Origin of the sequence: Pseudomonas sp. Marseille-Q1929 (genome assembly GCF_017316265.1) — a bacterium.
Taxonomy (GTDB): Bacteria; Pseudomonadota; Gammaproteobacteria; order Pseudomonadales; family Pseudomonadaceae; genus Aquipseudomonas.
This window is the reverse complement of the sequence record NZ_JAFLWU010000023.1, coordinates 1-98726: the sequence shown is the minus strand read 5'-3', so window position 1 is coordinate 98726 and position 98726 is coordinate 1. Positions and strand designations below refer to the sequence as shown.

Below are 98726 nucleotides of genomic sequence, written 5' to 3'. Positions count from 1 at the left end.
TTCTGGGGCTTGATAAACGTTAGGACATAAGTATTTTATAAACAACAAATTAGAAAATAATTATCGAATCGTTAGTTCAGGTCATAGGTTAGGGGGAGTAGATGGAGCTTCTGTGGGCTACTAAGTCTTTGGTGATTGGCGGTCGTCCATATCCAGGCTTTCCGCTCTTGCTTTGGGACACGATGGACAGTTGCGTTCCTGCCAATGAATTCATGCGCCATTTTCTATTGAGAGGAGCCATTGGGTCGCGGAAATCTTGGCCAAGCACGGGGCGTGCTCTTTACGACTTTTTCAGTTTCCTTCAGGCACATGAGCTCGACTGGCGAGACGTAGATCGTGGCGAGGCCAAGAGTGTCGTTGCCGGTTACCGGGACTACTGCCTGGTGGAGTGTCAGTTGGCCCGATCAACAACACGCCAACGACTTCACTATGTCTGCAAATTCTACGAGTACGCTCAGCAGCAGGGATGGGTGGGTAGACTGCCGTTTGGTTATGAGGAGAGGAAGGTCAGACGGCCCACCGGCTTTCTTGCACACATCAATGCCAGCGGCGGAAAGGCGATGGTGAACGACGTCATGCCGCGTCAGCATCGGGTGCTGCCGAAGTTCCTCAGCATGGACGAGATTAAAGTGTTGCTAGAGAAGGCGGAAAATCCGCATCACCGAATGATGATTCGACTCGGACTTCAGACGGGGCTGCGGCGGGCGGAAATCGCCTCTTTTCCGTTGGCGTATGTCTTCGATCCGGATAAAGCCGGCAGGCACGAGCGCAACATCCGGGTTCGCCTTGATCCACACGATGGCCACGGGATGCGCACGAAGGGAAGCAAGCCGCGTGACATTTTTATCAGTCGACGCTTTCTCGCGGATCTGCACCGATATGTCGTTCAGGTTCGTGGTGAACGGGCATCACTGAGTCGTACTCAGCACAAATCGCTGTTCTTGAATCAATCTGGCGAGCCCTACGCCGATGATGGTAAACGCATCGAGCGCATTGTCCGAGAAATTGGCAAGCGTGCGGATATCAAGGTACATACGCACATGCTTCGCCACACCTACGCGACCCATACGCTGGTCGCCCTTCAGCGCAACGGCAGCAGCCTGGAACCGCTCGTGTTTGTGCAGCGGCAGCTCGGTCATAGTTCGATCCAGACGACGATGGTGTACTTGCACTTGGTCAACGAACTGGCCGACAACGCGGTGCTGGCTTACGACGATGAACTGTCTGACGACTTGGGAGCGGTTTAATGGGGAAGCGCAAGGTCTTCTTAAAGACCGACCTCAATATCCCGCAAGTCGAGCATAGTCACGACGCGAACGGGTCTGTCATTGTTCTGCCCGAAGTGATTCCACCTGTCCACACAAGGGTCGACTTCGGAAGGAATGCCACGCGTTCCCGAGGCATCGACTTCGCTTTCTGGTACGGCGTGGGTATCGATTCAATCACGTATGCCTGTCAGCGACAGACGGAACGCTTTCTGGCCAAGCAGGACACTGGGGTCGAAGCGAGTACCGTAGCAAGCTTCTGTAAAGGTGGTTTACGCCACTTCCTTAACTTCATGATTTTGCGTGCAACCGCGCTCAGCCGTGAGTTGACCCTGAACGACATCGATCGTGCATTGATTGACGATTTTCTTGGCTACCTTGCTGGATTGGGCATTACCACGCTTAGCCAGAGTACTCACTACACCGGTATGAAGTGCGTCCTTCACGCGTTGGGCCGCAGAGGGATAATTTCGTTGGTCACCACAGGGGACGATGCGACGTTTCCGCGAAATCCGTTCCCAAACAGTGGTAAGAGTAAGGGGGAAACGCCACTGCCGAAACGTCAGCGACAAGCGTTCACCTCAGCATTAAAACAGGCGACCCTGCCAATCTGGAATGAAGACGCCTTTGTGACAGGCGAGCTACTGGCTTATGCCTTGTTAACCGTTGCGCTGCACACCGGGCGTAACGCCACGCCGCTGCTGGAGATGGGGCATGATTGCCTGCGCGCTCACCCCAAAGACAACAGTGTCTTTTTGGTCCTCTGGAAGCGCCGCGGACACAGCAGCAGTAAAGTGGCTCTGCGCGCAGAGAGCGCCACTGAGCGTCGGCTGGAGTCGACCCCAACCATCAAAACCAACATTGAACGCCTGATCCGCCGTGTCCTTGCTCACAGTGAAACGCTGCGTGCGGAGGCTCCGAACGACATCAAGGATTGCGTTTGGCTGTATCGCGTGCACCGTGGTCCAGGCGTCGGCACGGTCATTGTCCTGACGGATTCAGCGTTGAAACTAGCGGCCAAAAAATTGGTGACTGATTATGGACTTGTCGATACGGATGGTCAGCCGCTGCGCATCAACATCTCTCGACTACGTAAAACGTTTGCCAACCGAATATTCGAATTGCTCGCGGGTGACCTGATGACCACGGCCATCGCGCTTGGTAACACACCACAGGTGGCCGGACGAAATTACTTGGCACCTAGCGCAGACGCGAGGCGCAACTGGCAGTTTATGGGCGAGATAATGGTTCAGGAATTACTCAGCCGGACTATTGGCGCTACTTACAAAACTACCCCAATGGGGCGCTGTGGTGATCCGGTAAACGGCCAATATGCGCCAAAACGTGAGGGGGAGGCGTGCTTTTCATTCCTCAACTGTCTGCGATGCAAACATTACGCGGTCACGGGAGACGATTTACACCGGCTATTTAGTTTTTACTTTCGTGTGTTTGCGGAGCGTCCCCGCATGAACAAACGGCGTTGGGCGCAGGAATACGCGCATATTCCTCGATTGATTGACGACTATATCGTGGCTGAAGGGCTGCGGCGTGGAACCTTCAAATCGGCCGCCGTTGAAGCTGCTCGCGAGCAGGCTCGCCGCGATCCGCACCCGTTTTGGTCGTCCGATGTAGTGGAAAGTCTGGAGATGTTTGCATGAGCAAAAGCAATGTGACCATGTTGCCCTGGGCAAGTATCGAACTACAGCCAGGGGATATACGTGAGTTGCCCGAGAGCGACCGCGAAGCACTCATTGTCAGCGCCATTCATGTTGATGGCCACTGGGTCATTCTCAGTCGCTATCGCGATAACATTTGGCAGCTCGAAGGGATGACGAGCAATGTACCGGACAACATGAGGAACTTGGACTTCAATCGAGTACCCGCTGCGTTTGTAGCGGTAATGAAGTCGCTCTTGTATCGCTACCTACGACGCGGTCGCGCAGGGCAGAAGCGTCCCGTGGCAAGTACTTTGCGCAGTGTTTTTGAAAATGTATTGCCCTTCCTGCGATATCTAAGCGCACTTAAGCTCGGCCACTTCGGCGCTGTAACGCCCATGATCTGTGCAAATTACGTCGCCGAATGTAGGGAGATCCGACAGACGCGTCGCAATCGGGGGCAGGCGCTGTCTCCAGCGGCCCTTGAACGTCGTTTTATGTCAGTCGAGGCGCTTCATGAACTCAGTCAGTACACCAACGACCCGATCGCAAGGCATCCTTGGCCTGATACATCGGCGAGAGCCCTGGCCGGTAGAGCCTCCCTCAACAGTGAGGCCGGCAAAACGCCGTTGATACCGGATGAGGTGTTTTGTACGTTGTTCGAGAAGGCCTATGAACAGGTTCAGCACGGTGAGCGTCTGCTCGACCTGCGCGACACCCTCGATAGCGTCGCTGTAGCACGCAAGGGACAGGTGACCAGATCAGTTCAGGAGCATAAGGTTCGCCAGCTGACGGCTCTTGGGTGGGAAGGCGGGCTTGAGACATTCAATCAAGCGATTAAAGATTTGAGAACCGCCTCCTATATCGTTCTGGCCAGCACCTCCGGTTGCCGGAATCATGAGTTGGCCAACGTAAAAGCTGGCGCGCACCACCGTACGGAAGACGATGAAGGCACGGTCTTTCACTGGCTGCGCTCTACGTCGGAAAAAACCGATACCGGCGTGCACGACTGGATGATTCCAGAAATTGCCGTGCACGTGTTGCGCCTAATGGAGCGCTGGGCCGAGCCGTACCAGGCTATGATCGACGCTGAAATCTGCGAGCGAAGAAAGCTTAATTCGAGTGATCCGCAAATCGCCACAGCGCAGAAACACCGGCATGCTCTCTTTCTCGGGGTGGCCGCCACGAAACGAAATCAAGTTCGTACCCTCTCGGGCTCGGCATGGAACATGTGCCTCAAAGCGTTCGCGAAGAGCTGTGGTCTGAACTGGATCTTAGCCAGCCACCAATTTCGCCGTAAATTCGCCAACTATGCCGCACACAGTCAATTCGGCGACCTGCGTTACCTGCGTGAGCATTTCGCACACTGGTCCATGGACATGACCTTGGGCTACGCCATGGACCAAGATTGGGGGCAGCATCTCGATATTGAACTGTACGAAGACATCCAGTCAGAACTCGAAGACATCAAGTCCGAGGTTGTCGGCACTTGGCTGGGGGACACACCGCTGACTGGCGGCTACGGTCGATCAATCAAGCATTGGCAGCGCGATTCGGCGAACCTCGCGATCTTCAAGAGCCACGCCTCAATGGTGACCTCGATTGCTGAGAGCACCGCGATTCGAAGTAATGGTCACGCCTGGTGTACCGCCGACGATGATCGTTGCGTCGGCAACACCATGGAGCGAACGCGCTGCGGCGATTGCAACAACGCCGTGATTGGAGGTGCACATGTTGGTATCTACCAGCGCCTTTACGACAACCTGAAGAGGTTGCTGGATTGCAAAGACATTGGTGACGGTGGCCGACAGCGCGTATTGCGTGATCTGGATCGCTGTCGTGACGTGCTTATGCAGCTTGGGTACGACCCGGAGGAGAACGTAGCATGACCATTAAACGCAAGCCCTCGGACGCCCGCGAGCGGGATTTGCAACTCGCGCTCGCGCGCATCCAGCGTGGTCGGACGCACACCGGAGAATCCAAGGTCACCATCGCCGCGGTGGCGCGTGAGGCCGGTGTTTCGACGGCGCTGATCCACAATCACTACCCAAATATCGCCGAAGCGATCCGTGAAGCTCAGGGACGTTCGAGTCGTGCTCAGCGGGATGTGAAACACCAGGATCTCTTGGCTGAACGCGAGAAAAATCGAATGCTCCGCCAAGAGAATGAGGAGCTACGCGTAAAGATTGCCAACCTCGCCTCGATTAACGAGGTATTGATAGCCGAGAGCCGTGTTCTAAAGGCAAAGCAGAGCGACCCCAAGGTAGTAGATCTACCCTCGGGCAAGTTGTAATTCCGGAAGCTCTCGCTCTCTAAATGTGCTACGAAAATGCTCTGATACTCCCTCCAAGTATGTTCTGTCCGTAGGACGGAATCTGCCAGAAGGGAGGGACTTACAAAAAAATCACTGGGGAGTGTCAGCCAAACAACTTGCCGCAGACGAATCGTTTCAAGGAGTGTGCCCATAACCGTCCGGCCAACACACCTTCCTGATCCCAACGCTAAGGGCGATTGTGTGCAAGTGATGCGACTGCGGTTCAGTGGGAATGTGATCTGGCAACGTATCGGTCGGCAACCCATTGAGCAGCAGGTCCCCTCAACACCAGTGTTGCTCAATGCATAATTTGACGAGATAGAGGTAGCTGGTAAGGGGCCGGGGAACAAACCTTCCTCGCCCGGCCGATAAGGGCGATTGTGTCCGCATATTTTTTAAGCGGACGCAATTGCCCTTAACGCCAGGATCGCCATGCGCCAACGTAAGTCCTACCCGAAATCCTTCAAGACCCAAGTCGTCCAAGAGTGCGAGCAGCCCGGTGTTTCCGTGGCGAGCACAATGACAGACAGTTTCATCAGAGCTTTGGTAAGCAATCCTGTATCCGGCCTCCTAACGTTTGCGCCGTACGCCAGTGATCATCGATAAAGGCAGGTTCTCGCGTAAACGCAGGCTTTCCACCACTGCTGCGGCGATATGCACGCAGACCAGCGCGAACAGCGTGTTGGCCATCCACTCATGGAGATCACGTGGCAAGTCTTCCCCCCAGAAATAGTCCACTTCCTCCATCAGGAAGCCGCTGATACCAAGGCCGGTCATTAACAGCAGCATGAGAACCATCACCAGCGCACCGAGTGGCGAATGTCCCATGCGGTGATAGTCCTCACCGCGAACCAAGGCCCTGATATGGCGCACAAGGCGCGTAGGGGTCGGCCAGAAGTCTGACCAACGCGCCGCCGGCGAACCGATGAAACCCCACGCCCCACGTACCATCACCACCGCTACGGCGTAATAGCCAAGCCAGCGATGCCAGCCTTCTCCTTCGTCATTGAGGAAGTAATCGCCGACGAAGACAATCACCAGGGACCAGTGGCAAAAGCGTACGAGCGGATCCCAGACGTGCAGGGTTTCAGTCTTTACATCAGCTCTTTTCAATTTCTTGCTTCACGACCTTGCCAGTGACTGGGTCAAAGTAGATTTCCACTTTGCGCTTGTCTTTGTCCCAGCCATAGATCTCGTAGCAATTGCCGCTGGTCACCTTGAACTTCTTGATGTCGTAACCCTGTGCCTTGAGGTCTTCCTGGAACTTGGTTTGATCTTGCCATTGGGCTTTGTCGGTTGTGGTGCATTGAGGACCGGCGAACGCCAGAGGAGTGGTTGCAAGAAGGGAAATCAACAGTAGTTTGCGCATAGTTTTTCCTCGGAATATTGTTTTGCCTGACAACGCGATAGATTCTCAATCAAGCTTGAGCCTGAAGATTAGTTGGGCTTTTGAGAACTGTCACTGCGTGGCTGGTAGGTACAGGTCCCGCCCCTGAGGAACTGACAGTCCCTTCAGGGGCAATCCCATTAAACAAACGCCCGACAATGCCGGGCGTCTGTTTTTCAGGTCTGTACTCAGAAGCGATAGTTGGTGCTCAGCTCCAGCGTCCGTGGGGCGCCGGGCGTGATCAGATCCACCGAGCCATGCGCCGAAGCGTAATAGTCCTTGTCGAAGACATTGCGCAGACGCAGAGCCATGTCCCATTTCGGCTGGTTGTACAGCAGCGCGGCGTCCACCGTTGTGTAAGCCGGCATGACTACATTGTTATCCAGCGCGGTATAGCGATCATCGACATAGTTAGCCCCCATGCCCACACGCCAGGTTTGCGTCAGCGAACGCACCAACCACAGGTTGGCGCTGTGACGCGGCGTCAAGGTGGGCACCTGGCCTTCGTTGGCGACACCGTTGGTACGGCTGTTGGACTTGGTGATCTCGGCATCCAGGTAGGCATAGCCGGCATAGACCTGCCATTTGTCACTCAACTGCCCGCTGGCGGTCAGCTCAAAGCCATCGGTACGCTGCTCGCCCGCCAGCACCAGCTTGGCCGGGTTCGCCGGATCGCTGGTTTTCATATTGGTGCGCTCCAGGCGGAACAGCGCCGCCGTCAACGCCAGGCGATTGTCGAGCAGGTCCCACTTGCCGCCGATCTCGAAGTTGGTGGTTTCCTCGGGCTCAAGGTCCTGGTTCGTCGTGCTCAGGGCGAACATTTCGGCAGAGGGCTGGTAGGAACGGCTCACCGAGACGTAATAGGACTGCACCTGATCAGGCTGGTAGACCAGACCGACTCGCGGACTCCAGGTAGTGTCGGTGCGGGAGAGTTCCTTGTTCGTCAGGTCATCGGCGTACTCCTGGTCGAACACGTCATAGCGCACGCCCACTAGCGCCTTCCACTGCGGGGCCAGTTCGATCAGGTCCTGTACGTAGAACCCGGCGGTGTCCTGGGTATTGGCGCCTTTGGCGGTTTGCCGGTTGGCCTGGAACGGCACATCGATCAAGGCGTCGCGGTACACCGGCACCCTGGCCACGTTGGATTGGCTGAATACGGACTGATCCTTCACCTGCCGCCCCAGTTCCACACCATAGAGCAGGTTATGGTTCATCCCGGCGAGAACGGCGCGCTGCTTGAGCTCGGTCTGGTTGAACCACCCGTCCTCCTTGCGCTGCACATTGCCGCGGTTGAGCTTGACCAGCAGTTCACCATTGGCGGCAGTGACGAAACGTGTCGGGCTGGAGTCGGCGAGTGTGTTGTTGCGATCCAGGTCGTAGTGGTAGTAGCGACTGGTATTGCTCAGACTGAAGTCGTCGTTGATCCGGTAGTCGACACCGGCGGTGAATGAAAACACCTCGCTGCGAGTGTAGTCGTCATCCGGATCGGCGGAGCCGAAGCGCTTGTCGCGGTCCACATCGACTGGACGATCGCCTCGTGCCGGGATGCCGAAGTCGATCAGGCGCTTGTCATACAGATAGGTCGCGCCCAGGTTCAGCTCCAGATCATCCGAGAGCTTGAAGTAGGCTGAAGGCGCGATGGCCTTGCGATCGATGTAGCCGTCATCCCGGAAGGTGTCGCTGTTCTCCAGCGCGCCTGTCACACGAAAGGCTTTATCGCCCTGCTGCTGATCGGCCCATCCGGCATCGAACTGCGTGCGCTTTTTGCCCTCGCTGTCGAAGCTGACACCGACTTCCTGCTTGGGCGCGAAGTTGGGCTTCTTGCTGATGCTGTTGATCAGGCCACCGGAAGAACCGCGACCATAGAGTACCGCGGCCGGTCCCTTGATCACTTCCACCCGCTCGACGTTGGACAGATCCCGGAAGTACAGCGCATCGTCACGAATGCCGTCGACGTACATGTCGCCAATGGCGCTGAAACCACGGATGGTGACCTGGTCACGCTGGCCATCGCCATTGGACAGACCAATACCGGGGACATTCTTCAGCACGTCTTCCATCGACTGCGCCCCCTGATCCTTGATGACGCTCTGGGGAATCACGTTGACGGTTTGCGGGATATCACGCAGCGGGGCATCGATCTTCAGCGCGCTCCTGCTCTCAGTCGGCATGTAGCTCTGTTCGCTGTACTCACTGTTCACAGCGGTTGCCGGTAGGGTTAGAGCAGACTCCGTTTCTGCCTGTAAATCAGGTACAACCAGAGCTCCCAGCAACGACAGAGAGGCTGGGTAAATGCGCGATCGAGCCACCATAGACACCTTTTGGATGAATTATCGCGCAGATGATAACGATTATCTTGTGTAAGTAAATACATATCATTCCGATACAAATAATTGACCCTACTCAGAACGATCGTCTCAATTTAATCGATGGACTCTCCGTCACGCCTTTCCAAGCTTCTGCTCTGGATCAAAGTCCATCGGGATATGCAGCAGCTTTTCATGAATGCTCAACGGGTGCCTGAAGTAATCCGGCTCGGCGGCGTCGTCTGACGGCAAGCGAGAAGATGCGGGGCTAATACGCTAGACATGCAGTCGTTGATTGCGGCAGTCATTGGGATGACCTCATGACGGCCTTTAAGAGCTCGCGGCTAAGCCTGGCCACAGCAGGTGCGCTGCCGTTGGATTGGCGGGCATTTCACCGAACCGAACGAGCAGAACACACAGCAATCGCCGGAGTGGGGCCGCAGCAACACTTTGCAATTGCAGCATTCGTAATAGAACTGGCAAGCGTCCGTTGGCATGGTTTCCTGCTTGGCGAAGCTACAGCGCGGACAGGTCAGTATGGACTCAAGAGTGATCACGCTCATGCTGTTCTCAGTTCTGCACGTCGGAGGGATAGCCCGCGTTTGTGGTCGCCTCGGTCAGAGCCTCGGGCGGGGTCTTTTCAGGGTCGTAGGTGACAGTAGCCGTCTTCTGAGCTAAATCGACTTGAACGTTGCTCACGCCAACGACCTTCTCCAGTGACTTCTTGACCGTGATTGGACAAACCGGGCATGTCATGTTCTGTACGTCGAGCGTGACCGTTCTTGGGGGAGCCGCCAGGGCTGTAATCGGGAGGACGGCGAGTACGGCGATTAGTAGTTGGCGCATGATTGATCACCTTCAGTAGAACAGTGGGGCGAACCAGGGCAGGATCAACAAACCGGACAGCAATGCGGCAACGATCCAGAACACGATCCGCTGCCGCGCGAGCGGGCGTGGATCGACACAGGCTGTCCCTGGTGCGCAGACCTGCGGCGTCAGATAGAGCGTGCGGAAGGCCAGCCCCAGAAACAGCAGCGTCAGGCCAATGAATAGAGGGCGGTAAGGCTCCATCACCGTCAGGTTTCCCGCCCATGAGCCACCGATGCCGAGCGTGAGCAGCACGAGCGGCCCTACACAGCAAATCGATGCACCAATAGCCGCCAACCCACTTCCGATCAGCGAGCCTTGTCCGGTGAGTCTCATTCCCGCCACCTTGAACCTGAGTGCCTGAGTATTATTCTGAATTCCGTACCTAAGTACGGAGTCAAGGAGAACGTGATGACAGCAAACCTGACCATCGGCAAGCTGGCTGACGCCGCTGGGGTGAGCGTCGAGACTATCCGCTACTACCAGCGATGCGGACTGCTGCCCGAACCTGCCAAGCCGTTGTGCGGGTACCGGCGCTATTCAGCCGAACAAGTCAAAAAGGTGCGCTTCATTAAGAGGGCGCAGGCACTGGGTTTCACTTTGTCGGAGATCGGCACATTGCTCACGCTGGACACGGCATGCGCCTGTCACGAAACGCGGATGCTGGCCGCACACAAACTCGCCCTGATTAAACAGAAGATGGCAGACCTTGCTGCCATCGGACAGGTGCTGGATGACCTGGTGCGGCAATGTGACGCTGGTGATGGCGGCGCTGATTGCCCAATCATCGACGTGCTGGTCAGGGATTGAATGGCATTGCCGATAAGACAAATGATCTTAGCGAATGAAAGGCACTCCCCCGTCTCAAGGCCGCGACAAAATCTACCTCCCGGGACCTTGAGCCATACTTGCTGCAAGCGGATGGTCAATTACTGCCAAACAACTCAGCAAGGATTGAAACAGAATCTCTCCGCGATCATTTACGACTAAGACAAGATCGCTCTCTGGGCAATATCAACGCCCGGGCGAACTGATTGCCCTGAATAAAACAGGCAAGATCTTCGGCAGGTACCCGCTGGACGGCTCTGGGAATATCGAGGGGCTACCTACTTTGATCCAGAACTGATCACCTTGTGATAAGGAAATAAAGATGGAAGTACTTACTGCCAAATCGAGCCGAACAGCCATCCCGCGCGGTCTGGGTGCTGGGATTCGTCAGTTTGTTCATGGATCTGTCGTCCGAACTGGTACACAGCCTGATGCCGGTGTTTCTGGTGGGGAGACTGGGCGTGAGTATGCTGACCGTTGGCTTGATTGAGGGTGTAGCAGAGGCTACCGCACTTATCGTCAAAGTCTTTTCCGGGGCGATTAGCGACTTTATTAGCCGCCGCAAAGGCCTGCTGCTCGGCTACGGATTGGCGGCGCTAACCAGCCGTTGTTCCCCCTCGCGGCCTCGGCAGAATTGGTCTTTACCGCCCGCACTCTGGATCGGATCGGCAAGGGGATTCGAGTGGCACCGCGCGATGCACTGGTCGCGGATATGGCACCCCCGGTTATCCGGGGTGCCTGTTCGGATTACGACAATCAATGGATACTGTAGGGGCTTTCCTCGGCCCTATCCTGGCGATCCTGCTGATACTTTGGTTCGCCAATGATATTTCACTGGTGCTGTGGTTTGCCGTCATCCCTGCGTTCTTGGCAATAGGCTCTCTCATGGCAGGCGTGAGCGAGCCAACGCATGAGAGCAGGCAACATCACTTTCGCCCGCCCATCCGTCTCAGCTCACTCAAGCAGTTCTCGACGGCCTACTGTTGGGTTGTCGGAATAGGCGCGGTCTTCACCCTGGCGCGTTTCAGCGAGGCGTTCCTGGTGTTGCGTGCGCAGCAATTGGGATTCTCCGCCACCAGGGTACCTCTGGTGATGATGGTAATGGCGGGGTTCTACGTGCTGTCTGCCTACCCCGTGGGCAAATGGTCTGATCGTATCAGTCGCACAACGCTGCTGAGTGTCGGATTACTACTGCTGGTTTTGGCCGATCTGGTATTGGCTTATGCCGAATCCGTGACCAACTGGTCACTTCGAATGCAAATGACTGGTCAAGTTAAATGCAAATGGGTGGTCAGATACGATGCAAATGGGTGGTCAAGTGGTGTGCAATTTCCCAGCAGCAAAGTCGCGCTATCGCCTATAAGTAGATGCAGCGCTACCGCCACATGAATGCGGTCAGAGAGCGCCTCAACGCTCAACCGTACTACGGCTCAGACGGTCAGGAGGTTGCCATTGAGCACGCGCAGATGATGGCATCTCGTCTCGAAACAAGGGGCGGACATCATCAACGAAATGATCGACGAGCGGATTCGCCGGAATTATGAGCTTCCTGGCTTACTCGACACTGAATGACTTGGCTGAAACCGTTCGTGCTGAGGCTCATAAAAGATCTTTAACCGCGTGGTAAATAGAACGCCGATTGGAGTGATAGACCAGATGAAGGAACTTCTCGATACTGACTTCTGACGGCGGCAGAGCGACCAAGGTCAAGACAACACCTCACTTTCTGCGGGGTGCTTATGGCAACCGACCTAACTATTGTTGTCGTTATCCTGACTGTCTACCAGCGCAGCCAGAGCTGTCCGAGTAACGCACCTATCATGGTCGGCACCAGCATCCCCAATGCGTACCATATCCCCCAAAATGGCACTTCCATCTCGGGGCAGTGCAGGGAATATGCAATCGTCGCCATTGCACCGGCGAGTAGTCCGCCGCAGGCACCCGCCAGTTTCAGGCGAGTTGGTGCGAGACCGCCTAATGCCCAGAACACAGCAATAAATCCCGGAATCGACAGCAAGGTTATATTGAGTGCGCATACTCGCCAGGTTTTGCCGAGGATGATCGCGACTCGAGCATCAGGTGCGGCCACCATGAGTACATAGATGGAGCCGATCCACACCGCGGCGACTGCGACAATGATCAACAGATTCCCAGGGCCCGGAGCCATTCCCGGTCTCGCCAGCCGCATCACCATGCTCAGCACACCAATCATCAGGCAAAGCGGAAAGGCGACCTTAGCCCAAAAAATCGGTGTAGCCATGACATGGCCCAGGTCTGGCCGAACACCCATTATTGCTACTACCAGCAAAGTGGCGCTCAAGAGCCCGGCCAGCACCGCGCCGCTGAATCGCTTAGCGAGCGTCCTACGGTCAACCGGGGTCACGCCCGACGCGAGCATGGAAATAAAATCATCAGTATTCATCGTGCACCTCTAACTCTTAACGCCAGTGCTTTCAGCCCACGGTGTATGCCTATCTTCACCGCAGACTCAGTTAGTCCCATCATTCGAGCGGTTTCAGTAACAGACCATCCCTCAAGTTTCACGTGCACGATAGGTAGACGCTGACGTTCAGGTAGCTGCTCAAGCAACATGCGGAGGTCTCGACTGGTCTGTGCAGGTTCAAGATGCGGCTCGGCAAATAGTTCTGCCGCATCGCCAAGGGAATCGTTGAACACGTCATGACGTGACCTGCCTCGGAAAAAGTCAGCAAGCTTGTAGCGCGCAATGGCAAAAACCCACGCCGTCAGCGGTTGATCAATCCGATAAGTCTGGCGCGCATTATGAACGGCCAGCAAAACCTCTTGCAGCAAATCCTCGACTTCACCAGGTCGCTGCTGAAGCCTCGAGCGTAAAAAGCCGCGAAGATGACCACTTAACTCCGATAAAAACGTTCGATAAGCCCGCTCGTCTCCGTCCAGACCTGCGAGGAACAGAGCCTGAAGGTGGAGCTCTCGGCTGCGCAAAACGTCGTTATGTGTAGTTCGTTCCATCGTTCGCTCTGGTTACACGAAGGGTAAAAAATATCTTGTTCCTGCTAATGACGGGCAGCGGATCTTACATGCGGTTTCCCGGCATAAGGTTACAAGCGAATCAGTTTTGCAGATCTGAGAAATATTTTGCGGTCGCTGTAACCGGATATGGGAAGCCATCGAACTACCTTTTGGATCGCAAATACAGTGCTCAAGCGCTGATGCGACGCCACCCCCATCATCTGGAGACAAAACCATGAACAATCTCAAACTTGCCGCCCTCGCTGTTGCCTTCTCTTCGTTTGCTGCCGGTGCTATGGCCGCAGAGACTCCTGCCGTAGCGGGCGCCATGGAGAAATGTTACGGCGTTTCCCTGGCCGGTAAGAACGATTGCAAGGCGGGCGCAGGTACCACCTGTGCAGGCACGGCCAAAGTGGACTACCAGCCTGATGCCTGGAAAAACGTTCCTGCAGGTACTTGTACCTCCATCAAGACTCCAAAAGGCATGGGCACTCTCGCACCTAAGTAATCGTAAAGCCACGGGGGCACACCAACCATGAAAACTGAACGCCAGATGGGGGCCGGACTTGGCCTGAAACCGAATCATTACTCAGATGCGCTTGACTGCACGGCTGAGGGGCTCTGGTTCGAAGTTCATCCGGAAAACTACATGGTAGGTGGTGGCCCCCGTCTCGCATGGCTGGAGTCAATTGGGAGTCAACACCCGCTGTCGCTGCACGGTGTTTCACTTTCACTTGCTGCCGATTGTCCGCCGGACGAAAACCATTTGAAGCGCCTGAAAGCACTGGTCGATCAGGTTCAGCCCACATTGATTTCCGAACACCTAGCCTGGTCAGCATGGCGGGGGCAGTATCATCCCGACCTACTGCCATTCCCCCGTACAGTCGAGGCATTGCAGCGCATCGTAAGCAATATCCAACGAACACAAGACGCCTTAGGACGTCCTATTGCCATTGAAAACCCCACCCATTACCTACGCCTGGATGATCATGAATTCAGCGAAATCGACTTTTTGACCGAACTGAGCGTGAGAACTGGCTGTGGGTTGCTGCTGGATGTCAATAACGTACACATCAGCGCGCATAACCTGGGTTTCAATGCGGCAACGTATCTGGATGCCTTCCCGGCCAAGGCGATTGTGGAAATCCATTTGGCAGGTCACGCAGTGGATCCGGGAGATACGCAGCTGCTGATAGATACACACGATGCCCCCATCGCGAACAACGTCTGGTTGCTCTATCAACGCATTATCGAACGGATCGGCATGCGCCCGACCTTGATCGAGCGCGACGACAATATCCCAGGATTCGACGTCTTGCTGGCTGAACGAGACAGAGCACAGACTCTGTTAAACATCGGTAAGAAGCGACCATCAGAAGTGACGATATGAACACCTCACTCGAAAGCTTTCAGGATGCATTCGTCGATGCGTTATATGAGCGAAATTCGACTGGAATGACTGCTCTAATCGAACAGCCCGGTTTTTTGGTGTACCGCAATACTGTATTTAAAGGATCGACGGACGCATTACTTGCAAACTTTCCCACCGTAGAGCGCTTGGTCGGTACAGAGTGGCTCAAGGCCGCCGCAGCGATCTATGCCCGGCAGTCGCCACCCACGGATTCCCGACTGCTGCACTACGGCGCTGATTTCCCGAATTTTCTCGACGCTTTTGAGCATGCGCTAGAAATGTCTTATCTGGGCGACGTCGCCCGCCTGGATCTGCTCTGGACACAAGTCCATTGCGCTAAAGATGAGCCCGACATTGATCCAAGCGCATTTGCGAGCCTGTCCCAAAAGGACTTGGCCCGCAGCCTGCTCACACCGAGGGCCGCTTCCCGTTGGGCGTGGTTCCCAGACCACCCCGTCTACACCATCTGGCGCTTCAATCGCGAACAGCGGGACATGCCCGACGAACTCAACTGGCGCGGCGAAGGTGCGCTTCTGACGCGCAAGCAAGGCCGGGTTTGTTGGGAGGCCGCCAGTGCTGCGGATTGCACGTTTCTAGACGCCTGCGCGGCACGCCTGCCGCTTGAACTGGCCGCAGAAAAAGCCCTTGAAGTTCAGCCTGATTTGGATCTGGAAGACCTCATTGTCCGCTTGTTCAGAGCCGAGGCATTCGTCGCTGTAAGCATCCATAGCTCTTCCTGAAGACTTAACACCAACTTAACCAACGGAGCACATCATGGACGTGATACGAAATACTTCGTCCGTAGCCGACAAATCATTGCGTGGCATGTGGAACCGCATTGCAGACCGACTTGACTTAGTGATTGGGGACTCACTATTGGTGCTGGTTGCTCGCCTATCCATCGCGGCCATTTTCTTTATGTCAGGACGCACCAAAGTCAGTGGATTTTTGACGGTCACACCCAGTACCTATGAGCTGTTCCGCACAGAATACTCACTGCCATTCCTCTCTCCAGAACTGGCCGCGCATCTCGCTACCTACAGTGAGCATTTGTTTCCACTGCTTCTTGTGCTGGGCCTGTTCTCACGACTATCAGCATTCGCGTTACTGGGCATGACTTTTGTGATCCAGGTGTTTGTCTACCCTGACGCCTGGCCAACACACCTTTCCTGGGCAGGCCTGCTACTGCTCATCGTTGCACGTGGTGGAGGTGCAATATCGCTGGATCGACCACTCGGCATCAAGTAATGCTTTGACTGCTAGACAGTCTCGGATAGCCACCTCTTGGCGACATCATGGTCGAAAAAGTGGACGCGCTCGTTTATTTGAACGTCTGGAGGCTGAGGAAATTTCTGCGCCTATCGAGTTCGGCACCATCGGCAAAAAGGCCGACACATCCAACGAACTATCAAGATGACAGTGGTTGCCTATACCGGCGATACGGTGAAGACCCACGATGTTTGCTGGCAAGCGTTTAAACCGTAAGCGGTCCACCGTGTACACATTCAAAGCTGCCAGTTGAAGCCTGATGCTGTGCTCCCGATATCCATCAGGAGCCCGCAACCATGATGCGTCCCGACGCCAAAGTCGAAAAGGTCTACCTCTACCCCAAGCAAGTGGACTTCCGAAAATCCATCGACGACCTCGCAGCCCTGGTGGAGTTGGATATCAAGGTCGCCGTGTTCGATCCCGTGCTTTTCTTTTTTCTGAATCGCCACCACAGTCGAGTGAAAATCCTCTATTGGGAGCGCAACGGCTTTTGCCTTTGGCTCAAGCAGAAATTTGGGGGGTATGTGTCCTGAACGCAGTGGCGCCCAGATTATTCCATTTGCGGGGTTCAGTAGAACACGCTCGAAAAACCTAAAAATAGTTACTAAGGTTAAAGCATTGAATTACATTGATAAAATCAAAGCTAACGGTTAATTAGGGTCCAGAACAGTCAACGTCAACAAGTCCAAATACAGGCTTACATTCAACACGCATGTTGGTTGAAATTCCATGTTACAACGCCGAATGTTGTTATCTCAGAAAAGTCTGTTTGTACGAGTGGAGGAAAGTCCGGGTGTTCAGACGCCAGTAACCATTTCCCACCTTCGTGAAGAAGTCGTTTAACAATCGGTTGATTGTCAACGTAAGCGAGAACTATGTGGCCAGACATAGGCGTAATAGTCCTGTCCACCACCAGGCGGCAACCATGCAGGATGCCAGCCCCTGTCATGCTGTGTCCTTCCACCTGGACGATAAACACGTGAGGAGCGCGAATATTGAGCAGATCGTCCAGCGAGATTGGCGCCTGGTAGTAGTCAGCGGCTGGATTGGGAAAGCCACCGGCCGCCGTCCCAGAAATGAACTGCAACCGTAACGTTGACGGGGTTAGGTGGTGGATAGCTGCTACGTTCATAGGATCACCAGGCACTGTTTTTATATACAGTAAACGAGTGCAGGCAATCCCACCAGTGGTTGGCCGACCGAAGGAGTAGGGCACGACATTACTTTTACGTACGTACGTACGCATGTGTATAATCTAAAAATAACCAGACGAAGGATCACACATGACTAAGTTTGACGGATCAGTAGGCGACGCTTTACCAGATCTTATGGCGGATTCACCGTTAGGAGCTGGATTTATCACGACTGCTGCAGAGGCGCTTGCGGTACGTATTGCTTTGGTAGCTAGGACGCTGCCCATACTTCATAATTCGAAATCTGATCGAATCAGATACGTTTTGCATTTTAGTGAAAACACCCAGATAGAACACTTTGATGAAATTTCATCCCAGTCGTGGGCTAACGTCATTAGCGCTGGTCTTGAAAATGTAACGGCGATCACAAGTTTAGATACCCCAGAGGATTACAAAGCACTGTACATCCTCCGCGTTGGGTTAGCAGATGATGAAACCTGTTTAGAAGAGTGTGCGTTCTTCTGTGATCAGCCTCAGTTGAACTTCAAAGCAGGCTGCTATGAATTTTCATTGTGCAGCGCAGTTAAAAGTGGCGATTTTGGAAAGATTCTAATTTCTTTGTCACCAAGTGGGGATAACTTTGTATGACTATGATCGATGTTGACTCTATTAAAGTCCATTTAGACGCTGCCCATGAGGCTCACAATAATTATATGAATCAGCCGAAACATCTTGGTGATGCGCCTCTATCAGGGGTCAATCTTGAGGATTACAAGCGACAGAGTTCTCTGTTGTTGGAAGCGTACAATGATGCTTGCCGAGCCCTCTTCACGGCTCTTTCTACTGCGGTTAACAAGGAGTGCTAAATGGCTACTCAACCTGAGTTCCTGGCCGTGAGAGATAAATTGGACTCCGCTGGCTTCAATGTACCTCTCGATGCCACTCGGGGTGAGCTCCTAGAAGTGCTCCAGGACATACGACGTGCTGATCAGCAGCAAGAGGAGTTTGTCGATGAGCTACGTGACTTGATGGAAAGTGGCGGCAGGCGTGATGACCAACTGTTTGCTGCCTGGCTCGGCACGGTGCACGTGGAGCTTGTGAAATTGGGCAACGATTCCCCTGAGATCGACACGGAAGAAAATGTTAGCTGGTTCTATGAGCGCTTTGAGACCGAGTCTGACGCCGGATCCGCGGCTAACAGTTGGGCGTCTAGATCAAGTGGGCTGTAATAGATGCACAGATGACAGGCTGGCAGGTGTGGCGGTCGGTAGGTGACAGGCTGGCAGGTGTGGCAGTCGGTAGGTGACAGGCTGGCAGGTGTAACAAGACGCGATGTGCTCGGATTGTAGAAGGCTTTTAATTGAACTATAGTTAATTTAGGTAGACAAATAATTAACTATAGTTCAAAATAACCTCATTGAACAAACCAATGAGGAGTGTCTTTATGAGTATCCCGCAAGCCATATTCGAAATGCCGGCAACGTGGACCGGAATGGTTCAGATCCGTGGCTGCACAAGTGACGAAAATGGCGTTGAAGAGTCGGTCGACTGTGAAGCTGAATTCTTTGGAGTATATGCACAGACCGCTGAGGGACTGCACATGTGGGTTGAGGATTGCGACACCAGAGATCAGGCGAATGACCTCGCCAAGTATCTAAAGTCGACAATTTGAAACAATGGCCCGGTCATCCGGGCCTTCAACCCGAGGTGAATCATGATCCTTACAAACGAACGCTCCAAAGACAACGAAGACATAGGTGTGCTGTTTCATGCACTCATAAGGTACGTGGAGTTTAATGCAGAGAAGCTGGATCGATCCCTTGTATCTGTAGGGTATGGCAACCTCTTAGATCTGGCCAACACAGCGGCTGAGAGCTTAGCGCAGCACTGCTTTGACGAGGGCGAGGACTGGGACGGAGTGGTATGGTTCGAGCGGCTTGAAGACTCCAGCAGTGAAGGCCTCGCAGCGTCCCTATTGAATTGCATGACTGACACCACGACTGTGGTGCAAAAATGGCTACGGACGTTAAGTTAAACCCTCATGGCCAGTGCGCTGGCCCTGTCGAAAGGTTTCTTTCATACAGACGGTTTTCGACAGTAATCATTTCAATGATAGAGATTGGATCTGAACATGAGTGAAGCAGCTACCCAGCGCTTGTCCCCAGTAGAGTTCAAAGCCCTGTTTAGACAGCGCGGATGGACCGGAAAAACCCTTGCTTTGCGGTGGGAAGTATCAGAAGCCTGGATCAGCAAAATCCTGAAAAATCCGGATAGAGCACCCCATTGGGATGATGCTGTACGCGGCCTTCCAGATGCAGAAAATTGAACTATAGTTAATAAATTGCTTGCAGTGAAATTAACTATAGTTCAAAATAGCCTCACTGAAACGGAAAAGTGAGGCCAAAGAAATGAACTACACCGCCACCTATAAAGCCCCTTTAGGGGCCGGTAAAACGGTCTACGGATTTGAGGTTGAAGTGATTGATCTACGTACGGATGTTCGTAGCTGGATCTGCATTGATGCCAACACTAAAGCCAGCGCTGGTAAGAAAGCTCGGTTGCTTGGTTACTCTGTTTGCTCGATGAATTTCCTCTAACAAACTATTCAAGGAATTGAAAACCATGAAGTACCAAGTCCTTTTCGCAGCACTATTGATCGCTACCGCGCAAGCTGCTCATGCACAAGCTCCAAACGAGAGCACGCCAGCGTCGACCGCTGCCTCCTTCGCTTCCCAGTTCTACGGTGTCGATGCTTCTGTAGTAGACGTGACAATCACCAAGCAGGATTTGTACACAGCTACAGCAACTACCAAAGCCCCAGGGCAAGCTGCCTGCTCGTTTGAGCTGGCAGTGGTACCTGACGGAGCGAACACCAACTGGGCGCTCGGCAGTTGGGCCTGTGACAAGCAGCCAGCTTCTTAACCACATACAGCAAGGGCAGGGCCGGGATTAATAGTCGCCGGTCCTTCTCGACGATTGCAGCGAAGGTGTGTTCAAAGATGGAGAAGGCGATGAATAATTATTCCGAATGGGAAACGGCTGTTGTCCAGCAGCTCGCTGAATCAATGGAGATCAGCTATTCAGACGCATCAGGCGTGGTGGACGCTCAGGCTTTTTACATACAGCAATCCTGGGCAAAAGGATTAGATGCAACTGAAACTGCCCGCAAGGTGCTCACAGCAGCATCCAGCGCGCTTGAGTGACATTGTTCGGAGAATTATTTAATGGTGATGAAGGGGAGCCAGTACGACGTGCTGGTGAAGCTCATGCGCGGTAATCCAGAGAGTGCCGCAAACCGTGCTGCAAGGCGCGTTTTAGTTGACGGTATAGCTCAGGCGGATGCAATGCGTGAAACGGGCGCAACACGCTCAACGGTGGGTGACGCCGTAGTGCGATATCGCGATGCGTATCAGGAAATCTGTGAGGTTTTCGAAGTTAAATAAAGCTGGAAATGTGTTTGTCTGTACGCCTCTATAGGCGTATAATTGCCTTGTCTAAACGGATCATCGAGGGCGTCAAATGCAGAGCTATCAAGTGACAATTAACCTAAATGAAGGCGGAACGAAGCCAGTGGTTTTTGTAGCGGACAATGCCGAACATGCCAAGCTCCGCGCTTCATTTGTTTATTTTGAAGAAGGTGAGATTGGTGATGCTGAGCTGATGGATGAGGAAAAGTGGACCAGTTTTAAGAACTTAAAAAAATAACTGATAACTCACTCGCTGCCCGGTTCGCCGGGCCACTCCACCATCTCAAGGAAAACTAGCTATGAACCTATCACCTAACTATCTGACCTTTGATGCGATGTATTCGGCTTACTCCACCGTGCTCCAAAGCCAACCGGGCAAGGCGCTACGTCTGCCTGACGGCGGGGCCGTCTTCCTCGAAGATGGTGAAGTCTACGCCGTGACATTGAACGATGCTGGTGAAATAGAAATGGAAACTGCAGGGTGTATTAGCCCTGTCGCATGGGACGATGATCGCGGTTGCTGGGACTGCGACGAAAGTGCTGAAGTTTGCGTTTCGGCGGTTAACTTCCCAGTTTTTGTCAACCTCCCAGCCTGACTATGTGTTCGTACTCAATACTTAACCTTATACGTAGGTGAATCCTCCGGTCGCTGTCCGCGCCGATCGTACAGTCTCGTGGTGCTGATGTTTGCATGGCCAAGCCACATTTGGACTTTTGCAATATCGGCATCATGGTCCAACGCGTTTGTCGCGGCCGTAGCCCGCAACCCATGCACGCCCAAGCCGTCGACCTCGATGCCAGCAACACGCGCCCAGTGCGCCACCACCGTATATAGCCCATTCGCTGTAACTCCCGCGCCGGTAGTTTTGCCCCGGACGGATCTGAATAGCGGTCCCGACGATGTATCCCGGACACTATCGCGCTCCAGATACGCATAGATCCGCTCAGCAGCTACTGGGTGGAGTGGTAGGAAGCGAATTTTCTTTCCCTTTCCATGCACCCGAAGATGCTTTATGCCTCGGCGTTCCACCAGGTCACTCATTGTCAGTCTTGCTGCCTCTTCCCGTCGGAGCCCGTGATACAGCAATACGGCCAAGATCGCCCGATCCCTCACTCCCTTCACTGTTTCTGTATCAGGAGCGTCCAGCAACCTTTTAGCCTGGTCGTCGCCGAGTGCCGGTGTTTTCCCTTCGTTGGTTTCGATCTTGGGTCGCTTGACCCCATGCACAGGGTTCCCACCGGCAACGGCATTGTTCTCCAGGAGATGATCGAACAGGCTGGCCAGCGCGGCCAGTTTGCGCCGGATCGTGGCCCCGGCCAGGCCCCGGGATTCCAGCTGGGCACGCCATGCCAGCACATGTGCGCGAGTAACAGCACGAAATTCATCGGCGCCGGTGAGGCCGACAAAGCTGCAGAAGTCCTCCAGGTCATTCTGATAGGCACGTCGGGTACGTGGGTTGTCGATATTGGCAAACCACTCGACTGCAGCTGGCACACTGGCCAACTGCTGGAACTCAGCGGAAGTCAGTCGACGTTCACCGGCGCCGCCCGAACTGACGAGCTCGCTCATAACTTCTGCCTCGCTATGAACCCAGCCTCGATCTCGGGCCAATCCGGCGAGGCCATCATCTCGCGGATCTGCCGCTCGTGTGCCAGCTCGGGCACCAGATGCTGCCAGCGCTGTTTGGCGGCATCAAGCTCAGTGTCAGTGCGCAGTTGATCTTCTATCAGCGCACCGGCTGCCAAGAACCGCTGACGAGCCAGGCTCCAGAATCCGTTAGAGGCGCCGTACTGGTAAAGCGGCACGATGGGCACCTGGTGCTTAAGCCAAAGGCACCAAAGCACCCCCAAGCCAAACCCTTGGCGCTGATGCTGCAGCTCGATGTCAATCTTGTTGATGTACACGCGGTCATCCAGCGGATTGATGCCGTAGCTGACATATCCGACGCGCTGGCCACCGACCTCGATGTCATCCACAAAGTCGGTACCGGGAAACACAAAGTTGCCGCGATGGGATTCCTGCCGTCGATTCACCAGGTGAACGCGGGAGGCTTGTTCATTCAGAATTTTGGCTTGGCGTCTATGGAAATAGTCGCGGATGGGGTCAAAAAGTGCCATGCGCCCTTCTGCCTTTAAAAGTGGTGATAACGTATTTTATCACCATAAATAGGGAAAGGTTCAGATCAGCTTTCGAGACTGGCGTCTAGCTGAGATTTTTATGATTTTGCGTGTACGTATTCAGGAAACGCTTCTTCAAATTCTGGATCTCCAAGCGCGATACGTGTCATTGCCACCACGGCAATCGTCCCTTTGATCTCGCCGGTCGAGGCGTCGTGTTTCAGGCGAACTTCTGCTGGGGAACTGCTAAATGCCCAGGCTTCTACGTAGGCTATGTAGGCAAGTGAGGTGTCGGCAGTCAGGTCATCGTGGCCCATAAACCCTCTCGGAATCGGCAGGTAAACGCTACAGGCTAGGATCGGATATGCCTGCACCTTCGGACAGGTTACAGGCCATGAATTTCATCGTTCATAAAGCAGATTAAATCACTACCCAGTTGCCTTAGGAGTCGTGCTTTTGATGCAGCACTGGGGACAGCTTTGTAAAACGAAAACTCATGTTCAGACGAGTATTGACGAATAATCAAATGGGTTTTTACCAAGCGCTTTAACTGACGTAAGCGCGTGACTTCATCAACCATTTGACTTATTGCTGCAACGAACCACTCATCAGGATCGGCTGGTTCTGTACAGACTTGACCAGCGAGGCTCGGCGTCAGTTGGTAACCTTTCGATTTAAGGCTGCTCACGAGAGCGACTTGTTTATCAATAGCTACATCACAAGCTGTAACAGCACCATTACCAGTGTTGCTGACTGTGCCTATTTTCTTGTTATCGCAGTAGACTTTGCATGACCAAGCAAGCCCGTTACTAGTCTCCTCTTCACTGTATCCTTTCAATGTAAGCGCAACTGCCCTGAATGCCTTTATGTTCTCATACCCTTTCATAGTCACCTCCGTGGACATCGGCGTCCATTATATCTTTTTATTTCCGTATTGTAGGCATTATACGGAATGCGGGGGCTAAATAAAAAGCCCCCGTTGCCCTAAATGATCGTGTGTATGCAAAAAATTGACAGTACCACCATCATTATCAAGCTGATAATAATAGGTTTGTTGATGCGCACCTGCCGATTGCTTGCAAGTGTTACGATAACCACTGCAGAACTGATTAGTGGTACCAGCCATCCAACAGGAGCTTTCATCAATATCGAAATAACTATCTCAAGTGGATTGCTTGACCGATGAGTTGAAGCCCAGAAAGGCATATTGCCGCTGCCAAGAACAACTCCAGCAGTTAGGCACAGCGCTCCGAATGCAATTAATCCAACACACACCCAACCCCAGGCTTGCCAACGGGCAGTGTCTGCTACTTTCGTAGCAACAAGTTGACTTGTTTGGGCAACAGCAGAAGACAGAGTGCTTAATGCTTTTTTACTCTCAGCATCAACTATTTCAGCAATCAGTTCACGTTGCTTTTCGATAACTACATCTACCTGGCCTGCAATCAGAGCCGGATACTTGCTATATAATGTGTCGTACGATTCCAAAGCCATCAGAATCATCCACATAGCATCATTATCACGTATGTTGAGTGCGTTTTTCACTCGGTATAATCGTTCGACTTCTTTGTCAGAAGGCTGACGACCGAGTAACGCTTTAAAACTACTTTCGATGTCATCCATCGATCACCTCACCAATCATTCGTGCAGCATCACGCCGCCACCTTGATAATTCGGCACGATTGCCGATAGGAAGTTCGGTCATTGCTTGTGAAACCGACAACCGTTTGCTGTAGAGATCATCACTAACCCTGTCCGCAAGATCTGGTAGCAAAAGAGATTTTCCACCTTCACTTTCAATCATTTCTCGTGTTTTAGAGAAATTGTAGAGTTCAAACTTCTGCTCGTTACCGAAGTATCCGTTTCGGATCACATGAACCTTCGTACCAGGCAGAGCGTCTCGATACTCTTTTAGGAGTTCCAGGCTGTCCCTCTGACGATTGATCACCCATAGCGTTGTCAATTCACGGCCCAGCTCCACGAGTGTGCTATTCAGTGTCTCGCCATAAGCAACAACACCTTTGTTATTTCGCGCTGCTGTGTTGATCACTACGACATGATCTTTGAACTCATCGCAGGCGTTTACAAGATCAATCCAGCCATTTGCATCGTCAAGGTCAATCAGTCGAGTTTCAATTTGATCCTTGTACATCTTCCAAACGTCTGGATTGGATGTGTCCGATTCAATAAGCAGAACCTTCACACCTGCTTGTTCGAGCGCATCAACGAGGGCAATCGTAGTGAATGTTTTCCCTACACCGCCTTTACCCCCGCCAACGAAATAAATATCACCTTTTTTAGCTTCTTTAGATTTCATCAGTATCGTCCTTAGGTGTGAAACTACCTGGTGGAACCGGAGTTACTCCGGTTGAATTTTTCGTGCTGCTCGCTGGTTTGGATTCGACCCCAGGAACGGCTTTTTCAGATGCTTTTTTCTTGTCCCCACGGCTGGTGGTTGCTGATGATCGGCGCGGTTTATTGGTTGACCGAGTATTCGACTTCGCTGGAGAAACCTTCACCTTCGTGAGATAGCTTTTTAGCGTTGTAGGAGCGATCTCCAATCCACTTTCCCTGAGGATCTCTGTAATTTTCTCGATGCTGTACCCCCGAGACTGCAAGTCTCGAATAGACGAAGCCATCATCCTTATTGCTTCCAGATTTGAAATCTTTCGATCTGGATCTTCCACCTGAGGCATCTCCTCAAGCTTACCCCTGAGTATCTCAATCTGCGAAACGCTGATCGCCATTCGCCTTTCCTCGAAACGTGCATTTACCTCGATTGTATGGGCATCTCTTGCGCAGTCAAGGTCCGTACGATAGCCTGCATACGAAATGCGGTTTAGAATTTAGGACAAGGTAGGGTTTGTGCTACCGCCATAAATGGCGTGCTCACAACCGGCAGCGCTGCAGTCGTTTCACTCCCTTGCGCTGCCTACCTCCTTGCTCAGGGCTACGCCCCGAGACCCCTTGAACGCGTAAAGGCTTACGTATGAGTAATAGTGAAAATCGGCGGCGAACGAAATTTCTCCCCTCGGTAAGGTGTTTTGAGGAGGAGGAGGAGATCGTGAGGCAAAAAGCGTATGACTGCGGTTTGAGCGTGGGTGCATTCATGCTGTCAGCTGCTTTAGGTCGTCCTACGCGAAGCAAAATGGAGGGTCATATTCTTAACGAATTACGGCGCCTTGGAGGGCTTCAAAAACACCTGTTCAATGAAGGTGGTGGAAAGCTCTCACAGGAGTACGCGCAGGTACTGATAGAACTGAAAGCTGCGATTTCGAGGATCGGTTCTTCATGATCGCTAAGGTCCCTCCACGTAGATCGGATGGCAAGTCAAGTTTCGCCAAGCTTGTTGAATACGCCACTAAACGTGAAGACGAAAAAAAGGTACTTACTGATGAGCTCGATCCAAGCTACTCCAGAAGAGACAACACAATTCTTGAAGCTGCTAGAGCGCATCTCGAAAGAGCAGCTGATCATCTGCGAGCGTCTGGACGAATTAGTTCTCTTGATGCAGATGCCATCCGAAAACGTCTTGGAAGTGCTCGAAGGGCTCTTGATCCCAATGGGCGTCGACTTGTCGCGGATACATACGGACTTCCAAACCACACTGACGAGCCTCGTAGCAGAGACGCCGAAGGAGTAACGTCCGATGAAAATGAAAGAAGTCTTACCCTTGCTCGAAAGTATCTTGCAACAGCAGCAAGTCATCTCAGACAAGCTACTCGAACTGACCCTCACTTTGAGACACGAGCCCGAGCCCGTAGAGCCGCAATTACGTTTCATGCTGCAGCCGCTCACCGAGGAGTTGCAGCAGATGAGCGAGACGCTATTGCCGACCTCGAATTAGGCGCATTACTAGGCGACGCAGTTAACGTTACTTCCAGATCTGGCGTATCTTGCCAGCATAACTGTTTGAGCCTTGAAACCGCAGCTTCCGAAATGCGCGCCGTTGCCGATCAGAATGCGAGAGTCAAAGACCCCGTCTATCATGTCATTTTGAGCTGGCCTCCCGATGAATTTCCAACGGACGCTCAAGCTTTTGAATCAGGTTTACATGCTATGGAAGCAGTTGGCATGAGGGATCATCAGTACGTTTTTGCCATCCACCACGATACTGATTGTGTTCACCTACATATGACAGTCAATCGCGTCCATCCTGAATCTTTCAACGCTGTGTATCCAGATCGCGATTACTTCAAGTTAGATTACGCTATGCGTGAACTCGAAATGCGGTTTGGATGGAGGCACGTGAATGGTCCAAGTAAGGTTGTAGATAGCAATGGTCACCGTACGATTGAGTGGAGCTCTAAGAAGCCTAAATTCCAGGGTAAAATACCTACTAAAGCCGCCGATATGGAGCGCCATGCTGATCAGGAAAGCCTTCACTCCTATGCGCGTGGGGAACCACGTAAGCAGATTGGTAAGCTTTTAAAATCTGAAAATCTTTCATGGCAAACACTCCATTCATGCTTAGCCAAATTTGGTTTAGGTATTCGACCTAAAGGTCGTGGTTTATCTATCTATGACTTCAAGGAAATGTCAGCGACAGGTATCAAGGCTAGCGATATGCACGAGCAATTGTCGTTGGCACGGCTTGTAAAACGCATTGGCGAATTTCAAGAACGTGCGCTACCTAAAGACTTTAATAGCAGCTCAACTTACGATAAGTACGCTGCACCTAAACGAGATCCTTTGGAGCGTCAAAATCGCCGAGAAGAACGTGCGCAGCTTCGTAAAGCGACACGGGCACGTTATGATGCCTACCGTGTTGCGTTTGTTACACGCCGAATTGATAAAGAGTGGGTAAAGCAACAGTTTATGATGATCCGCGATCAAGCCCGCCAACAACGGGCAGATATAAAAGCGCGAATCAATAATCCACTTGATCGTAAAGCATTCTACAGTATTCTTGCTTTTGAAACATTAAGGTCTCGTGAGGAACTCAAGACTAAAATCCAGTTGTTACGTCGCGAGTTAAGGAGTGATCCTTCGAATAAGAAACTTACATTCCGTGAGTGGGTAGAGCGGGAGGCTTCTAACGGCGATCCTGGTGCGATTAGTCAGTTACGTGGGTTTACTTATGGCGATAGACGCAAAGCAAATACGGGAGGTAACGCGATCATTTTTGCAGGGGATATTGATCCTACTTCAAGTTCAAATCTGTTTTCCGCTGGCACTGTCCGCCGTGATGGAGCCGTAGTTTTTCGTAGGGCTGAAGGAGATCCGGGTTTTGTGGATCACGGCGGTAAGGTTTCTTTCCCTGGAGGTCTCCTCGACGACGAGCTGCTCGCCCATGCACTTGATGACACACGCGCTCGGTGGGAGCGGCCTATTGAGATAAAAGGTACCCCCGAATTCGTTGACGCAGCTCTAAAGGCACTTATTGTGCGTGGTTACTCCGGTGATCTTGCCGATCCGACCTTGAACGCTCGACTCAAAGCCTTGGCTGACCAGCAGGCCTTGGCAAAGGCCAAGCCTATAAAACGCGGGCCACGTGCATAACAAACGTTGTTATGCTGTTTTCCGTATTGTAGTATTCATACGAAATCAACGGAGATAATCCTATGGACCTGAACCGATACCCGTTTGTCGCGTTGCTTGCTGCTGTCGCTCTGACAGGTTGTGCTTCCAAGCAGCCAGATGTCAGCGCGCAGGCTCTGATCGACCAGCAGATCCTTGAAGCTTCACAGAAAATTGAGGCTGCTCAGGTCGACCTGTATCAGGCTGGTGCTTTGAATAGCCGTGTTGTGATGCGCAATCCCAACACCAATCTGGACGACAAACAGTTCGTTACTATTAGCTGGCAGGGCGACGCTGTGCAGCTTCTCACAAAGCTCGCACAAGACCGCGGCGAGCGTTTTGAGTTTATGGGTTTACGCATGCCGTTGCCTGTGAACATCGACGTAAAGGGTGTGCAGTATCAGACGGTGCTTTCCATGTTGCGCGCGCAAATCGGGTACCGTGCCGTCATTACTGAGGCACCAGGTAAGCTGGTTCTGCAATACAACCGGCCCCAAGGCTGAATAGGGGGACTTCTATGAAACGGTTTATGTTCGCGGTTCTCCCTTTGGTGGTTTCCTTCGCCGCGCACGCTGCTGAGGAGCCAGTGCTCGATCCTTCGAGTAGCGATACAAAGTCCACTGTAGAAACGTCGCCTCCAGATCTGGACGCACTGCTCAATCCTCAATCCCAAGCGTCTACCAAAGTGACCGATATCCGCTCTCAACTGCTATCGGGCGTTGGCCATACAGTGGGCTTTCGCGGGGGAATGGCTGCTCGTGGTCACGAGCTGGTTGACGGGCTTAACAGTCGGGAGCCTGCCTTAGACGCTATGTACAAATTCGCCCCGATGATTGCCAAAAACGGGACGCTACCTCCGGTTATCGTTGAAGCTCGTGACCTGGCAGCATTTACCCCGGATCAGATCCGTACCGCTAATCGTGTATACAAGATTGAGCGTGAAGAACGCTTCGTCAGCGTCCCACCCACCTGGCGGGACTACCTTTACGTTGGATTACCAGTACGTCAGTCGGTGGAGCTCCCGGCCTTCGAAGCTCGACCGCAGGATGATGCTGAAGACCAGATCTGGAAAAAGGCAGTCCGTGAAGGTTGGGCGGATGGCTACAAGCAAGCGGACGCGATTCTTGAAGCGAATTTTCATCGCCTCACTCGCGATTACACCGGCATGCACCTTTATTCAACCCTGCTCCAAGCTGACATGATCACGACTACTCGTGTGGCTGAATCCCAGCAAACCGTAACTGGTGACGGCAAACAGCTGATGTTAGGCGACAAGCTGCGCAGGGTTACAGACAAGGCCAAATTCGTTACGGACCCTGGTAAGTGGCGTCCTAGCGTCAAGAAAGATTTGCCGAAGAAAGTACCTACGGTCACACCAGCTGCCCAGGATCCGGCGCAATGATTCACCCGCAATTTGAACCCTTTAATTTTGAGGGGGATCTCAGCCCACATAATTTCAAGAGGTTCTTAAAATTATGCTCGGATCGAAACGTATCAGATGTGTTGGTCCAGGGTGGCGACTACATCTGGGTTGAATTGCACGGGAGGCAGCTTCGGGGATCCGTTTCAACTGTGAAACAGGGTCAACTTTCAGTCCTGATTGCCTCTGTGTGGTCTCCTGAGATTGAGAGCCTGATCAAACAAGGCGACGAAGGTGTAGACCGCCCTCTTGAGATTACCGGTAGCGATATTGGTCTTGAGCGTGGGATGTCGCTGCGCTTTCGTACCAACTTTGTCCAAGCGCGTATTGCGAATCTGGATGAAGCGTTCTCGATCACTATGCGAGTGATTCCGGTCGACCTCCCCGATATTACCAAAATGGAGATCGAGCCTGACCTTTTTGAGGAGCTGTTTCCTGAAGAAGGGTTGGTCATCGTCTGTGGACCTACAGGTTCAGGGAAGACGACTTTGCTAGCGGGCACCTACGGGCACATCGGAATTAAGATGCCTGACCGCAAGGTCATCACGTTCGACGATCCAATTGAATTCGTGCTGGGTGGACCACACTGGAAAGGTCCACAGCCGGCCCAATCGCAAATCGGTCGTGACATCAAAGACTTTCCAAAGGCAATGCGGAATGCTGTTCGCCGTAAGCCCAGCATCATTGGTATCGGCGAGGCTCGGGACCGTGTTTCTATCGAAGCAATGGTTGAGGCCAGCCTGTCTGGTCATACGTGTTACGCCACAATGCACACGAAGTCTGTCGCAGAAACGATCAACCGGGCCATCCAAACCTACCCACCCGAGCAACAGTCTGGGATAGCGTCGCGTCTAGCTGGGGCTTTGCGGGTTATTATTGTACAACGGCTCCTTAAGACGACTGATGGGAAACGAACTGCTATTCGCGAGTACCTGGTCTTTGACCGTGAGTTCAGGTCGGATATGCAAAGTCTTCCTTACAACGAGTGGGCTCTGTTGATTCGTACCAAGCTTGAAGATGCCGAGGCCACTCTTGATGATAAGGCTTGGAAGCTGTTTCAGGACGGCAGGATCCTGCAGGATGAATTTGTCGGTGTTGCAGGCATGAAGGAATTCAGAAGGCGCTCGCTGAGCGCGCAGGAGAACTAGATATATGCCTTCGATTTGGAGAGCCGCATCTGAACCCTTGACTGCTTTGGGCATTCCGGTTTCGGCTTACTTGCCCTTGTTCGGTTGGATGTACTTTCCGAGCTGGCTGACGTTCTACGTGGCCGCGGGTGTAATCATCATGTTTGGGATTTTGGCCAAGCTGGGCTGGACCTTGAGCGTTTGCTGGAACAAGTTTCTTGGTTTTTTACGCGGAGGGGTCATCTATGCCAGGCCCTGGTGGTTCCGAAAGCGTTTTCGAGATTAAAAAAAACCGCCTAAGCAGGCGGTTTTTTTATCGTAGTTGCCTGGCAGTGATTCACCGGCTCCTCGGTCCCCTATCTTTCAGGGATGGTGAGGCTACTGCGGAGGTGGCTGAATCCACTTGGCTTGGATTCGGCGGTTCCAAGGTAATGCGGATACCAGGATTCAGCCGGCATGAAGCCTCCTTGATCGAATCCCAGTGAGAATGGGGGACGATCCCCACTGTCAGTGGCTTTTCGCTGATTGTTAATTTTGCTGGATAAGCGATCACTTTCATATGATCCCAGCCCGGGGCCTCAATGAGCGATGACACCAGATCCGGTCTTTGCTGCAAAAGCAAATGAGGCTTAGCCAGTTCCAGCTTACTTGGTGTGATCCCTTCTTTGGCCAGGCGTTCGTGTAGCACCGCCTGTAGGTCATCCATCATGCTCCTGGACATTCTCGCAAACGATATAAAATCGTGGTTTGGAATATCGTCAGGACGCATCATGTTGGGGTTCTGTTTTTGATCCAGTTCAACCAAAAAATCCACAACGGTGAACTGGAGTCTGTTTTTGTCCGCGTACGCACGTGCAGCCATAAAGCCATCTTGCTTGCTTTGATAACCGTACAGTGCTGGAAATGCACCCGAAATCGGTGCGTCAGTCGGCACGCCGCAATCCTTGAGGGCAATTGCCCTCGGGGCTGGCCCGGAATAAAAATATACGCTCGATAACTCAATAATATGTGAGTCTGGCTTATCAGTCGTGCTCACCTATGCCACCTTGTTTTGACCAACCCTGAATCAAGACCTTTTCAACCTTCTGGCGATCTCCTACGTTGCTCGCTACATCCTGCATCAAGCGTTTGCATTGCTTAGGAGTAAGCGCAAGTCTCTTGAGCGCTTCGATCCATCGCATCACCGGCCTACCTGGCTTGCCATCATGCAACATTAGACGATAAACCGAGGGTGGGGATCTTCCAATCAGAGTCGCGAAGGCGTCTCGATCTTGGGGGGAATCCTGTAACCCTAAAAACTCATAAAACTCCCTGATGTCCAGCGGTGGCTGAACAGGCGACGATGCAGGGTGTTGACGGTACAGATGCAGCAGCATTGCAATCACTGGATCACTGATTTGCTCTGCTGACTGCTCAGGATTCGTCAATTCCTCCCATTTGGCCTTCTGCAGACCAAAGGCATCCGCTGCCGCAACCTTGGTCAGACCATTTTCGATTCGCCATCTCTCCAAATCTGTCCCACAGATCGGGTGAATCTCATCAGTGTCGATAGACATTTGCTCCCCTCAAATGAAGCTGTAAAGCGCCTGCCTCGGCCTCTGTACACGGTTCTTCCAAATCCGTGCTATTTTGAATAATATACATAATACGAAATTTAAGCAGCCACGGTCCAGCCCGAAAGCGGTCAATGTGAAGCTCGCAACTTCACGCTTAGCTTGCGGAGTAACGGGCAAAGGACTCCCCACCACCTCCACAGAGGCAGGAGCGCCCATGAGCGTTGAATCAGAAGCTTTACTGCAAGAGTTTCGCCAAGCTGTGTACGAAAAACACAGCTCGCCACAAACGGCGATGGAATCCTCTCCGGATGGCGCCATTCGGCATCGTGCCGAGGCGTATCAGGCTTGGCTTCAGAGTAGCCAAGCTGACGGTGAAAGCTCCACAGTCCCAGATACCCTACTGCGGCACTGGGTCGTTGCTGACATCACGTCCTGGCGTTCAGTAGAACCTAATTCCGCAGAAAATGCTGTCACCGCATTACATCGTAATGTTTTTGCATACGATACATATGCAAAATTGCTAAAGGAACTGCACCAAGAGGTCTATGACCAAATAATTTCGCGTTCTGAGGTAGCTGAAACGATTAATGGCTTCAGCAACGCAAGCGCGCCAGGAGCCGAACCGGCAAAAACCGATCCGAGTGTGATTCTCAGTGAGCTGCTCAAGGACATCACTTACCGGGAGCGTGCAGACGGAAGCGTCCTCTACCTTTTGAAGGAACAGCCGATTTTCGTCGATCACGGGCAACAGATCCTCATGGAGGCGAAGGCCCAAGATGACGAACTGGCCATTCTTGCGGCGCTACACATGGCAAAGCAAAAATTTGGCGGGTCTATCGAGTTGACCGGATCGGACGAGTTCAAACGTCGGGCTCTTGAGGTGATGATCAAGCACGATGTGCAGGTGGAGCTCAAGAATCCAGCACAAGAAGCTTTGCGCCGGGAGATGATGGGGTTGCCGCCTGTAGGGGACTCAGCTCCCGGACAGGATAATGCGCCGGCACCTGATCCAGCCGCCACTCAGAATCAGCCGTCTCAACCCCGACCATCAGCTTCGGCAAATCCCAATTCCGCAGCCGATGCCACTATCCCGGTTGCGACTGCAGCTGAGCCAGTGAACCACTACAAAGGTGAGCTACTGGAGTTTGGCTCCGCGCCTTACCAGTTCGATATGTCAAATAGCCGCAGTTTCTACGTCACCCTCAAAAACTCTGACGGTGAATCCAGGACCACTTGGGGTGTGGATCTGGAGCGAGTAATCGAAGAACTCGGCGTAGGTCGCGGCGATCAAGTCGAGCTGACTAACCTCGGTCGCAAGGACGTAACCATTGAGGTGCCTGTCCGGGACAAAGCAGGGCAAGTCCTTAGATACGAGGAACGTAAGACCCACCGCAATGAGTGGGGCATTGAAGTGACTGCAAAGGCACCCGCTGATGTGACCCCACCTGCCCCACTTGAGCCAGGCGAATCCGCAATTAAGGCTCATGATGCCAAGTGGCTGAATGATATGGGCGTGCCTGTCGAAGCATTTGAAACACATCCGAAAATGCTTGCGATGCGTGGTGAGGATCATGCTGTTCTTCTGCTTAATGGTGTCGAAACCACTGCTGAAGGCTTTGCCACAGTCGAAAGGCTGATGGCTCAGCAAACCTATAGAGCGGCCTTCATGGCTTCGTTTGAAGCCGAATTCGGACGATACAACAACCATTTCCAAAAGCAGCTTGCTGATTCTGAAGGGTACGCAGTTGCAAAGGAAATGCTCGCTGACGCTGAGAGCAAATATGGTCCGATCCCATTAGCCGTGATCGACTCCGAAGCGCACATTCAGGATGCCATGGCGAAAGGCGATATTGACGCCGTTATCGACGCTATCGATGCGTACGATCGCCAATACCTCGCGTCACTGGAAAGCCACCGTCAGACCGTTGAAGCTCAAAGCAATCAACAAGCTGCGAGTGGTGGCTTTGTCGAAGTGGGTGAACCGACTCCACAGCCCTCAGCAATAGACGAAAATTCCACCACTAGCGGTGAGCCGCCGCTCACTGATGAGCCGTTGCATTTCTTACATAACGGCCAGTCTGCCGAGATTGATTTGACCCGCTACGTCCAGCAGCCACCATCTCTGGAAGAAGATGGCCAGCCATCCAATGAATTAGTGGATCACTCGCTGAATTCAGCTTCGCCGCTGTACTTCACCCACAACGGTGAACCAGCTGAAATCGACCTGAGCCGTTTTGCCCAGTCCCCCGCTACAGACTTGTCGGTTGCGCCTGAAAGCCTCCCTCAACACGCCGCTGGTCCTGCAGGCTTGACTGAAAAATCTGGCATTCCCTTTTCAGAGCGAGATCTGCAATACGCGGCCAACCTGATTCCTGTTGAGGCCCATTCCTGGTGGGACGTGCAGCGAGTGGCCATTGAATCGTGGGGCAGATCTTTGGAGGAAATGGAGGCGGATCTCCAGGTCCTTGGGCCTGAGCCAAGGGTCGATCAAATCATCTGGTTCGACAAGGCTGGCCGTCAAATGCCTGCGCCTGTCGATGAGGTTGAGTGGCTTGCGAAGCAGGCTTTAACGGCTTCGCAAAACGATGAATCGAATGGTTTTGTCAGTGGTGACAACAACGAGTTGCGCGGGCGCGGCGCGGCGAGCTTGTTCCCAAGCGCAGATGGTGTGATTGAACTCAATCCAGAGGAGGCCGATATGGCACAGTCCGATTCCAATGCAGAGAAAGAACCCAAACTCATCCTTCGGGGTGTTACCAAGCTCGCTGATGACTCCTTCGACACAACGGTCCTGCTTTACCAGGGTAAAGGCGACTACCTGCAGGGTTTTGTGAAGGTCGATGGGATTAAGCACCAGGTGCTTGCGTTCATGAACGAACGCCATCCAGACCCATCAACCGGAGAAATCAAGCCAAACTTCATCACGCTTTCAGAGCCAAGCAAATCAGGCACTGATGATGATTCAAAATGGAACCAAATCGGCCACGGCAATGCCGTAAACCGCCGTGGCGACGGTAAAGAGGTTCACTTTGACGAGGTCCTGTTTAACGTCGGAGGTACCATTGTGAAGGCAAGGGAGACAAAACACGTCGACGAGTCGCTCCACCAAAAGTTGGGCTTTCTTGAGCCTCGCAAGGAGCGCGAGAAAGCAGCCGCTACCCCAAAAGATGAAGTGCCGGCCGCTGGACCCGTAAGCGACGCTACAGCCCCGGTACCATCCACTAAAAAACGAGTACGAGCTTAATGCTCGCCCGCTTCCTGGTTACGAGAGGACCTGTAATGAAACCACTCACTCGCACGCTACTGGTTGTGCTTCTTATGTGTTCCTCCATCGGCGTACAAGCAGCCACTTGCCGCAGCGGTGAAGCGGCAATGCGCGGTGGCGAAGCAGGTCTGTCTCGTGACCAGTCAGCGGCGGACTCTAACGAAACAGCTGAGAAAACCTCATCCGATATCTTGGGAAAATGCATTGGTGGTATCACCGGCATATTCGGCACGACTAGCTTCCCTGATCTCTCGGCAATCTGGCAGATGATCAAAGACAAGGTGTGCTCAATCGCTAGCTCGCAAGTACGCGGGGTAGTTTCCCAGGTCAACGGTGAAATCAATGGTGTCATGACTCAAGTGAACGGTGCCGTGACTGACACGATCAACCAAACCGGTGTCAACGACACGGGAATGGGCACTGTGATCAGCAGCGGTGACACGAATATCAGCGGTCCATCCGTGCAAAACACCAGAAGCTCCGGCTCAACGGACTCTGCGTTTTGGAATGACATCTGGAAGTAATAGCCATGGAGGTGGCCATCATGAAACAGATCGAGGAATTGGCAAACAAGCAGTTAGAAGCTGGGGGACTGATCTTGGCTCTCCCACCTAAAGTCATGCTCGATATTGAGCAATATCGGATTGCACGCAATGAAGCTCTGGCATGCAACGATGACAACAACCTTCCGCTCGTGGAGGAGCTGAGTCAGCGGTGGCAAACCGAAGCTATGAATTTGGCTCGTTGGTTGTCCGCTCAGTTCCCGGATGACGAGCGGACAGCGGAGTAGATTCATGAACCGACCTCAGACCACTGCCGATCTGCTAATAAAACACTCGTGGCCTGCTGGGCACACCATGGACGTGGCTTGTCCAAACTGCGCAGCTACGGTGGCCACGCAGATCAGTGTCGTTCGTGAAGACGACCTGCCGTTAAGGCCCGAAGACTGTGAGGACTGCAACGCCCAGTTCGAAGTTTACCCGGACGGGAAAACCGTTTTGGTATCAGCTCCCGCCTCAGGCCCGCTTAGTGATCGTGCACTGAAGGCAATCAAGTTTTTTGAAGCACTTACATTCGACCCTAACGGGGCCCGGGATTGGCCATTCACCACAGAGGTTGAGACTCTGCTGACAGTTGCTTGGCTACACGAGTTTGAGGACGGCACTCTACAGTTCTTAGATGCTGATCAGGAGCCGCCGCACGTCTACAGCCCGCGCCTGGATCCTGAAGCGCTGGAGCGATTTTGCGAAACGAACATCGATGCGTACCGAACTTTCCATGACAAGCACGGAGCTGCACTTGATCGTCGCGAGTCCGTGGCCATGTCTCCTTTTTGGTAATAGAGAAATCCGCTGCCACCAATGAGAGGAAATACCATGGATTTAGTTGCTCGCAGAGCCATCGAGAAAAGCATCATCATCGCATGGCCCGAAAGGGCGTTTGGCGGTATCAGGATGCGGGTTTCGCGTCTAACAAAGGATCAACCCAATGAGTGATAAAACCGAGCAGTTGCCGCAGCTTCCCCAGGGTTTGCGAACCGAGCTTCACGTTGTCAGCAATAAAGGAATGACCGGTAACAAATCGTGGGTTCTGCGCGACTTGAAGACGGATGAACTGTATGAGCTTACGCCCAGCACCATTGAGGGTTGGGACATTCCCGAGGGCCAGCTCGACGGCCCTGGCATCATCGTAACGATGGTGCCAGATTGCGTCACGCTGCAACTAAGCAATGGTCAGCTATATCGCGACCTCCCCCCGCCTGATGCACTGCGTTTGAAGTAATAGATCATGCAAAAGGTTAATGAGGAAGACGTTTTGAAAACTGAAAATCAGGCCGAAAACGATCAGAGGAAACACAATGTTTGGCCGTTTGCAGCTGGTTTCGCGATTGGTCTTCTTACCCCATTTGTTTTTCTAGACGCGCCCAGGTCGATTGGTCTGTTTTCGCTTTTGGTGGTTTGTCTCACCGGCGGGATGGTCATGGGTTGCGTGATGTCATTAATTAGCAACTTAGCCAACAGGACATAGGAAGGAAAAAGCCATGTCTGCAACCATTACACCGATCAAGCACGTCATTACGAATTGTTCTCGGTGCGATGCTTGGATCACTGACGGCCAATCGACCATGACCGTTACCGTAGCCAAAGAAACATGGTATGGGCTTCGCGGTGAAATGGCAGAGGTCGAGGTTGAAAATGCGAAGGTAGCTCTGCTGTTCTGCCGCCACTGCTCTTATCTGTACGACTTCACGCGGATTGCCGTTGGTCGAAGCCGAACGGAGGAAGATGAGGTAGTGATCGCTCTCGCAGAAGAAGCCGAAATTGAAGCTAGCCGTGATGCTGCGGCAAAGGAAATGCAAGTTTCGCCAGACAGATTGTCGGCAGAGCAAGTCCGTGGCTGGATGCTTGAGCAGCAGTACAAGGAGCTTGAAGCCGAGGGCTTTTTCGAGCACGTCAAAGGTTAAGGGAAAAAAGTGCCATGAGCGTTGACCAAGATAAAGTAGAAGGCTTCGAGCTGACTTTCAGTGTGCAGATTGACGACCACCGAATTCTTGAGCTGTTGGTCGACCAAGTGTTTGCCGGTGATTGCTTTTGGCAGGTCACGGACGCTGGTAGCCAGGTTCTGGATCGTTCTCAGGTTTACAAAAACCAGGCGCATTGCCTGCGAGACGGTCTGAATAAGGCGGACCATGAAACCCGGCATCGGGGAGAAGTACAAGGGACAGCAAGGTCCGTCGCAGTTGATTTGATTGAAGCAGCAGACAACGAGCTGGACGTGATGCGCCGAGAGGCAAACCGCTATCGGGTGTTGCGCGAACACTGGCTGCGGATCGACGACGGGACGATTGTACACCGTGCCGGGGGGTTGGATTTATGGTGCGACAATCTCCTTACAGCCGCCCAAGATTCAGCAGCAAAGAGTTAAGGGAATTAGCCCAGGAGGGCACCACTGATGAGCGATGTTGAAAAGTACGACCTGACCCATCACCTGGAGCAAGCTGTTCAGGAGCTGGACGCCAATTCGATTGAGCTGGCCAACAACATGGGCACAGCGACCCTCGATCAATTGCACGAAATTGTAGAGTTCGCGGAGCGGCTTAAAGAAGCTGCATACGTTGAAATGTATGGTCGCGAGCGGGAAGCGAACGGTGTGGATGCCCGCCACCTAATTCTGCCGCCAAAGGGCTATACCGGGTACCAGCAGAAAAGTTAAAGGGAACGAACATGACCATCATTAAGCACTCGACTAACCCAGCAATTTTCGTTGGTACTCCAGATGAATTTGGGCTTGCTGTGGAAGGTGATTTTAGCGCCGCTGGCCATTGGATCGCATCAGTGAATGGTCAAGAAACGGATCTGATGTGCTTGGATGCAGAACAGGCTATGAGGGAGGGTGAGCGTGTGTTCGAAGCAGAGGCCCGTAGCTTGGCTTACACAGCTGAGGCTGAAGCTGCGATGGCAGCTTCCCGCGTCGTACCAAACAGCGAGGAGCAAAAGGAAATCGAACTAATCCAGTCAAAATTGACGGTGTTGCGTGAGGCCATCGATGCGCTGGTAGACCAAGCGGGAACTGTGCAGGTCTGCTTAGACCCTGATGTTATCAGTCGATACAATCTGTCCGAGGCGCGGACGGACTTAGCTGAACGGTGCCGTGACGTGATACGGGCCACTGGCAACTTCGACCAACATTCTCGCACCCTGGCCCCTTACCAGGATATGTAGTCAGTAGGAGAGGAGCGATTACGTGTCTCCGTGCTGCCTTCCAGAATAAACCCCGCACCTATTGGTAACGGGGTTTTTTCTTTATGCGCGCATCTTCTTCGCTTCTGGTGCAGCGTTGCCCTGCAGCACTGTCGACTTTGGCGTCCACGTCGAAACATAGTTGTCGTCAGCTTGCATCAGCTTGAGCTCTGTCATCACATCACGCGAGTCATCCCTCAGGTTTTCCAGGCGACTTTGCTGCTGGAATGGTTTCCCCTTTTCTATCTTGGCCTTGGCCAGCTCATCCCTCTCTCCAATCCGGGAGTTTTCAGCGTCAGCTCGCCAAGCTTCAAACCGGTCCAGGAAATTATCAATGCGGCTGATGAAGCCTGGCAGGCTGAATTTGTCGTCGGTTCGATATACCAGGTTTGTTGCCGCTGACCGAAAACTGACCCAGTAGAGGCTGTTCTGCCGACTGAAAACTGACCCAGGTGTTCAACTGCTTCTGCTCAATTTTTGAGCAGGAGAACACAGGGTGATCAGTATGGAAATGATGGGCAAAATTCGCCGGATGTATTTCCGCGACAAGCTGTCGCTGCATGAGATAGCCAAGCGCACCGGGTTGGCGCGCAACACGATTCGCAAGTGGGTCAGAGCACCTGAGGCCAAGCCGCCGGTCTACCAACGCCGCGCGATCTTCAACAAACTCAGCCCTTTTCACGCCACGCTGGAGCAGGCGCTAAAAGCCGATTCGCTGCGGCCCAAGCAACAGCGGCGCAGTGCCAAGGCGCTGTTGGCGCAAATCAAAGCCGAAGGTTATGACGGTGGCTACAGCCAGCTCACCGCGTTTATCCGTGCCTGGCGAGGGGGACAGGGCAAGGCGTCGCAGGCCTTTGTGCCGCTGACCTTTGCTCTTGGCGAGGCGTTTCAGTTTGACTGGAGCGAGGAAGGCTTGCTGGTCGGCGGCATTTACCGGCGTATGCAGGTGGCACATCTGAAGCTGTGTGCCAGCCGTGCGTTCTGGCTTGTGGCGTATCCGAGCCAGGGCCATGAGATGTTATTTGACGCCCATACACGCTCGTTCGGCTCCTTGGGCGGCGTGCCGCGCCGGGGCATCTACGACAACATGAAGACCGCCGTCGACAAGGTCAATAAGGGCAAAGGCCGGGCGGTGAATGCGCGCTTTGCGGTGATGTGCGCGCATTACCTGTTCGATCCGGACTTCTGCAACGTCGCCGCTGGTTGGGAAAAGGGCATCGTTGAAAAGAACGTGCAAGACAGCCGCAGGCGTATCTGGCTAGACGCCCAGGACTGCCAGTTTCACTCCTTCGAGGAACTCAATGCCTGGCTGGGCCAGCGCTGCCGCGCGCTTTGGAACGAGCTGACGCACCCTCAATACAGCGGGCTGAGTGTGGCCGAAGTGCTGGAGTTGGAGCGCGCTGAACTGATGCCTGTGCCAGCGCCATTCGACGGTTACGTCGAGCGGCCTGCGCGGGTCTCCAGCACCTGCCTGGTCAGCGTCGGGCGCAACCGCTACTCGGTGCCGTGTGAGTATGCGGGTAAGTGGGTCAGCAGCCGTTTGTATCCGACGCGAATCGAGGTGGTGGCTGACGACGCGCTGATCGCCAGCCATGTCCGCTTGCTGGATCGCGACCAGGTCAGCTATGACTGGCAGCACTACCTCCCGCTGATCGAACGCAAGCCCGGTGCGCTGCGCAACGGCGCGCCCTTTGCTGATCTGCCGGCGCCGCTGCGTCAGCTTAAGCACGGTCTGGGGCGTCATGCCGGCGGTGACCGGATCATGGCGCAAGTTCTGGCTGCCGTACCGGTCGCCGGGCTCGATGCGGTGCTGGTGGCTGTTGAGCTGGTACTGGAAAGCGGCAGCCTGAGCGCCGAACACATCCTCAATGTCGTGGCGCGCCTGGCCGCGACCGAACCACCACCCAGCGTCGAAACCCACTTGTCGCTCAAGGAAGCCCCCGTCGCTAACACGGCGCGCTACGACCGCCTGCGTGGCCAGACCGAGGAGATCGGTCATGCGTGATTTGATGGCGGAACTCAAGGAGCTGCGCCTGCACGGCATGGCCACGGCCTGGGCGGAGTTGACTGCGCAGGGTGAGTCGAACACAGCCTCGTCCAAGTGGCTGCTCGAACACCTGCTGGAACAAGAGCACACAGATCGCGCCATGCGCTCGGTGAGCCACCAGATGAACATGGCCAAGCTGCCGATGCACCGCGACCTGGCCGGCTTCGACTTCAGCGCCTCCAGCGCAGACGCTCGTTTGATCAGCGAACTGGCCAGTCTGGCCTTTACCGACACCGCGCAGAACGTGGTGCTGATCGGTGGGCCTGGCACCGGTAAAACCCACCTGGCCACTGCGCTGGCCGTGTCCGGCATCACCCGGCACGGCAAGCGCGTGCGCTTCTACTCCACGGTCGATCTGGTCAATCTGCTGGAGCGCGAAAAGCACGACGGCAAAGCCGGGCGGATCGCCCAAGCTCTGCTGCGCATGGATCTGGTCATCCTCGACGAACTGGGTTATCTGCCCTTCAGCCAGGCCGGCGGTGCGTTGCTGTTTCACCTGCTATCCAAGCTGTACGAACACACCAGCGTGGTGATCACCACCAACCTGAGCTTCGCCGAATGGTCGAGCGTGTTCGGCGACGCCAAGATGACCACCGCCCTGCTGGATCGGCTGACCCACCACTGCCACATCGTCGAAACCGGTAACGAGTCCTATCGCCTGCAACACAGTAGCTTGGCGGCCCAGGCCAAGATCAAATCACGGGAGCGAAAGCGTAAGGGCGGCCAGGAACCGGAGGACGATGAGCCGTTCTGATTTCATGGCGACGACGGCCTGCTACATGGCTGCGTGTGGCAGGTCTTAAACAACTGAACTGGGCTAGCGAAGGAGTGGGGGCAACAGCAGCTGCGCTGGTAGACTTATCCACAGTTGCTGGTAACAAAATCAGCAATCCGCCCTGGGTCAAATTTCAATCGGCAGGGTGGGTCAATTTTCCATCAGCGCCAACACACTAAGCAACCATCAGAAAATTTTGACTGTACGCCAAAAAATTCGCATCTACCAGCATCTAAACAGGCGTTGCAGGGCAATCGCATGAACGCCTGCCGATTTGAATGAGTCCTTTCCCAGCGGGCATCCTGAGCGCCTCTCTACTCAGGATGCCCTGCAATGTCGCATCACATACCAATCTCCGATGTTCTGGTCGCCATCAATGATCCCCGTCAGCAGGGCAAGATTCGTCACGACCTGGTCGAAACACTGGTCGTGGCTATCTGCGGCGTGCTTGCCGGCGCTGACACCTTCATCGAAATCGAACTCTGGGCTGAGCAGCGGCTGGACTGGTTCCGCCGTATTCTGAAACTACCCCACGGCATTCCCTCACACGACACCTTTGGACGGCTATTCAGCCTGATCGATCCAGAGGAGTTCGAGCAGGCCTTCCGCTGTTGGGTTGCGGCGATCCTACCGGCCCTTTCTCCGCAAGTGGTTGCCCTAGACGGCAAGACCAGTCGCCGCTCCGGCAAGAAAAACACGGCCCCGTTGCACCTGGTCAGCGCTTTTGCGGCTGATTCAGGGCTGATTCTCGGGCAGAGGGCGACCTCCCAGAAGTCCAACGAGAAGACCGCCATTCCTGAGCTGCTGGCCACACTGGCGCTTGAGGGCTGCACCGTGACGATCGATGCCATGGGTACCCAGCCGGACATTGCACAGGCCATTCTCGATCGCGGGGCGCACTATCTGCTGGCCATCAAGGGAAACCAGCCGAAGCTGGCCGAAGCGATCGATGACTTCGCTGACACCTTTTTGGACGGCGATCCTGCCCGGGTACCCCATGCGCACTTCGAGCATGTCGAGAAGGACCATGGCCGGCTGGAGGTTCGTCGCTGCCATGTTTTCGACCAACTCCAGTGCCTGCCACAGCCAGAACGCTGGCCAGGACTGCGCACTTTCGTGATGCTGGAGTCCGAGCGGACTGTGGGCAACCAGACCAGCCTGGAGCGCCGTTACTACATCAGCAGTCTTGCTCCGGATGCAGAGCGCATCGCACATGCCATCAGGGCGCACTGGGGCGTGGAGAACCGCGTCCACTGGTGCATGGATGTCATTTTTGGTGACGATCAGATGCGGATCCGAACCGGGCATGCTGCCCACAACATGGCCGTTCTCAAGCAACTTACATTGAATTTGATCCGGTTGGATCCGGTCAAGCGCAAGGGTGGCATCAAGGCACGAAGGCTGATTGCTGCAACCTCTGATGATTATCGGGCTGAACTATTAGGTCTCAGGTGAGCTTCATGCGATTGCCTTGACAGGCGTTGTTGATTATCATAAAACACTGACACTGTATTATATAATCGTGCTTTTGTGTTATTTTTTTAATATTTACTGATTACGTACTTGCTTAACCACTCAGTTGCGCTAGAACTAATAGACGCGAAATTTAAATCTCTAATTTTCCAACACTTAGTAAAACCTCGTTTGCCATCCCACTACCATTGTAGGAGCAAATCAGGAGACATAAAAAATTAGCGGTAGCGTGCCTGGCCCTCTAGATAAGTATTGGAGACTGTAATGAAGTTTGAAAAGTCACAGACAGCAATCGACCACCTGACTCCCGAGCAACACCGAATTACCCAGGAGGCGGGCACCGAAAGGCCCTTCACGGGCGAGTACAACGACAACAAGGAGCCTGGCATCTACGTCGACATAGTGTCGGGAGAGCCACTGTTCGCTTCGACGGACAAGTTCGATTCGGGTACTGGCTGGCCCAGCTTCACCAAGCCGATCGTTTCGGCAAACGTGAACGAGGTGCGGGACAGCGCACACGGCATGGTCCGGACGGAGGTCAGGTCAGTACACGCAGACAGTCATCTCGGCCATGTGTTCCCCGATGGTCCTTCCGACCGCGGCGGTCTGCGGTACTGCATCAACTCAGCGTCCCTTCGCTTCATCCCGCGCGACGAGATGGAGTCCGAGGGATACGGTGAATATCTCGATCAAGTAGAGGAGGCTTAACATGCATCAGCGCGCTGTTCTCGCAGGAGGATGTTTCTGGGGCATGCAGGATCTGATCCGCAAGCGGCCCGGCATCATCTCGACCCGTGTGGGTTACACGGGCGGCGATATTCCGAACGCCACGTATCGTAATCACGGCACGCATGCCGAGGGGATCGAGATTGTCTTCGACCCGACAGTGACGAGCTACCGGAACATCCTGGAATTCTTCTTCCAGATCCACGATCCGACGACGCTGAACCGCCAGGGCAATGATCGTGGGCTCTCCTACCGGTCGGGCATCTATTATGTCGACGAGGAGCAGAAGCGCGTCGCCGAGGATACGATCGCCGATGTGGATGCCTCGGGGCTGTGGGATGGCAAAGTGGTGACCGAGGTCCAGCCGGTCGGCGAGTTCTGGGAGGCCGAGCCCGATCACCAGGATTATCTGGAGAAGCGCCCGGGCGGCTACACCTGCCACTTCGTCCGTCCCGGCTGGGTGCTTCCGAAGCGCCAAAAGGTTGACGACGTACAGCCAGCGGCCGGGACCGCGGCGGAATAGGCTTCACTGCCGTTGCCACTGCGCCGATCCGGTCCGCAATCTTCGTGACCGCGTCGTTCAGCGACGCGGTCATCGAACCCTACTTCAGAGTGACGGCTCGTTCCAGTCAGTCGCCATCGCAACACCAGGATCGCAGATTTATGCCAGACCTCTCGTCCTTTCCGATCACGCAGCGCTGGCCGGCATCTCATCCCGATCGCCTGCAACTCTACGCAGCCCCTACGCCCAATGGCGTCAAGGTCTCGATCATGCTTGAGGAGACTGGCCTGGCGTACGAGCCCCACCTGATCGACATCTCGAACAACGAGTCGAAGGATCCGGCGTTCGTGTCGCTGAACCCGAACGGACGCATACCGGCGATCATCGATCCGGCTGGCCCTGACGGTAGACCCATCGTCTTATGGGAATCCGGTGCGATCCTCCTCTATCTGGCCGACAAGACGGGTCAGTTCATCTCCACCGAACCAGGCCAGCGTTACGAGACCCTAGCGTGGGTGTTCTTTCAGATGTCGGCCATCGGGCCGATGTTCGGTCAGCTCGGCTTCTTCCTGCGATTTGGCGGCAAGGACTATGAGGACAAGCGGCCGCAACAGCGCTTTATCGACGAATCCACGCGTCTGCTGGGGATTCTGGATCGCCGGCTGGAAGGCCGCGACTGGATCGTCGACGACTATTCGATCGCGGACATCGCGACGCTCGGCTGGGTGAATGCGCTGGTGGAATTCTACGCTGCGGGTGACATCCTTGGCCTCAGCAGCTTTTCGAACGTCCGCGCATGGCTTGGACGCGGGCTGGCTCGACCGGCCGTCCAGCGTGGCCTCCACATTCCCGCGAGGCCAGCATGAGCATCATCGCCGCCTATTATTACAACGAAGGCAAGCGAGTTCGCGAAATCGCGCTCGATGAGCACGTCAAGTTGGGCGAGAGTCGCTCGGGCTTCTGCTGGATCGCGCTTAGCGAACCCACCCCCGAGGAACTACTCGCGATCCAAAGGACATATAATCTTCATCCGTTGGCGATCGACAACGCGATGCACCCGCTGTGCCCGCCCAAGCTCGAGGTCTACAACGATGAGTTGTACGTCGTCGCGCAGACCGCCGAGCTGGTCGGCGACCGGATCAGCTACGGCAAGATGGCGATCTTCACCGGTCACAATCACCTTATCACCGTGCGGCACGGCAATGCCGGAGCGCTGGGCAAACTTCGGGAGCAACTCGAGGCATCGCCGACGCAGTTCGGCAAGGGTGTCGACTATGTGCTGCACGCGATCTTGCATCGCGTGGTCGACCAGTATCTGCCCATCTTCGAAATGATCGAGGACGACGTCCTGGCGATGGAGCGACGGTCGCTGCACGATTTCCTCGGGCCAGAAGAGGTGGCGCGAATCTTCGAACTAAGGTCCGAACTCACGCGGTTCCAGCGCACGCTCGGGGCTATGGCCGAGCTGGTGCGAAAGCTCGTTCGCGGCCACTTTCCCTGCATCAGCGCCGAAATGACACCATATTTCCACGACGTCGCGGACCATGTCCACCGCGTGCAGTCCATGGTCGACGGCCTCCTGCTTGTCCTGTCCACGGTCTTTGAGGCCAGCAGCCTTCTTGAAGCGCAAAGGACGGGGGTGATCACCCGCCAGCTGGCGGCTTGGGCGGCAATACTGGCAGTCCCGACGGCGATCGCTGGAATATACGGCATGAACTTTAAGCACATGCCGGAGCTGGACACGGCCTACGGATACTTTGTCGTGCTCGGAGTGATAGCGATATCGTGCGTTTTCCTATTTGTGCGCTTCAAGAAGGCTAAGTGGCTGTGAATACTGCCCATCGTTTTCTTCGCCGTCATCTGACGGTTACAGCGGGCCTTATACGGAAGCTTGTCCAATCCAACTCAAGATGAAGGTGCGTCCATGACATAGCAGCTGACCGACGCTCTACAAGCAGTTCAGTCCTTCATCGCCAAGGGCTAAGACCGCGAATAGCGCGTCAAGGACAGCAATCTCGTCGATCTCGAGCCAGGATCAACCATCGGTCCGTGCGGCATCTGCGTCGACGCGGCGTTTCGCCTCGGAAGCGGTGATGATGGCGATAACGCCTCCACCCTCTACGCGATCACCGATCCGGCGACCGAGCATAAGGGCCTGTTGATCGACGTGTTCGATGAAATCTGCTACCGCGACCCAGTTCAAGAGTCGGGACCTCAATGTAGAAGAAGTTGACTAACGAGCATTCGCGTCATCCGATCAAGCAAGCTGGAGACATTTATGAAAGCCATTGGTTACAAGGTTCCGGGACCCATCGCCGCGGATGCCGCGCTGGTCGACATCAATCTGCCTCGGCCTGTCGCTGCAGGATACGATATCCTGGTTGAGGTGAAGGCCGTCTCGGTCAACCCGGTCGACTACAAGGTCCGCAACAGCACGCCGCCGGCAGATGGCGATTGGAAGGTGCTGGGATGGGATGCCGCCGGGATTGTGCGCGAGGTCGGCCCCGACGTCACGCAGTTCGAGTTAGGCGACGAGGTCTATTATGCCGGATCGATCACACGGCCCGGTACCAATGCGGAGTTCCATCTCGTCGACGCCCGGATTGTCGGTCACAAACCTGCGTCGCTCTCCTGGGCGGAAGCGGCGGCGCTGCCGCTGACGACGTTGACGGCCTGGGAGGCGATGTTCGACCGCCTGGACGTGGCGAAGCCCGTACCCGGTGCGGCGGAGGCGATCCTCATCATCGGTGGCGCGGGCGGGGTTGGGTCGATCGCCGTCCAGATCGCGCGACAGCGCACGGACCTCACCGTCATCGCCACAGCCTCTCGACCGGAAACCCAAGAGTGGGTAAGAGGGCTTGGAGCTCACCACGTCATCGACCATTCTCGTCCGCTCGCGCCACAGATCGCCGAACTCGGCATCGGTGCTCCCGCTTTCGTCTTTTCGACCACACATACCGAGCAACATGTCGCCGACATCGCCGAACTGATCGCCCCACAAGGACGGTTCGGACTGATCGACGATCCCAAGGCATTCGATATCATGGTTTTCAAGCGCAAGGCGGTGTCGATCCACCACGAGCTGATGTTCACGCGGTCGATCTACGGCACGCCCGACATGAATGAGCAGGGCGAGATTCTGGATGCGATGGCAGCGCTGGTTGACGACGGCAAAATCCGCACGACGCTGACCCGGCGACTGTCGCCGATCAATGCCGCCAATCTGAAGACGGTGCATGCACTGATCGAAAGTGGCGCGGCTAAAGGCAAGATCGTCCTCGAAGGCTTCTAACGACCGCGATCGCCAAACATCTTGTCCAACCTCAAAAAGCCGAACGGGTTATGCCCCAGCGATGAGAATCCCATGACCAAATCTATTGCCACCGCCTCGATCAACCGCGAAACCGCAGTCGCCCTCATCGACGCGGCGCTCGCTGCGGCCCGTGCCATCGGCATCCCGGCTGCCGTCGCCGTCGTCGACGCCACCGGTAACCTGCGCGCGTTCGAGCGCACCGACGATGCGCCGTTCCTTACCGTCGATGTTGCCATCGACAAGGCCTGGAGTTCCGCCTCGTTTGGGTTCCCGACCCATGTCTGGAACGACTATGTGACCAACGATCCAAAAGTGGCGCCGCTAGCCTATCGCCCTCGGATGGTCGCTGTCGGCGGCGGTTATCCGATTCTGGAGGATGGGAAGTTGATCGGCGGCATAGGCATCTCCGGAGGCAACTATCAGCAGGATCAGGATGCGTGCGTCGAGGCACTCATGAAAATCGGGTTCCAGTTGCCAGCCTGACGACTGTGAGGCCATCACCGGTGGTAATGGCCAACAGATCCAACCTTTGAGAGGCCTAATGATGGAAGCGTTCGTCGTCTTTACGCGGGAAGAAACCAGCGACCCACATGCACTCGCAACCTATTCTGCAGGCGTCGGACCATCGTTCGATGGTCACGACGTTACCTTTCTCGCCGCTTATGGCGCGATCCAGCATTTGGAGGGGCCGCCCATCGAAGGGGCCGTAATCTTGCGTTTCCCGACGATGCAGGCCGCTCGCGACTGGTATGACAGTCCCGCCTACCAAACCATCGCTGCTCAACGCTTTGCCGGTTCCCGTTACCGCGCCTTTATCATTGAAGGGCGGCGGTGACATACCGACAGAAGCACTTCGGCGCTGACCACGAGGTATCGGCGTGTGAACTCGCATCTTGGGAATCTGTGGGGGGGACCAAGACAGCGGCGCTAGGGGCTCATATCGTCGATCGGATCAGAGAGTTGCTCGGCGAGAATGGGTTATCTATTGCCGAGCTGACGGAGCGGAGCCGCCCTCTCCCAACGGATTGATTCAATCGTTGACGCTCCTCCTATCCGGATCCGGGTTTTCGCACGCTGATCAACAGAGTTACAGCGCGCAACGCCTGTAGTGGGCATCAGGGGATGGGTGGCAATCAGGATGATTGCCCACCTTCCAACGATTAACCTTGCTCAAGTTGCTTCACTAGTCGCTCCGCGTCGAGATGGAAGTCCGAGAAAACAATGCTACCGCCAGCGTCGATAACCGTAAACCACGGAGTTCCTCGTGTGCGGTAGTCTTCCATGAAGGTTGGAAACGGCGAGCCGGTCGGTTGCTCGTCGTGACCGAAAACGATAGGAAGCTCATACTTGAGCTGGTTCACGCGCAACTTCTCGAAGGTATTCTCATGCGTTCCTTCGAAGACGGTCTGGATCACTGCGAACCCCACGTCTTTTGAGCTCAACGCTGCATGCAACTTTTGTAGCGTCGGAAACCCATGCAAATGGCAACCTTGGCACCAATGCTGGAAGGCAAACAAGATTTTCGGGCCGGGCCCGATATCTGACAGTTTGAACGGCGCGATACTTTCCCCATCTTTGCCAATCCATTTTTGCACCCGCAGCTCAGGCGCTTGTCGTTCGATCTCGTTCATCTGATCCTCCAACCCCGATACAGAAGCTTAGTGGATGATCGCGCGTCGCGACGGTGCGCGAACGTCCGACCTTATTTTCCCTATTTCCTGAAGCCAGAATAGATCAGATCGACATTTCGTCCTTAATATACTCAAGCTGCCGGCGAGCGCGAACTGGGCAACCATGCGCTGGTGAGCCTTGAGCTTTGCACGCTGCCCATCCGTTTGAGAGCGAACCTGCAACTTCCGCTCCGCATACCGCAGATCAGCGTACGCAGCCTTGGGGTTATCTACCCTATAGCCATTGGGTATTGGGAATCATGCTGGCCTGACGCTATGTTCGATACGCGATTTTTTACGATGATAGAGCATCTGTATCTGATTTTTAGTCGATTGGCTTATTCGGCGGATGTGCGGGCAAATGCTTTACGCAGAGTACTGAAATGAAGGCCGGCTTCGGTCTGCCGTATCGAGCAAGAGGGGTCACTATGGTCACCAGAGGTTTCACCGGTCGCGGTTCAGGCGACCAGTCCGATCGGATTCCGCCAGGTCAGCATCTGGTGGAGGATTTCCCTGTTCTGTCGGCCGGCCCTACGCCGAGGGTAGAGCCCTCCGACTGGAAATTCACAGTCAAAATTGGTCCGAAGCCCGTCAAAACGTGGAATTGGGGCGAATTCAACACTCTACCAAAGACCCAGGTGACAAAGGATATTCACTGCGTCACCTCTTGGTCCAAACTGGATACCGTTTGGGAGGGTGTACTCATTGAAGACATCCTTGCAGATGCAGAGCTTGATCGGCCTACCGATTTCGTCTTGGCGCACTGCTACGATAATTATTCGACAAACGTCCCTCTGACGGATCTGCTTTCCGGGAAAGCGATGGTCGCCCTCAGTTATGCGGGCAAGCCACTTTCCCGCGATCATGGGGGGCCGGCGCGTCTTCTAGTGCCGCACCTTTACTTCTGGAAATCCGCCAAATGGGTGAATGCGCTGCAATTCACGACGCGTGACGAGGCCGGCTTTTGGGAGCTGCACGGCTATCACATCTACGGCGATCCGTGGCGCGAACAACGATACACCCATGACTGAAAACGAAGCGCAAGTCCGTTCGTGGCAATCATGCGTGATCGACGACATCATCCAGCAAACACCGAGTATCAAGAGCTTCTTCCTTCGGTTGAGCAAGCCGTTCGCGCACACCGCAGGTCAGCACGTCGATATCCGGCTGACCGCGCCCGACGGCTACAGTGCAATGCGCAGCTACTCGATCGCGTCATCGGCAGTTTCGACCCCGATCGTCGAGATAGCTATCGAGCGCATGCCGGATGCCGAAGTTTCGCCGTTTTTTCACGACATCGCGGCGATTGGTGACGAAATCGAAGTTCGCGGTCCGCTCGGTGGCCATTTCCTTTGGCCTGAGCCTGCCATAGATCCGGTTCTGTTGATCGGGGGAGGCTCCGGCCTCGTGCCGTTGATGGCAATGATCCGGCAGCGCCGCGCATTGGCCCAAGCCGTTCCGACAGCGTTGCTCCTGTCCGCACGAACCGCCGAGGACGTTCTCTTCTCAGAAGAACTTCATTGCATCGAAATCAGCGATCCGGCGTTCGTCCTGGCGCTCGCGATTACGCGCGAGAAACCGGTTCGCGCATCGGACTTTGCGCGACGGATCGACGGCATGATGGTCCAAGAAATTCTAACCAGGCTTCAGGGAAAGCCGACGCAAGTGTTCGTCTGCGGGTCTAACGGATTCGTCAACATCGCAACCGATAGCGCGCTGCTGGCGGGCTTGGACGCCTCCATCATCAAGACGGAGCGCTACGGGGGCTAGCGGCGCGAGCTATCTCACGTCGCGCCGATCGTAGACGTGCGCCCTGGGAAGCTTTGGCGATCAACGTGAACCGTTTTGCCGAACACAGTCTTCGTACCCCCCGGCCTCTAGAACGCCTTCGCTCGCGATACCTGGCTCGACATCAAGCTCAATTTGAAAGTTCCTGCACTATCCGTCGTCCTGATATGCTCGACCAGCATGATGGGCGATTCGAGCGGGACCGCTTCCGTCCCAATCGAGGCTCGGTTACCTTAGAGCATCGGCTCGGCGCTACAGGAGGCGCGTGCGGCCTCTGCCTGGCGGTGAAAGCACTTTGGGCCATGTCGCCTGGATAGCGGCCAATCGTCAGCATCTGCTCCGATGTCGGCCAAGGTGCAGTCGCCATCTTTGAACGCCGCGAATTGGAGATCAACGCCATGACAGCGATCCGCGTGCAACTGCCGGAGATGCAATATGACAACTGATGTATTGCTGTACACCACGAATTGGTGCCCGTTCTGCCGCCGAGCGAAGGCGCTCCTCAAGGAAAAGGGCGTGCGATGGAAGGAGCTCGATATTGAGGCGGATCCGGCTCACCGGCAGGCCATGGCGGAAGCGTCGGGGCGAAGCTCCGTGCCGCAGATCTTCATCAATGGCACCCTTATCGGTGGCTCCGATGAGCTATTCGCGCTCGATGTCAGAGGCGAGCTCGACAAACTTCTCGGGCGCAACCCGCCTGCCACCTGAGGAGGTGCGGCTTGGGGCAGCCAGCCCGCGAGCCTTCGCCGGTTGATGAATACAAAAGGAGAGTCCGTTGGTCTCAGCCATCTGGAAAGACACTACTATCGCCACAAGCGACGAAACAGTCATCGTCGAGGGAAATCACTACTTCCCACCGTCAGGAGTCGACCTGAGCCTGCTTGAGATGAGCCCGCACACATCTGTCTGTCCGATCAAAGGCGCCGCGCGCTTCTTTCATGTTCGCGCGGGTGACGCGCTCAACGTGAACGCCGCTTGGACCTATCCCGCCCCCACTCCGGATGCCGAGGGTATCCGGGATTACATCGCTTTCTGGAAAGGCGTGGACGTTGCCTAGCAGACTGGACGGACGACTTCGCTGATAGCCATGCGGGCGCCGACATCTCAATTATCCTGCCCACCCCGGGCCTCGTCGGCTGCAGGAATCTGCCCGGCACCTTAGCGCGACCCGGCACTGGCGGTCTCGCACCCGCCGCGCCTCTGTTCTATCAATAAGGATGGATGACATGGAGCATTCCGAGTTCGATGCCGCTTTCGCGAAGCTTGCGGAGGGATACAGAGAAGGGACTTATGAAGGCCGGCGTTTCAGCTTGATCGTCCGGCGATCTGGGGACGGACGTCGCAACAGTCTGTTCGCCAGGGAGTTGGACGGGACTGACATTGTCAGCTTCAACCTCTTCCGCGTTACATCAGATAGGACATTGTTGAAGCCGTGCGAAATGTCCGCCGAAAAGGTCGTAGCGTTCGTGCTGGAGTTCCGACCGGACACCTGACGGGCAGAAGAAGATCCCGGCCAACCGGCGCGCCTGCGACGGCCGGCTATCTAAGGCTGCGCAAGCCTATAGCCGCAGCTCATTGCACTTCGTCTGGCGAGGAATTCAACATCGATACGTCGCCATCCGCGGGGATATCGGTACAGGCGCCCGTGTAAGCCAGATTGAGAAATCCTAAGCGATGACTAACACCAATGACGCCACCCTTCCGACACATTCTATTCTTGAGGAATGCACAGCGATGGCTGTCGTCAACGCTCTGAAGATTATTCTGAAGAACAGCTACGCGATCTACCTTAAGACAAAAAATGCCACTCGGGCGCATCCCGCCCCTACTTCAGGGACTTTCACTTGCTTCTCGCTCTGTCACTCACAGCATCGGCACGCCCATGACGCATGGTATCCAGGCCTCATAATTTTCCCATATAACCTTCTTGTCTTTTGCGCACCCAGAAAGACTCGAGGCTTTAACTGGACAGATGAGCCCTCGAGGGTAGTGTTCACCTGATTGGCTTTCTCATATCTGATGTTGATTCGCACAGTGTGCCAACCAGGTGATAGTTTCAAAAAACCTGCGCTTCAGAGCGAATTAGACGATCTTCGATAAGAGCGATCCGCCTCAAAATCCAAAACATCTAACATTGTCCTAGAGCCATATTTGTACCTAGTACTATGGCGCTCCCATTAACACATTTGATGATGCACAGAAAACTTAGCTCATGATAGCTTTCAGCTAACAGCTATTCGGAAGCCCGAAAGGATTCAACCGTTTAAGCGTGAACCGTCGATTATAAATACTTTCGTAAGTTAGCTTTAAAGGACGCTTTTAGTCCTTGTAAATACGCATTACGACTCCACAGCTACCAAATCCATACGGCGCCAGCAACCATTAAAACACCCGACACTACTAAAACAATAGTAGAGGCGCGATTGCTGCCTTTCAAAGTATGACCAACACCCACATCCATAACTAGGTGTCGAATTCCGGCTACGAGATGATAAATAAATGAAGAGTATACCAACCAGAAACTAACTTTGCCGAAAGGTGAAGAAAAAATCTCCTTGACTTCATTAAAACCCTTTTCTGACTCCAACGATTTGCTCAGCATATACAGTATCAGTCCCAGAAAAATAAAGAGCATAATTCCTGAAATCCGGTGCAGAATCGATGTAAGCGCCGTGAGAGGAAGCTGAATGGTTCGAATATCAAGATTAACCGGCCGCTTTTTATTCATTTTGACTCCAGTCAACAATTCTAGTGGGGGATTTCAGTTTTCGATCTCATTCATCATAGCAGCTGTAACTAAGGCTGGCGGCGACAATAATGGAGATATTCGGGGCTTACGTTGCATTTTGAGGTCGCAAGTGCATGTGCGTAAATTGAAGCAAATTGCAAGGTTATGCCCAATAGGTAGCTAGCTTATTAATTTAACAAAAGTGACGTGTGTCGTTCTGCAGGGCATGCTGTTCCCCAACCCTGGAAAACCTATCCTCTTTAACACGTCAAAGTCGATTGATAGGCTTGCTGCAACAGCTATCTGCCCGGTTGAAGTCGAAGATCGATGTATCTGTAGGGTTTGGAAATAAATGCGGGCGCCCACCGCACTCACGGCTCAGTTACCATTCTTTGTGCATCGCGGCCGCGCGGCTAGTTGGTAGCTGTTCTAAGCCTAGTCAGTGCCGCCCTTCGCCCCAAGCCCCATAGTCAGATTTGAGAAATGACAGTAGGCGATGCCGCAACGCGCTTCATCGACCTATGTAAAACGACTCCTTTATCGAAATAGTGCACTCATCGCTCTCCACGGCGATCCCTTCATCGCGAATTGCACCGCCCAAGACGATCTGCACTGAAATCAATACTTTCTGATGCCTCTTGATTAGAGATGCCAGCCATAATCATCTCATCGCCAACGCATACGGCGTTCGGCAGCCAACACACTCTCACTCACTACTGGAAGCTCAGACATGAAAACCATAGGCATTGAAAACTCGAAGTCCAGCGTACAGGCCCACTTAACGCTTGGAACCAAAACTATGGGGCTAGGTATCTATGGCGCGTACTTGGCTCTCGCTATTATTTACTTCTGGTTCGGCGGCATGAAATTTACCCACTACGAGGCCGAGGGCCTGGTTCCACTGGTGAGCAACAGCCCGCTTTTGGGATGGGTGTATAGCATTTTTTCGGTCGACATGTTCTCCAGCCTGCTCGGCATACTAGAGATTTCGATCGGCACTCTGATCGCAGGCCGCATGCTGTCGCCCAAACTATCCGTGGTAGGAGGCGCTCTGTCTGCAGGCCTGTTCTTCACAACCCTTAGCTTTATGTTTTCCACTCCGGGCGTCATTGAGCCTAGTTTAGGGTTTCCGGCGATTTCCGTTGCGCCAGGTCAGTTTCTGCTTAAAGACTTAGGGTTGCTTGCTGTTTCGATATTTGTGGCAGGCCATTCGCTGGTTGAACTGGAAAAACGTAAAATTAATGCATAATTTTTTCAATGGCTTAAGGCAGTAATGCCTTAGGCCTTTTTGCCATCATTTTCCCCCGCCAGATCTTTCAACCAGTCACGAGGGCTCAACCCCGTCTTGCGTCTAAATGCGCGAGACAGCGCCGAAGGACTTTCGTAGCCGACTTGAGCTGCAATCAGCGTAATCGAGCGCCCTTCTCGCATCAGCTTCTGAGCCAGGCTAACTCGCCAACTCAACAAATAATCAGCAGGCGTCTGTCCGATGACACTCTTGAAATGCACGGCATACGCAGCGCGTGACATATTTGACTCACTGGCCAGCTCTGCTATTGACCAGGCATGTTCCGGGGAGTTGTGCATCTGTAAAAGCGATCGGGCAAGCCGCATGTCGGCCAGTCCAGCCATCATTCCGGTGCGCAACTGGTGATGATCGAGCAGGTAACGGAGCAACAGAATGATTAGGAGCTCAAATAAGCGCTCAAGCGCGGCTTCCCTTCCACAATGCACATTTGCCGCCTCGGCAAACATCCACTCCAACGTGTCTGCCAGCATGGGCAGATCATCGAGTGCGAGCACCAAACAGTCCGGTAATGAAGCCGACAAAGGATTATCAATTCCGCCCTCAAACTCCATGGAAGCACACAACAACTTTGCGCCATCGGACTCACCCGCAAACAATTGATGCTTGGCGGGGCGTGGCATAAAAATCAAGCTAGGGCGAGTGAGCTGCAAATCCTTGCGATCGGGACCAAGCAACGTCACGCTGCCGGCCTGAAGCAGATGGATATAACCTCGCCGCTCGGCGCCATCGTAAGATGCAGAGCCGCATAGGTCGCCGTCATAGAACAGATTGGCCCGCACGCCGAACCGCGAGAGCAAATTAGACAAACGATCCATTGGCCGATCCTTGACGAGTCAGAACGCACAGACCATACCATCTGCGTTGTCGTTCAGTGCCTGTAGCGAACATGCCGGCGTAAATCAGCCAACGGATAAAGTGATCACTGAGCAGCTCAGCCTCCCTTTCCAGTTCGGCTGTTAAAAAAACAACACCGTTGTTTGAAAGCACCAGCAAATCAAGTGCTCACTCTTCTATTTTACGGGGTTGTACGCCGGAATCCCAGAAATTTCCGTCAGCCCAGCTCCAGTCCCGCCACGAGCGCATCCAGGTCGATGAACTTGCCGTCAGTCTGGAAGGTGTAATGCCCGTTCAGCAGGATGTGCCGCCAGGCCGCTGGCGACATCTGCGTGATCAACGCCAGCGCCTTGGCATTGCCAGCTGCCTCGTACTTCGTCAGCAGCAGGGACAGGATCGCCGAGTTGTAGAAGATGATCGCGTTGCCGATCAGCCTGGCGCACTGGTTGCTGATCTCGATTTCGATGTCGGTGCGGCCGGTCAATTCCTTCTTCCCACCGACTTGGGCGATGGTCGAGCGTAGCTGGTGATAGGACTCAATGCGGTTCTGCGAGCGGTGAACATTACGCTCCAGTTGCGGGTCGCGCAGGTAGCGCAGTGTGTAGATACTGCGGATGAGCTTGTCGAACTCGAAGATTGCGCGCCGCGTCGGGTTCGGCGCCGTATAGGTGCACAGCTTGCGGATCAGCGTGCCCTGCGTCATTTCCTTCAGGCCCAGTGTGGCGACGATTCGGTCGATGTTCGCCTTCTCACCGACGATGAGTTGCCGGTCGATCTGGCCAGCCGGCCGGATCAGGCATTTCTCGTACAATGCCAGATCATCGGCGCAATACAGCTCCTGCAACTGGTCGTCGAGGTCGGTGAAGCGCGGCTCGAAACGAAGTCCGAACCAGTGCAGGATGGCGAAGTTGGCCTTGTTGATGCTGTGCATGTCGCCGGTGATCGCGCTCGGCACGATGTCCGACGTGTTGCGGTACCAGATGTCGAACACGTGGTGAGCCTCGTACTCGTGTGCGCCTATCAGGTAGCCGTTCAACGGCACGTGATTGCACAGCAGCGTGTAGGCGACGACGCCCTTGCCGCGGCCGAAATATTTGCGCGAGTAGCGCGCCTTCACAGTTGGTCGCTCGACGCCGAATTTCTGCCCATCAACGGCACCGTACAACGAATCGAGGTCGAACGAGTAATGCGGGAAGATCGGCAGTGCGGCGATGGCGTTGCTGATGCAATCGTTGGCCACATGTAGCGTCGCCTGGCGCAGGTACTGCTGGTAGGTACTCTCCAGGACGTGGTACGGGATGTCGCTGGTACGTGCCATAACCTGGTTGCCGTGGTTCATGGCTTGGGCAATGATCACCGCCATCAGACTGTCGGCGTCGGCTACCTTCTTCGCATAGCGTGGCTGCAATGGTGTCAGCGCCGACAGGAACTGGCACTGGCCGTTGACGAAGCGAAACACGTCGGCGACATCGCAGTATGGCAGTTGCTCGTAGAGAGCTTGCTCGCGCGCCTTCTGGTTCTCCCCCTTGGGCTTGCGCCAGGTCAGTCTCTGCGTGTCCTTGTCGTATTCCAGGTGCGTCAGCTTGCCCTGTTTCAGCTCGCGATTGAACGCCACCCATTGCGCACGCAACTCGGTCGCCAGTGCATCGAGCTGGGCACTGACCGGCTGCCGCAGGAAGGGGATGTCCATCTGCGCGAGCACGGCGGCTTTCTCGTCCATCGAAACCAACTCGTCGGACAAATGCCGGTGCTGCAAGCTATCGTCAATGTAGAGCTCGCCCGCCTGGAAGCGTTTCCTGACCTGACGGTAAAGCCAGAATTCGTAACGATCGGCATGCAGGCCTGTCGGCGTGCCTTCGGCATCGAACATCAGCAGGTACGGACGCAAGCGTTTCGGCAGCGTTGCCGCCGGACATTCGTCGAGTGGCCGTTGTGATAGGCGCTGCTGCTTGGCGAACACGCTCTTGGCCCAAGTCAGCGCCGCGAGCCATGGGTTATCGGGGGCCGTGCCGGCGAAGTCGAGCGCGACGTACAGCGGCCGTAGATGGCGTCGAATGCGTTCGGCCAGGCCGTCCACCGCCTGCCAGTGCAGCGCCAGTTTGTTCAGTGGCTTGACGCTCATGCGCTGCGCCGTGTTTTGCAGCAATTCCCTGGACATGATTTTGTAGGCGCGTTGGCGCACCTCGCCGAACGGCGTCGGATCGGCCACGCTGTCGTCCACGTACAGCGACAGCAGGCGGCCAACCTGCGGCGTTTCCTGATGGCGTCGCAGCTGTTCGGCGACAAAGGACTGTTTCGCACCCGTGCGGCTCTCGTCCTCAAGTTTTTTCATGTGGAAGGCCATCGCGTCGACCAGGTTGTCGGTGAGCTGCCGGTAACGTACCCAGGCATAGCACAGCAGGTAGAGCCGGGTCTGCTCCGCCTTCAGGTGGCGCAGGTCATGGACGGTATAGAAGTTCGCCAGGCTCGCGTAGTACAGCAGGTTCTGCTGCGAGATGCCGAGCTTGGGCAGCAGCGCCTTGGCGATCCCGTGCAAGGACTTCAGCGTGGCGCGCTTCTCGCGCTCCCCTGCCATCTGACGCCAGCCGAAATCTTTAGCGTCCTGCTTGAGCGCTGCCAGTTGAGACAGGGTGTCGTCACGCACCAGGAGCTGGCCCAGCGCAGCTTTGGCCGATTCGTCCAACACTTCTGCCAGCAAGCCGCCCAAGCGCCTGCGTTCGGTGGACAGGGCTTCACTGACCAGCTCTTGTAAGGTGGTGTGGCCGGGCCGGATGATTTTGTGCTCGCTGAGCCAAACGATCAGTTCGGCGGCCACGAATCCTGGCATTACGTCGCGCCGCACGATCTGTTCAGCCTGCTGTGCCAGTTGCGGCAGGAAGCTAGCCGCCCACGACCGGTAGCCGAACAGTTCGGCGATCTGACCCCTCTGGCTGTAGTGCTCATGCTTGGTGATCGCCTTGCGTTCGAACGCTTCGCCGTGGAAATAGCGACTCAGCACGAAGGCGCAATCGTCCTCGACCTCATGCCAATCGAAGCGGAAGAAAGCATGCTTGGCCTTGAAGTAGCCGATCTGCAAGACGCAATAGACTTGGGCCTGCAGGCTAGGCCGGCTGCTGGCGAACGCCAGTTCAGATTCGGCCAACGCCAGGTATTCCAGCCGCTGAGCATCGTCGAAGTCCGGTAGGCCGTACAAGGCTTCCTGCTCTGCGTCAGAAAAGACGGTGAGTAGCTTATTCTTGTTGCTCATCGACCGTCCTTCCCGCACCACGCCAACCTGCTCGCGTCAATGTTTCGATCAACGTAGTGCGCTTGACATTGAAGTTGCGGCACACCGCCGCCTTAGACATGCCGCCATCGAGCGCGGCGACGATGGCGTCCAGCTTCTCACCAGTGATCGCCTGCGGCCGGCCGCCGATCCGGCCGCGTTTGCGTGCGGCGGCCAAGCCCGCGACGACGCGCTCCTGAATCAAGGCGCGCTCGTACTGCGCGAGCGCACCGAACACCTGGAACAGGAATTCGCCCGAGGGCGTCGTAGTGTCCAGGTTCTCTGTCAGCGAGCGGAACGCCACCCGCTTGTCCTTGAGCGAAGTCACAATGGCGAGCAGGTGCGACAGCGAGCGACCGAGCCGGTCGAGTTTCCACACCACCAGCACATCGCCGGCTCGAACGAACTCAAGCGCCCGCGCCAAGCCGGCACGGTCATCCTTCGCGCCAGAGGCACGATCCTCAAACAGGTGACGCGGATCGACGCCGGCGGCGAGCAGCGCGTCGCGCTGCAAGTCCGTGCTCTGGCGGTCGGAGTCCGACGACACGCGCATGTAGCCAACCAACATAGGCGGATAACCATCAAAAACAGGTTTCCGCATAATAGTGAATAGCGATAGAGTTTTCCGTACATTTTTGAGGGGGTGTTGCACAGGTAGCACAGCGGCGGCTGACAGCCTGTCGCAAAACAAATGTTTTACGACACCTCCTTGAGGTTGCCGCGTTTACATCATTACCTGAACAGGTATAAAATTCCGTCATGACAAACAAAGAAAAACCGCTCGAATGGATCGCGAGCAGCCACAAGGATTTGATGGCGTTGCCGTCCGACGTGCGTCGCCGTTTCGGTTACGCGCTCTCGTTGGCGCAGATAGGCGATCAGGATGACGCAGCAAAGGTGCTCAAGGGGTTCGGTGGTACCGGCGTGCTGGAGGTCGTCGAAGACGATGCCGGCGGCACCTATCGAGCGGTATACACGGTCAAGTTTGCGGAAGCGGTGTTCGTCCTGCACTGCTTCCAGAAGAAGAGCAAGAGCGGAATCGCCACGCCAAAGGCCGACATGGACATCATCCGCGCTCGGCTGAAGGTGGCCGAGGTATTGGCACAGGAGCTACGAAATGCAAAAACGAATCATTGAAGGCGTCGAGGTTCAGCGCAGCTCGGGCAACGTCTTTGCCGACCTTGGACTGCCTGACGCTGAAAAGCTCAAGATCAAGACCGGCCTGGTGGTCGAGATCAGGAGGGCCATGCGCGCCCTTGGGCTGACTCAACAAGCGGCGGCCAAACGCATGGGCATCCCGCAACCGAAGGTGTCGGGCATGATGCGCGGCGACTTCACCAATCTATCCGAACGCAAGCTGATGGATTGTCTGAATCGCCTCGGCTACGACATCGAAATCAAGGTACGGCCAGCAGCCGAGCCGATCGGGCATCTAACGCTCGCAACCGCTTAATCGGAGCTCTCCTGATGGCAGCCCGCATCACCGACGACGAATGGGACGAACTGACTCCCGAGAATTTCGATACCACGGCACTGCTGCGTGCAGTCGATGCCGTGGACGTGCTGCGCGGCGATTTGAATGACAGCGCAGACGGCGCACCTCCGCAACTGCGCACCGACCTGTTGAAGCTGCATCAACTGGCAATGGCCGCGTTCAACGAGGGATCACGCAGCCGAGTGGCTGAGCTATTTGATCTCGCCGTGGATCTTCAGGATCAGGTTGATCATCTGATGACCTCGCTGGAACAAGTGCAAGAAACCCTGTCCCGGTTGACGGCGCTCTACCCAGAAAGCCTGTCCTGAATGTTCTTGGAGACAACCACATCATGAGCCGCAGCCGCCGCAAAACGCCCATCGTTGGGCACACGACCTGCCGTAGCGAGCGCGAGGACAAGAAACTCTGGCATCAGCGCTGGCGAACCCACGAGCGCACCGCGCTGGCCAGCGCGTCGCCGGAAGCTCTATGCGCCCATCTGCCTCTACTGGAAAACCAGGTCAGCAACGTCTGGTCGATGGGTAAGGATGGCCGCTCCTACTGGCCCATCAAGCGCCAGGCCGCCACGGCGGATCGCATTGCCAACCACAAGGGACGCAATCCGCAAGAGCGCGCCTCCCTGAAAAAGCGTCTGCTGCGCAAGTGGATGAGCAAATGAACCTGTCCACCATCGAGGCGCTGGCTATCGCTTGGGCGCGAATCGCTGAAGAAGCAGAACTCCCAGCCGGCTACGAGGGCACGGCGACGCCAGAGGCGCATCGGGCCTGCGAGGTGATCCAGGAGCGGATTCGAGAGCACGTCGTCGCCACCAATGACATGCGGCTGTTCGGCCTGCTGCACCTGCTTGGGCAGGCGTCGCTGCGCATGGAGCAAGCGCTGTGGCCGGAAGAATATGCGCGGATGACCCGCGAGGTCGAGGAAGCTCTCCGAGAGGCCGACGACCCCAACGCCAAGTCGTACACCCACGAAGAAGTCATGCAGGCGATGCAGGAACGCATCGACCGAGCGCGAGACAAAGCCATGTTGATCGGCTGACGGAAATTTCGGCGGTTCCGGCTGATCCAAGAATCTTGGCGTGACCTTACCTCCGCTCTACCGCTGGGTGCCAGCCTCGGCGCACGCCTAACCACCCAACTCAGAAAGGAAAATAAGTTGGTAAAACGCATTCCCGTATCCGAGCTTCGTCTCGGCATGTACATCCACAAGCTCGCCGGCTCTTGGGTTCGACACCCATTCTGGCGCGGCAGCTTCCTGCTGACCGAGCCTCAGGATCTCTCTGCCATTCGAGAATGTGGCGTCGGGGAGGTCTGGGTCGACTTGGCCAAAAGCCAAGTCGACCCAGAGAGCCCAGAGAGCCCAGAGAGCCCAGAGAGCCCAGAGCCCAGAGCCCAGAGCCCAGAGCCCAGAGCCCAGAGCCCAGAGCCCAGAGCCCAGAGCCCAGAGAATTGTCGGAGGAGCAATCTCTGCCGTCTAGTCCACTAAGCAAGAAAAGTGACGGCGCAACCTCAATGGAGAGCGAAATGTGTTATGCACGGAAACTCTGTCTTGCGGCCAAGTCCCAAGTCATGGACATGTTCCAGGAAGCCCGGCTTGGCAAGGCCGTCGACCCAAGCACGACGTTGCCGCTGGTCGGAGAAATCGCTGCCTCGGTGCTGCGCCAACCTCATGCCCTCATCAGCGTCGCACGCATCAAAACGCACGACGATTACACCTACCTGCACTCGGTTGCCGTCTGCGCCCTGATGCTATCGCTGGCCCGGCATCTCGATCTAGACGAGGAGCAAACGCGCCTGGCTGGCATCGGCGGACTGATGCACGACCTAGGCAAGGCCGCGATGCCGCTGGAAGTGCTTAACAAACCAGGCAAGCTCACCGATGCCGAGTTCGCCATCATGAAGCGCCACCCTGTGGAGGGCGCAAAGATGCTGCGCGCAGGCGGGGCCGAGCCCGGGGTGGTGGACATTGCCCTGCACCATCACGAGAAGATCGACGGAACCGGCTACCCGGATCGCTTGGCCGGTGACGCCATTTCACTCCTGGCCCGCATGGGCGCAATCTGCGACGTCTATGATGCCGTGACGTCGGAGCGAGCCTACAAAAAGCCGTGGGACCCGTCCGCGGCGATGCGGCAGATGGCCAAGTGGGAGGGCCATTTCGACAAACGCATCTTCCACGCCTTCGTCAAGGCCGTGGGCATCTACCCCGTCGGCTCCTTGGTTCGCCTGTCCTCTCAGCGTCTGGCCGTTGTCGTTGAGCCGGGAATGGAATCACTGCTGACTCCCAAGGTTCGCGTGTTCTTCTCGCTACGCTCGAGAGAGCCGATCCCGATGCAGACCATCGACCTGGCGGCCACGAGTTGCAAGGACAGTATCACTGGCCCCGAAGACCCGACGCTCTGGAACTTCAAGAACCTCGACGACTTGTGGATGGAATAGCCCCCACAAAACGACGGCCCCGTGAGGGAGCCGTTGAACATCGTCGAGCGATGCCCGTCCAGGGAGGGATGGCCGAGCTCGATTCTCCAGAAGGTAGCTGGTGACACGAGTGTTGAGCCCACCCAACTAGGGTGACGGAAATTTCTGGGGTTCCGGCTTACATCCCCTACCTGCAACTGGCCCCGTTCGGTCTGTCCGACTTCCGCGCCTTGGTGCGCGAGCTGACCGAGCTGGCTCAGCAGACAGACAAGGGCTTGCTGTTGGCCGGTCAGGCGCTGGATACCCTGCGGCAGAAGCGGTGCATCCTGCCGGCGCTGAGCGTGATCGACCGGGCCTGCTCTGAAGCCATTGCAAGGGCCAATAGCCGGGTCTACCGCGCCCTGGTCGAACCGCTCACGAGCTCGCATCGGGCCAAGCTGGACGAGCTGTTGAAGCTAAAGCCCGGCAGCAGCATCACCTGGTTGACCTGGCTGCGGCAGGCCCCGCCGAAACCGAACTCCCGGCACATGCTCGAACACATCGAGCGACTGAAGACATTTAAGTTGGTTGACTTGCCCGAAGGCCTGGGCCGGCACATCCACCAGAACCGCCTGCTCAAGCTGGCCCGCGAGGGTGGCCAGATGACGCCCAAAGACCTCGGCAAGTTCGAGCCGCAGCGGCGCTACGCGACCCTGGCCGCCGTAGTGCTGGAGAGCACCGCGACCGTGATTGATGAGCTGGTCGATCTGCACGACCGCATCTTGGTCAAGCTGTTCAGCGGCGCGAAGCACAAGCATCAGCAACAGTTCCAGAAGCAGGGCAAGGCGATCAACGACAAGGTGCGCCTGTACTCGAAGATCGGTCAGGCGCTGCTGGAGGCCAAGGAAAGCGGCAGCGATCCCTACGCCGCCATCGAGGCGGTGATTCCCTGGGATGAGTTCACCGAGAGCGTGAGCGAGGCAGAGCTGCTGGCCCGGCCGGAGGGCTTCGACCATTTGCACCTGGTCGGCGAGAACTTCGCCACCCTGCGCCGCTACACGCCGGCCCTGCTGGAGGTGCTGGAACTGCGCGCCGCCCCAGCTGCGCAGGGCGTGCTGGCCGCTGTGCAGACCCTGCGTGAGATGAACGCCGACAACCTGCGTAAGGTGCCAGCACATGCACCCACCGCCTTCATCAAGCCACGCTGGAAGCCGCTGGTGATCACGCCGGATGGCCTTGACCGGCGTTTCTACGAAATCTGCGCCCTGTCCGAGCTGAAGAACGCGCTGCGCTCTGGTGACATCTGGGTCAAGGGCTCGCGACAGTTCCGCGACTTCGACGACTACCTGCTGCCGGCAGAGAAGTTCGCCGCGCTCAAGCGGGATCAGGCCCTGCCCCTGGCGATCAACCCGAACAGCGACCAGTACCTGGAAGAGCGTTTGCAGCTGCTGGACGAGCAGTTGGCCACCGTCACCCGCTTGGCCAAGGACAACGAGTTGCCCGATGCCATCCTCACCGAGTCCGGGCTGAAGATCACCCCGCTGGACGCGGCGGTGCCGGATCAGGCGCAAGCGCTGATCGACCAGACCAGCCAGTTGCTGCCGCGAATCAAGATCACTGAGCTGCTGATGGACGTGGACGACTGGACGGGCTTCAGCCGCCACTTCACCCACCTGAAGGACGGTGCCGAGGCCAAAGACCGCACATTGCTGCTGTCCGCGATCCTGGGCGATGCGATCAACCTCGGGCTGACCAAGATGGCCGAGTCGAGCCCCGGCCTGACCTACGCCAAGCTGTCCTGGCTGCAAGCCTGGCACATCCGAGACGAAACCTATTCGGCAGCCCTGGCCGAGCTGGTCAACCACCAGTATCGCCACGCCTTTGCCGCACACTGGGGCGACGGCACCACTTCATCCTCAGATGGCCAGCGCTTCCGTGCGGGCGGCCGTGGCGAGAGCACTGGGCACGTCAACCCTAAGTACGGCAGCGAGCCGGGACGGCTGTTCTACACCCATATTTCCGACCAGTACGCGCCGTTCAGCACCCGCGTGGTGAATGTCGGCGTGCGCGACTCCACCTACGTGCTCGACGGCCTGCTGTACCACGAGTCCGACCTGCGGATCGAGGAGCACTACACCGACACGGCCGGTTTCACCGATCACGTCTTCGCGCTGATGCACCTGCTGGGCTTCCGCTTCGCACCGCGCATCCGCGACCTTGGCGAAACCAAGCTGTACGTGCCGCAGGGCGTGCAGACCTACCCGACGCTGCGCCCGCTGATCGGCGGCACCCTGAACATCAAGCACGTCCGTGCCCATTGGGACGACATCCTGCGCCTGGCCAGCTCGATCAAGCAGGGCACGGTCACCGCCTCGCTGATGCTGCGCAAGCTCGGCAGCTATCCGCGCCAGAACGGCCTGGCCGTGGCCCTGCGCGAGCTGGGCCGGATCGAACGCACGCTGTTCATCCTAGACTGGCTGCAAAGCGTCGAGCTGCGCCGCCGCGTGCATGCCGGGCTGAACAAGGGCGAGGCGCGCAACTCCCTGGCCAGGGCGGTGTTCTTCAACCGCCTCGGCGAAATCAGGGATCGGAGCTTCGAGCAGCAGCGCTACCGGGCCAGCGGCCTCAACCTGGTGACGGCCGCCATCGTGCTGTGGAACACGGTGTACCTGGAACGCGCCACCCTGGGGTTGGGCGAGACCGGAAAGCCGGTGGACAGCGAGCTGCTGCAATACCTGTCGCCGCTGGGTTGGGAGCACATCAACTTGACCGGCGATTACGTCTGGCGGCAGAGCTGCAGGCTGGAGGGCGGGAAGTTTCGGCCGCTACGGCTGCCCGGAAAACCTTAGCGTACGATTTTTTCCGTTTTCTCTATTCGCCCCTTGCAGAGCTTCTACCAGGTGAGTCCCTGCTGATTCCTTGCAACGGGAAGACGATCCAAGTTACTCAATCCAGCATCACGTCTATGTTGAAAAAGCGAAACCTGATCATGGCTGAATTCTCCCAGAGGAAAACGCTCCTGGTTCGGGATGAACATTCATTACCCGACCCGCTGATACTGGTGTCCAGGCTCAGCGTGCGCGAGGGGCCGTCAGCAGCCTGACAAACCTTTACCCACGTCAGCGGTGCCTTCTCCTCGGATCACCGCTGACACGCAATGTAATGCGTCACACGGAGAGATATTTAACGATGAGACTCATGACACCAGACGCTGAGGATAAGCGTGAAATGGCTGGCCGGATGTACGAGATCTGCGACCTGAAAATTGCTCTTGAAAACGGGCATTTTTCGAGCCTCGAAGACCTTCTTTCGTACGCAACTGAGCAGACTAAAGAGCTGCAAGCTGTGTTGGAGGTTCCTCAGTGGATTGTGAATGACAGGTGCTGTGTTGATATCAAAGCCACAATAGAGCAGGTCAAACCTGGACCAGATAGCCATCAGCCAGGTCCGACACGGCGTTGGTACTGACAGCTTAAAAATGACTCTCAGACCCCTGCATTCGCAGGGTTTTGAGGTATAAGGACCACCATTTACGAGTGTCCGCTTTTCCAAAGGAATGAACATGAAATTGACTATAGCGATGGTGCTTTTTCTGGTTTTTGCAATTTGCTTGCTTGAAACCGGTCTCCAGACGGGTTTGCATTGGGTGAGCCAACTGGGGTTTGGTTTCCTTTGCATATCGATTGTGTTGTTGTTTACAGACATGTTTGTCTCAGTCGTTGAATCATTCAAAACGAATGAATCACATGTCGAGGGATGAGAGCCAAAAGTTGCTGGTGATCGGCGGTCCATTTGATGGCCAGCGAATGGCTCGTGCCGGCGACGAGTTCACACAGGTCGTGGGGACCAAAAGCAGTCGCCTTCACGGACGCTACTGTTACAAGCTGCGCTGGCACCCGATGCTGAAAAAATTGGTCTGGGCCTTACCTGAGAACAAAAGCGTTAAGCGTCCTCCTCCAGACTCGTGCCAAGGAGCTACAGGCACCAGTCCTGAGAACTTGGAGACTAGCGCTGGAAAATCTGAATGAGTGACACAAAAGTGGTTTACGGAGATCCAGCATGAAACCAAGGCTCCAAGCATTATTGTTGTTTCTAATGGCCATTGCGCACACTGCGGTGGCCGATGAAATCATGCAGCCGAGAACGGCCATTCAAAACGCGCCCGATGCATGTGTTTGCACAATGTCGCAGACACAGCAATTGATGATGGCCAACTGTTCTTGCGGGTCAAAACAGTGCGTGGTGTCTCTGACTAGCTACACGACTTCTCAACCGAGCATGCAATGTTTCGATGCGCCTAAATCTGCTGCGTTAGAAGCGACAGCTGAGAAATCCAAATAGGACCTAGAAAAAATCATAGGGAGCAGCCACCCATGTCCACCAGCTCCACGAATAACGGAAAGACGATGAAAAGAAACCCAATGGATGAGGCGATTTCAGCTCTCAAGGTTGCCCCGATTCCAACACTGGCCATGTGTGTTAGCGCGGTAGCCGCACTGTATCTGTTCTCTACTGATTCAAAGTGGTTCGGCATCGCAGTGTTGGTCGCGGTGATCTTCACCGGGCTGGCCTGGATGGCGACACCGGCCATTATTCAGGACGCGAACAAGCGGGCAAAAGCACGTCACCGCTACCCGCACTAAGTCAGAGGAAAATGATCTTGAGTAGCTCCCCCTACGTAACAATTACCGCCGCGCTTGTGGGGGACACTGAGATCCCGCATGCAGGCGCAAGTCGCTTTGACAAAGCTGAGTACCAAGCTCTAGTTGAGGCGCTGCGACTTATCGGGCCTGACCAGTGCCGCGCCATTCTGGATAACCCTTCTCAAGCTCACCTGTTGGAGGCTGCGTTTGGGAAACTTTTGCACGTGTTGGCGTCACCTGCAGCTTCGTAGGAGGTACGCATGAGTCAATTTACAGATCTGCTATGCGGTATTGCTACAGAGTGGCGCACACGCAACCAGGAACACCAGAGTGGCGTTGTATTGCTGTGGCAAGGTGCGGTCTATGGCTGGAAAGACTGCTTGCGTGATGCTACTCATGAGCGGCCAGGCGTCTATGCGGTAGACGAGGATGGCCACGTCTTCCTCGCCGAAGGTGGCAACGATTATGACGGTGCCAAATGTTGGGTAGTTGTTTCACCTGATGCACCTGCACCCCTAGTGCTTTACGTTTACCGCTGCGCTGGCTGTGGTCACGCTGGGCAGGTGCATCTGATGGAGCTGACAGCGGAGATCACTACAGCCTGTTCTGCGTGCGGAACTGAAGTGTTAGCCGAATGGGACGGCGGCGTGGAAATGACCACCACCCCCCCGTAATGCCGGTGATGAGAAATACGACCAAGCCCGCAAACGACTATTACGCGGGTTGGTAGAGCCCTGCGGGCAATCAAGCGGCTACCGCGCCTTTGGCTTGCTGGCTGGAGCCATCAAGGGCGACAAGTCACCCTATCCTGCCCCAGCTCCATGAATGCTCTGCACTCGAACGAGACGAGCTGGTAACGTCTGCAGGTGCCCTAAGTTGACGCTCGTGTCATCTATGCGTAGAATTACAAGCAACCACAACCTCCACGCCTCGGGCGGGCTCCGGCCTGTACTGCGCACCAGGGGGTTTCTTTTTGCCTGTAGAAAAGTGAGCAGGAAGCTCTCATGGCCCCACGCATAGCCTACACAAAACAGGCGAAAACCACGCCTCAACTGCTTGCACACCTTCTTGCCAAGGGCTTAGCTGTCCCTGATCAAGCAAAGGCGCTGCATTCCCTCGATCTTATCGGCTACTACCGGTTACTGATCTACATGCGTCCGCTACAGGATAGCCATACCAAGTTTTTTTATCCGGCCGTCGAGTTCGATGACGTCATGGCGCTGTACGACTTCGACCGGCGGTTGAGGCTTATCTGTCTTGATGCAGTCGAACGTATAGAGGTGGCCTTGCGTGCCGCGATAACGAACACACTTGCTCCGGATCCTGCCGCAGGTCCGCACTTTTACCTCGATGCGACGCATTTTGCTAACGCGCCTGGCCACACGGCTTTCATGAAGGCTGTCTGTGACCCGAACACCGCTAAACATCAGCCAGTGGACCACTACCTCAAGACTTATCACACCCCTCCGCATGCGCCGATCTGGGCGATTCTTGAGGCTGTCACATTTGGCCCTCTATCGCACCTGTATGCAAATCTGCAAATTTCACACAGGAAGGCAATCGCTACAGCTTTTGGTTTTGACGAGAAGGTGCTTGTCACTTGGTTCAAAAGCATCAACATGTTGCGCAATGTTTGTGCACACCATTCTCGGCTTTGGAACAAAAACAACCTGGTGAACGCGCCCTTACAAGTGAATGCCTTGAAAGCCGAATTCCCAAGCCATGCGGATCGAGGACGAGTGGCTGCACGTGCAGTGACTCTCGTTGCGCTATTGAGAGTGATCGACCCCACCTCTAATTGGAAGCAGCGTTTCAAGTCCGTGGTACAGAGCTGCCCTGCAGGCACTCTACAAAAAGCTGGGTTGGCCGAGACAATAATGGGGTTCTCTCCTGGATGGGACCAGCGCGCATTCTGGAATTGAGGTGTGCGATTTTGCAGGCAAGGACCTGGCCCAGGTGTAGCCCACTTGATGAAGACGAGGATCTATCTGTGACAAAAGAAGAATTGCGGAAGCAGCTGCAGGATCAGTTTGAGCGTCACCTGCAGGCTAACCCTGAAGCGGTGACACTTTACGCTGCAGAGCCAGAACCTGAAAAAAGGCCTTGGAAAAAGAAACCAAGCCTGCTCGATCAGGCCTTCGCGCAAACCCTGGCTGACATCGAGAACCGGTAAGCCATGGTCGATTGGGGCAAGATCGGTTTAGCCAGGTGGTATGACTGCAAATTAGGAACGATGACCGACAGGAAGCTTGCTGGGTTGGTGGGCACCTCGGTGGCGGTAATTCGGCACCGACGTGAGCTGTTCTGCATCGAGGTCTGGTCGATCAAACAGTTGATCAAACCCTATCGCCATATGTTTGATGACAATTCGGATCTGACCATTGCCCGGTTGTGTGGGGCATCGGTGAAGAGCGTCACGATGTATCGTCGAAGCGAGGGCTTAGCTGTATTTTTGCGTCCTGATCCACTGCAGCGCCGTCAAATACTACCTCTTGGACACCCTGTGAGGCCCTTCAGACAGCTTTTGGGACGGGTACCCGATGAAGATGTATCCAAGCTCTCTGGCGTCGACGTGGAGAATATCGCATCGATAAGGGAAGAATTTGGATTGAATCGGGTTTTGGCCGCTGATCCTCAACCAGTTCACCAGCCCGGTTGGCATGATTTTCACGGCCCTTGGCTTGGATTCGAATCATTGCTTGGATCAATGTCGGATCCTAAGGTCAGCCGCACTGTTAATGTACCAATTTCCGTAATCGAGCAACGCCGGATCTTCCTTGGGGTTAAGCCCTACCGAAGGGTTTCCAAATTGGAGCAGTATCGGTACCTCTTCGGTGTGGTGCCAAACAATTTGATAGCCATGCTCGCAGGTGTCTCACCCACCCGGGTTGCCGATTATCAGAAGCAGCTATCCGGCGAGCATAAAAAAACCGCCCAGGGCGGTTTTGAAGTTTTAGGTCAGTAGATCAGTTAGCGTACCTGTAAAAAACGTTCTCAAACCAAGTGCCAACTGAATCTGTAGGGATCCATGAACGGTATGTCGTCATCGAAGCTGTCGAAATCAGATGCCGGCTGCGGAACTTGTTGCGGCGCAGGGCTGGACTCGCGCTGTGGCTGAGGCGCGGCTTGCGGGCGTGCCTGCTGCTGCGGACGCGGCGCGGAGTTCTGGGAGTTTTGATAACCGCCACCACCTTGGCCTTGAGGAGCGCCGTCGCCTTGAGGACGGCCACCGAGCAACTGCATGGTGCCTTGCATGTCGACCACGATTTCAGTCGTGTAACGCTTGATACCGTCTTTTTCCCATTCGCGGGTCTGCAGCTTGCCTTCAATGTAAACCTGCGAACCCTTACGGAGATACTCGCCAGCAATCTCAGCCACTTTGCCGAACATCGACACACGGTGCCATTCAGTCTTCTCGACCTTCTGACCGGTTTGCTTGTCGGTCCACTGTTCGCTTGTTGCCAGACTCAGGTTGGTCACGGCATTACCGTTAGGCATGTAGCGAACTTCGGGATCCTGACCACAAGTACCGACAAGAATAACTTTGTTTACACCTCGTGCCATGTTGTGGCCCTCCTTTCAAATTAATTTTGAAGTAGCTGTCGCCGTGGTTTGCTGCGTGGTTTTACGCTGGCCGCGGTGCTTTTGGAATTGCCGGAGGAGCTTCTTTGAAGTGGATACCGTGTTCAGCCTGGCGTTCACGGATCAGCTCAGAATGGCGTTTAACCCCTACCGTCTGATCGATGCTTGCACCTGCCTCGGCGAATGAATGGAACTGACCATGCGCCTTTCGTTCGCCGTCTACCGGCTTCCCGGGAATCCCGGTGCTGTATGGGATATGAGTTGCGGTTTTGACCAGGAACACGTCGAACCGATCACCAGGCCCGTCAGTATTGTGCATGACATCAAGGCGGTGTCCGTGCACCAAGCGCCCCATCTCCCCTCGCTCGTTGAGCTGCGCGGCTTCGGAGGTGTGTTTGAATTCACGTGATGCAAAAACCCTTTCACCGGCGATTACCCGCTCGCGGAGACGTTCGTCGCCTTCTGCAGGCGCTGCCGGCAACGACTCAACTTGGAACGCAAGGTTATGGCCAGGGTCCCGAAACGGAGCTGGAGCCTCCGGCCCTTGGTGTTGTGCCAACTGGGCAATGAGTTTTCTCGTCTGCACCAGGTGCTCTACGTCCTTCGGTTGGGCATCGATCAACCCCACCAACTCCTTATATTCACTTCCGGTCAGCCTGTGACGTTTCTGGTCAGCGATATCCTTTAGGACTACCTGCCAGTCTGGAACGCTCAATGCACTCATGGGTGCCTCCTTTCAAATAGCTCAATCGTTCTGAGTGGTGAAGCCTTCACGATTTGGGTTTGATCTGCAGCCTTTGCGATTACGGATCTCGTCATCGCTGGGCCTTTGCGTGTTGTCGAAGCTGAACGAGCCGTCGTCGTATTGCTCCAGGTAGCCCCAACTGCAATCCGTTTCATTTTGCCCAGGCTTAGGAGGAACCTCCCACCAAGGCTCGCGGTTCACTAATTGCTTCATATGCACCTCCGAGATCTACGGTGGCCATCACAAATTGATAGTCGTTAGCACTTTTGAGGACTGACGATCGCGCAGCTCGATGACGCCGTGCACAACTTCACCAGTGGCAGTCATTCCGGATGAAATCGGAATGTACAGGTACAGCGTACCCCTGAGGTCGAGGGAGCCCTGCGCTCTCGCCTGCTCGATCTCCCGGGCTTTATTTTGGTCTTCGACTCGTATGCTGCAGGGGAACCCAGACGGTTTGATCTGCAGGTTCATACCCGCAGTATTGCGCACCGGGTTCGCCCAGCAGTATTGGCCGTAGCTGGTGATCGGAAATGAAGAGCTGGTGAAGTCGTAGGGGCCCACCATGACATTTTGCAAACCCATTCCCTCAGCTACCGAAGCGGCTTTTATCGGAAGAGAGTAGTAATCGTTTTTGCCGTACGTGCTCAGCTGCTCCTGTATCGCAGGCCATTTAGCCTTTTCGATGTCACGTCTTTTAAACGCGTCGGAGGTCGCTTGATATTCCGGTGATAACCAGCCCAGTTTCTGGTCGTTTGTCGTGCCGCTTGGAGACTTGGCCAGCACCAGGTACGTGAGTGCCTGACCGCCTGGAAGAGTGTTGAGGTCGACGTACCCACTCAGGGGCACCGAAGCGTCAGCAGGCCTCTTGAATTGAGGCTCAACTGGAGCTTTAGACTCTGTCGATCTGCTGACTTTAGGGCTGTTCAGCAGTGATGAACCCGAGGAGGCGGCGCCAGGCGCTTGTTCTGTGTTTGGCTTGTCACATCCGACCATGAGACAGCAGGCTGCGAGAGACAGCGCAGTCATTTTAAACTTCATGGAAAGCTCCATTCCTTTGAGTAGATCGTTCGTGCAGCTCATCCGAACAAAGTATGCATATCGGACTTCCAAGCCCCTGGGCGTTTGATTCTCACACCAATCTCACGCAGGTTAGGAAGGGTTGTAACGAGTCTGAGTAACGGATGAGGGCTATTGTCGGGACTGATCTCCCAGCTATCGATCTTGTCGAAATCCATCATCACGCCACCGGTGCTGATGTCGACGTACAAGGCCTGCTTAGCCACCGGATCGAAACCAACGTAGAGGTTGTATGCGACGGAAACAGCTTCATAGCGAGGCTGGAAACCCGCACGTTTGAAGCTGTCTACCTTGCTTTCCAGGCGTCGTCGCAACATCCCTGGCACGACAGCAAGCAAAAAGTACCCAAGCACTACGTACAACAATCCAGCCACGATCAGCATGCCTGCAACCTCAGGGTCACGGCGGTAATCAAAGCATGCGATCAAGGCGACCGGTACGACCGGCACCAACCCCATCAGGTAAAACGGCCGAAGAATCCACCATGCAATGTTCATAATGATCTCCATCTTTCGTATCAGGTATACGATACGGAATCTATGATTTTATTCTACCACGACCTCTTGACAGGTCAAAGCCCTATTGATAACGGGGCCAATTGGCCCCGTTCGTCATTCCTAAGATCTTATACCGTCACCTGCTTTTGTCCCTTTATTCTGTCCTCCTTGAGGTCCAGGGCGTGGTACGAGATGTTCCAGCTTACTGCCGAACACATTCATCGCATTTTTCATCTTCTCGTTATCATCACGACCCATGGTTGCAGATGCGTGGCCACCTACCCAGTTGATCACTTGGTCAGGGACAATCATGATCAGGTTGAAGCAGCTATGGACCAGGTTCAAGCTCATCGAGCAGTAGATGGTCAGGAAGAAAATGATCGAGAACAGCCCCGTGGTCGAGTCGAACTGAGCATTCGCTAGTGCTACACCGAACAACTGGTTCAGCAGTGTGCCGCCTGCGATCAGAGCTGCACCGCCCAGAAAGAAGCCCAGAACCATCAGGATCGGTCGGACCATCACATTGAGCAGAAAGATGTAGCCGTGGGTTGTTTTTTGCCCCATGCCATCGCCTTCACCGTTCAGGTGAGTGATAGCCCAAAGAGGTGCTGCGATAACAGCCTCGCCAACCACAACCAGCCAATTAACTGCAGCTCCAAACCAGATGATGAAGGGCACCATCGGCAAATAGGTAGAGAGTGTGCCGCCCAGGATAAACAAGGCGATGATGAGCATGATGATGAAGGGGCCTACTGCGCCAAGGACGCCGGAAAGTGCATCGCCCACGGATGTGACTGCGTTCGCAACTTTCGAGAACGCACCGGCAACACTCCAGCCATCCTTGACCTTTTCAAGAGTCTTGGCAGCTACGTAGCCACCAAGGGCTGTCTCGGCAGCGACCATTGTGTAATCGCCGAGGTTTTTCATCTTGATCAGAGGATTCAGCTGCCCCATCCCTTCGCCGCCGGCATTGACGTCGACCAGGTAATTGACGATCCGTTGACCTGGCGCGGAAAAGATACTGCCAATAATGCTACCCGCATCGGCCCCTCCAGCCCCTTTGGAATAGTCACCGCTGGATTGAGTACCCAAGGTGCTCGTCCATGTAGAGGTTTCCTGTTGAGCCTTGTACGCCGCCATTGAGGAGGCGTAGACGTTCACAATTGCAGGATCCCCTCCAGAGGACATGCCGAATACAGATGCTTTTGCTGCCATAGCATCTGACAGTTTAGTGTTTGCTTGTGCGAACGTCTGGTACCAGGCACCCAGAGTCCACCATCCCCCCTCTTTGATGCTTGAGTTCATCTTGCCGGCCAGCTCGCCAATATTCCCCTGCTTGGTAGCTGCGACGCTGTTGACGGAGTTCTCGTACGCCTGCGCTGCTGACTGAACGGCCATCTCCACATCAGGAAGGGAATTTGTTTGTCCTGACTGTCGTTGGATCACCGCGTTAACGAAGTTTTGCGCGCTAGTGGTCAGAGAGGCCTGCATGGCCTGAAGCGCAGCAAGATGTGCTTGGCGTATGTCCGACACATCAATGGTGCCGCCAAACCAATTAGTTGATACCGCCTGAGGCTCCAGATCGCCTTGGATGTCTGCCCCACCACATACAAAACTTGAATTCTTGAGTATGAATCCACTTTGGGTTGCAGATTGCTGGACGTATCCATTTTGGGTTACCAGAGCGCCGCTAGCTTGGGCCTGGGCTATCCCCGCATTGATACCGTGCAGGCAAAGGTTTGCCTCGAAAACGCTGTGCGCGAGTCCTACCGTCGACGGCATCACAGGTTGAACTACCATCGAGGTGCCGTCAGTGAAAGCTTCCATCGCGCTGTCGACGCCGAGGTTGGCAATGCCGATACCCATCACGGAGGCACCCCACAACATCAGCAGTTGTGATAGTGACCAGCCGCTCGCCGTAGGCACCAGGGAGACCAAGCCCCAGACAAGCCGTACCGGCCCCCAGATGGCTGATTGCTGTTTATCGAAAACTGACCCGTCATGAGCAGTCCGGGTCAGCCTTCTAAAAACGATGTAGCAAGCCCAAATCGCCCCGACCACCAACAGTGCGCCGTTGAATACCGAGAATATGCTCGCAAGAATGGTATCGCCGCTGGAGTCTCCCCCTGCCAATGGGTTGTTGACGACATTCCCGTAAATCGATACCAGTGCTTCTCTGGACTTATCGCCTGTCCTTTTCGCAGCTGCTGCAATTTCGCTGATGGTTGTTCCATCCGCTGCCCGAGCTGGCACAGAAACCAGCCAGGCTACCAAGAGCCAAAAGCTTTTACTCGCGATTGCTTTCATAGCCGGGCTCCGTTGGTTTTGCCGAATTGTGGATTCAGCGTCTTCAGCAACCAGTCTGGGTTTTCGGTTTTAAAGTCGTTGAACCCGCCGTGTTCTGCCGCAGACAGGCGACGGGTTGTCAATTGCCACATCCGGAATTGAGCGCTTAAAGCAAGCGCGAATAACAGGGGGGATGCAGTCGCAATCGACAGCAGGCTTTGTACGACCGTTTTGGTCGAACCGTCGATGAGCCCGTTTGAAAGACTGATAAGCCCCAGCAACCAAAATACTGAACCAGCGAGTAGAGCAGCGCGCTTACGGCGCAAGAAGAAAAGGTGCAGTTGTTCAACAGACATCGCACCTGGTTTACGGTTGGCCATCGCTTCATCAAACGACATCGGCTTGCGTTCCGAGGACTCGTCACCATCACTGTGCAACAACGCTTGCTTAGCTTCTGCAGACATTTCTTTGATATGTGTCCAATTCTCCCTGGTTTTAGCAGCTTCCTGCTTAGCAAGCCGCACGGTTTGCCTCATTGACCAGAATGGGAGAACGATACGCAGCGCTATTGAAGCCGCCTGCCTCGATTTGGATGGCTGTTGTTCCGTCATCAGTTGCTGCCTCCCATGTGGCCCGATACAGCGCGATATTTTTGGCTCAAGATGGGCTCAAACTCTGAACGTGCGCCGCTTGCGAGATTTAAACCGTTGATCACGTTCCCACGCTGGACGTCGTTACGTAGCTCAAGCAGCAACCAATTGGTCTGGGACTGCACGCGGATCTGCTCACGGAGCAGGTTGTCCCCTTCCATGTTCTGCAAGTCTGCTTGGTACTCGGTATTGGCATACCTGCGTCCAACCTCAAACGATTCAAATTCCCGCGCCGACATCGTTCCCGTTGCCTTTGCTTGAGATGACGCAGTTTTGGTGTAGTAGGCCTGGGCCGAGGAGGACTTGAGTGTGTCTACCAGCAAATCCTTGGTCGCTGGGTTGGGCTGGCTATCAGCGATGAGCTGATCCTGCGGATCAGTTGCAGCCGAAAGGATCGAGTTGTACTGATTCATGAGTCCGATGTACTGCGAGCCCGCTTCGCTTTCAGCTTCGCCCTTGCGCAGTTGACTGCCGATCGATCGCCGAGCTGAGTTTTGTGTGTACATCTGCGCTGCGTCAGTCTGCTCTTGGGAGAAGGTGAGATCTGCATTCTTGCCATTAGGACCGGCGCCGATCATTACGGAATCAAGACGCTTGTCTGCCCCGGGCATTGTTGTTGAAACACTCGGGCACGCGCTGGCCCCGCCATATGCGGCGTAGTCATCTGTGTCGCAGTAATCAGCGTGAATGCTTGCAGAGCGCATGGAATCGACCTCGCTAGGCGCGGAGGGCGAAGTCAATGCTTGAGCAATTTTGCGGTTTTCAGTTTTGCCGCCGCCACCAGACCTCATGGTTGTTTTTATTGCGGCAACACCAGCTTTGACATCGATTGCGCCTCCGGAAGCAGATTCACTGCAAATGGCGTTGGAGACGTAGTAACGCTGACGTGCATCCTCATAGCGTCGGTTCTTTTCCTGAGTCGCTGCGAATTCTCGATCCACGCGAGCCGCGGTTTCGACCGTGTTAGCGACTTTGCTACTGCCTTGGGTCACAGCGGTACCGACCTGGTACAGCATCGTATTCACTGATGTGGCCATCGCTCCTACTGCAGCAGTTGTTGCGTTCACAGCCAATGTGATACTGAGATTTGCTGTTTCCACAGCACCAACCACGCAACCGTCGCAAATTGCGTAGGCTGGCTTGGATGCGAACATTCCTACCGTCAGCATTGCAAGTGCAAGGGGGGAAAACTTGAGTACGTTCATTAGATATTTGCTCCTGCTATGCGGCTTGCCCGGTACTCGGCAGTCATCTCGTCAGCGAGCTTCATAACAACCGATTTCGCTTGTTCGGCTCCCGCCTGCAGCTCCAGCTGCTCGATGTAAGTTTTCGCGGTACCGAGGGGGAACCTAGCGGCGAGAACTCTACGTGCCGCCATTGAGCCCAGTCGGCTGTACAGCGCTGTTCGTAGTGAAACGTCCTGCTGGGTTGTCGAAAAGGCCCACAGCTCCAAGGCACCGGTGGTGTTTGTGAGGATCTGCGTGATGGTGCCCTGGTTGGTTTTGAAAATGGCGAGCATGTTCGCGCCTTCCTCAGTCGGGCCAACGCATTTACGGTGTAGTTCGCTGATTGTCTGGTCGGACACCTGAAAGGAATCACGAAGAACTTTCTCATCGCTACGGTTGCCGCCGCGCAGAACGTATACCGACGTCGCTGCATCCAAAAGCGGCTGGGGGAAGTCATTCATGAACTGGGAGATCGCGATAATTCGGATACCCCATTTACGGCCTTCCCGGCCGTCTTTAATAACGGTTTGCACCGGCGCTTCGAGGCCGTCAGTGTTGTGCCATTCATCATAGGCAATGATTTTTTGTTGCGAGGCAACATCGTCTGCGCGTTTGATGTGATATTCCGCATACAACTCAGGAACAACCTTCACCAACTCCTCTTTGCGCAGAAAATAGTTTTTAGCAGCTAGCTGTCGAGCAAAAAGGTACATGCATGAGGTCTTAATAGCACCTTCAGCAGTTTTTGAACCGATGACGTCATTAAGGTCTATAGAAATAACCCGAGTTGTTGCATCAAGGTCAAAACGGGTACGGCCGGAAAACAATGCAAAGCTGGTGGTCGCTACCACAAAACAACGAGACATGTAGTTAAGCAAAGGTTCATGACTTTTTGTTTGGATGGATCCAAACATTTGTCGAATACCTTCGTTATTCAGCATGGCGTTAAAATCAGCCAGCACGGGCGAAGATTGGCGCTGGGCGATTGTTGCCTCTTGGATATAGCCCGCAGCGAACAGCATGTCGGTCACTTCGTACCAGGTAGCAGTGGACCACCATTTATCGTCATGCTCAGCCAGAATTCCTGTTTCCAAAAGGATCTTATCTACCAATGGAACTACTTCAGGTTCGTATTGGTTTGCCCCGTTTCCGGCTCTGTCATCGTAAACCAACGTCAGTAGACGCTCGTTGACACGTGACACCTCTGCAGGAGCGCGGCCGATATCGGTATCGGTGCAAAGCAGGTTCAAAAAATCGACGAGAAACTCTCGCTCGCGAGTAGTTGGTTCGCGGGCACCGAGCTGCGTGTCAAAGGGGTTAACTGCGTAATCAACGCTGTTCTGCAGCTTGAGGTACACAGCTTCATTTTTGCGATGGTCAGGTAGTGAATCTCTAATGACCTGGATCAGTCCAGATGAGGACGGACCAACGTCCACAATGGTCATCAGCGGCAGTTGAATCGCCCCCGGCCGATGGATCGCTGCATTGTTCATTGTGTTTACAGTTACGGATTTACCAGAACCAGGTATGCCTGAAAACAGGTCGATCCAAGTGTCCTGGATACTGCTACCGAGACCTACTGGGTAGATTTTGCCCTCTGGCGTCCTGAGTATCCATGAGCCGGTTTCTGCCCACGGCGTAGCAGGCCGTTGCAGGGGAAGCATAGCCAAGGCATCTTGAAGTGGGGGCAGCAACCGGTTCGCTGTGTTCTTGGTAGTAAAAGCAGGAATAGTTGAAGCAAGGCCTGCCATAGGATCCCCATGGTTCTGGCTTACCTGACACGTGCCCCACGATTGAAGAGACTTTTCCAAGGAGGACATGCGCTGCTTAACGGTGTCTTTGTCTTCACCCCACGTCGAAGCCGACACCTTCATTGAAAGGACGGCTTCCTCCTTTTGAAGCCTTTCCAATTCAGCGAAAGATTCACGAATCGAGCGGTTACTGGGCAGAAGGCCTACAAACCCTGCAACCATGCGACGCATGCGTACTTCATTGAGCCCACATGGGTTCAGATCGAAGCGAATTCGCCATGGAACAACCTGATCGACCGCGCCGAACAATTCCTTAAATGGAAGCGGATCCTGTGGGCCCAGTTCCATTCCGAAGGAGCCGTGCCAGAGTCTGTCGGTACGAATGTAGTTTCCGTCCGGTTCTACATTGTTGCTGCAAATCTGGTAACTCAAACGTGGAGCAACCAGGTCTGAATAATCGTCGGCGTGCTCTGGCCCACTCGGTATGTGACGATCACCAGGAAGGGACGGACGGAACTTCTGGGAGGTACCTTCGCGGTTAATCATGATTCTGACGCGCTTCACTGCCTCGTGCGCAGTCAGAGGCTTCATCATGATCCCTTTTTGGCCGTCGATACCGCAGTTCGCAAAATCATCCTGCAACCGCTTAACCATTGTGTCGTGACGATATTTTAAGGCAGATAAAGCAAATGCAGGATTTTGACCAAACTGCGTCCGTGGAACATTGTGCTTCGCCATGCTTTTGGTTAGTGCATTCATCTCACGCTTTTGTTCTTCTGAACTCATAGCGCTAAGGTGAGTGTACACAACGAGAATATTCTGCTCCCAGGAACACAGAGGGTAATTACGCATTACACGGTCTAAAATTATGTCTTCAGTTTCGAGACCGATCCGTCGGGCCGTATTGAGTAATGGCTCCGCAAGGCGCATCAACTCGTCTTTAGCGCGTTCGGGATCACGCTCAAATGAGAAGGTCAGCGAATGACCATAACGTTTCATGTATCCAGTCATACGAACTCGCAATGATTCGATCATTGCTGCGAATTCGGCCTCCGAAAGCATCTGAAATGTGCCTTGCAGGTCAAAAACGGTCAGGAGCGAATAGCCATTGTTGACCAATGTGTACGGGTCCTTCAGATCTGGAGAACGCCGAATGTCTTCATCGGTCACACCCACTGCGGTCATCAGTTCGCAGTAGCTGGTCATGTCTTTGTTAATCAGATGTCGTGCCAGGTACTCAATCGCACCTTCAACGGCATCTACGCATTTCTCCAGAACTCCCATACCCTTCCCCTCAGCTCGGCGCATTCATTATGTTGTGATACACATTTGGCCAAGATGCTGTAGGTGAAGATCTATAAGCATCTTGAGCCCATTGTTTTGCGTTTGCGCTGTAAGTACCAGGGTTGAATATCACCGCAAGATCTCTAAATACAACGGCATGAACATCAGCACCAACACCCTCCATTTTCACCAATGCACTAGCGAATACACTTGGTTCAAACGTGCCCCAAGCCGCCTCTGTGTACTGTCTGTGCGAAGCGAGCCAATTCAACAACTTTTTCGCATCAGCTTTAGTAGCTTCATCGCCCGTCTCCAAGGCGACTAGAATGCATCGCTGCAGATTGTTCACATCCTGCGCAACGAGCCCTGGAAGGTATCCAATAAAAGCGTTCCCCTCCCCCAACTCCCCAAGATGCTGCCAGCCGTGACACAAAGAATCGACGGCGCGTAAGTTATCTTTCCGTACGTCTTGGTGGTTGTGGTTAATATTGTGAATTTCCAAACTTTGCGAAGGAAAACCACAGAAGAAGCACCGATGTTTGCTCTCACGAACAACTTCCGTCCGCAATTCTAGGCTCAACGATTTTTTATTAGGCTCAGTAGCGGTTGGTTCTTTATCACCCCAAACCCTTGCTTTAGTTGACAAGCTCATACCGGGTAGTGCTGGACGTTCGAAATTTCGACCGAGCGTAGCATCGGGGACTACCATGTCTGGGGCATTTTCTGCGCTACTCATCAAACCTCCAAGGCAGTCTATAAGACTGCCTGTTGTTGCTATTAGTTAAGGTACGACGCCTTGTTGACCGGCATCGATACCTACAGTCTCACCTGTAGCAACCATCATGAAGCCGGTAGCGCCGAGTGCCGCCCCGCCTAACATCGGGCCCCAGATTTGAGTACCTGTGACGCGGCTGTTCTCGCCTTGCTGGGTTTTTTTCCACATGTTGATGCCACCATATCCGGCTCCACCAAACCCAAGGACAGCAAATAGTTTGCCTAAGCTTTCTTTCAACGAGTCGCCCTGTTCTGCCCCCTTTTTACCCATGTCAGCCCAGCCATCTGCATGTGCTTGTGCAACAAACATGGTTGCCATGGTGATGCCGGCGCTTGCCTGCATGATGCGACGCTGTACTGGGTGCTGACTGTATTCATCAGTTTTGGTGATCAGGTGTACGTGAGCTTTACGTACAACATCACCGACTACTTCGAAAGGATTAATTTTCATAGCAACGCTCCGTTTGACTTACCAATAAAGTTTGAATGTTTCTTGAAATGCATCAATCATTTTGTCTACGTGAACCAGTCCTGCACCCGCAATCAAGTGAGTTAAAGCACGCCAGATTAGATCATCTGCACCATTGGATGACTCTCCATCAATGCTTGCTTTTTTCAGAATCAACAAACCCCTAAAGCAACAAAAACCTCCGGCAAGACTCGCGAGTGTAAGAACAGCATTTACAGCTTCTTTGAATTCGCCGAACTGCTCTGCTCCGCTCCAGGAAATTGCGCCGTAGTTTGCTTGACCACTTGAGAACGTCGTCCAGACAGTTCCAATTGTTCCCGAAAGGTTAAAAAGCATGGCCCCGATGATCAGCACCATCATGGTGCCGCCAGCAGATATTGGGCGTCGGCCCGGTTGAATACTGGCGAGCTGCATCTTGCGAAGCACCGAGCCTGAGTACGCGAAGCCGATCAGCGCTCCGAGGCTCCACAGTAGGCCCCACATCACTCCGGTCAGCGAATTAGCTGCCGCAATGATCATGCTCGCGAGATCCATACCCTACTCCCTAGCGGATCACGCCGAGGTTTGTGACGACCTGGCGGGATACTGGATCAATGCGAAGAACGCGGATGCCGTCAAAAGCATCACCGACCTGTACAACGAATGTTCGTTGGTCATGTGCCAACCACGCTTGATCGGTATACACAGTGTTAATGCTGTATCCACTAAGTGCCTTGGAAGTTGTGCTGGCCGGAACGGCAGGCTGACTTCGGGTCGGCTGGATTCTTTCCTTAGCCTTCGTAGGAGTCTCTGATGGACGGGACTCCAGCACCGCAATTTTCGCCTGAAGTTCACGAACCTGGCCCTGCAGCTCAGAGGTGATTTTTGAAAAAGTCTCTATCTGGTTTTGCACCTGGAGCAGCTCAACCTGTTGGCTCGCTGTCGGTTCAGAACTCAACGGTTCCTCTACCGGTTTTACCGGTTTTTGGCGTTCATACGTCTCGTACGAAGCCTGTGTGTTCTGGACCCCAAACGGTTGCCCTGGCGGCACGGTAGAATTCGAGCGGAACAACTTAGGCGCGAATATCCAGACCGCTGCTATGAGTCCAAGCACAACAAAGAAGTGCCATGGCTTCACTTTTTCTACAAAGGAATTCAGGTTCTTTTTCTGCAAGGGCTCCGGCTTCGGATCCGGCTCTGGTTGAGCAACGCCTGCTTTTGGGGCCGGGGATGCAAAAACATCAATATCGCCCGCTGTCTGTGTTGTCATGTTGGCATCCTTTCAGCGCTGACTCAGTAGCGAGTCGAGTTCATTGTGTTGGGTTGGCCAAGGCCAGGTGTAAAGCCCGGATAACCGCTGCTCATACCTTCCTGATCACCGCTTCCTGTTGCGCTGGGTGACAAGCGATATTGTTGCTTTGGCTGTCCTGCAGGCTGACTCAAGGTATTCAGCTCGTCTTTCTGATTTGCTTGAATAGCATTTTTATCCAGCGCATCACTGGCCATAACAGGGCCGATAAATTGAATACCGATAGTTGAGCCCATCGGTCGAATTACTTGCTTCTGAGGCATGTTTGCGCCGTCATTAGCGAGAACTTTACCGGCTTGCTGACCAATGCCTCCCGCAAAAGTGCCAGCAACAGCCGCACCGTTGGGAGTTTCAGGGTAGGTCGAAATGACCGCCCCTTGACTGGTGATAATATTTTGAGCGCTCCCTTGCTCATAAAGTTGACCAGTTTTGCCAATAGCAATGGCAAGTGCCGGGAGAATAATTCTTTCGAAATACCGGTTGTTAACTTCGCCCGATAGTGCAGTTCTCATACTGTCAGGATCAACAGCTTTTGCGGCGATTTTGTAAGAGTGACCTTTCCACTCCATGTAGCTAAATGTCATATCCACAGTTTCGTTGATGCGTTTGTAGCCCATAGCGAAACAAACCGCACCTGCGAAAGGCCCGGTTGCGATCTCCGCACGTACCATCGAGTTTTCGTCAGTGTCGATTTCAGTTTTGAGAATAGACGGTGCAAGGGTAAACCCTGGTACTACTACCACGTCTGGATCTCTTTGACTCGCGGCCCCATTAGCTCCCCGTTGATTACTGGCTACCGTGCCGCCCGCCCCTGCCATAGATGCTGGCATGATTGATTGCGCGTAAGCAGATGGGGTGATAGTGGCGTCTTCGCTCGACTTACCCAACCCGTGCGGTTTCTCTACCCAGGCAGACATCAACCCTTTGACCTGATCTGCGATTTGCTTGTCGTACTCTTTGTTACGAGTAACGACTTGTTGCTGCTGCTGGGGTTGCTGGTAATAGTAATTTACTTGCTGAGGTTGCTGCTGCTGACCTGATCCAGGTGTGACAGGTTTGGCAGACTGAGCGGACATCACCGACATGTACGAACCACCGTTCGACTCAGCTTGTTGTGCGTTTACCTGGTTGTACCGATTAAGTACCTGTCGGTATTGTTCGCTTTCTTCTGTTTTAGTTCCCTTCGCGTCCGTGGTGATTCCGCGTACCGACGAATTACTTGTATTGTGATTTTGTAACCATGTATACGCCAGATAGCCGCCACCAACGACCACTATTGCTGCTAAGACTACAATAACTTTGGTTTGGCGACCAATATCAGCTTGAGTACTCATATGGACCTCAGTTGATGTCAAGTTGAAGGGTAACTGACTGGCCCATTTGAGACAGGGTTACGAACGGAGTAGCTGGAAGCCGATAAACCTTAGTTCCATCACCTGAGGATAAGCTTTGATCAAACGCTGTTTGAATATCTTGCTGCGTTCGGACGAATATATCTCCGTTGTATTGCCACACTTTTGTATGGGTCGGCACGTCACCATGCGCCACTACTGCTCTGGCATCTTTGGGTGGAATACCGTCAAGAAATGCTTGAAGGGTGTCGTCATAAAGAGCGATTTTACCTGGCCCCATCAGCGGTGCCTTAGCATTAGGGCCTCGACCGGGTATCCGTACGTCCAAGCGGGCGTCCACGATTCTGGATTTCTCGCCTTCACTGTCAGGTTCACCAGTCACGAGCTTTACGACAACTGGTGTCGTGGCGCCTTGTAGGAAAAGAGCGATGTTTCCAGATTCGTAGGAGGATGTCGTAGACACCACAACTACGTGGGATCCCTGCATCCACTCAGCTGAGAAGATGTCATCTCTGGAGATCCTCGGTGTGATTGCCAAAGGCCAAGGTGCGCCTGTTGAGTCAAGGATGACCAAGTTAGAAATCTCGCCAGGCATTACACGCAAAACTGGAAGCGATGCACCCGGGCTCAGGTCGACTGAAACACTCGTGATTCTCGGGATGGCTCTGACAGGTTGAAAGGCTTTTGCCTTCCTCGTGTTTTCAAGGCTTCCCCGCATTTCGCGAATTTGGTCTGGAGCGAATGGTGCTACTACCTTCATAGCCTCATTGAAATCTGCTGAACCATTTGGAGCATCCAAGGGAGGCATGGGCGCGACACCATTTTGCTGCGGTTGAGGCGCAGCGTTTCCCTGCGGTTGAGCTTGTGGCTGCCCTTGTGGCTGGCCAGCTACGGCGTAGTTACCTGCGCCGTAGTTAGTCTGCGGAAATGCATTTTGCATCTGAGGATTAACATTTGCGTTTGATTGGCCAGGCGGCACCGGAAAATTACCTGGTGTGCCCGGGCCTTTCACTTGTACCCATTGCCCAGGACCTGGAGGTGCTGGTTGCTGCTGCACCGGCTGCTGTTGCTGCGTTGGTTGCTGCTGCACCGGCTGCTGTTGCTGCGTTGGTTGCTGCTGCACCGGCTGCTGTTGCTGCGTTGGTTGCTGCTGCACCGGTTGCTGTTGCTGCGTTGATTGCTGCTCTGCTCCAGGGAGCATTGCACCGTTTTGCGGAGCTTGAGCATCTTGCGCAAACGCTGTGTTGATTGCCAAGACAAGCATCGGCACTACAAGCGGAAATGGTTTCATATGGGTACTCCCTTACCGGGGCTTGATGACGATGTTGTCAAGGGCCACGCCTACAAGTGAATCGAGTGTTGGAATCCGAGTTACAGTCACGAGAGCAATGAAGTTCTGAGCGGGTTGTTCAGTTACCTGCCCGGTCAGCTTTATCTCGATTGGAAGCTCTACCTTTCGGACCCAGATGTTATCGACAAGCCTGTCACTAACGATTACGCCTGTACCTGCTGTGACAGTCATGTTCATGCGCTTGGTCTTGATCGAGTCCAGGTATCCGCCAGCTTCGAGCTGTTCCAGGAATTGCTTGAAACCTTCGCGAGTCCAATCAGCACGAGCGTCCTCCAGCTGGCCGCGGTACTGCTGAAAATTGATGGTCAGCGAGCGGTTGATCGCATCGCGAGCGAACTGGATTACGTCTGCTGATTTCAGGTACGGCTCTGAAAGTGGTACCAGACGAATCACACGCGTCCCATCAGCTGCAAAATATTGACGATCAGGATGAACCGCGAACCAACCGAGCATTCCATTGAGTGCAATGGATGCAACGAGACCCCATGTCAAAACCATGTTGGACTTCGCAAGGGAGCCCGAAAGGTTGCTGAGGCGCTTGCGGTCTTTTTGCTCCTGAACCATCGGGTCAATAGCGTCAACGTTCTGGTGCAGCGTCTTCACGAGATTGAGCAATTCTTGCTCATACTCCGTGCGACCTTCTTCATTGCCGGCGCCTGCTACAGCTTCGCGCTGAACGTCCGATGTAGGCTCTCGCAATTCGGTCATTAAATCCCCTCCGTTTTCCGTATTCTAACCATGATGCGGAATCGGTCAATAGCTAATGTTCAATGTTGACAGCCTTAAATCAGGGCTCGCGCACAGAACGGCCTTCTCAAGGTGGCTACGATACGGAACTGCCATTAATGGCACATTGCCGGTAAATCGCCGGTTTGGACATTCGTATATCACCGACGTTTCATCAGAGGAGTCGTATATCGCCGACATTTATTTACGCTGGGAGGCGACAAACCCCCCGGGTAATAGGGGTTTGCTCCCGGTGAGCCGGGGTATTAGAGGGGGAGTGGCTTGCCAATGCTCTGGAAGGGGGTTTTGAGGGAGTTTCGTACATCGGCGACAAAAATTTTTTTGCCTGTGGATAGGCTCGTATATCGCCGACACCTCACGTCGTATATCGCCGACGCTTTCGTCGTATATCGCCGACGCCTCTTTCGTATATCGCCGACACACGGTCAACCCTGAGGTTAAGATCCACGCGGCCTGTAGCGATCATGAGGTATGCATAACACGCGCACGTTGCTTTACAGATTTAACAAAAAAAAAGATTTTATAACTAGGTGAGAAATGCTGGAGGCCACGTCGCACGCGGGTTCCAGAGGGTTGACGTAAGCTTTTGCAAGCTCTAGCCTTCGCCGGAATCTAGAACCACAGAAGTATTTTTTAAGAGTCTATAGGGATATGTAGACACCCCTCCCCCTCTTTTCCGTGGATGCCGTTGGCCTCTAGAAACCAAACAAACAACTCTGAGGAGATCGGCCTTTCGGGCTGAAGAACAAGAGTACGAACAAGCACCCTGGCGAACGCCGGGCAAAAAAAAGAGCCTTCACGTCTCATCCTGGCAGATAGTCGACGTGAGGCTCACCGATTAGGTAGCTCGATTATGGACACCTGCGCCTTTGCGTGCAAGGTACACCGCGATTTTTATCGCGCTGAAATTTCCTTGCTCCTCAGTACGGATAATCTGCTTTGAATCAGGGTAAACCTGGTGCTCTGCAGACGCCTGTTGACCCACGTTTTTTTGTTGCTGATACCGCCCTCAATAGAGTCTTTGAAGAGGCTTCGTATCTGGCCAGATGCAGCGACAACAAAACGGCTATGCGAGTGCGTCCCCGCGAGCACGCAATTCGCTATCCCTACATGCAGGTAAATCGGCTAGATCGAGTCTCATGGCTCATCTTCGATCTGGATCACGCTAACTCCCTCATTTGGGACGATGCCGGTCTCCCACCTCCGAACCTGATTGTCCGCAATCGTCATTCAGGCTCTAGCCACCTCTACTACGCGATCATTCCGGTGTGTACCTCGGATAGCGCCCGTGACAAGCCAATTCGCTATATGAAAGCCATTTACAAGGCTTTCGTTGACCGGCTGAAAGCTGATCCTGAGTATCATGGTGGCCCTGTCGCTAAAACACCGGGGCATCCCTGGTGGCATACGAGGGAATTACACAGCAACGTCTATGAGCTCGCCGATTTAGCAGAGTGCGTTGAGCTTGAACCGGTTACCCCATGGGGCAAAGGGCCGGATCTGGATGCCGTGTCGCATTCTCGGCATTGCATGCTGTTCGAGAACCTCCGTTTTTTTGCATACAGCATTGTCAACCACGAGCGTGAGCATGGTAGCTACGACCATTTCATGCAGCGTCTTACCGCACATGCTCATAACAGCAATCAGTTTGGTGGTCGTGGTGCCTTCCGTGATGATTTGCCCCTGTCCTCGATCAGATCCACTGTCCGATCAGTCGGCCGCTGGACCTGGAATCGCTACACAGGTAACAGCAGATGTCATAGGGGCGTCATGGAGCTGGACAAATCCACGCCCCTCGCAGAGCGGCAAAAGCTCTCAGCAAAACGTACCCATGAAGTACGTCATAAAGCCACAGAATCCAAAATCCGCGCTGCGTGCCGTTCTCTGCATAGCCAGGCTAAACCTTTAGCGATCGCTACCATTGCCGCCCTATCAGGGATCACCAGGCAGACGGTGGCCAAGTACCGTCATGTCATTAACGAGACACGCTCGAATGTTGTTGTAGCGCTGCAACCGCCCCTCACGACGTCGACCTCTGCAGCACCGAAAACACCAGGCTGGCCGAGCCAGGTCAGCAAATCTACGTGTGTTAAGCATGGTGCCAATCAGATACCTGCTGGTGGGGTTTCGAGCCCGAAGGGGGAGATGCACCCCGCCCTGCTTGTTTTGATCGATCCTTTGATTGTCTCAAGTGATAGTTCGTAACCATGACAGGGAGTGTTTAGGCACACTGAGCCCCTTGATCACCAGAAACATTCGTCTTTGTTAAGTCTGCATATGTACGTACGTACGTATGTTTGTTACCATGATCCTATGAGCTTCGTCACGACGCTCACCTGGCGGCTACCAGGTCAATGTTCTAGGAGCAGGTATCATATGAACCAGTTACAAATGGGGTTGTTCTTTGATGAATCCAGTGTCGATATCGCTGTTAGCGAATCTGGATCTTGGAATTTCCCCTCTTTCAATCTCCGTGATTATCAACTGCTTGTGACCGAGGCGCGGGCACACATTTCTTCCGTTCCACAGGAATTGATGCCCTTCTTTCTTCTCGGTGTTGAGGCTAGTGAGCAATCGCTGTCCCAAGCATCCACCGATGATCAGCGGCCTTCTCAGTGGCGCGCTGTTGCGCACTTTAATGACAGCATGTGGCTCGAATTGAACGCCGTGGCAACAAGCTTTGAAGGTTCAGGTGCGGAATGCAAGGTTCGTACTGCACCTCGATCCAAGGTGATAGGCGTCTATGTGGAAGGTGTAGGTTCAATCATCGTTCACGGATGGTTGAGTACCGGTGATTGCCGCTACTGGGCCGAGTTTCTGCCTTGGCGTTCCTGCTTCTTTCGGCCCAGTTTTCGTGACGGTGTTTCTGTCATTCCTGAGGTGTACTGCAGGTGGGAAAATGCCGTGTCATGCATGCAGTTCTCCTCAGCCGGCGACAAGGTTCCGTCTGTCCCCACAGTCAAGGTAAACGGCCGTGAGTATGTCGTTACCAGCGCGGTTTACAGTCGAGAATATCGTGAAGGCGAAGCATGGGCTTTCGTTCGACTTCGCGACTGGGCAGGATCGAGCTTCACCTATGACCAGAACATCAAAGAAATGGAGGCTGGAAGGAAAGAGCGTGGTGATCAGCGTGGTACTTTGGCTAAAATCCGCGGAGAAATCTGTGTGCTCTCCGAGATGGTCATTTTAGCGGATCACTCATCTTTGTAGATCCGAGGTAAAACAAAGCCCAGACGGCGGCTACCGATCTGGGCTTCTACCAGGGTGAACTCGTCTAGGAGCGTCTGGATTCTTCCATGATAGCGATTCCCCGACGACACCTCAACAGAGTGCGGCTGCACGGTCCGCCATTCAGTTCCCATGTAGACTGCAGTGATCCAGAGAAGAAGATTCAGCTATGAGTGATGAAGGCGAAAAGAAACCCAAACGCGGCCGTAAACCGAACCTGGTCCCTTACGTTCAGACGGACATGTTCCAGGCCAATATGGTTGAGTGGCCGGTGAAAGACGACCTGGCCAGTATGGAGTTTCCACTTTTCTCTTTGTCCACAATTCCTGATACCGCCATCCGCGAGTATCACCAGCCAGGTACCAACAAGCGCGTACGAATCATTCCTCCCGTAATCGGCGCCGCAACGGTTTTCGATAAAGATCTGCTGTTGTTCATCGGATCCCAAATTATCGAAGGTCGGAAAGCGGGTTTGCCGATTTCAAACACGGTCAAATTTGACTCTTATGATTTTCTCATCGGCACAGGTAGGGAGCCAGGAGGAAATGCTTACGTGAACATTCTGGACATGCTCCGGAGGCTCAAGGGTACGCAGATCGAGACAAACATCGTCACCGGTGGCGAGGAGCAAACCAAGGGTTTTGGCTGGATACATGACTACACCATCACCAAAAAGACCGGAAACGGCAAGGGTGTTCTTGAAGGCATCGTTCAGATATCAGACTGGATGTACAAAGCCCTCCTCCACTATGAGGTTTTGACGATTGACCGGCGCTATTTCGCTTTGAGGATGCCCCTAGAGCGTCGTTTGTATGAGCTTGCTCGCAAACATGTTGGTAACAAGCCAATTTGGAAGGCAGATATCGTGCTAATGCAGCAAAAATGCGGTTCTACGCAAGATCTGCGTTATTTCAGGGCTGATGTGCGCAAGATCATTAAACGTGACTCGTTACCTGATTACAGAATGGCTTTGGATACGAGCTGTAAGCCTCATAAGATCGTGTTCTACACCAGGAACACCAAGCTTTTGTCCGATGAGCTTGTCGCTTCTGATAAAGCTGCTTGGTTTGAAACGCTGGAGCGATTTAAGCCCGCATAGTCGTATATCGCCGACATTCAGGGCTGCAGATGCAGCCTTTTTCTTTGCTCGTTGTTTACATACGTACGTACGTACGTATAATGAGCAGGCAGCTTAATCGAGCTGCACCCGGCGGCTACCGGGGAAGAATGAAGTCTAGGAGTCTGCAAATGAAGCGTATACCACTGCGATCTGTTGACCGTGATGACACCCAGCACCTGCAAGATGAAATTGAGAAACTTCAATCGGCACAAAACGTCATGCTGGAAGCGAACCGGGCTTTGGAACTGGGTGATGAGCTAACCCTAATTCGTTTAGGGCTAGACCCTGCTCGAATCGCTGAGCTAGAGCAGCGTCACCTGGCTGGTAAAAAGGGGTTTCCAGACTATGTGATTCGCAATCTATCCCACACCATCCAGCAGCTGCAAGATTACCGTAGAGCATCTGGTCAGCACCGTTCCGACAAGGAAGAGCAAACTGAGTAGGCAGTCGTACTTTGTGTACGTACGTATGTATTTGCGTACGTGCGTACATGTATAATAGCTACTTGTGACCAGTCAAATTTTGAGGAACATGTATGAAGGCTCAACCATCCGCTGCAACCCAAAAGGGTGAAGCCCCTACCCGATCCCACAAGACTATTAGCCTTCGTACAGATTTCAACGAACGCTTGCGCGACGAAGCTCATAAGCAAAAAACAACAGCCTCAGCGCTCATTGAAAAAGCCTTGGCTGAAATGTGGGGAATCCAACAATAAATTCTGGCCTATCGATTTAGATTAAGCTGTATGCCCAAATACTCAAAGCTTGAGCGATACGACGGGCTTTCGGGAAATGTCCCGGATCCTGTTATCGCTCAGATGGCTGGAACCACTACTGAAGCTGTCCGTGCTCGAAGAATCAAGCTCGGCAAACCTGCGTACTCCCCTCCCCCTCCTCACCAGGATGCCCTAGCGCTCCTTGTACCTTTTCTTGGCGTCTACCCCGCCACAATGCTCGCACGTGCGGCTAAAGTTCCTCTTCAGCAAGTCTCAAAACTCATCCAGTCTTTAGGAATAACACCGTACCAACAACCTCGACCCGATATTGCGGCTTACGATCATATGCAGGGTAAGCAACCGGACCAGGAGCTTGCAGACATCATTGGGTGTTCAAAAGAGGCTGTCAGGCAAAGGCGTGTCCATCTGGAAATTGAGTCTTATCGAGACATGATTAGACGAACAACCAGAACAGCAAAATAGCTCGAAATCTCAAGCAGTGTTGCTACTAGCAACAAACGCCTAAATACGTACGTACGTATGTACATGCATACGCGTATAGGTTAAAATTCTCTCCACGAATTGGTGACAGTGGCGGCTACCACTGTGCTGCTTTGAAAAAAGGTCTAGGAGCGAATTGCATGGGTTCTGGGTACGACTTGGATTCAATGGTTTCGGCATTTCAAGAATCACAAGCTTTTGAAAATTCGATTGGGATTCACCATCTTTTCGATCATCCATCGAAGGGAGATGTAGTCCGCTTGGCTGATAAGGTCCAAGGGTTTATGAAGCCCGCGCATGCCCGTGATCGTATAGAGGCATGGATTGATCATGCTAGAAGCCAAGCTGCTTGCAGGGAAAACAGTGACAAAGTGGTGCTCTCGCTTTTCGATACCTCAGGTGAATGGTCCCGGCCTTGGGAAGAAGCCGGCTACCAGGTCTACCGCTTCGACATTCAAGACAATCCTGAGCTCGGTGACGTGAACAACTTCAATGTCGAGTTCTTCATAGAGTGGTTCGGCGATTTCTACGGCCTTGAGGTATTCGCGATTCTTGCCGCTTGTCCTTGCACAGACTTCGCTCGTTCAGGCTGCAGGCATTTCGGTGGTAAGGATCTGGATGGCCGAACCCAAGCCTCCGTCGAACTCGTTCACCAAACCCTTCGGTTAATCGAATACTACAAACCAGCATTATGGGCTGTAGAAAATCCAGTTGGCCGTATCGAAAAATTAGGAGGGCTCCCGGGTTGGAGACTTTCATTCGATCCGTGCCACGTTGGAGATCCCTATACGAAGAAGACCTTGATCTGGGGTCGTTTCAACGCAGACCTTCCTGTTGCTCCGGTCATGCCTGTTGAGGGCTCCAAAATGCACCTCAAGTACGGAGGCCGGAGCCTCGCGACAAAAAACGCAAGAAGCGTAACCCCCGAGGGATTTTCGTACGCTTTCTTCATGGCAAATAATCAACTTGATAACCCTCAATTTGCCCTACGTGCGAAGTACGATCGTCTTTCGTCGCGACTTTTGGGGCAGGCCATTGACGCGGGTTTGAAACCTCATGAGATCAGCGAGCTCATCGACGACGCATACCTTATGGATCTTGATGACAACAAGGCCCACTTCCTGCTGAGCAAGGCTGTGTCTTTGCGCGGCGTTAGCCTAGATAGCTTCGTGGATGAAGGCGGGCAGGTAGCAATGAGCTTCTAGAGCTGGTTCGTTCTTGCCCGGTTTTATGCTGGGCAGAGCGGGTTTGTTGCTACTAGCAACAAGTCAATTCAGCTTAAATGGCTAAAACCATAAATATTCCTGAATTCTACTGTTTACAAGCAGTATTCATGAACTATAATCAATTCTCAACCTACAGAAGGGCATTCACATGAACTCAACCGAAGAATCTCAGCTGGAGCTACAGAGTTTTGTCGACTTTGGAGGCTTAACTTTTTCTCCGCAGTTTGCCGCTGAGTGCTTTGGGCTGACGACCAGGCGACTGAAGGACATTGAAGAAGAGAATGGTGTTGAGATTCGTCGTGTTCCTCGTGGCACCTCTACTGCGCGGGTTTATGGACTCGCCGACCTATTCGCTATCGCAGCCCTACGTCGACGCTTGGGACACTCGAAAGGTCTACCGCGCCAAATCGTTGCTTCGACATTTGTACCAAAAGGCGGCACGGCTAAAACAACTACGGCTGTTAACCTGGCGCTGTCTGCTCAGTTCGCTGGACTGAAAACTCTGATCATCGATAACGACCCTCAGGGCGATACATCCAGCATGCTGGGCTACGACCCTGATTTGGGGCCGGAGGATTTGACCGAGATGGGTATTCCTCAGGATCGACTTGTAGACGGTCATCTTGGAAACCTGATCAGTCCTCTGTTGCGCATGCGTGCATTTGATCCGAAAACGCTTGATGAGGTCATCAAGAAGCCGTTTGGTGAGGATGGCATTCACCTGATTCCTGCAGATTCCTACATCGAGGATTTAGGTGTTGCCCTGGACGCTTCAAACAACCCCGATATGTGGTATGCCCGCTGGATTGAACAGGCCAAGACCGGCCAAATACCTGGCTGTGATCTTTCGAGCTATGACCTGATCATCTTTGATAATGCCCCTGCCGGTTCACGTTTGACCAAAAATTCAGTAGCAGCTAGCGACTTACTTCTGTGTCCGATCCGAATGGACAAGTTTTCATTCCGCGCTCTTCTTCGGTTGAACGATTGGTGCGCCCGATTTGCACGGGAATACAGCTACGCACCCAAATTGCTTGCGATCCCGACGATGTTTATCCGAAATCGCCCGTCTCTAATCAATAACCTTTTCCGGCTCAATGAGCTTTTTCCTGGCCGGGTAACGGAAGAAAAAATCTATGTCTCTGAGGAGTATGCCAAGTCACTGGATGACGGTATTCCCCTGCTGCTGTGGAAAGGGGCTACCTCAAAAAGTCTTGGTCCAGTCCGAAGCGTACACCGCGAAATCCTCAGCAAAATCCGGGAAATCGCTTCGGTCTGAGTTGTTGCTAGTAGCAACAAAAGAAAACCCGTGTTGCTACTAGCAACACAGAATGTTGGAGACGCACCACATGAAATCAAACGATTACCCTGGAAAACCTAAAACTGGCGTCGTTGGCCTTCGCAAGCCAGCAGAGATTCCTCAAGGAACTCCATCCAGCGCGCAGGGGAGGGCAGCAATGCTCCAAATGCTGGATGAAAAGGCCCAGGAGCCGTTGGTTGGTGAGTTTATAGGCAAGGACCAAACCCTAGAGGAGGTCTATGTCTCAAGCATCGATGTTTCGCCATACCAGCCTCGGTTAGTGTTTGACGAGGTGGCAATCTCGCTACTTGTAGAATCAATTCGTGAAATTGGTCTGGGCAAACCAATTCTTGTAAGACCCCTACCTAACGGCCGAAACGAGCTCGTTGGGGGTGAGAGACGCTGGAGAGCTGTCACTATCTTGGGATGGGACAGAATAACGGCTGTTGTGAAGCCAATGAGTGACGACATGGCAATGTTGCTCGCTCTGGCTGACAACGAGCATGAAGAGTTGACTGACTATGAGCTTGCTCGTAGTTACGACCGCTACCTTCAAAATGGTAATGATAAGAGCCAAAGCGCCATTGCACGTCGCTTGGGGATCAACCGTTCTGTAGTAAGTCGGTGCCTGGACCTTATGAAGCTCCCGACGTCTATACGCCAAGTACTTGATCAGCATCCGGGTCTGATTACTGCCAATTACGCTAAAAAGTTTGTAGATTTAGCGGAGCAGGATGTTCACATCGTCGAGAGACAGGTGCTGAGCATGGTCGAAAAAGGTACCAAGCAGGAACAAGCACTCCGCCAAATTGCCGTGAAAATTGCTGCATGTTCTAATCAAGGTCGTCCGGCATTTGTTCCGCGCCCGGTAGCTGGAATTGGAACAATTAAACTTTCCGGTCAAAAGCTGGAATTGAAGTGTGAAAAAGGAATAGATCCAAACTTACTAATGCAGGAGTTTGAAAACTTTTTGAATAACTTTGATCGTAGCAAACTTGCCGCAAAGGAAGCGGAGTAGGGAACATGAATAAAGGGATATTAAGAATGAAAGCGTTATTGGAACATCTTGCATGTATAGCCGCAGTATGTGCACTGCTTTTAGGTTTGTTGTTTTACCTGGAGCACAGAAAGGAAGTCATAGCCGCTGTAGATGATGAGAGGCATGATCGTTGCCTCAAAGAGGCTTTGAATCCTCCTCCTCCATTCAAGCACAGCTTGGATTGCGTAGGATGGCAGCGCATAAGGTCTGATATCCCCCTTCCTGCGCAAGGTTGAAATGATATGGGAACACAGACGCGAATGCTGTTTGGTGACGAAGCTGATGCTCATGCCTATTGGGCAACGCGAGAATGGAAAACATTTGCGGTAGACCTTGTTGCGGGCTCGGGCCCAAAGCGCAAGGTCATCCACACCATGTATGTACGTGCCAGAGACGAGGATGGAGCAAGGATGTGCGCAAGGGAGAATGATGTAGCCCGGACTCCGAAACTCACCTACGTGCCGAGGCTGGCCGGCCCCCGTGAGCTTGGCTGCACGGCATCGTAAGGTAGAGCGGCTGTGAAATGTCCGTCCTAAGGGTTATCAACTACCTGCAGCTCACCTTCCATAGTTGGTTGAAATCCGTCATATAGCTCGGGCTGAGGTAATCTCTGCGCATACCCCATTCGGGTTCTGCCGGAACAGCTGCAGTGCGTAGGCATTCTCGACCCCAGCGCCGGTTAACCTGGTCCATAACGAGCATTAAGGCCTCAGACCGCGCTGGCTGATTGATCGTGAACAGATCATCAGTGAATTCCCCTCGGCGACGCAAATCGATCAGAAGAATCTCTGCTTTGCTGTACCTCATCCCCTCCCGAAAGATGGTTTCTAAACCTCGAAGCGCAGCGCCGGTCAGTACGCGAGTATCATCTGTAGGGTAGGGGAGGGTACACGTGATTCCCTGAGCGTACTTCGGATCATCGCCGAAGAAGGAAGTCTGTATGGACACTCTCAGGACCGTGCACAGTGATTTTTGAGCCCTAAGTTTCCCAGCTGCTCGATGCACGTAACTGGCGACAGCCTCACGAAGCCCTTGCAGAGTGGTTACACGCTCACCAAAAGATCTACTGCAACAGATGGATTGTTTCGGTAATCCAACAGGCTCAAGGTCTAGGCACTGTTCCCCATTTAACTCACGGATCGTACGCTCCAGGACAACGGAAAACTTTTTTCCAAGCACTCGCGGGTCACACTGCGCTAACTCCCAGGCAGTTGTTATGCCGAGAGGTTGGAGGTTGTCTTTCATCCGCCGCCCGACCCCCCAAACCTCTTCCACCGGCATGCGCCTCAGGAGCCACTCCACGGCCTCCTTGGAGCGGAGGTCTACGACGCCACCAGTTTTGGCTTTCCACACCTTAGAGGCATGCTGGGCTGCTTTAGCGAGGGTTTTAGTGTGCCCCAGGCCAATGCCAACGGGGAGCGCTGTCCACTGCAGAACACGGGCTTGAATTGCCTTCGCTACATCTTTTAATGGCTCGGGCAAACCATCAAGTCTTACGAACGATTCATCGCAACTATAGGCTTCAACAGCCGGAGCAAGTGAGGAAATAGCTAAAGAAAGCCTGTGACTGAACTCGCCATATAAAGTGTAGTTGCTGCTAAAAACTGAAACATCGTGCTTTTCGATAAACGCTCGGATCTTAAAGAATGGTTCTCCCATTTTCAAACCCAGAGCTTTTGCTTCCTTACTTCGAGCGACTATGCAACCATCTGAGTTACTTAGAACAACAACTGGTTTGTTTTTTAATTCAGGTCTAAAGATGCGTTCTACGCTGCAATAAAACTCGTTGTTCTGGGGCTTGATAAACGTTAGGACATAAGTATTTTATAAACAACAAATTAGAAAATAATTATCGAATCGTTAGTTCAGGTCATAGGTTAGGGGGAGTAGATGGAGCTTCTGTGGGCTACTAAGT

Annotated in this window: 116 protein-coding genes and 3 pseudogenes; 78 read left to right on the top strand and 41 right to left on the bottom strand. The window is 54.1% G+C overall.

From position 1 onward, the window contains the following. Positions 1-101 precede the first annotated feature (101 nt). The 4 genes from J1G37_RS21990 to J1G37_RS21975 are packed head-to-tail and all read left to right on the top strand — an operon-like array spanning position 102 to position 5213. Positions 102-1247, top strand: coding sequence for a tyrosine-type recombinase/integrase (locus J1G37_RS21990; RefSeq protein ID WP_200645957.1), 1146 nt, complete (start codon positions 102-104; stop codon positions 1245-1247). Beyond that, positions 1247-2923 carry a hypothetical protein gene (locus J1G37_RS21985; protein WP_200645956.1) on the top strand — a complete coding sequence of 559 codons (1677 nt, stop codon included), beginning with the start codon at positions 1247-1249 and terminating at the stop codon, positions 2921-2923. Before J1G37_RS21990 ends, J1G37_RS21985 begins: the two co-directional genes overlap by 1 nt. Then, on the top strand, positions 2920-4809 hold the full coding sequence (locus tag J1G37_RS21980; protein ID WP_200645955.1) for an integrase: 1890 nt from the start codon (positions 2920-2922) through the stop codon (positions 4807-4809). Before J1G37_RS21985 ends, J1G37_RS21980 begins: the two co-directional genes overlap by 4 nt. Continuing rightward, positions 4806-5213, top strand: coding sequence for a TetR/AcrR family transcriptional regulator (locus J1G37_RS21975; protein ID WP_200645954.1), 408 nt, complete (start codon positions 4806-4808; stop codon positions 5211-5213). Before J1G37_RS21980 ends, J1G37_RS21975 begins: the two co-directional genes overlap by 4 nt. Positions 5214-5804: 591 nt before the next feature. Here the strand turns inward: J1G37_RS21975 and J1G37_RS21970 are convergent. The 6 genes from J1G37_RS21970 to J1G37_RS21950 all read right to left on the bottom strand — a co-directional run bounded on the left by J1G37_RS21970 (position 5805) and on the right by J1G37_RS21950 (position 10130). After that, positions 5805-6347, bottom strand: a complete 543-nt coding sequence (locus J1G37_RS21970; protein ID WP_200645953.1) for a cytochrome b/b6 domain-containing protein — start codon at positions 6345-6347, stop codon at positions 5805-5807. Next, complete coding sequence (locus J1G37_RS21965; RefSeq protein WP_200645952.1) at positions 6334-6603, bottom strand: PepSY domain-containing protein; 270 nt, start codon at positions 6601-6603, stop codon at positions 6334-6336. Before J1G37_RS21965 ends, J1G37_RS21970 begins: the two co-directional genes overlap by 14 nt. 206 nt (positions 6604-6809) lie before the next feature. Further along, the gene (locus tag J1G37_RS21960) at positions 6810-8933 is read right to left on the bottom strand and encodes a TonB-dependent siderophore receptor (RefSeq protein WP_200645951.1); all 2124 of its coding nucleotides are present in this window, start codon (positions 8931-8933) and stop codon (positions 6810-6812) included. 338 nt (positions 8934-9271) lie between these two features. After that, positions 9272-9490 (bottom strand): GDCCVxC domain-containing (seleno)protein, encoded by a 219-nt coding sequence (locus J1G37_RS29075; protein WP_234452077.1) that lies wholly within the window; start codon positions 9488-9490, stop codon positions 9272-9274. A 7-nt stretch (positions 9491-9497) separates the two neighbouring features. Next, positions 9498-9773 carry a mercury resistance system periplasmic binding protein MerP gene (gene merP / locus J1G37_RS21955; protein WP_200645950.1) on the bottom strand — a complete coding sequence of 92 codons (276 nt, stop codon included), beginning with the start codon at positions 9771-9773 and terminating at the stop codon, positions 9498-9500. A gap of 12 nt (positions 9774-9785) precedes the next feature. Then, a complete protein-coding gene (locus J1G37_RS21950; protein WP_200645949.1) occupies positions 9786-10130 on the bottom strand; it encodes a mercuric transporter MerT family protein in 345 nt (114 codons plus the stop codon). Positions 10131-10205: 75 nt separating this feature from the next. On the opposite strand from J1G37_RS21950, the gene merR reads away from it, so the two are divergent. Together merR and J1G37_RS21940 are read left to right on the top strand one after the other, a co-directional pair. Further along, positions 10206-10604, top strand: a complete 399-nt coding sequence (merR, locus tag J1G37_RS21945) for an Hg(II)-responsive transcriptional regulator (RefSeq protein WP_200645948.1) — start codon at positions 10206-10208, stop codon at positions 10602-10604. A 416-nt stretch (positions 10605-11020) separates the two neighbouring features. Beyond that, positions 11021-11858 (top strand): annotated as a pseudogene (locus tag J1G37_RS21940) (MFS transporter); the annotation flags it as partial. 544 nt (positions 11859-12402) lie between these two features. Here J1G37_RS21940 and J1G37_RS21935 read toward each other — a convergent pair. Next, the gene (locus J1G37_RS21935; protein WP_200645947.1) at positions 12403-13044 is read right to left on the bottom strand and encodes a DUF1109 domain-containing protein; all 642 of its coding nucleotides are present in this window, start codon (positions 13042-13044) and stop codon (positions 12403-12405) included. After that, positions 13041-13613 carry a sigma-70 family RNA polymerase sigma factor gene (locus J1G37_RS21930; RefSeq protein ID WP_200645946.1) on the bottom strand — a complete coding sequence of 191 codons (573 nt, stop codon included), beginning with the start codon at positions 13611-13613 and terminating at the stop codon, positions 13041-13043. Before J1G37_RS21930 ends, J1G37_RS21935 begins: the two co-directional genes overlap by 4 nt. Positions 13614-13848: 235 nt before the next feature. Between J1G37_RS21930 and J1G37_RS21925 the strand changes: the two genes are divergently transcribed. The 5 genes from J1G37_RS21925 (at position 13849) to tnpB (ending at position 16826) form a co-directional block, all read left to right on the top strand. After that, positions 13849-14121: a DUF2282 domain-containing protein gene (locus tag J1G37_RS21925; RefSeq protein ID WP_200645945.1), complete on the top strand. Its 273-nt coding sequence runs from the start codon at positions 13849-13851 to the stop codon at positions 14119-14121. Between the two features lie 27 nt (positions 14122-14148). Next, positions 14149-15003, top strand: a complete 855-nt coding sequence (locus tag J1G37_RS21920) for a DUF692 domain-containing protein (protein ID WP_200645944.1) — start codon at positions 14149-14151, stop codon at positions 15001-15003. Beyond that, positions 15000-15764, top strand: a complete 765-nt coding sequence (locus tag J1G37_RS21915; RefSeq protein WP_200645943.1) for a DNA-binding domain-containing protein — start codon at positions 15000-15002, stop codon at positions 15762-15764. The genes J1G37_RS21920 and J1G37_RS21915 overlap by 4 nt, the downstream gene beginning before the upstream one ends. Positions 15765-15798: 34 nt before the next feature. Continuing rightward, a complete protein-coding gene (locus J1G37_RS21910; RefSeq protein WP_200645942.1) occupies positions 15799-16272 on the top strand; it encodes a DoxX family protein in 474 nt (157 codons plus the stop codon). Between the two features lie 317 nt (positions 16273-16589). After that, positions 16590-16826 (top strand): IS66 family insertion sequence element accessory protein TnpB, encoded by a 237-nt coding sequence (gene tnpB, locus J1G37_RS21905; protein WP_234452076.1) that lies wholly within the window; start codon positions 16590-16592, stop codon positions 16824-16826. A 170-nt stretch (positions 16827-16996) separates the two neighbouring features. On the opposite strand, the gene J1G37_RS21900 is transcribed toward tnpB, so the two are convergent. Then, the gene (locus tag J1G37_RS21900) at positions 16997-17425 is read right to left on the bottom strand and encodes a S24 family peptidase (RefSeq protein ID WP_106116919.1); all 429 of its coding nucleotides are present in this window, start codon (positions 17423-17425) and stop codon (positions 16997-16999) included. Between the two features lie 151 nt (positions 17426-17576). Here J1G37_RS21900 and J1G37_RS21895 point away from each other — a divergent pair, with 151 nt between their 5' ends. The 12 genes from J1G37_RS21895 (at position 17577) to J1G37_RS21840 (ending at position 21489) form a co-directional block, all read left to right on the top strand. Next, complete coding sequence (locus J1G37_RS21895; protein WP_106116920.1) at positions 17577-18074, top strand: hypothetical protein; 498 nt, start codon at positions 17577-17579, stop codon at positions 18072-18074. Next, entirely contained in the window at positions 18071-18292 is a 222-nt protein-coding gene (locus J1G37_RS21890; protein WP_106116921.1) for a hypothetical protein, read from the top strand. The genes J1G37_RS21895 and J1G37_RS21890 overlap by 4 nt, the downstream gene beginning before the upstream one ends. Then, complete coding sequence (locus J1G37_RS21885) at positions 18293-18655, top strand: hypothetical protein (RefSeq protein WP_106116922.1); 363 nt, start codon at positions 18293-18295, stop codon at positions 18653-18655. 215 nt (positions 18656-18870) lie between these two features. Then, complete coding sequence (locus tag J1G37_RS21880) at positions 18871-19098, top strand: hypothetical protein (protein ID WP_146133231.1); 228 nt, start codon at positions 18871-18873, stop codon at positions 19096-19098. A gap of 42 nt (positions 19099-19140) precedes the next feature. After that, the gene (locus tag J1G37_RS21875) at positions 19141-19461 is read left to right on the top strand and encodes a hypothetical protein (RefSeq protein WP_106116924.1); all 321 of its coding nucleotides are present in this window, start codon (positions 19141-19143) and stop codon (positions 19459-19461) included. Positions 19462-19557: 96 nt separating this feature from the next. After that, complete coding sequence (locus J1G37_RS21870; RefSeq protein WP_106116925.1) at positions 19558-19752, top strand: hypothetical protein; 195 nt, start codon at positions 19558-19560, stop codon at positions 19750-19752. Positions 19753-19834: 82 nt separating this feature from the next. Further along, positions 19835-20023 (top strand): hypothetical protein, encoded by a 189-nt coding sequence (locus J1G37_RS21865; protein WP_106116926.1) that lies wholly within the window; start codon positions 19835-19837, stop codon positions 20021-20023. A gap of 25 nt (positions 20024-20048) precedes the next feature. Then, complete coding sequence (locus J1G37_RS21860) at positions 20049-20348, top strand: hypothetical protein (RefSeq protein WP_106116927.1); 300 nt, start codon at positions 20049-20051, stop codon at positions 20346-20348. Between the two features lie 89 nt (positions 20349-20437). Continuing rightward, positions 20438-20629 carry a hypothetical protein gene (locus J1G37_RS21855; RefSeq protein WP_234452248.1) on the top strand — a complete coding sequence of 64 codons (192 nt, stop codon included), beginning with the start codon at positions 20438-20440 and terminating at the stop codon, positions 20627-20629. A 21-nt stretch (positions 20630-20650) separates the two neighbouring features. Continuing rightward, complete coding sequence (locus J1G37_RS29160; RefSeq protein WP_004666701.1) at positions 20651-20869, top strand: TrfB-related DNA-binding protein; 219 nt, start codon at positions 20651-20653, stop codon at positions 20867-20869. Between the two features lie 76 nt (positions 20870-20945). Continuing rightward, positions 20946-21131, top strand: a complete 186-nt coding sequence (locus tag J1G37_RS21845; RefSeq protein WP_106116929.1) for a hypothetical protein — start codon at positions 20946-20948, stop codon at positions 21129-21131. A gap of 61 nt (positions 21132-21192) precedes the next feature. Further along, positions 21193-21489, top strand: a complete 297-nt coding sequence (locus tag J1G37_RS21840; RefSeq protein WP_004666699.1) for a hypothetical protein — start codon at positions 21193-21195, stop codon at positions 21487-21489. Between the two features lie 14 nt (positions 21490-21503). On the opposite strand, the gene J1G37_RS21835 is transcribed toward J1G37_RS21840, so the two are convergent. From J1G37_RS21835 to J1G37_RS21805, 7 genes are all read right to left on the bottom strand, one after another. After that, positions 21504-22463, bottom strand: a complete 960-nt coding sequence (locus J1G37_RS21835) for a tyrosine-type recombinase/integrase (RefSeq protein ID WP_106116930.1) — start codon at positions 22461-22463, stop codon at positions 21504-21506. Continuing rightward, positions 22460-23011 carry a GNAT family N-acetyltransferase gene (locus J1G37_RS21830; RefSeq protein ID WP_071667625.1) on the bottom strand — a complete coding sequence of 184 codons (552 nt, stop codon included), beginning with the start codon at positions 23009-23011 and terminating at the stop codon, positions 22460-22462. Before J1G37_RS21830 ends, J1G37_RS21835 begins: the two co-directional genes overlap by 4 nt. 98 nt (positions 23012-23109) lie before the next feature. Further along, positions 23110-23328: a hypothetical protein gene (locus J1G37_RS21825; RefSeq protein WP_106116931.1), complete on the bottom strand. Its 219-nt coding sequence runs from the start codon at positions 23326-23328 to the stop codon at positions 23110-23112. Between the two features lie 68 nt (positions 23329-23396). Then, positions 23397-23897: a hypothetical protein gene (locus tag J1G37_RS21820; RefSeq protein WP_106116932.1), complete on the bottom strand. Its 501-nt coding sequence runs from the start codon at positions 23895-23897 to the stop codon at positions 23397-23399. A gap of 98 nt (positions 23898-23995) precedes the next feature. After that, the gene (locus J1G37_RS21815; protein WP_106116933.1) at positions 23996-24634 is read right to left on the bottom strand and encodes a hypothetical protein; all 639 of its coding nucleotides are present in this window, start codon (positions 24632-24634) and stop codon (positions 23996-23998) included. Next, entirely contained in the window at positions 24627-25328 is a 702-nt protein-coding gene (locus J1G37_RS21810; RefSeq protein ID WP_200648567.1) for an AAA family ATPase, read from the bottom strand. The genes J1G37_RS21815 and J1G37_RS21810 overlap by 8 nt, the downstream gene beginning before the upstream one ends. Continuing rightward, positions 25318-25758, bottom strand: a complete 441-nt coding sequence (locus tag J1G37_RS21805) for a hypothetical protein (protein WP_106116935.1) — start codon at positions 25756-25758, stop codon at positions 25318-25320. The genes J1G37_RS21810 and J1G37_RS21805 overlap by 11 nt, the downstream gene beginning before the upstream one ends. 242 nt (positions 25759-26000) lie before the next feature. Between J1G37_RS21805 and mobA the strand changes: the two genes are divergently transcribed. The 6 genes from mobA to icmT all read left to right on the top strand — a co-directional run bounded on the left by mobA (position 26001) and on the right by icmT (position 31364). Next, positions 26001-26306, top strand: coding sequence for a plasmid mobilization protein MobA (mobA, locus tag J1G37_RS21800; protein WP_106116936.1), 306 nt, complete (start codon positions 26001-26003; stop codon positions 26304-26306). Beyond that, the gene (traI, locus tag J1G37_RS29185; protein WP_309578211.1) at positions 26303-28513 is read left to right on the top strand and encodes a TraI/MobA(P) family conjugative relaxase; all 2211 of its coding nucleotides are present in this window, start codon (positions 26303-26305) and stop codon (positions 28511-28513) included. The genes mobA and traI overlap by 4 nt, the downstream gene beginning before the upstream one ends. A gap of 62 nt (positions 28514-28575) precedes the next feature. Beyond that, a complete protein-coding gene (locus J1G37_RS21780; protein ID WP_106116938.1) occupies positions 28576-29034 on the top strand; it encodes a DotD/TraH family lipoprotein in 459 nt (152 codons plus the stop codon). Positions 29035-29048: 14 nt separating this feature from the next. Further along, on the top strand, positions 29049-29933 hold the full coding sequence (locus J1G37_RS21775) for a type IV secretory system conjugative DNA transfer family protein (RefSeq protein WP_200648565.1): 885 nt from the start codon (positions 29049-29051) through the stop codon (positions 29931-29933). Continuing rightward, positions 29930-31099, top strand: coding sequence for a plasmid transfer ATPase TraJ (gene traJ, locus J1G37_RS21770; RefSeq protein ID WP_106116939.1), 1170 nt, complete (start codon positions 29930-29932; stop codon positions 31097-31099). Before J1G37_RS21775 ends, traJ begins: the two co-directional genes overlap by 4 nt. 4 nt (positions 31100-31103) lie before the next feature. Continuing rightward, positions 31104-31364 carry an IcmT/TraK family protein gene (gene icmT, locus J1G37_RS21765; RefSeq protein WP_004666780.1) on the top strand — a complete coding sequence of 87 codons (261 nt, stop codon included), beginning with the start codon at positions 31104-31106 and terminating at the stop codon, positions 31362-31364. A 51-nt stretch (positions 31365-31415) separates the two neighbouring features. Here the strand turns inward: icmT and J1G37_RS21760 are convergent, their stop codons facing one another. Together J1G37_RS21760 and J1G37_RS21755 are read right to left on the bottom strand one after the other, a co-directional pair. Then, positions 31416-32114, bottom strand: coding sequence for a hypothetical protein (locus tag J1G37_RS21760; RefSeq protein ID WP_200648564.1), 699 nt, complete (start codon positions 32112-32114; stop codon positions 31416-31418). Then, the gene (locus tag J1G37_RS21755) at positions 32101-32634 is read right to left on the bottom strand and encodes a hypothetical protein (RefSeq protein WP_004666778.1); all 534 of its coding nucleotides are present in this window, start codon (positions 32632-32634) and stop codon (positions 32101-32103) included. Before J1G37_RS21755 ends, J1G37_RS21760 begins: the two co-directional genes overlap by 14 nt. Positions 32635-32848: 214 nt before the next feature. Here J1G37_RS21755 and J1G37_RS21750 point away from each other — a divergent pair, with 214 nt between their 5' ends. From J1G37_RS21750 to J1G37_RS21675, 16 genes are all read left to right on the top strand, one after another. Beyond that, positions 32849-35878, top strand: coding sequence for an LPD7 domain-containing protein (locus J1G37_RS21750; RefSeq protein ID WP_207045311.1), 3030 nt, complete (start codon positions 32849-32851; stop codon positions 35876-35878). A gap of 35 nt (positions 35879-35913) precedes the next feature. Continuing rightward, positions 35914-36423 (top strand): hypothetical protein, encoded by a 510-nt coding sequence (locus J1G37_RS21745; protein WP_004666776.1) that lies wholly within the window; start codon positions 35914-35916, stop codon positions 36421-36423. Between the two features lie 20 nt (positions 36424-36443). Beyond that, the gene (locus tag J1G37_RS21740) at positions 36444-36689 is read left to right on the top strand and encodes a hypothetical protein (protein ID WP_146133232.1); all 246 of its coding nucleotides are present in this window, start codon (positions 36444-36446) and stop codon (positions 36687-36689) included. A 4-nt stretch (positions 36690-36693) separates the two neighbouring features. Beyond that, on the top strand, positions 36694-37239 hold the full coding sequence (locus tag J1G37_RS21735) for a hypothetical protein (RefSeq protein ID WP_106116942.1): 546 nt from the start codon (positions 36694-36696) through the stop codon (positions 37237-37239). A 148-nt stretch (positions 37240-37387) separates the two neighbouring features. Further along, entirely contained in the window at positions 37388-37681 is a 294-nt protein-coding gene (locus J1G37_RS21730) for a hypothetical protein (protein ID WP_106116943.1), read from the top strand. 259 nt (positions 37682-37940) lie between these two features. Next, a complete protein-coding gene (locus J1G37_RS21725) occupies positions 37941-38363 on the top strand; it encodes a hypothetical protein (RefSeq protein ID WP_106116945.1) in 423 nt (140 codons plus the stop codon). Positions 38364-38377: 14 nt separating this feature from the next. Then, positions 38378-38824: a hypothetical protein gene (locus tag J1G37_RS29065; RefSeq protein WP_106116946.1), complete on the top strand. Its 447-nt coding sequence runs from the start codon at positions 38378-38380 to the stop codon at positions 38822-38824. A gap of 27 nt (positions 38825-38851) precedes the next feature. Continuing rightward, positions 38852-39112, top strand: coding sequence for a hypothetical protein (locus J1G37_RS21715; protein ID WP_106116947.1), 261 nt, complete (start codon positions 38852-38854; stop codon positions 39110-39112). A gap of 11 nt (positions 39113-39123) precedes the next feature. Next, entirely contained in the window at positions 39124-39621 is a 498-nt protein-coding gene (locus tag J1G37_RS21710; RefSeq protein WP_106116948.1) for a hypothetical protein, read from the top strand. 523 nt (positions 39622-40144) lie between these two features. Further along, on the top strand, positions 40145-41644 hold the full coding sequence (istA, locus tag J1G37_RS21705; RefSeq protein WP_024012635.1) for an IS21-like element ISPst3 family transposase: 1500 nt from the start codon (positions 40145-40147) through the stop codon (positions 41642-41644). Next, a complete protein-coding gene (gene istB / locus J1G37_RS21700) occupies positions 41637-42440 on the top strand; it encodes an IS21-like element ISPst3 family helper ATPase IstB (protein ID WP_010454871.1) in 804 nt (267 codons plus the stop codon). The genes istA and istB overlap by 8 nt, the downstream gene beginning before the upstream one ends. Positions 42441-42794: 354 nt before the next feature. Continuing rightward, a complete protein-coding gene (locus J1G37_RS21695) occupies positions 42795-43916 on the top strand; it encodes an ISAs1-like element ISPa60 family transposase (protein WP_010455375.1) in 1122 nt (373 codons plus the stop codon). A 282-nt stretch (positions 43917-44198) separates the two neighbouring features. Then, a complete protein-coding gene (msrB, locus tag J1G37_RS21690; protein WP_003464965.1) occupies positions 44199-44642 on the top strand; it encodes a peptide-methionine (R)-S-oxide reductase MsrB in 444 nt (147 codons plus the stop codon). A 1-nt stretch (position 44643) separates the two neighbouring features. Beyond that, positions 44644-45183: a peptide-methionine (S)-S-oxide reductase MsrA gene (msrA, locus tag J1G37_RS21685; protein WP_003464967.1), complete on the top strand. Its 540-nt coding sequence runs from the start codon at positions 44644-44646 to the stop codon at positions 45181-45183. A gap of 140 nt (positions 45184-45323) precedes the next feature. Then, positions 45324-46028, top strand: a complete 705-nt coding sequence (locus tag J1G37_RS21680; RefSeq protein ID WP_207045309.1) for a glutathione S-transferase N-terminal domain-containing protein — start codon at positions 45324-45326, stop codon at positions 46026-46028. Continuing rightward, the gene (locus tag J1G37_RS21675) at positions 46025-46993 is read left to right on the top strand and encodes a magnesium and cobalt transport protein CorA (protein WP_003464971.1); all 969 of its coding nucleotides are present in this window, start codon (positions 46025-46027) and stop codon (positions 46991-46993) included. Before J1G37_RS21680 ends, J1G37_RS21675 begins: the two co-directional genes overlap by 4 nt. Before the next feature lie 204 nt (positions 46994-47197). Here the strand turns inward: J1G37_RS21675 and J1G37_RS21670 are convergent, their stop codons facing one another. Then, positions 47198-47365, bottom strand: a complete 168-nt coding sequence (locus J1G37_RS21670; RefSeq protein WP_016487060.1) for a hypothetical protein — start codon at positions 47363-47365, stop codon at positions 47198-47200. 75 nt (positions 47366-47440) lie between these two features. Between J1G37_RS21670 and J1G37_RS21665 the strand changes: the two genes are divergently transcribed. The 3 genes from J1G37_RS21665 to J1G37_RS21655 all read left to right on the top strand — a co-directional run bounded on the left by J1G37_RS21665 (position 47441) and on the right by J1G37_RS21655 (position 49310). Beyond that, positions 47441-48454, top strand: a complete 1014-nt coding sequence (locus tag J1G37_RS21665) for a zinc-binding alcohol dehydrogenase family protein (RefSeq protein ID WP_002118279.1) — start codon at positions 47441-47443, stop codon at positions 48452-48454. A 72-nt stretch (positions 48455-48526) separates the two neighbouring features. Further along, the gene (locus J1G37_RS21660; protein ID WP_005006001.1) at positions 48527-48958 is read left to right on the top strand and encodes a heme-binding protein; all 432 of its coding nucleotides are present in this window, start codon (positions 48527-48529) and stop codon (positions 48956-48958) included. 58 nt (positions 48959-49016) lie between these two features. Then, a complete protein-coding gene (locus tag J1G37_RS21655; RefSeq protein ID WP_010591688.1) occupies positions 49017-49310 on the top strand; it encodes a DUF1330 domain-containing protein in 294 nt (97 codons plus the stop codon). A 325-nt stretch (positions 49311-49635) separates the two neighbouring features. On the opposite strand, the gene J1G37_RS21650 is transcribed toward J1G37_RS21655, so the two are convergent. Beyond that, entirely contained in the window at positions 49636-50106 is a 471-nt protein-coding gene (locus tag J1G37_RS21650) for a hypothetical protein (RefSeq protein WP_003464979.1), read from the bottom strand. Positions 50107-50573: 467 nt separating this feature from the next. Between J1G37_RS21650 and J1G37_RS21645 the strand changes: the two genes are divergently transcribed. The 5 genes from J1G37_RS21645 to J1G37_RS21625 all read left to right on the top strand — a co-directional run bounded on the left by J1G37_RS21645 (position 50574) and on the right by J1G37_RS21625 (position 53426). Further along, positions 50574-51176: a sulfite oxidase-like oxidoreductase gene (locus J1G37_RS21645; RefSeq protein WP_003464980.1), complete on the top strand. Its 603-nt coding sequence runs from the start codon at positions 50574-50576 to the stop codon at positions 51174-51176. Next, positions 51169-51915: a ferredoxin reductase gene (locus J1G37_RS21640; protein ID WP_002118292.1), complete on the top strand. Its 747-nt coding sequence runs from the start codon at positions 51169-51171 to the stop codon at positions 51913-51915. The genes J1G37_RS21645 and J1G37_RS21640 overlap by 8 nt, the downstream gene beginning before the upstream one ends. A 453-nt stretch (positions 51916-52368) precedes the next feature. Beyond that, a complete protein-coding gene (gene grxC, locus J1G37_RS21635) occupies positions 52369-52641 on the top strand; it encodes a glutaredoxin 3 (protein WP_005005995.1) in 273 nt (90 codons plus the stop codon). A gap of 67 nt (positions 52642-52708) precedes the next feature. Beyond that, complete coding sequence (locus J1G37_RS21630; RefSeq protein ID WP_003464986.1) at positions 52709-52990, top strand: DUF427 domain-containing protein; 282 nt, start codon at positions 52709-52711, stop codon at positions 52988-52990. A gap of 169 nt (positions 52991-53159) precedes the next feature. Then, a complete protein-coding gene (locus J1G37_RS21625) occupies positions 53160-53426 on the top strand; it encodes a hypothetical protein (RefSeq protein WP_003464988.1) in 267 nt (88 codons plus the stop codon). Between the two features lie 860 nt (positions 53427-54286). Here J1G37_RS21625 and sdhC read toward each other — a convergent pair. After that, positions 54287-54661 (bottom strand): succinate dehydrogenase, cytochrome b556 subunit, encoded by a 375-nt coding sequence (gene sdhC / locus J1G37_RS21620; protein ID WP_005005993.1) that lies wholly within the window; start codon positions 54659-54661, stop codon positions 54287-54289. A 730-nt stretch (positions 54662-55391) separates the two neighbouring features. Here sdhC and J1G37_RS21615 point away from each other — a divergent pair. Next, positions 55392-55910: a DUF417 family protein gene (locus J1G37_RS21615; protein ID WP_003464991.1), complete on the top strand. Its 519-nt coding sequence runs from the start codon at positions 55392-55394 to the stop codon at positions 55908-55910. Positions 55911-55939: 29 nt separating this feature from the next. Here J1G37_RS21615 and J1G37_RS21610 read toward each other — a convergent pair whose 3' ends face one another. The 3 genes from J1G37_RS21610 to J1G37_RS21600 all read right to left on the bottom strand — a co-directional run bounded on the left by J1G37_RS21610 (position 55940) and on the right by J1G37_RS21600 (position 60637). After that, complete coding sequence (locus J1G37_RS21610) at positions 55940-56785, bottom strand: AraC family transcriptional regulator (RefSeq protein WP_003464995.1); 846 nt, start codon at positions 56783-56785, stop codon at positions 55940-55942. A 236-nt stretch (positions 56786-57021) separates the two neighbouring features. Then, a complete protein-coding gene (locus J1G37_RS21605; RefSeq protein ID WP_024015041.1) occupies positions 57022-60051 on the bottom strand; it encodes a Tn3 family transposase in 3030 nt (1009 codons plus the stop codon). Continuing rightward, positions 60035-60637, bottom strand: a complete 603-nt coding sequence (locus tag J1G37_RS21600) for a recombinase family protein (protein WP_010465829.1) — start codon at positions 60635-60637, stop codon at positions 60035-60037. The genes J1G37_RS21605 and J1G37_RS21600 overlap by 17 nt, the downstream gene beginning before the upstream one ends. A gap of 191 nt (positions 60638-60828) precedes the next feature. Here J1G37_RS21600 and J1G37_RS21595 point away from each other — a divergent pair, with 191 nt between their 5' ends. The 16 genes and pseudogenes from J1G37_RS21595 to J1G37_RS21520 all read left to right on the top strand — a co-directional run bounded on the left by J1G37_RS21595 (position 60829) and on the right by J1G37_RS21520 (position 71565). Beyond that, entirely contained in the window at positions 60829-61206 is a 378-nt protein-coding gene (locus J1G37_RS21595; RefSeq protein ID WP_042933781.1) for a type II toxin-antitoxin system RelE/ParE family toxin, read from the top strand. After that, complete coding sequence (locus J1G37_RS21590) at positions 61187-61522, top strand: helix-turn-helix transcriptional regulator (protein WP_001172026.1); 336 nt, start codon at positions 61187-61189, stop codon at positions 61520-61522. The genes J1G37_RS21595 and J1G37_RS21590 overlap by 20 nt, the downstream gene beginning before the upstream one ends. 14 nt (positions 61523-61536) lie before the next feature. Beyond that, entirely contained in the window at positions 61537-61872 is a 336-nt protein-coding gene (locus tag J1G37_RS21585; RefSeq protein WP_000741275.1) for a hypothetical protein, read from the top strand. Between the two features lie 23 nt (positions 61873-61895). Next, a complete protein-coding gene (locus J1G37_RS21580) occupies positions 61896-62222 on the top strand; it encodes a hypothetical protein (RefSeq protein ID WP_000091614.1) in 327 nt (108 codons plus the stop codon). Next, positions 62219-62599 (top strand): hypothetical protein, encoded by a 381-nt coding sequence (locus J1G37_RS21575; protein ID WP_001054412.1) that lies wholly within the window; start codon positions 62219-62221, stop codon positions 62597-62599. The genes J1G37_RS21580 and J1G37_RS21575 overlap by 4 nt, the downstream gene beginning before the upstream one ends. Before the next feature lie 156 nt (positions 62600-62755). After that, positions 62756-63046 carry a DUF3391 domain-containing protein gene (locus J1G37_RS29060; RefSeq protein ID WP_236249143.1) on the top strand — a complete coding sequence of 97 codons (291 nt, stop codon included), beginning with the start codon at positions 62756-62758 and terminating at the stop codon, positions 63044-63046. Between the two features lie 83 nt (positions 63047-63129). Then, on the top strand, positions 63130-63999 hold the full coding sequence (locus J1G37_RS21570) for an HD-GYP domain-containing protein (protein ID WP_223198360.1): 870 nt from the start codon (positions 63130-63132) through the stop codon (positions 63997-63999). 167 nt (positions 64000-64166) lie between these two features. Continuing rightward, positions 64167-66806: pseudogene (locus J1G37_RS21565) on the top strand (Tn3 family transposase); the annotation flags it as partial. A 349-nt stretch (positions 66807-67155) separates the two neighbouring features. Continuing rightward, positions 67156-67425 (top strand): hypothetical protein, encoded by a 270-nt coding sequence (locus J1G37_RS21560; RefSeq protein ID WP_234452252.1) that lies wholly within the window; start codon positions 67156-67158, stop codon positions 67423-67425. A 94-nt stretch (positions 67426-67519) separates the two neighbouring features. Next, positions 67520-67717, top strand: coding sequence for a hypothetical protein (locus tag J1G37_RS21555; protein WP_106116902.1), 198 nt, complete (start codon positions 67520-67522; stop codon positions 67715-67717). Positions 67718-68016: 299 nt separating this feature from the next. Then, positions 68017-68298 carry a hypothetical protein gene (locus J1G37_RS21550; RefSeq protein ID WP_106116904.1) on the top strand — a complete coding sequence of 94 codons (282 nt, stop codon included), beginning with the start codon at positions 68017-68019 and terminating at the stop codon, positions 68296-68298. Positions 68299-68330: 32 nt separating this feature from the next. Beyond that, positions 68331-68600, top strand: a complete 270-nt coding sequence (locus J1G37_RS21545) for a hypothetical protein (protein ID WP_146133230.1) — start codon at positions 68331-68333, stop codon at positions 68598-68600. Positions 68601-68860: 260 nt separating this feature from the next. After that, positions 68861-69088: pseudogene (locus tag J1G37_RS21540) on the top strand (antirestriction protein ArdR); the annotation flags it as partial. 516 nt (positions 69089-69604) lie between these two features. Next, positions 69605-70522, top strand: a complete 918-nt coding sequence (locus J1G37_RS21530; protein ID WP_004666742.1) for an Abi family protein — start codon at positions 69605-69607, stop codon at positions 70520-70522. 68 nt (positions 70523-70590) lie between these two features. After that, positions 70591-70773, top strand: coding sequence for a hypothetical protein (locus tag J1G37_RS21525; protein ID WP_004666741.1), 183 nt, complete (start codon positions 70591-70593; stop codon positions 70771-70773). Between the two features lie 3 nt (positions 70774-70776). Then, positions 70777-71565 (top strand): hypothetical protein, encoded by a 789-nt coding sequence (locus J1G37_RS21520; RefSeq protein ID WP_200648569.1) that lies wholly within the window; start codon positions 70777-70779, stop codon positions 71563-71565. Positions 71566-71594: 29 nt separating this feature from the next. Here J1G37_RS21520 and J1G37_RS21515 read toward each other — a convergent pair whose 3' ends face one another. From J1G37_RS21515 to J1G37_RS21440, 16 genes are all read right to left on the bottom strand, one after another. Further along, positions 71595-72164, bottom strand: a complete 570-nt coding sequence (locus tag J1G37_RS21515; RefSeq protein ID WP_106116906.1) for a single-stranded DNA-binding protein — start codon at positions 72162-72164, stop codon at positions 71595-71597. Positions 72165-72225: 61 nt separating this feature from the next. Further along, entirely contained in the window at positions 72226-72906 is a 681-nt protein-coding gene (locus J1G37_RS21510) for a hypothetical protein (RefSeq protein WP_106116907.1), read from the bottom strand. 21 nt (positions 72907-72927) lie between these two features. Further along, positions 72928-73140 (bottom strand): hypothetical protein, encoded by a 213-nt coding sequence (locus tag J1G37_RS21505; protein WP_004666734.1) that lies wholly within the window; start codon positions 73138-73140, stop codon positions 72928-72930. Positions 73141-73167: 27 nt separating this feature from the next. Beyond that, entirely contained in the window at positions 73168-73968 is an 801-nt protein-coding gene (locus J1G37_RS21500; protein WP_106116908.1) for a hypothetical protein, read from the bottom strand. A gap of 38 nt (positions 73969-74006) precedes the next feature. Beyond that, the gene (locus J1G37_RS21495) at positions 74007-74504 is read right to left on the bottom strand and encodes a hypothetical protein (RefSeq protein ID WP_106116909.1); all 498 of its coding nucleotides are present in this window, start codon (positions 74502-74504) and stop codon (positions 74007-74009) included. 120 nt (positions 74505-74624) lie between these two features. Continuing rightward, positions 74625-76811, bottom strand: coding sequence for a DotA/TraY family protein (locus J1G37_RS21490; protein ID WP_106116910.1), 2187 nt, complete (start codon positions 76809-76811; stop codon positions 74625-74627). Further along, complete coding sequence (locus J1G37_RS21485; protein WP_106116911.1) at positions 76808-77401, bottom strand: hypothetical protein; 594 nt, start codon at positions 77399-77401, stop codon at positions 76808-76810. Before J1G37_RS21485 ends, J1G37_RS21490 begins: the two co-directional genes overlap by 4 nt. Beyond that, positions 77401-78645 carry a conjugal transfer protein TraW gene (gene traW, locus J1G37_RS21480; protein ID WP_004666729.1) on the bottom strand — a complete coding sequence of 415 codons (1245 nt, stop codon included), beginning with the start codon at positions 78643-78645 and terminating at the stop codon, positions 77401-77403. The genes J1G37_RS21485 and traW overlap by 1 nt, the downstream gene beginning before the upstream one ends. Continuing rightward, entirely contained in the window at positions 78645-81701 is a 3057-nt protein-coding gene (locus tag J1G37_RS21475; protein WP_032704376.1) for a conjugal transfer protein TraU, read from the bottom strand. The genes traW and J1G37_RS21475 overlap by 1 nt, the downstream gene beginning before the upstream one ends. A 10-nt stretch (positions 81702-81711) precedes the next feature. Then, positions 81712-82437 carry an HNH endonuclease gene (locus J1G37_RS21470; RefSeq protein ID WP_106116912.1) on the bottom strand — a complete coding sequence of 242 codons (726 nt, stop codon included), beginning with the start codon at positions 82435-82437 and terminating at the stop codon, positions 81712-81714. A gap of 45 nt (positions 82438-82482) precedes the next feature. Further along, a complete protein-coding gene (locus J1G37_RS21465) occupies positions 82483-82926 on the bottom strand; it encodes a DUF6750 family protein (protein ID WP_004666726.1) in 444 nt (147 codons plus the stop codon). A gap of 18 nt (positions 82927-82944) precedes the next feature. Next, entirely contained in the window at positions 82945-83478 is a 534-nt protein-coding gene (gene traQ / locus J1G37_RS21460; protein WP_004666725.1) for a conjugal transfer protein TraQ, read from the bottom strand. 10 nt (positions 83479-83488) lie between these two features. Next, a complete protein-coding gene (locus J1G37_RS21455; RefSeq protein WP_106116913.1) occupies positions 83489-84193 on the bottom strand; it encodes a hypothetical protein in 705 nt (234 codons plus the stop codon). A 23-nt stretch (positions 84194-84216) separates the two neighbouring features. After that, the gene (gene traO, locus J1G37_RS21450; protein ID WP_004666723.1) at positions 84217-85566 is read right to left on the bottom strand and encodes a conjugal transfer protein TraO; all 1350 of its coding nucleotides are present in this window, start codon (positions 85564-85566) and stop codon (positions 84217-84219) included. Positions 85567-85573: 7 nt separating this feature from the next. Further along, positions 85574-86875 (bottom strand): DotH/IcmK family type IV secretion protein, encoded by a 1302-nt coding sequence (locus J1G37_RS21445; protein ID WP_242551684.1) that lies wholly within the window; start codon positions 86873-86875, stop codon positions 85574-85576. Between the two features lie 12 nt (positions 86876-86887). Continuing rightward, positions 86888-87643 (bottom strand): DotI/IcmL family type IV secretion protein, encoded by a 756-nt coding sequence (locus J1G37_RS21440; protein ID WP_004666720.1) that lies wholly within the window; start codon positions 87641-87643, stop codon positions 86888-86890. A 978-nt stretch (positions 87644-88621) separates the two neighbouring features. On the opposite strand from J1G37_RS21440, the gene J1G37_RS21435 reads away from it, so the two are divergent. From J1G37_RS21435 to J1G37_RS21400, 8 genes are all read left to right on the top strand, one after another. Further along, positions 88622-89887, top strand: a complete 1266-nt coding sequence (locus J1G37_RS21435) for a replication initiation protein (RefSeq protein WP_106116914.1) — start codon at positions 88622-88624, stop codon at positions 89885-89887. Positions 89888-90058: 171 nt separating this feature from the next. Next, positions 90059-90892, top strand: coding sequence for a hypothetical protein (locus J1G37_RS21430; RefSeq protein WP_016355669.1), 834 nt, complete (start codon positions 90059-90061; stop codon positions 90890-90892). Positions 90893-91079: 187 nt separating this feature from the next. After that, positions 91080-92009 (top strand): replication initiator protein A, encoded by a 930-nt coding sequence (locus tag J1G37_RS21425; protein ID WP_055001373.1) that lies wholly within the window; start codon positions 91080-91082, stop codon positions 92007-92009. Between the two features lie 149 nt (positions 92010-92158). Beyond that, positions 92159-92473 carry a hypothetical protein gene (locus J1G37_RS21420; protein WP_004666716.1) on the top strand — a complete coding sequence of 105 codons (315 nt, stop codon included), beginning with the start codon at positions 92159-92161 and terminating at the stop codon, positions 92471-92473. A gap of 92 nt (positions 92474-92565) precedes the next feature. Next, positions 92566-92745 (top strand): hypothetical protein, encoded by a 180-nt coding sequence (locus J1G37_RS21415; RefSeq protein ID WP_004666715.1) that lies wholly within the window; start codon positions 92566-92568, stop codon positions 92743-92745. Between the two features lie 641 nt (positions 92746-93386). Then, positions 93387-94451, top strand: coding sequence for a DNA cytosine methyltransferase (locus tag J1G37_RS21410; protein ID WP_106116915.1), 1065 nt, complete (start codon positions 93387-93389; stop codon positions 94449-94451). A 169-nt stretch (positions 94452-94620) separates the two neighbouring features. Beyond that, complete coding sequence (locus J1G37_RS21405) at positions 94621-95751, top strand: ParA family protein (protein ID WP_016355665.1); 1131 nt, start codon at positions 94621-94623, stop codon at positions 95749-95751. A gap of 70 nt (positions 95752-95821) precedes the next feature. Further along, the gene (locus J1G37_RS21400; protein WP_234452249.1) at positions 95822-96790 is read left to right on the top strand and encodes a ParB/RepB/Spo0J family partition protein; all 969 of its coding nucleotides are present in this window, start codon (positions 95822-95824) and stop codon (positions 96788-96790) included. Between the two features lie 567 nt (positions 96791-97357). Here the strand turns inward: J1G37_RS21400 and J1G37_RS21395 are convergent. Then, the gene (locus J1G37_RS21395; RefSeq protein ID WP_207045313.1) at positions 97358-98614 is read right to left on the bottom strand and encodes a Y-family DNA polymerase; all 1257 of its coding nucleotides are present in this window, start codon (positions 98612-98614) and stop codon (positions 97358-97360) included. Positions 98615-98726 lie beyond the last annotated feature (112 nt).

Excerpts from the sequence above, each read along its gene's own strand:
- J1G37_RS21475 (WP_032704376.1), bottom strand. The coding sequence starts at position 81,701 with ATGGGAGTTCTGGAGAAATGCGTAGATGCCGTTGAAGGTGCGATTGAG.
- J1G37_RS21895 (WP_106116920.1), top strand. The coding sequence starts at position 17,577 with ATGACTAAGTTTGACGGATCAGTAGGCGACGCTTTACCAGATCTTATG.
- J1G37_RS21610 (WP_003464995.1), bottom strand. The coding sequence starts at position 56,785 with ATGGATCGTTTGTCTAATTTGCTCTCGCGGTTCGGCGTGCGGGCCAAT.
- J1G37_RS21750 (WP_207045311.1), top strand. The coding sequence starts at position 32,849 with ATGAGCGTTGAATCAGAAGCTTTACTGCAAGAGTTTCGCCAAGCTGTG.
- J1G37_RS29065 (WP_106116946.1), top strand. The coding sequence starts at position 38,378 with ATGAGCGTTGACCAAGATAAAGTAGAAGGCTTCGAGCTGACTTTCAGT.
- J1G37_RS21755 (WP_004666778.1), bottom strand. The coding sequence starts at position 32,634 with ATGTCTATCGACACTGATGAGATTCACCCGATCTGTGGGACAGATTTG.
- J1G37_RS21950 (WP_200645949.1), bottom strand. The coding sequence starts at position 10,130 with ATGAGACTCACCGGACAAGGCTCGCTGATCGGAAGTGGGTTGGCGGCT.
- J1G37_RS21405 (WP_016355665.1), top strand. The coding sequence starts at position 94,621 with ATGAACTCAACCGAAGAATCTCAGCTGGAGCTACAGAGTTTTGTCGAC.
- J1G37_RS21880 (WP_146133231.1), top strand. The coding sequence starts at position 18,871 with ATGAGTATCCCGCAAGCCATATTCGAAATGCCGGCAACGTGGACCGGA.
- J1G37_RS21505 (WP_004666734.1), bottom strand. The coding sequence starts at position 73,140 with ATGAAGCAATTAGTGAACCGCGAGCCTTGGTGGGAGGTTCCTCCTAAG.
- J1G37_RS21695 (WP_010455375.1), top strand. The coding sequence starts at position 42,795 with ATGTCGCATCACATACCAATCTCCGATGTTCTGGTCGCCATCAATGAT.
- J1G37_RS21775 (WP_200648565.1), top strand. The coding sequence starts at position 29,049 with ATGAAACGGTTTATGTTCGCGGTTCTCCCTTTGGTGGTTTCCTTCGCC.
- J1G37_RS21575 (WP_001054412.1), top strand. The coding sequence starts at position 62,219 with ATGAACCTGTCCACCATCGAGGCGCTGGCTATCGCTTGGGCGCGAATC.
- J1G37_RS21640 (WP_002118292.1), top strand. The coding sequence starts at position 51,169 with ATGACTGAAAACGAAGCGCAAGTCCGTTCGTGGCAATCATGCGTGATC.
- J1G37_RS21420 (WP_004666716.1), top strand. The coding sequence starts at position 92,159 with ATGAAGCGTATACCACTGCGATCTGTTGACCGTGATGACACCCAGCAC.
- J1G37_RS21430 (WP_016355669.1), top strand. The coding sequence starts at position 90,059 with ATGAACCAGTTACAAATGGGGTTGTTCTTTGATGAATCCAGTGTCGAT.
- J1G37_RS21965 (WP_200645952.1), bottom strand. The coding sequence starts at position 6,603 with ATGCGCAAACTACTGTTGATTTCCCTTCTTGCAACCACTCCTCTGGCG.
- J1G37_RS21490 (WP_106116910.1), bottom strand. The coding sequence starts at position 76,811 with ATGAAAGCAATCGCGAGTAAAAGCTTTTGGCTCTTGGTAGCCTGGCTG.
- J1G37_RS21645 (WP_003464980.1), top strand. The coding sequence starts at position 50,574 with ATGGTCACCAGAGGTTTCACCGGTCGCGGTTCAGGCGACCAGTCCGAT.
- J1G37_RS21825 (WP_106116931.1), bottom strand. The coding sequence starts at position 23,328 with ATGGGCCACGATGACCTGACTGCCGACACCTCACTTGCCTACATAGCC.
- J1G37_RS21915 (WP_200645943.1), top strand. The coding sequence starts at position 15,000 with ATGAACACCTCACTCGAAAGCTTTCAGGATGCATTCGTCGATGCGTTA.
- J1G37_RS21990 (WP_200645957.1), top strand. The coding sequence starts at position 102 with ATGGAGCTTCTGTGGGCTACTAAGTCTTTGGTGATTGGCGGTCGTCCA.
- J1G37_RS21745 (WP_004666776.1), top strand. The coding sequence starts at position 35,914 with ATGAAACCACTCACTCGCACGCTACTGGTTGTGCTTCTTATGTGTTCC.
- J1G37_RS21470 (WP_106116912.1), bottom strand. The coding sequence starts at position 82,437 with ATGAGTAGCGCAGAAAATGCCCCAGACATGGTAGTCCCCGATGCTACG.
- J1G37_RS21530 (WP_004666742.1), top strand. The coding sequence starts at position 69,605 with ATGGCCCCACGCATAGCCTACACAAAACAGGCGAAAACCACGCCTCAA.
- J1G37_RS21740 (WP_146133232.1), top strand. The coding sequence starts at position 36,444 with ATGAAACAGATCGAGGAATTGGCAAACAAGCAGTTAGAAGCTGGGGGA.
- J1G37_RS21605 (WP_024015041.1), bottom strand. The coding sequence starts at position 60,051 with ATGAGCAACAAGAATAAGCTACTCACCGTCTTTTCTGACGCAGAGCAG.
- J1G37_RS21885 (WP_106116922.1), top strand. The coding sequence starts at position 18,293 with ATGGCTACTCAACCTGAGTTCCTGGCCGTGAGAGATAAATTGGACTCC.
- sdhC (WP_005005993.1), bottom strand. The coding sequence starts at position 54,661 with ATGAATAAAAAGCGGCCGGTTAATCTTGATATTCGAACCATTCAGCTT.
- traW (WP_004666729.1), bottom strand. The coding sequence starts at position 78,645 with ATGAACGTACTCAAGTTTTCCCCCCTTGCACTTGCAATGCTGACGGTA.
- J1G37_RS21410 (WP_106116915.1), top strand. The coding sequence starts at position 93,387 with ATGGGTTCTGGGTACGACTTGGATTCAATGGTTTCGGCATTTCAAGAA.
- J1G37_RS21665 (WP_002118279.1), top strand. The coding sequence starts at position 47,441 with ATGAAAGCCATTGGTTACAAGGTTCCGGGACCCATCGCCGCGGATGCC.
- J1G37_RS29060 (WP_236249143.1), top strand. The coding sequence starts at position 62,756 with ATGTACATCCACAAGCTCGCCGGCTCTTGGGTTCGACACCCATTCTGG.
- J1G37_RS21820 (WP_106116932.1), bottom strand. The coding sequence starts at position 23,897 with ATGAAAGGGTATGAGAACATAAAGGCATTCAGGGCAGTTGCGCTTACA.
- J1G37_RS21715 (WP_106116947.1), top strand. The coding sequence starts at position 38,852 with ATGAGCGATGTTGAAAAGTACGACCTGACCCATCACCTGGAGCAAGCT.
- J1G37_RS21440 (WP_004666720.1), bottom strand. The coding sequence starts at position 87,643 with ATGACCGAATTGCGAGAGCCTACATCGGACGTTCAGCGCGAAGCTGTA.
- icmT (WP_004666780.1), top strand. The coding sequence starts at position 31,104 with ATGCCTTCGATTTGGAGAGCCGCATCTGAACCCTTGACTGCTTTGGGC.
- J1G37_RS21985 (WP_200645956.1), top strand. The coding sequence starts at position 1,247 with ATGGGGAAGCGCAAGGTCTTCTTAAAGACCGACCTCAATATCCCGCAA.
- J1G37_RS21660 (WP_005006001.1), top strand. The coding sequence starts at position 48,527 with ATGACCAAATCTATTGCCACCGCCTCGATCAACCGCGAAACCGCAGTC.
- J1G37_RS21975 (WP_200645954.1), top strand. The coding sequence starts at position 4,806 with ATGACCATTAAACGCAAGCCCTCGGACGCCCGCGAGCGGGATTTGCAA.
- J1G37_RS21585 (WP_000741275.1), top strand. The coding sequence starts at position 61,537 with ATGGCAGCCCGCATCACCGACGACGAATGGGACGAACTGACTCCCGAG.
- J1G37_RS21870 (WP_106116925.1), top strand. The coding sequence starts at position 19,558 with ATGAGTGAAGCAGCTACCCAGCGCTTGTCCCCAGTAGAGTTCAAAGCC.
- J1G37_RS21780 (WP_106116938.1), top strand. The coding sequence starts at position 28,576 with ATGGACCTGAACCGATACCCGTTTGTCGCGTTGCTTGCTGCTGTCGCT.
- J1G37_RS21515 (WP_106116906.1), bottom strand. The coding sequence starts at position 72,164 with ATGGCACGAGGTGTAAACAAAGTTATTCTTGTCGGTACTTGTGGTCAG.
- msrA (WP_003464967.1), top strand. The coding sequence starts at position 44,644 with ATGCATCAGCGCGCTGTTCTCGCAGGAGGATGTTTCTGGGGCATGCAG.
- J1G37_RS21930 (WP_200645946.1), bottom strand. The coding sequence starts at position 13,613 with ATGGAACGAACTACACATAACGACGTTTTGCGCAGCCGAGAGCTCCAC.
- J1G37_RS21855 (WP_234452248.1), top strand. The coding sequence starts at position 20,438 with ATGAATAATTATTCCGAATGGGAAACGGCTGTTGTCCAGCAGCTCGCT.
- J1G37_RS21445 (WP_242551684.1), bottom strand. The coding sequence starts at position 86,875 with ATGAAACCATTTCCGCTTGTAGTGCCGATGCTTGTCTTGGCAATCAAC.
- J1G37_RS21590 (WP_001172026.1), top strand. The coding sequence starts at position 61,187 with ATGCAAAAACGAATCATTGAAGGCGTCGAGGTTCAGCGCAGCTCGGGC.
- J1G37_RS21415 (WP_004666715.1), top strand. The coding sequence starts at position 92,566 with ATGAAGGCTCAACCATCCGCTGCAACCCAAAAGGGTGAAGCCCCTACC.
- J1G37_RS21840 (WP_004666699.1), top strand. The coding sequence starts at position 21,193 with ATGAACCTATCACCTAACTATCTGACCTTTGATGCGATGTATTCGGCT.
- J1G37_RS21580 (WP_000091614.1), top strand. The coding sequence starts at position 61,896 with ATGAGCCGCAGCCGCCGCAAAACGCCCATCGTTGGGCACACGACCTGC.
- J1G37_RS21920 (WP_200645944.1), top strand. The coding sequence starts at position 14,149 with ATGAAAACTGAACGCCAGATGGGGGCCGGACTTGGCCTGAAACCGAAT.
- istB (WP_010454871.1), top strand. The coding sequence starts at position 41,637 with ATGCGTGATTTGATGGCGGAACTCAAGGAGCTGCGCCTGCACGGCATG.
- J1G37_RS21835 (WP_106116930.1), bottom strand. The coding sequence starts at position 22,463 with ATGAGCGAGCTCGTCAGTTCGGGCGGCGCCGGTGAACGTCGACTGACT.
- J1G37_RS21865 (WP_106116926.1), top strand. The coding sequence starts at position 19,835 with ATGAACTACACCGCCACCTATAAAGCCCCTTTAGGGGCCGGTAAAACG.
- traI (WP_309578211.1), top strand. The coding sequence starts at position 26,303 with ATGATCGCTAAGGTCCCTCCACGTAGATCGGATGGCAAGTCAAGTTTC.
- J1G37_RS21710 (WP_106116948.1), top strand. The coding sequence starts at position 39,124 with ATGACCATCATTAAGCACTCGACTAACCCAGCAATTTTCGTTGGTACT.
- J1G37_RS21425 (WP_055001373.1), top strand. The coding sequence starts at position 91,080 with ATGAGTGATGAAGGCGAAAAGAAACCCAAACGCGGCCGTAAACCGAAC.
- J1G37_RS21960 (WP_200645951.1), bottom strand. The coding sequence starts at position 8,933 with ATGGTGGCTCGATCGCGCATTTACCCAGCCTCTCTGTCGTTGCTGGGA.
- J1G37_RS21725 (WP_106116945.1), top strand. The coding sequence starts at position 37,941 with ATGTCTGCAACCATTACACCGATCAAGCACGTCATTACGAATTGTTCT.
- J1G37_RS21495 (WP_106116909.1), bottom strand. The coding sequence starts at position 74,504 with ATGAACATTGCATGGTGGATTCTTCGGCCGTTTTACCTGATGGGGTTG.
- traO (WP_004666723.1), bottom strand. The coding sequence starts at position 85,566 with ATGAGTACTCAAGCTGATATTGGTCGCCAAACCAAAGTTATTGTAGTC.
- J1G37_RS21485 (WP_106116911.1), bottom strand. The coding sequence starts at position 77,401 with ATGACGGAACAACAGCCATCCAAATCGAGGCAGGCGGCTTCAATAGCG.
- J1G37_RS21860 (WP_106116927.1), top strand. The coding sequence starts at position 20,049 with ATGAAGTACCAAGTCCTTTTCGCAGCACTATTGATCGCTACCGCGCAA.
- tnpB (WP_234452076.1), top strand. The coding sequence starts at position 16,590 with ATGATGCGTCCCGACGCCAAAGTCGAAAAGGTCTACCTCTACCCCAAG.
- grxC (WP_005005995.1), top strand. The coding sequence starts at position 52,369 with ATGACAACTGATGTATTGCTGTACACCACGAATTGGTGCCCGTTCTGC.
- mobA (WP_106116936.1), top strand. The coding sequence starts at position 26,001 with ATGAGTAATAGTGAAAATCGGCGGCGAACGAAATTTCTCCCCTCGGTA.
- J1G37_RS21455 (WP_106116913.1), bottom strand. The coding sequence starts at position 84,193 with ATGACAACACAGACAGCGGGCGATATTGATGTTTTTGCATCCCCGGCC.
- J1G37_RS21555 (WP_106116902.1), top strand. The coding sequence starts at position 67,520 with ATGAAATTGACTATAGCGATGGTGCTTTTTCTGGTTTTTGCAATTTGC.
- J1G37_RS21875 (WP_106116924.1), top strand. The coding sequence starts at position 19,141 with ATGATCCTTACAAACGAACGCTCCAAAGACAACGAAGACATAGGTGTG.
- J1G37_RS21935 (WP_200645947.1), bottom strand. The coding sequence starts at position 13,044 with ATGAATACTGATGATTTTATTTCCATGCTCGCGTCGGGCGTGACCCCG.
- J1G37_RS21680 (WP_207045309.1), top strand. The coding sequence starts at position 45,324 with ATGCCAGACCTCTCGTCCTTTCCGATCACGCAGCGCTGGCCGGCATCT.
- J1G37_RS21465 (WP_004666726.1), bottom strand. The coding sequence starts at position 82,926 with ATGAAAATTAATCCTTTCGAAGTAGTCGGTGATGTTGTACGTAAAGCT.
- J1G37_RS21400 (WP_234452249.1), top strand. The coding sequence starts at position 95,822 with ATGAAATCAAACGATTACCCTGGAAAACCTAAAACTGGCGTCGTTGGC.
- J1G37_RS29160 (WP_004666701.1), top strand. The coding sequence starts at position 20,651 with ATGGTGATGAAGGGGAGCCAGTACGACGTGCTGGTGAAGCTCATGCGC.
- merR (WP_200645948.1), top strand. The coding sequence starts at position 10,206 with ATGACAGCAAACCTGACCATCGGCAAGCTGGCTGACGCCGCTGGGGTG.
- J1G37_RS29075 (WP_234452077.1), bottom strand. The coding sequence starts at position 9,490 with ATGAGCGTGATCACTCTTGAGTCCATACTGACCTGTCCGCGCTGTAGC.
- J1G37_RS21520 (WP_200648569.1), top strand. The coding sequence starts at position 70,777 with ATGGTCGATTGGGGCAAGATCGGTTTAGCCAGGTGGTATGACTGCAAA.
- traQ (WP_004666725.1), bottom strand. The coding sequence starts at position 83,478 with ATGGATCTCGCGAGCATGATCATTGCGGCAGCTAATTCGCTGACCGGA.
- J1G37_RS21980 (WP_200645955.1), top strand. The coding sequence starts at position 2,920 with ATGAGCAAAAGCAATGTGACCATGTTGCCCTGGGCAAGTATCGAACTA.
- J1G37_RS21815 (WP_106116933.1), bottom strand. The coding sequence starts at position 24,634 with ATGGATGACATCGAAAGTAGTTTTAAAGCGTTACTCGGTCGTCAGCCT.
- J1G37_RS21650 (WP_003464979.1), bottom strand. The coding sequence starts at position 50,106 with ATGAACGAGATCGAACGACAAGCGCCTGAGCTGCGGGTGCAAAAATGG.
- J1G37_RS21925 (WP_200645945.1), top strand. The coding sequence starts at position 13,849 with ATGAACAATCTCAAACTTGCCGCCCTCGCTGTTGCCTTCTCTTCGTTT.
- J1G37_RS21730 (WP_106116943.1), top strand. The coding sequence starts at position 37,388 with ATGAGTGATAAAACCGAGCAGTTGCCGCAGCTTCCCCAGGGTTTGCGA.
- J1G37_RS21545 (WP_146133230.1), top strand. The coding sequence starts at position 68,331 with ATGTCCACCAGCTCCACGAATAACGGAAAGACGATGAAAAGAAACCCA.
- J1G37_RS21600 (WP_010465829.1), bottom strand. The coding sequence starts at position 60,637 with ATGTTGGTTGGCTACATGCGCGTGTCGTCGGACTCCGACCGCCAGAGC.
- istA (WP_024012635.1), top strand. The coding sequence starts at position 40,145 with ATGGAAATGATGGGCAAAATTCGCCGGATGTATTTCCGCGACAAGCTG.
- J1G37_RS21655 (WP_010591688.1), top strand. The coding sequence starts at position 49,017 with ATGATGGAAGCGTTCGTCGTCTTTACGCGGGAAGAAACCAGCGACCCA.
- J1G37_RS21735 (WP_106116942.1), top strand. The coding sequence starts at position 36,694 with ATGAACCGACCTCAGACCACTGCCGATCTGCTAATAAAACACTCGTGG.
- J1G37_RS21570 (WP_223198360.1), top strand. The coding sequence starts at position 63,130 with ATGGACATGTTCCAGGAAGCCCGGCTTGGCAAGGCCGTCGACCCAAGC.
- J1G37_RS21910 (WP_200645942.1), top strand. The coding sequence starts at position 15,799 with ATGGACGTGATACGAAATACTTCGTCCGTAGCCGACAAATCATTGCGT.
- traJ (WP_106116939.1), top strand. The coding sequence starts at position 29,930 with ATGATTCACCCGCAATTTGAACCCTTTAATTTTGAGGGGGATCTCAGC.
- J1G37_RS21625 (WP_003464988.1), top strand. The coding sequence starts at position 53,160 with ATGGAGCATTCCGAGTTCGATGCCGCTTTCGCGAAGCTTGCGGAGGGA.
- J1G37_RS21890 (WP_106116921.1), top strand. The coding sequence starts at position 18,071 with ATGACTATGATCGATGTTGACTCTATTAAAGTCCATTTAGACGCTGCC.
- merP (WP_200645950.1), bottom strand. The coding sequence starts at position 9,773 with ATGCGCCAACTACTAATCGCCGTACTCGCCGTCCTCCCGATTACAGCC.
- J1G37_RS21830 (WP_071667625.1), bottom strand. The coding sequence starts at position 23,011 with ATGGCACTTTTTGACCCCATCCGCGACTATTTCCATAGACGCCAAGCC.
- J1G37_RS21500 (WP_106116908.1), bottom strand. The coding sequence starts at position 73,968 with ATGAAGTTTAAAATGACTGCGCTGTCTCTCGCAGCCTGCTGTCTCATG.
- J1G37_RS21675 (WP_003464971.1), top strand. The coding sequence starts at position 46,025 with ATGAGCATCATCGCCGCCTATTATTACAACGAAGGCAAGCGAGTTCGC.
- J1G37_RS21510 (WP_106116907.1), bottom strand. The coding sequence starts at position 72,906 with ATGAGTGCATTGAGCGTTCCAGACTGGCAGGTAGTCCTAAAGGATATC.
- J1G37_RS21550 (WP_106116904.1), top strand. The coding sequence starts at position 68,017 with ATGAAACCAAGGCTCCAAGCATTATTGTTGTTTCTAATGGCCATTGCG.
- J1G37_RS21805 (WP_106116935.1), bottom strand. The coding sequence starts at position 25,758 with ATGGCGATCAGCGTTTCGCAGATTGAGATACTCAGGGGTAAGCTTGAG.
- J1G37_RS21900 (WP_106116919.1), bottom strand. The coding sequence starts at position 17,425 with ATGAACGTAGCAGCTATCCACCACCTAACCCCGTCAACGTTACGGTTG.
- J1G37_RS21615 (WP_003464991.1), top strand. The coding sequence starts at position 55,392 with ATGAAAACCATAGGCATTGAAAACTCGAAGTCCAGCGTACAGGCCCAC.
- J1G37_RS21560 (WP_234452252.1), top strand. The coding sequence starts at position 67,156 with ATGACACCAGACGCTGAGGATAAGCGTGAAATGGCTGGCCGGATGTAC.
- J1G37_RS21810 (WP_200648567.1), bottom strand. The coding sequence starts at position 25,328 with ATGAAATCTAAAGAAGCTAAAAAAGGTGATATTTATTTCGTTGGCGGG.
- J1G37_RS21845 (WP_106116929.1), top strand. The coding sequence starts at position 20,946 with ATGCAGAGCTATCAAGTGACAATTAACCTAAATGAAGGCGGAACGAAG.
- msrB (WP_003464965.1), top strand. The coding sequence starts at position 44,199 with ATGAAGTTTGAAAAGTCACAGACAGCAATCGACCACCTGACTCCCGAG.
- J1G37_RS21595 (WP_042933781.1), top strand. The coding sequence starts at position 60,829 with ATGACAAACAAAGAAAAACCGCTCGAATGGATCGCGAGCAGCCACAAG.